Below are 115343 nucleotides of genomic sequence, written 5' to 3'. Positions count from 1 at the left end.
CGCCAACCTGCTCGTCGACGAACTGGCTCTCGGGCCGGGCGGCACCGCGGCGGTGCTGCTGCCGCCGCACTGGCAGAGCGCTGCCGTGCTGCTCGGCTGCTGGTCGGCCGGGTTGACGGTGCAGCCGGCCGGATCGCCGGACACCGAGCCGCCGGGCGAGGTGGACGTGCTCTTCGCCGCCATCGACCGCGTCGCCGAGGCCGACGCCTGGTCGGCAACCGACCGGTACGCGCTGGCGTTGCACCCGTTCGCGCTGCCGCTACGCGAGGTGCCGGCCGGGTTCGCCGACTACGTCACCGAGGTACGCGCGCACGGCGACCACTTCACGGCGTACCCCCCGGGCGGCCCGGACCACACCACGCTGCGTGCCCGGGCCGCGACCCGCGCCGCAGAACTCGGCATCTCCCCGGGCGACCGGCTCCTCGTGGACGTCGACCGGTACCCGGACCCGCTCGACTGGCTGCTGGCCCCGCTCAGCGCGGGTGCCACCCTGGTGCTCTGCGCCCACCCGGACCAGGCCCGCCTGGCCGACCGCCAATCGACGGAACGCATCACCCACACGCTGCCCTGACCTGCCCGCCCGGCCGGGCCGGCCCTTGCGCGGACGCTCCGCGAGGCGAGCGATCGATCCACCGAGCCAGCCCTCACCCTCCGCGTTGTTTACCCTCCGTGGCTGCCCCAACGCCGGAAGACGTACCCCCTCCCGCCCTTTGCTCTGCTTCAACCGACGCACAACCGGCTGAACTGCGACGACGCGTTGATGGTCCGGTGCAACTCGCGCCTCAGATGTTACGGAGAGTGACTATTGCGTGGGTTGAAGCAGAGCAAGGGGCGGGGAGGGTATTGGTTGGGTGAGCTGCGGCAGCACGCTGAGTAAGGGCTGGTCGGCTTGCGGTGCTGGGGCTCGGGTCGGGTGGTCGGCGTTCAGGGCCGGGTCCGGTCGGGTCAGGCGGTGGGGCGGTCCGGGGTGCGATGTTGGGCCAGGGTGGCGAAGGCAGCCAGGGAGTCGGGGTTGGCCAGAGCGCCCTTGGCGGCGGCCTGGTCGACCGGGGTACCGGTGAGGATCTTCTTGACCGGCACCTCGAGCTTCTTCGCCGACAGGGTGCGTGGCACCGCGCGGACCTGGTGGATCTCGTCGGGCACGTGCCGGGGGGACAACGCGGTGCGCAGCTCGCGGCAGATCGTCCGACGCAACTCGTCGTCCAGCGTCACCCCATCGGCGAGCACCACGAACAACAGCAGCTCACCGGCGCCGCCCTCGTCGTCCTCCAGGTGCACCACCACCGAGTCGACGACCTCGTCAAGCCCCTCCACGACGGAGTAGAACTCGGCGGTGCCAAGCCGTACGCCGCCCCGGTTCAGGGTGGCATCGGAGCGGCCGGTGATGACGCACCCACCCCGGGAGTTGATGGTGATCCAGTCCCCGTGCCGCCACACTCCGGGATAGACGTCGAAGTACGCCTCCCGGTAGCGGACCCCGTCCGGGTCGTTCCAGAAACCCACAGGCATGCTCGGCATCGGCTCGGTGATCACCAACTCACCCAGTTCCCCGATTACCGGGGTGCCATCCGGAGAACGGGCCTCCACCTTGGCGCCCAAGGCCCGGCAGGCGATCTCACCGGCGTGCACCGGCAGCAGCGGTACGCCGCCGACGAAACCGGTGCAGACGTCGGTGCCGCCGGACAGCGACTGGAGCTGAAGATCGCTGCCGACCGTGTCGTACACCCAGGTGAAGCCCTCGGCGGGCAGTGGCGCGCCGGTGGAGCCGAGGCCGCGCAGCGCGGAGAGGTCGGCGATCTCGCGCGGGACCAGCCCGGCCTTGCGGCAGGCCAGCAGGAAGGGCGCGGAGGTGCCGAAGTACGTGGTGCCGGTCTGCTCGGCCAGCCGCCACATCGCGCCCAGGTCGGGGTGGCCGGGGTTGCCGTCGAACAGCACGATCGCCGCGCCCACCGCCGGCCCGGAGACCAGGAAGTTCCACATCATCCAGCCGGTGGTGGTGAACCAGAAGAACCGGTCCGCCGGACCGAGGTCGTGATGCAGGGCGAGCATCTTCAGGTGTTCCAGCAGGATGCCGCCGTGTCCGTGGACGATCGGCTTGGGCAGTCCGGTGGTGCCGGAGGAGTAGAGCACGTACAGCGGATGGTCGAACGGCACCGGGGTGAATGCCAACGGTTCGTCGGTCTCAGCCGCCAGCTCCGCCCAGGCCAGTGCCCCGTCCGCTGGCGAACCGTCGGGGTCGAGGTAGGGGATCGAGACGGTGTGCCGCAGCGACGGCAACGCGGCCCGGATCGCGGCCACCTCGGCGCGCCGGTCCACCGGTTTGTCGCCGTAGCGGTACCCGTCCACGGCGACCAGGATCTTCGGCTCGATCTGCTGCCACCTGTCGGTGACGCTGCGGGTGCCGAACTCCGGCGCGCAGGAGGAGAAGACGGCACCGAGACTGGCGGTGGCCAGCATCAGCACGTACGTCTCGGGGATGTTCGGTGCGTACGCGGCCACCCGGTCGCCGGTGGTGACGCCGAGCCGGCGCAGCCCGGCGGCGACCCGGCGGACCTGCTCGCGCAGCTGACCGGCGGTGAGGGTGACCGGCTCGCGGGTCTGCCCGTGTGCCACGACCACCGGCTCGTCGTCGGCCCGGCCCGGCATCCGCAGCACGTTCTCGGCGTAGTTGAGGGTGGCGTCGGGAAACCACCGGGTGCCTGGCATGTCCCGGTCGGTCAGGGTGGCCGTCGGCGGGGTGTGCGCGACGACGCCGAAGTGGTCCCAGATCGACCGCCAGAACGCGTCAAGGTCGGTGACCGACCACCGCCACAGCGCGTCGTAGTCGGCGAACGTCAGCCCCCGGTGCTCGGCGAGCCAACGCAGGTAAGCCCCGATCCGTGACCGCTGGAGCACGTCCGCCGGTGGCGTCCACAGCACGTCCGTCACTGGTCCACTCCTCCCCTGGCCCGGCACGACGCTGTGCGGTGGGCCGTGGCGCCATCTTGCCCTACCTCGAAGCGCCATTCTCCGCACCCGCACCCTGCGGGCGCATGTACCCGCCCCACACCCCCCGGGCACGACAAGTGTGGCTACGGCGCACGTAGGGATGCCGCAGCGTGAGCCTGCCGAGGGCCTCAGGGTTCGCTGCGGGCCGCCTGGATGGCCTGGCGGCGGGCAAGTCGGTGGGCGCGGCGGATCTCCGCCTCCCGCCAGCGACGCTCGTCCTCCGGCGTCTCCGGCAACACCGGACGTACCGGCCGGGGCGCGCCACCAACCTCGACCCCGACGAAGACGAGGTACGCGGTGGCCACCCGCACCGGCACCTCGTCGGCCGAGTCCCAGCGCTCCGCCATCACCCGTACGCCGACCTCCATCGAGGTCTGCCCGGTCCAGTTCACCTGGGCGTACGCGTGCACCAGGTCGCCCACCCGGACCGCCTCCGAGAAGACGATCTCGTCGATCGCGGCGGTCACCGCCGTACCGCCGCTGTGCCGCGCCGCCGCCGCGCCGGCCACGTCGTCGACGAACTTCATCAGCACCCCGCCGTGCACCGTTCCGTACAGGTTCACATCCACTGCGGTCATGATCCGACTCAGGGTTACCCGGGAGTACGAGGTCGGCTTGCCCGGCAGGGTGGTGGCGGGGTGCTCGGTCATGTCGGAAACGGTACGGTGCGCGGATGCGACATCTGTGGAGCTTCCTCGCAGGGCTGGTGGTGGTGCCGGTCACCTGGGTGCTGATCACCCTCGGTCAGGACGGGTCGGCCGACACCGTCGACCGGTGGGTGGAAATCGGCACCTCCAACACGGCCAACCTCATCGAGCCGGCCGTGTACCTCGCTGTCGGCGGCATCGTGCTGGGCCTGCTCGGCACGCTGCGCATCTCACCGCTCGGCCCGCTGGTGGCCGGGCTGCTGCTGGTGACCCCGTACATCGGGTTGTTCATCGCGCCCTTCCAGGTGCGCGAACGCATCCCGTCCGGCTGGGAGTTTCTCGGCGACCCGCTGCCGCTGGGGCTGCCGGTGGAGAACGGCACACTCTTCCTGATCGGCATGCTGCTGCTGGTCGCGACGTTCAGTGGGCAACGCTGGCGGCGTTGGCCAGCCCCGGTGCCGCAGCCAGCGTCGGCGACACCGGACGCGCCGGCAACGGACCCGACGTTGACCGACTGGTCACCGAACCCGTCGGCGGAGCGGGACACCGCGCCGCTGAGCCTGGGTTATCCGGATCCGGATTCGACGCCGACCGAGCCGCTGCCCCGGCGTACCGGAGGTGGGTCGCCCTGGTCGGCGCCGCCAGGCAACCTGCCCCGACGCGACGACGCCACCAGCTGACCGGCGCCCGGACGGCCACAAAGTCGTCAGTTGTGGCGCTCGATGGCCGTCCGGGCGGACATCCGCCCCATTCGTCCCTACCACCACCTCGACACCGGTCACTACAGTCAGCGGCTATGCGAGTGCGTCTCGTCACGCTTGCCCGCCTCGCGGTCGTGGCGGCGGTCGTCTTCCTGGTCGTCCTGCTCGTCACCGGCTGGCTGTGGCGCCGCTCCGGGGCCCGGCCCACCGTGGACGACGGGGCCGTGGTCCACTGTCTGGCCGCGGCACGTCGGCCCGCCCTGGTGGACGCGGCCCGCAGCCTCGGCCTGGTCTCGCCCGAATCGACTGTGGACACGCTACGTTGGCCCGGAGGCGAGGGTGACCTGGTGGCGTGGCGGTCGGCCCAACCGGCGGACTTCGACCGAACCTGCCTGGCCCTCATCGCCGCCGGCAAGCAGGGTGGCGCCGGGTCCGGTGGAACGTCGCCGTGGTCCACGCTCGCCCCCTCTCTGGTAGTAACGCTCGTCAGCGGCACCCTCGCCGTCGTCACCGGCGTGCTCGCGGCGTACTTCACCCGCCGGTTGGCCACCGCCGGTGCCCGGCGGATGGAGGCCGAACGGCTCCGCGACGCCATGCGGGCGTACCGCCTGGCGGTCGAGCAATTGCTGCGCGAGCTGGCGCAGCCCGGCCCCGGGCTGGCACCCGACGACGAGGCCGTCGTCGACCGGCGGTTGGAGCTGGCCGCCCGGCTGAACGCCGTAGCGGCGGCACATCCCGCCTGGGACCTGCCGGTGCAGATCAGCACGGCACTGGACGCCGCGCCGCACGGCGAGTCGCTGGCCGCCGGCTGGCACGCCCAGCGCCCGCCGGACCGGCGGGGCTGGACGTCCGACGTCCGCGCAGCGCTACTGCGGTTGGAGTCCGACGTCGAACGGGTCGCCCAGGCGATCCAAGAACCGGGGCTGTTCCGGGACCGGCCGCCGGTGACGGCGCGATGACGACGGGGGGTCTTCACCGGTGACCACGGTGCCGGAAAATCCGTTCGCCTTACCGGGCGAGGTACGCGACAACGCTCCGCTGAATCCGCTGCGGCACGAGACCCACCTCGGGCTTTACGTGCCGGTGGACAACACCCAGGGGGCCTTCGAGGAGTTCTGCGATCGGTTCGCCGATCCCGGGTACCTGCGCCTCGACGGGCGGCTGGTGGTGACCGCTGGTGGTCGAGGGTGTGGGAAGTCGTCGCTGATCAACCGTTGTGCGCACTGGCTGCAGGATCAGATGCGCACCGCGGCGCAACTGACCGCAGTGGTCGTCGACGTCACCCGGGGCAGTTCCATCGCCGAGTCGATGGCTGCGCGCCGGGCCAGGGTCTACGCCGCGCTGCTCGACAAGCTGTACGCGAACAAGACGCTCATCCACGATCTCGCCTACCAGCAGCGGCACAGCCCGGACGAGGCGCTGCGGACGTTGCCGAACTGCCTCGACGAGCACTGCGCGCTTATCGTTCTGTTGCCGTCGACCGAACTGGTCGACGAACTCGTCCAGTACACCCAGGACGTCGGCCAGCGGATGGTCTTCTTCGCCGAGACGACCGCCGAGTTGTCCAACGACCACCGGTTGCGGATGGACCAGGCCGGCGCGATCCCGCCGGTACACCTACAGGTGGGCCGCCTCGATTCGGCCGATGCCGGAGTCTTCGCCAGCGAGCGCCTGCACCCGTTGCGGGACGTGCTGCCGCCGGTGGCGAAGACCGCGTTGGAGGAACTGATCAGTCGTCGGCTTGTCTCCATCGGCGAGGTGCAGCGGCTACTGTACGGCGTGTACGCGCAACTCCGCGTACAAAGTGTCCTTCCGAAGGAAGTCACCTATCAACACATCTCTGATCATTATGTGAAGCACGCCGCCGACCTGCTGGAGACGCGACCCTGATGGACGCCGAAGACCTGGATCTGACCGGTGAGGTGAACCCCTTCCCCTCAAGCGCGGTCGCGCAGATCGCCGACGGCGCTTCCACAGTGTTCACCATCGAGACACCGGCGATCCGCAGGGCCCTGCGGGCGATGGACACCTACCTCGCCGGCCGCGCCGACGACCCGCGGGTGCCCTCCGGGCAGGTGGTGGCAGTGGTCGGTGACTACGGCACCGGCAAGACCCACCTCGCGGCGCACCTGATCCGGTACGCCACCGAGCAACGCTCCGGCGGAGTGCAGTCGATGCACCTCAACGCGCCGCCGGACACCTTCATCTCGTTGTACCGGGCGTTCGCCGACCGGCTGGCCCAACGGCGGGAGTTGGTGCACGACCGGGTCCGCCGCTACTACGCCGAGATCGTCGCCGACGAGTTGCGGGCCTCCGAGGCGACCCTGCCGCTGGCGGAGAAGCTGGCCGCGGGTCACATCGACCCGGTCCGGGCCGTCGACCGGCTCAGCCTGTTCGAGAGCGAGTTCCTGCTTCAGCTGCGGGAACGACTGCGGCAGGTGACCGGGAACGTCGAGTTCTCTCAGGCACTCACCCTGCTGTTGCGAGGCGGTTTCGAGGACGCGGTCTGGGAGTGGTTCAGCGGCCGTCCCCCCGCCGACGTACTGCGCGAACGCGGCATCACCGGCACGATCACCAGCAGCGAGACGACCGCCCTTCAGGCAATGGGGGTGTTCGCCCTGTTGATCGGGCACGGCTCACATCCCTTCGTCGTGGTCATCGACGAGCTGGACCAGTTGCTCACCGCCGCCGGTCGGCACGAGGACGAGGCGCTCGACGCGTTCAAGGAGATGCTGCGGGTCTTCGCCGCGTCCAACACCTTTCTGCTCCTGGCCGGCCTGCCGGATCTGCTCAGCAACATGCGGCGTGACGTGCGGGACCGCATTGACGAGCAGATCGTCATGTCACCGCTCACCGCCGTCGAGGTGCAGGCGTACGTACGCAACCGGCAGCGCGGACGGCTGGCACCGTTCACCGAGCAAACCCTGGCGTACGTGGCCGAGCTGGCCAACGGGGTGCCGCGCGGCATCATCTCGCTCTGCCATCGGCTGTGGCGTCGTGCCCGTGACCAGCGTTCCACCGTCACCCATCCCATGGTGCGGCAGGAGGCTCGGGAGCTGTACGACTCGGACGGCACCGTCAACGTCCGGGACGAGATCCGCCAGGTCCTGGTGGCCTCGGGATACGACAACTACGTGCCCGGGTACTTCGTGGGCGGTACGGAGGACACCCGGGTCGACTACTGGGTGCCGGTCGGGAGCCAGGGCGCTGGCTGCGGCGTCCTGCTCGCCGAGCCGATGCTCGACGAGTTCGACCTGGCGACGGTGCAGCAGCGGGGCCGGGCCGTCAGGTCCCAGACCGACTGCGAACTCCTGCTGGTCGTCCTCGGCCCGTTTCCAGACCGGTTCCGTGAGCAGTTGCTCGACGCCATCGGCCGGGAACCTTTGGCCTACCGGCAGCGGTCCTTTCCCGATCATTTCGCTGTCGAGTTCAAGGCGATGGCGGCCCGGCTGGAGGAGCGCTACACGGCGGAGGGCCCGCTCGCGACGCTGTCCCCGCAGTTGGCCCGGCTGGATCGCCGCCAGTCCGCGACTCAGCACATGATCACCCTGCTGACCGGTTCGCTCGACGACCTACGCGGACACTACGACCAGCAGCTCACCGCGATCCAGCGGGAGCTACACGAGATCCAGCGTGGTGGGATCGGAGACCGGCAGGGGCACGCCAGCGTGGTCACCACGCTGCCGCAGCCAGTGGTGCAACTCTTCGATGACGCGTTCGGCTCGGTGGACCTGATGACGTCCACACGGGAACTGCTACGCCGTACGTTCCACGAGGGCGAGAGTGGCCGGACGGCCCGCCAATCGGTACGCGCTCGGATCGGCACCTCACAGGTGCAGGCCGCCACCGGCGTGACCGCCCTGCTGAACGCGCTGATCGAGGCGTTCGGTCACGCCCTGGTCGACTGGTATCGGACCGCGACGTCCACCACCGACGGCCGGCTGGCGATGTCTCATCGCGAGCGCCTCGATGACCTGTGCAAGGTCTTCGACGTCGTCTACGGCTACCTTCCGCTCTACGAGCTGCGCGCCCTGCGCGAGATGGTCGGCTATCCGGGCGCCGGCAGTCAGCAGCAGCAGGAGGCCGAGGAGGTCCTGAGCGACTTCAGCGCCCGGGTCCATCACGAACTCCTGGCACCGTTCGGCACAGCCGAGCACTGACCGTCGTCGCCCGCTCTGTCGTGCGGCAGATCAGGGCAGCGCACGCCGAAGCGCCAGGGCCTGCTTCTCGGCGGTCTGCACCCGATGCTGATCGAGGGTGACCGCGAGCAGGTACCGATCGACCGACAGCGGCAGACAGTAGATCTCGCCCTGCTCGACGTCGAGCACCAGCCGGTGCACCCGCGCGCCGAGCGCCGGGTGCGCGGCCCGGATCAGTGCCCGCAGCTGCACGTCGAGCCGCTGGCCGAACAGGGTGTAGAAGTCCCGGCGGGCCTCCGCCGAGGTGCCGTCGAAGAACCGCTCCAGCCGAGGGCTGTCAAGCACGTCCGCCGTGGCGAGCACCTCCCCTGGTCGGCAGACCGCGACGAAATGCAGACCGTCCACGCTCAGATGGCGGCGGCAGATGGTAGCCAGCGACTCCGCTGCGGCGGTACGCGCCCACACCCGGGCCGGCATTCCGTCCGCGTCGACCGAGGTGGCCTCGGACACGGCAGCGGCCCGAACGATCGAGGCCCGTTCCTCGTCGCTGAGTTCGAGCCAGCCGCCGTAGTCGGCGGGTCGCTGGCTGACGGCTCGGCGCAACTGGTTGGCCAGGCCCGACAGCTCCGCATCGACCTGGCGGACCGCTTCGGCTGCCTCCCCGGACACGCCGAGCGTCTCGTCCGGCCAGGTGAGCGCGACCAGGTACTGCTCCCGCAGGACGGCGAGACCGATCAGCGCACCGCGGTCCGTGTGCAGCAGCAGGCGCACCAGGTCACCGCTGCGGGCACCGCGCAACTGCGCGTCGAGACCGACCATCGCGTACACCACGTCGCGCCCGATCAGCTGACGCTGGGCCGGTGACGGACTCGCGCCGGCCAGGTCCACCGCGAAGTCCCCGGTGCCGGCGGTGTAGCGGGCCAGGTGCGCCAGCGCCGGCAACCGGGCGACCAGTTCCTCGCACAGCCGCATCGCTGGCGGTGGGCGGTCGCCGAGATGGGCACCCACCGTGACGGTTACCTGCGTCGTCGGGCTGCCCTTCGGTACCGCTGGGGTCGGCGATTGCGCCGCGTCGGCCGGGGTGTCCGCGCTCATGTCTCCGGCACCTCCACATCGATGAAGCCGAACGAGACCATGCCGGAGTCGGGCGCGCCGCCGACCTCGCCTTGGCTGATCACCTCGGCCAACGTCCGGCGTGCGGCCCGCAGATAGGGGTGGTGGTGCCCCAGGAACGTGCGGCCCTGTTCCAGCGCGTCGCGTAGCAGCTGCTCCGCCGAGTCGGGCTCGCCTGCGACGGACAGGTTGCCGGCCTGGTTGATCAGCCCGGCGACCACCCACGGGTGGCCGGATCCCAGCGTGCTGTCCAGACCGGCCACTGCCTTGTTGCCTTCCACCACTGCCTCACCGGCCTGCGTCGGCCGCAGCAGCACCGACCGCAGGCTGCGGCAGACGTGGGTGAACGGGTGCGCCGCCCCCAGGTCACGCTCGTAGCCGGTGAGGCTCTGCTCGACGAGCCGCACCGCGTCGCCGATCTCACCGGTGAGGTGGTAGTCGACGGCGAGGCTCGCCCGGCAGCTGCGGGTCAACGGGCCGTCCGCGCCCTGCATCCGGCGTAGCGCCACGTATGCCTGACCGTTGATCTCTTTCGCCCGAGTGAACCGGCGCTGCCGGCGCGCGGTCACCGCCAGGTTACGGATGATGCGCAGCAGCAACTCGTCGTCGTCCCGGTGACCCAGGTCGTGCTGACGGCGCTGTTGTGCGTCCTGAAGCAACCGCCGGGCCTGGTCGACCTCACCCAACTCGCAAAGGTACCGGCCGATATCGTTGATCAATCGGAGGGTGCTCGAATGGTGATTGCCGAGCAGCCGCTGCCGCCGCACGAGCGTGCGACGCGCTTCCGCCAGCGCTTCGTCGGCCCGACCGGCAAGGTAGAACGACAGGGTCAGGTTGTGTGCCGCGACCAGCGTCTCGGGATGGTCGTTGCCCAACTGGTCCCGGAAGCCGCGCCAGGTGGTCTGGTCCTCCACCAGCGCGGCCCGGAATTCGCCCAACCCGCGCAGGTCCCCGGCGAGGCCGCGCCGGGTCACCAGGACCCGGGGATGCTCCGGTCCGAACAGCGCCAGCCCCTCCCGCAGCGTATCGACGCTGATCCGGTGCGCCTCGGCGTACCGCCCGAGGATGCGGTGTCCGTCGGCCAGCCGGGTGGCGAGCCGCAGCGTCAACCGGTCACTCCAGCCGTAGGTGTCCAACCACCGCTGCAGCACCGGCTGCCAACTCCGCAGCGCCTCGGGCGTCTCGTGGCTGCCGCGCACCAGCAGGTGTTCGAGCTGTTCGACGATGAGCCGGCGGACCTCGTCCGGACCGTCCGCGTCGAGCCCTCCGGAGCTGTGCAGGTGCCGGTGCAACTCACGGCGCTCGGCCGATTCGGCGGCCACGGACGGCTGGGCGCTGTCGGCCAGGCCGCGCAGGAACTGGTCCCGCCGCTCCTCGCGCTCGGCCTCGGACATCTCGGCAAGCAGCACCCCCTGAACCACCGGGTGCATCCGCAGCCGGCCGCCCCTGCCCCAGTCGACGTCCAGCAGCCGGTACCGGGCGGCGGTCGCCAGCGCCCGGTCCATCTCCCAGCCGTCGAGTCGGAGCATCTCCGCGTCCGCGTCCGGCAACGCGGCGGCGAGTTGCACCCGCATCTCCCGCGACCGGGCCAGTCGCAGCGACATGCCCAAGGGGGAGGTGAAGGCGCAGGCCTGGGCCAACACCACCGCCATCCGGCCGCTCAGCTCCTCACCCATCAGGGCCAGTGCGACCTGGACGATCCGGGTGGACGAGCTGGCCGCTGGATCACGCTCGGCGAACGCCGCGCAGAACGCCGGTACGACGCTGTCGGCGGCCCGCGACTCCGCCGCGCCCTGCCGCTGGTTGAGCAGGATGCCGGCCTGCCCGAGCAGGCCCGAGGTCAGGCGCAGATCCAGCGGAAGGCCACCGACGGTCTGCACCACGGTCGCCGCCGAGGCGGGGGACAGCCCCGGCACCCGACTGGTCAGCAGTTGCGCAGCCTCATCGTCGGTAAGCTGGCCGAGCTGGACCACTGCGGCGGCCTGCTCGTCGTCGGCTCCGTTGCGGCGGGTGACCACCACGTGGCCGGTGCCCTCGGGCAGCAGCCCGGTGAGATCCTCCTCGTCGGCGCCGTCGTAGATCAGCAACCACTGCCCCGGGCGTCGACCAAGCTCCCGCAATACCTCCTGAACCGGGTTGCCCTTCGGCTCCACCCCCAGATCGGCGGCGAGGTCGGTCAGCGAGCTGCGCACGTCGTAGCGGCTGTCGGCGGCGATCCAGGCGATCAGCTGATAGTCGTGGCGGAAGCGGTGGGCGTACTCACACAGGAGGCTGGTCTTGCCGACCGCAGCCGGCCCGCGCAGTTCCAGGACGTGCCCGGCCGGACCGGACAGCAGCAGATCGCGCAACTCCTCCAGGCTCCGGTCACGGCCGACGAACCGGCGTCGACGCCGGGGCAGCCGGAACATGGTCGCTGGCTCTCTAGTGCCGGGCAGAGCAGGGCTCCAGTCCCGGCCGTCGTCGTCCACCGGCGGCAGCCCGGCCAGCCCCAGCGCGCCAGCCAGGCGCCGCCGGGCCGTCTCCGGCGAACAGCCGGCGAGGTCGATCTGACCGGTCCGCCCGGCTGGTGGGCCACCCGTCGGCGGTTCGCCGGTACGCACCACCAGGATCTCCGCGCAGCCCGCCGCGCGAGCCTGATCGTCCTGCTCGGACAGCCAGTCGTCGGCGGAACCGTCCCACGGCGCCACGGCCAGTAGCGTGGCCGGTGCCGGACCCGGCCCCTCCGGCCCGGGAGCCGGCCAGGGCCGCATCGTCACCCCCAGGCCGGCCAGTGCCGTCCGCAGCCAGTCAACCCAGGGCCGCTGCGCCACTGGATAGCTGACCGCGACCGGCCCGGGACCGTCGGGCAGCAGGTGGTTCAGCGCGTACTGGTAGCGCAGGCGGGCCGGCTCCGCTTCCTCCGGCACCGATCCCAGCCGGCCGTCGGTGACCGCCGACAGCAAGCCGCCGTACGCGTCGAGCAGCCTGGTCTGATGGGCGGAGCGGTCCAGCAACGGCACCAGGGCCGGCCCGCTGGCCACCGCCGGCAGCTCGACCGTGACCAGCTCATCGCTGCCGGCCGGCAGGGCGAGGGCCTCAGCGAAGCGGCTAGCCGCCGACCGGCGGTGCCGGGCCACTCCGTCCGGATCCCCCTCGGGCAGCCCGGTGGCCACCGAGACGACGCGCACCCCGGCCGGGGCCGCCCCGTGCACCTGGCGGCCCAGCTCCACCGCCTCGGTCAGCCCCGCCCGGTCGTACGGGAAACACACCGCCACCGTGTCGCAGAGCACCGCGACCCACTGGGCCACCCAGCCGGCGGTCACCCGGGGCACCAGCAAGACCGTGTCGTACTCGGTGAAGCGCAGTTGCCGGCGCAGCTCGCTGCGGGAGGCCTCCCCCGCCCCGTTCGGGTCGGAGGGAGTCGGGTCGGCGATCCAGACGACGTCCAGCCGGCCGGGCGTCGCCGCGTACCGCCGCAGGGCCGGCTCCGTACCGCCGGCCGCGGCCGGTGCGGCGAACAGCAACCGGGTGAGATCTGGCGGCAACTGCTCGGCGACCGGCCACTGCTCGACGTGGAACATCCGCAGGTGTTCGTGCACCCGGCCGGCACCGCGCCCGGCGTCGACCACCAGCACCCGCTGCCCGGCACGGGCCAGCATCCAACCCAGGTTGCTGACGATGCGCGTCCGTCCCACCTGGCCGGCGGGCGCCAGGAACGCCACCACCTGCGTGCCTGCGATGGTGGAATTCACCACCCGAACCGGCCCGGTCACCGGCGCTCCGGTCGGCCGTCGTCGTCCATGCCGCCTTCCCCCATCTCCGCCGTCTCAGCCTCATCGGCCGGACGGCGGTCGCGCCGATCGAACCCCGGGTTGCCGGTGTTGACGTTGTCGAACCACAGGAAGTCGCCGGCCCACTCGTCGCGCTCGGACAGCAGCCGCCGCAGAGAGCGGTGGAGCAGACTTCGGGGCAGGGCTTCCAGCTCATTCTGCGTGAGACCGTCCACATCGATCAGCTCGGAGATCAGTGGTCGGGGCTCGCCTTCCATCCCCGGCATGGTCCGCCTCACCTTCGACCCCCGCCCAGGTAGCCCGACGAGCACAGCCAGCGCTTCGACAGTAACCTATCGTAGCCTTCACAGTTATTCATCGTCCCCGCCGTCGACCGACGTCAACGGAGGCACCATGCGCACCCCGCGGCATCGGATGCCGGCCGAGTCCTTCCTGGCGGTGGCGCGCGGTGGCGGCGGGTCGACCACCATCGACCGGTTGCTCGCCGCTCGACACAGCCGGAACCTGCTGAGCCTGCGCGCAGTGGTGGACCTGGCCGTCCGGCAGCGCCACCCGGACGCAGCCCCGGCCCTGCATGCCTGGCAGCAGCTGGGGGTTCTGCGGGCGGCTCACCCGGCGGCGGCGCGGCGAATCCTGCTCTATCCCACGGTCGGGGTCTGGCTCGCCGACACCTTCGCCGCGCTGCGTTCGACGGACCCGGCGCGCGCCCGGCCGGCGGCCCTGGCGCAAGTCGCGGCTGCCGTCGCCATGGCAGCCGGGGCATCGGTGCGTGTCGAGTTCCCGACACGGTCCAGCATGCCGGGACGCCTCGCGCTGCCCGCACTGGGGCACGTCCTGCTGCCGCCGGCGACCAGCGCAATCCGGCTGGAGGTCGCCGCGGGGGCGGTGATTGTCGACGACGGGCCGGCGGACGGCACGTCCTGGTCGTCGTTGCCCCGGCTGCACGCTGGCGGCGGGCTCGACGTCCGCCTCGACCAGCTGTGGTCGCTGGTCGATCCGGTGGTCGCCGGGCCGGTCTCCCGCGCCGAGACCACGGCGCTGCACACGTCCCTCGCCGCCGCGTGGCGGGTACTCACCACCAACCACCGGCGACACGCCCGAGCGTTGGCCGCCGCGATCACCATGATCATGCCGGTGCCGGCTCGATCACCCACAACCGACGACACGGACGGTTTGGTCAGCGGAACCCATCCGGACGGGGCGGGCTGTGTCGCGCTCTCCGCCGGTGGCGATCCACCCTCGGTGGCGGCGGCGCTGGTGCATGAACTTCAGCACAGCAAGCTCGCCGCCCTGGCCGATCTGTTCCCGCTCGTCCGGAGCGGGCACGACCTGCGCCTGCACGCCCCGTGGCGGCCGGATCCGCGTCCGTTGCCCGCCCTGGTGCAGGGCCTGTACGCGCACGCGGGCGTACTGGGCTTCTGGTACCGGCAGTGGCACCGCGAGCCGCACTCGCCGGGGGTCCTGCACGCTCAGGTCGAATTCGGTCGCCTGCGCTCGGCCTGCCGCCGGACGGCCGAAGCGCTGCTGGCCACCGACGGGCTCACCGTCCACGGACGGCTGCTGGTGACCGAGATCCGGCGGGCCGTCGCCCACTGGCAGCGGGTGCCGGTGCCACGGACCGCGCTGGCGATCGCCCGGCGGGCGGGCGAACGGCCGGGCCCAGGCGGTCGCCCACCCGAGAGCCGGACGGGCGACCCGGTTCCGGTCAGTCCTTGAGCAGTTGGCGGGCCATCACGATGCGCTGCACCTGGTTGGTGCCCTCGTAGATCTGCGTGATCTTGGCGTCCCGCATCATCCGCTCGACCGGGTAGTCACGGGTGTAGCCGTAGCCGCCGAGCAGTTGCACCGCGTCGGTGGTGATCTCCATGGCCGCGTCCGAGGCGAAGCACTTGGCTGCCGCGCCGAAGTAGGTCAGGTCGGCGTCGCCGCGCTCGGAGCGGCCGGCCGCCGCGTACGTCAGCTGCCGGGCCGCCTCCAGCTTCATGCCCATGTCGGCGAGCATGAACTGCACGCCCTGGAACTCGGCGACCGGCTTGCCGAACTGCTTGCGCTCGGCGACGTACCCCTTGGCGTAGTCGAGCGCGCCCTGCGCGATGCCGACGGCCTGCGCGGCGATGGTGACCCGGGTGTGGTCCAGGGTCTTCATCGCGGTGGCGAAGCCGGTGCCCTCGGCACCGATCATCCGGTCCGCCGGGATCCGGACGTTGTCCAGGTAGACCTCGCGGGTCGGAGAGCCCTTGATGCCCAGCTTCTTCTCGGGCGCGCCGAAGCTGACCCCCGGATCGGACTTCTCGACCACGAAGGCGGAGATGCCCCGGGAGCGGGCGGTGGGATCGGTCGTCGCGAAGACGGTGTAGAACTTCGAGACACCGGCGTTTGTGATCCAGCGCTTCACACCGTTGAGCACCCAGTGATCGCCGTCACGTACCGCCCGGGTGGTCATCGCGGCCGCGTCGCTGCCCGCCTCCGGCTCGGAGAGGCAGTACGAGAACATCGCCTCGCCGCTGGCGACCGGCGTCAGGTAGCGGCTCTTGATCTCGTCGGAGCCGGCCAGCAGCAGCGGCATCGTGCCCAGCTTGTTCACCGCCGGGATCAGCGAGGACGAGGCGCAGGCCCGCGCGACCTCCTCGATCACGATCGCCGTGGCCAGCGCGTCCGCTCCGGCCCCGCCGTACTCGACCGGGATGTGCGGTGCGTGGAAGTCGGCGGCACGTAGCGCGTCGTACGACGCCTTCGGGAACTCACCTGTCTCATCGGCCTCGGCCGCGTGCGGAGCCACCTTGGCCGCACAGACCTCACGGACCGCTTCCCGGATCGCCTCGTGCTCCTCCGGCAGGCGGTACGCGTCGAACGACTGCTCTGCGGCCATGTCAGCCCCTCCCCTTCACCGCTATCATGCGCAGTCTGTAGCGTCACCTGGACACCCACCGCGCAGACTGAAGGATAACGACCACAGTTCAGGCGATGTTACCGGCGCGTAGGCTGGGGCAAGACGAAACCCTGAAGCCGCTCGGCGATGATGGAACCCAGCAGACGACCACCACCTCTCCGGCGCCCCGCCGTGGCGCCGCAAAGGAATGCGACGCAGCCACGCGGCGCCAGTGTGAGCGGAGAAGACAGGCGTGACCATCCCGTACCCGAACACCCAGCCGGTGCCCGCCATCGCGGCGGTCACGCCCCCCTCGGGTGCCTCCCGCCCTCGGGTGACCTTCCTGGGCACCGGCTACCTCGGCGCGACCTACGCCATCTGCTACGCCGAGCTCGGCTACGAGGTGCTCGGGTTCGACGTCGACGCGGACAAGATCGCCAAGCTGAACGCGGGTGAGGTGCCGATCCACGAGCCCGGCCTGGACGAGCTGCTGCGGCGTAACCTGGCCGCCGGTCGGCTGCGGTTCAGCACCAACATCGCCGAGACCGCCGAGTTCGGTGACGTGCACTTCATCTGCGTCGGCACCCCCCAGCGGGCCGACGGCATGGGCGCCGACCTGTCGTACGTCGAGGCGTCGGTCACCGGCCTCGCCCAACACCTGACCCGCAAGGCGCTGATCGTCGGCAAGTCCACCGTCCCGGTCGGCACCGCCGAATGGGTGGAGCAACTCGTCGGCAAACACACCCCCGCCGACCTCGGCGTCGAGGTCGCCTGGAGCCCCGAGTTCCTCCAGGAGGGCTTCGCCGTCGACGACGTGCTGCGCCCCAACCGCATCGTCGTCGGCGTCAAGAGCGAATGGGCCAACGGCATGCTCTACGCCGCCCACAAGGGCGTGTTCGACCTCGCCGCCACCGAGGACCGCGAAGTACCCCTGGTCGTCACCGACTTCGCCACCGCCGAACTGGTCAAGGTCGCCGCGAACGCCTTCCTCGCCACCAAGATCTCCTTCATCAACGCCATGGCCGAGGTCTGCGAAGCCTCCGGTGGCGACGTCACCCAACTCGCCAAGGCCATCGGCTACGACCCCCGCATCGGCAACCGCTTCCTCCAGGCCGGCCTCGGCTTCGGCGGCGCCTGCCTACCCAAGGACATCCGCGCCTTCCAGGCCCGCGCCCAGGAACTCGGCGCCGGCGAAGCCCTACGCTTCCTGCACGAAGTCGACCTGATCAACCTGCGCCGCCGCACCCGCGTCCTGCAACTCGCCGCCGACCTGCTCGGCCGCCGCTCCGGCCCCGCCGGCCCCGACCTGTCCGGCACCCGCATCGCCGTGCTCGGCGCCACCTTCAAACCCAACACCGACGACGTACGCGACGCACCCGCCCTCGCCGTCGCCGCCCTGCTCCACAAGGCCGGCGCCAACGTCCACGTCTACGACCCCCAGGGCATGGAGAACGCCCGCCGGGCCGTACCGGAACTGACCTACGAGCCCGACATGGCCGAGGCGGTCACCGGCGCCGACCTGGTCTGCGTCCTCACCGAATGGGCCGACTTCCGCAACGCCGACCCCAGCCACCTCGGCGACCTCGTCGCCGGCCGCCGAATCGTCGACGCCCGCAACTGCCTCGACCCCGCACTGTGGACCCAGGCCGGCTGGGAGTACCGCGGCATGGGGCGACCGTGATCGCGCCTTTCGGTGATGTTGGCGCTTGACCCGCCGACAACTGTCGAATTCCCGGCCCGCTTTGGGCATGCTGCGACAGTGGGAATCCACAGTGCGGGTGGAGGGGTGTCGTGGCGAACTTTCAGTGCCCTTCGTGCGGCCGGGAGATCAAGCCGGCGGTTCGCTGCCCGCACTGCGGCGCGCACCAGCCACAATGGGCCGATCACCTGGCGGAGATCGAACGATCCATCGCGGAGCTGAAGGCCCGCGAGGCCGCCATCGCCCGCGAGCAACGGCAACTCGCCGCGAAGATGCAGGCCGCGCTCTTTCAGCGGGACATCCTCTCGCACGCCGGCAGTCAGGGTGACGAGCGGCTCCGGCAGGCCACCCGCCCCCGCCGCGTGCTCCGTCGTCGGCCGCCGCGGCGTCCCACGTCCGAGGATGCCTCGCCACCCCGCGACGGCGCGACTCCGCCGCCCCGGGTCCCCCGGCAGGGCGCCGGCGCCCAGGGGCCACCGCCACCGACCGAACCCGTCTGGCTGGACGCCGACGACCCTGAGCATCCACCGGAAGCCTCCTCACGGGAGGTCCAGAACATCCCGCTCGGCCTCGGTGCGCTGCTGCTCGGCGTCGCCGCGGTGGTGTTCGCCGTGGTCGCCACCAGCTCGATGGACGCGTTGGCCCGACTCGGCATCCTGCTGCTCGCGACGGTACTGATGCTGCTCGCCCCGCCGGTGCTGGTCCGGCGCGGGTTGACCTCGACGGCCGAGACCATCGCCGCGGTGGGTCTGCTCCTGGTGCCGCTCGCAGGGTACGCGTTGTGGGCCGTGGACCGGATCGGCAACGGGGGCGCCTCCGGTGCCGTCTTCGCTGGAGTGATCTTCGCGGTCACCGCTGCCGTCTCGGTCGGCTACGCCGGGTGGACCAGGCTGCGCGCACCCCGGTTCGCCACCGTGCTGGCCGCCCAGCCGGTGGTGCCGCTGCTGGCGTACGACCGGATCACCGGCCCGGCGGGCTGGGCGCTGGTGCTGACCGTGGTCGCGCTGCTCGACCTGTGGCTGGCCCGTTCACCGGTCACCGTGGAGCAGCCGCTCACCGATGGCGTGGCCGACTCGGGCCGGTCGGCAGCGCCCCGGCAGCGGTCGGCCGAGGAGAGCCAGACCGACCGCAGGCCGGAGGCGGCGCCGGAGGAGGGCGGCGAACTGCTGGACCTCACCGTCGGCGGCACCGCGACCGGACCGACCCGACCGGTGCCCGGGCTGCGGGGACTGACCTGGGTGCTGCACGGGGTGGCGGTCGCCCTCGCCCTGGCGTACGCGGTGACCGCCCTGCTGCGGACCACCACCGTGCCGGGCGCGACCGGCGCCGGCCTGGTGCTCCTCCTCGCCGCCGCGGTCTGCCTGGCCGGGACGCTTGTGCTCCGCCGACCGCCCCTGCCCGACCTGGGCGCGGGCGTGTTCACCCTCGCTGTCATCGGCGCGCTGGGGCGGATCGCCTCGGTGGCGCTGCCCGGCCGTGCCCTGCTGCTGATCGCGGCGGTCATCACGGTCACCGGTCTGGCGGTCCGGGCGGTGCCCGAGTCCGCCCGCCGGGGTCCGCAACTGGCCTCCGCGGTGGCGCTCACGGTCAGCGGGGTGGTGGTCGCCGGCAGTGCGCTGCGGGCCGGAATCGCCCCCGTCCAGGCGGCGCTGCCGGCCTGGGCCGCGGACCTCGACCGGTACCCGGCCGAACTGGCCGCCGCCGTGGGACCGGCCGCCTGGCAGCTCGCGGCCAGCGCCTTCCTGCTGACCGTGGCCGCTGTGCTGGCGCTGCCGCCGGAGATCCGCCGCGAGTTCGCGGTGACCGGTGCGGCGCTCACCGCGCTTGCCGTACCGGCCTCCTTCGGGCTGGCCTGGACGTTGGCGCCGTGGCCGATGGTGCTGACCGCGATCGGCATCGGGGCGGCTGGCCTCTCCGCGCGTACGCCCCGCGCTGCGCTGGCGCACGCGGTGGCCGCCGCCGTGGTCGGGCTGGTCGGCGCGGGCGCGGCCCTCACCCGGCCGGCGTTGACCGCCGCCGTGCTGACCACCCTCGTCGTGGCCGGTGCGCTGATCGCCGCCGCTCCGCGGATCCGGCTCGCCCCGGCAGCGGCGGACACCGTCTCCGCCTGGGCCGCCGGAGGTGCCGCCTTCGCCCTGCCCGGAGCGGTGGCCGCCTTCGTGTCGGCCACCCTGCCGGTGGACACCACGCCGACCCCGGCGAGCCTGCGTGAAGCGACCGTACCGGTACTCGCGGCCAGCTTCCTAGCCTGCTGCGTCACGCTCGGCTACGCCGCCGTCGTGCAGGTGTCGCAACGCCAGATTCCGGTGCCGCTGTCGGTGGGCACCGGTCTGGGCGCGTTGGTGGTCGCCGCGGCCGGTTTCGGCTCGCCAGGCGCCACCGTCGCGGACGCCTGGGTCGGCGCACTGCTGCTGGTCTCCGCGGTGCTGCTCTTCCTGGCTCCCTCGATCGACACCGGTCGCCGCTCCGATCTCACCCTGGACGGCTCCGACCTGGCGGCCGCTGCGGTGACCGCCACGCTTGTCGCCACCCTGCTACGGATCGGCACCGTGCTCGCGCCCAGCGGGCAGCTCGCCGTCGCCGCCGCGCTGGTCCTGGTGGTCGCCGTGGCGGCCCGGGCGATGCCCGAGGAGTGGCGACGCGGGCCGGTGCTCGGCCTCACGGTCGGTGGGTTGCTGATCGGGCTGCTGGCCGGCTGGATGGCGCTGCGCGGCGGCGTCGGCGTGCTGGCCACACCCGGCCCGATCTGGAACGGTGACCTGAGTGGTTGGCCGGCCGCGCCGACCGGCGGTACGACCTGGCAGGGACCGATCGCCCTGGTGCTGCTCGCGGTCGCGGCCGGCATCCTGCTGCCCCCGCCCTGGCGCTGGGACGTGGCCGGCGTGGCGGTGGTGCTCGCCACCATCGGCGCGCCCGCCGCGTTCGAGCTTCCCTGGTGGTCGCCGGTCCTGATCGGCGGCATGGTCGCCACCATCTTCGGGATGGCCGCGGTCGCCACGGTCGAGCCCCGGGCGGCGCTGTCCCGGATCACCGTGGCCGGGGTGGTCGCGCTGCACGCGGCCGGCGCCGGGCTGGTGCGGCCGTGGACGACCGCGCTGGCCCTGGGCAGCATCGTCCTGATCGGCGCGGTGGTGGCTGCGCTGGCCCGCAACATGGCCGAGCCACTCGTCGAGGACATCGAGGCGGAGGGCATGCCGCCGCACCTGGCGCAGATCGGTGGCGCGGGTCTGTGCGCGGCACTGTTGGCGCTGCCGGGTGCCACCGCCGCCCTCGCCGTCGAGTTCGGTCACACCCCGCAGGTGGTGCTCACCGCCGGCCTGGCCGCATCGAGTCTCGGCCTGGCCGCGGTGGCCGCAGCCCGTCGGCAGGTTCCCCAGTATCTGCCCTGGGCCAGCGCCGGCGTGGTCGGCGGGGCGAGCGTGACCGCGTTCGCCGCCGTACCGATCGCCCTGCCCGTCGGGGTCTACGCCGCGGCGGCGGCGCTGCTCGGTGTGCTCGCCGAACTCGTACGAGGGGCGACCGAGCCGCCGGTCGGCGCGGCCCAACCGGTACGCCGCTGGACCGTGCTGCTCGACGGGGCGCTGCGCCGGCTGCCCGACGACAACCGGCGCCGGTGGCGGGTGAGCCCGGCCGCCGGTGCGCTGGCCGCCGCCGCCCTGCCGACCGTGCTGGCCCTGGTCTCCATCGCCCCGGCGCTGATCGCGGCCCTCGTCGATCCGCATCGCACCGTCGGCCGGATCTGGCAGGGGCCACCGGCGGCCCTGCTCGACCCGCCGCCGGCAGCGGTCAACCCGACCCATGTGCTCACCGCGCTGCTGCTCACCGCGACGGCGGCCCTGGCAGCCACCGGGTTCAGCGGTGGCCGTCGGTCCCGGGCCGTGCCGGTGGTGCTGCCCGGCGCCGCAGTCACCCTGCTCATCGCCCCGATCGCGTTGGGCGGCGGCTGGCCGGCGAGCACCCTGTCGGCGCTGGCGGTGTTCACCATCTCGATGCTGGGGCTGGCGCTGACGCCGCCGCCGGCCCTGGTGGAACGGGCCCGCTCGTTGCGACTGGCCCGGGTCCTGGTCTTCGTGATCGGGCTGGCGGCCGGCGGGGCCGGCCTCGCCGGCAGTCTCGCCACCCGGGAGCTGACCCTGTTCACCCTCGGCGGTGCGGTCGGGGTCGGGCTGGTGGCCGCCCTCTACGGCCTCACTTCCCGGGCCCGTCTGCTCGGCTGGTTGTTCGCCTCGCTGATGGCGCAACTGTTCGTGCTCACCGCCGGCCTGGTGGCCGGGCTCGCCCCGGTCTGGTCGGCGTTCGGAGTGCTGGCGGTCGGCGCGGCGTTGCAGGTCTTCTCCGCAACTCTCCCCCGGCTCCGCCGTCCAGAGGCGCGTCGCGAGGCGGCGACCGTGGAGTGGAGCGGCCACGCCGCCGCGCTGATCGCGCTGGCGCTGGCCTTCGACTCACCTCGGCACATTGCCGCGCTGCTCGCCGCCTGGGGTGCGGTCCTCGGCCTCGCGGCGACCCGGCCCGGCCGCCGGCCGACGGAGCGACGGGTGCTGTTCTGGGCGGTGGTGCTCTGCGAGATCACCGCCTGGTGGATCCTGATGCGGGTCGCCGACGTGGCCCTGCCCGAGGCGTACACCCTGCCGTTCGCCGCGCTGGCCCTGCTGGTGGGGGTGCTGGAGCTACGCCAGCGCAGCGACCTGAGCAGCTGGGTGGCGTACGGACCGGCGCTGCTCGCCGCCTTCGTGCCGACCCTGGCGATCGTGCTGGCCACCGATTCGAGCACGATGCGCCAGGTGCTGCTGCTGCTCGGCGCGGTCGCGGTGCTGGTCTTCGGCTCGATGACCCAGCAGCAGGCACCGGTCATCGTCGGTGCGGTGGTCACCGCCATCGCGGCCGTGCACGCGCTGTTCAGCCTCGGTCCGTGGCTGGCGCTGATCCCGGTCGGCTTCCTGCTGCTCATCCTCGGTGCCAGCAACGAACGCCGACGCCGCGCCCAGGAACGCCTGCAGACCGCGCTCCGCGGCATGCGGTGAGACCGGAGGGTCAAGGCAGCCGTCGTCGCGGTGCGGCAGAGTGGGCCGGCACCGACGGTGGTCCGCTCCGCTTGCGTCGTCCCGGCCGCTGCCCGCTCGGGGAGGCCGCTGGATGCCGCAACCGGTAGCGGACCATGCGGGTCAAGCCAGGGAGGCGCGGAGCGCGGCGTCCTTCTCTGCGACCAGCTGCTCCAGGTCGGCCTGGTACGCCGACATCCGGTCGAGCAGGGCGCGGTCGGCGGTGGCGAGGATGCGGACGGCGAGCAGGCCGGCATTGCGGGCGTTGCCGATGGACACGGTCGCCACCGGCACGCCGGCCGGCATCTGCACGATGGACAACAGCGAGTCGATGCCGTCGAGGTGCTTCAACGGCACCGGTACGCCGATCACGGGCAACGGGGTCACCGACGCGACCATGCCGGGCAGCGCCGCCGCGCCACCGGCCCCGGCGATGATCACTTTGAGCCCACGGTCGGCGGCAGCCCGACCGTAGTCGATCATCTTGACCGGGGTGCGGTGCGCCGAGACCACCTCGACCTCGTACGGCACCTCGAACTCGGTGAGCACCTCGGCGGCAGCCTTCATCGTCGGCCAGTCCGAGTCGCTTCCCATGATCACACCGACCGTGCTCACGCTGCTCATTCCTCCGGTGTTCCGTCCCGCAGCCAGCGGGCGGCCCGGGCGGCCCGGGCGCGTACCTCATCCAGATCGTCGCCGAGCACGGTGACATGACCGATCTTGCGGCCCGGTCGCACCTGCTTGCCGTAGAGGTGGACCCGGGCGGTCGGCTCGGCGGCGAAGAGGTGGTGCAACCGCTCGTCGACCGACATGCCGCCGGGCTGACCACCGAGCACGTTCGCCATCACCACCACCGGAGCGGTCAACGAGGTGTCGCCCATCGGGTAGTCCAGCACGGCACGCAGGTGCTGCTCGAACTGCGACGTCCGGGCACCCTCGATGGTCCAGTGCCCCGAGTTGTGCGGGCGCATTGCCAGTTCGTTGACCACGAGCCGGCTACCGCCCGGTACCGCCGAGTCGGCCACCTCGAACAGCTCCACCGCAAGCAGGCCCACCACGCCGAGCGCGGTGGCCAGGTCGATGGCGAGCTGCTGCGCGGCGACCGCCAGGTCCTCGGCCAGGCCGGGCGCCGGTGCCAGCACCTCGACGCAGATCCCGTCGCGCTGGACCGTCTCGACGACCGGGTAGACCGCTACCTGGCCGAACGGCGAGCGCGCCACCTGCACCGCCAACTCCCGGCGCAGCGTCACCCGCTCCTCGACGATCAGCTTCGTGCCGCCGGCGAGCAGCGTCTGCGCCAGGTCGGTCGCGGACGCCGGGTCGGTGGCCGGCCACACGCCCCGTCCGTCGTACCCACCACGGGCGGCCTTGAGCACGACCGGCCAGCCGACCTCGTCGCCGAAGGTGACCAGATCGGTGGGGGACGCAACCGGTCGCCAGCGCGGATTGGGCGCGCCCAGGGTGCCGAGCCGTTCCCGCATCACCTGCTTGTCCTGGGCGTGCACCAGGGCGTCGGCGGGCGGGAACAGCTTCACCCCCTCGCCGGCCAGAGCGCGGATGTGTTCGGTCGGGACGTGCTCGTGGTCGAAGGTGACCACCTCACAGCCCTTGGCGAAGGTACGCAGCGCGGCGAGGTCGGTGTGGTCGCCGTACTGGACGTCGGCGGCGACCAGGGCCGCCCCGTCATCCGGGGTGAGCGCGAGCACACGCAGTGACTGGCCGAGGGAGATGGCAGCCTGGTGGGTCATCCGGGCCAGCTGGCCGCCGCCCACCATGCCGACAACGGGCAGACCGGTACGGGAATCCATAGCGGCGTCAGCCTAACCGGGCCGGTCGCGGCACCGAGCGGCGGATCCGGCTCAACGCAGCTGCCCCACCAGCTCCTCGACCCCGGTCACCGGCCGCTGGCAGACGAAACCCCGACAGATGTACGCGGCGGCCCGCCCGTCGACCAGCGGACGGCCGGCCAGCAGCGGAACCCCCGGCTGGTCCGGGGCGCCCGCCACGATCACCGCACCGGGTGGAGCGTGCCGGTACGCCGCGGCCACCAGCGGGTCACCCGCCACGTCCCCGGTCGCCACCGCGATCTCGTACGGCCCGGAGAGGAGCGCCTCGCCGACGGTCGCCGCGTACCCGGTGAAGCGGGCGTGCCGCCCCACGATCGGCGCGACGGTGGACAGGGCCGCCTCGGCGGCCTCGCGATAGCGGCTCTCCCCGGTCAGCGCCGCGTACGCGACCAGGCCGGCGACGATCGCGGATCGGCCGGAGGGGGTGGCGTTGTCCGTCGGATCGGCCGGCCGGGCGACCAACTGTTCCGCGTCGTCGGCGGTGTCGTGGAACGCCCCGCCGGGCGCGGCGAAGTGGGCCAGCGCGGCGTCGACCAGCTCACCGGCCAGTTCCAGCCACCGTCCCTCGCCGGTGACCTGGTGCATGGCGCAGAACGCCTCGGCCACGCAGCCGTAGTCCTCAAGCACTCCGGCCGGATCGCCGACCCGGCCGTCGCGGGAGGCACGGCGCAGCCGCCCGTCGACGACGTGCACCCGGGCGAGGTACTCGGCGGCGTCCCGCATCGCCCCGTCGGCGACGATGGTGACCCCCTCCAGCAGGTTCGCCTCACCCTCGGTGCCGATCCGGCCGGTGGTCTCGACCAGCCGGACGAACTCGGCCAGCGCGGTGATCGCCAGCCCGTTCCAGGCGGCCACCACCTTGTCGTCACGCGCGGGCTGGGGACGGGCGTCCCGGGCGGCCAGCAGTCGTCGGACCACCACCTGCCAGCGCTCCCGCACCGCCGGATCCGCGTCGTCGACGTCCCGAGCCAGCCGGAGCACGCTCGTGCCCTTCTCGAAGCTGCCGGCGTCGGTCACCGCGAGCAGGTCGGCGGCCCAGCGGCCGTCCTCCTCGCCCAGCACCTCGACCAGCTGGGCCGGCGTCCAGACGTAGGTCAGGCCCTCGACGCCCTCGGTGTCCGCGTCCAGTGCGGAAGCGAAGCCCTGCCCGGGCCGGTGCAGTTCGTCGGCGAGGAACCGGGCGGTGTCCCGGGCCACCCGCAGCGCCAACGCGTCACCGGTGAGCCGCCACAGCTGGGTGTAGACCCGCAGCAGCAGGGCGTTGTCGTACAGCATCTTCTCGAAGTGCGGCACGGTCCAGTGACCGTCCACCGAGTACCGGGCGAAGCCGCCGGCCAACTGGTCGTGGATGCCGCCGCGGGCCATCGCCTCGCAGGTGTGCCGGACGATCTCCAGGCTGCGCGCCGAGCCGGTGCGCTGGTGGTGCCGCAGCAGGAAGAGCAGGTTCATGTGCGGCGGGAACTTCGGTGCGCCGCCGAAGCCACCGTTCACCTCGTCGTACTCGCTGGCAAGTTGGTCTGCGGCGGCATCGAGCAGCTCGGCGGTGAGCGGGGCGGTGGGGCCGCCGACGGCCTGGGCCCCGCCGATCGCCTCCACCACCGCGGCGCCCTGGCGTAGCACGGCGTCGCGCTGCTCCCGCCAGGCGGTCCCGACCGACTCCAGCAGCCGGACGAAGTTCGGCCGGGGGAAGTACGTGCCGCAGAAGAACGGGGTGCCGTCCGGGGTGGCGAAGACCGTCATCGGCCAGCCGCCCTGACCGGTCATGGCCTGGGTGGCGGTCATGTAGACCGCGTCGACGTCGGGCCGCTCCTCGCGGTCCACCTTGATCGAGACGAAGCCCTCGTTCAGCAGCTTGCCGACGCCGTCGTCCTCGAACGACTCGTGCGCCATCACGTGACACCAGTGGCAGGCCGAGTATCCGACCGAGATGAGCACCGGCACGTCCCGCCGTTTCGCCTCGGCGAACGCTTCCTCGCACCAGGGCCACCAGTCGACCGGGTTGTCGGCGTGCTGGAGCAGGTACGGGCTGGTCGCCTCCGCAAGTCGATTCACCCGACGACCATATCCAGCCGGGCCCACCCCGCCTGTGTTGACCAAGAGGTTTGCGTCGGCGGGAGCGCCCTCCTCCGACGCAAACCTCTTGATCAACCGGGTGGGGCCGGGGGGTCAGGAGGCGCCGTCGGCGCGGAGGGGGAGGACGTTGTTGGGGGCGGTGTCGCGTAGGGAACCGAGGACGGCGGCGATCTTGTCGGCGGGCATCGGCTTGAAGAAGTGGTAGCCCTGGGCGGCGGTGCAACCCAGCTCGGCCAGGGCGGAACGCTGCGCGGCCGTCTCCACTCCCTCGGCCACCACCCGCAGGCCCAACTGGTGGGCCAGCCCCACGGTGCTGCGTACGATGGCCGCCGCCTGCGGCGAATCCGCCATCTGGAGCACGAAGGAGCGGTCCACCTTCAGCTCGTCCACGGCGACCCGGGTGAGGAACGCCAGCGACGAGAAGCCGGTACCGAAGTCGTCCACGGCCAGCTGCACGCCCATCGACCGCAACGAGGTGAGCACCTGGTCGATGACCTCCAGCTCGCTCATCACCACCGTCTCGGTGATCTCCAGGACCAGCCGGTCGGCGGGCACCTGGTGCCGGCGCAGCGCGTCGGCGATCTCCGCCGGCAGTCTCGGATTCAGCAGGCTACGCGCGGACAGGTTGACCGAGATGGGTACGTCCAGGCCCTCCCGGGCCCAGTCGGCGGCCACGGCGAGCGCCTTGTCGAGCACGTAGCGGGTGAAGGCGCCGAGCTGCTCGCTGTTCTCCACCGGCCGGATGAAGTCGGACGGCCCCAACCAGCCGCGCCTCGGGTGCCGCCACCGGATCAACGCCTCCACACCGGTCGGCGCCCCGGTCACCAGGTCCACGGCCGGCTGCAACACGAGCACCAACTGGTCGTCGGCCTGCAACGCCTCCCGCAACTCTGCGAGCAGGGCCAGCTGGTCGGTGCTGGCCGCGTCACGTGAGGTGTCGTACGCGGCCACGCTGACGCCACCCGACTTGGCCTGGTACATCGCGATGTCGGCGCGGCGCAGCAGCTCGGTCAGGTCGGCGGTGCCGGCCGGGGCCACCACCACCCCGACGGAGACCTCGACGGACATCCGCACCCCGGCCACCTCGGTGGGCGCGGCCAGCCGCTCGGCGATGTCCCGGGCCTGACGCAGCGCGTACGCCATGGGTGCGGCGCGGTCACCGACCACCGGGACCGAACTCAGCAGCAGGGCGAACTCGTCACCACCGAGCCTCGCCAGCAGGTCGCCCGAGCGGGCCAGGGCACCCAGCCGGTTCGCGGTCAACCGCAGCAGCTGATCACCGGCGGCGTGCCCGAGCGTGTCGTTGACCTCCTTGAACTGGTCGATGTCCAGCAGCAGCAGGGCGACCGGATGGTCATGGGCCAACTGCCGCAACGCCTGGTCGCCCTTGCCGAGCATGGCCGCCCGGTTGGCCAGGCCGGTCAGCGGGTCGTGCACCGCCTCGTACGACGAGCGGGCAGTGACCAGGCGCAGTTCCCGGTGGGCGGCGGCATCGTGCAGCGCCGCGGCGAGGGCGTCGGCGAAGGCCGCGTGAGCGTCGCGTTCCCGGCCGGTGGCCGGCGCCGTACGGGGGAATCGCACCCGCAAGCGGCCCACGCGGGTCTCGCCGACCGACAGGTCGCGGACCAGTTCCCCCGGTCCGGGTTCGTCGTCGTCGGGCGGGGCGATCTCCCGGTCGAGCACCTGACCGCCCGGGTCACCGCGGTAGCGACGCCACCGTCCGTCGCCCCGGACCACCTCCACGTCGACCAGTTCCGCCTCGAACAGCGCCAGTGCCCCGGTGACACCCGCCGTCGCCACGCCCCGCTCGTCGAGTTGGTTGAGCGCCTTCGTGGCCTCGGCGAATGACCGCCAGGTGCGTCTATCGCGGTCCTGGAGCAGCCGTTGCCGGTAGGTCTGCTGTAGCAGCCACAGCGGAGCGGGAAGCAACAGCAGCCAGCGCGGGTCGGTCTCGATCAGCACCACCACCAGCAGGCCGACCACCACGTTGCCGACGAACATCAGCAGCTTGCCGCGTAGCGCGGCGAGCAACGGACGCCCGATGGGCATGCCGTGCCGCAGCGCCAGCATCACCCCGCCCAGCCAGGCGCTGGCCAGGAGGTAGGCGACGGCACCGGCGGCCACCGCAAGGGTGAGTGCGGGGGTCGGAACGGCAAGCGTCGGCTGCCCCAGGGCGGTGGTGACCGCCACCGCCAGCGCGGTGGCGGCGGTGTGCGCGCCCGCGACGCGGATCACGTCCCAGGTGGTGCGGCCGTCATCCACCACCGAGAGCGCCGTCCAGGCGAGTGTGACGCCGAGCAGCGCGGCCGCCGGCAGCCAACCGGGGGGTACGAGGTAGAGGCAGACGATCAAGGCGGCTTCGGCCCAGGTGACACTGACCACGCCGGCCGCAGCGCGGAACCGGAGCCGGGCCAACTGGGACAGGGCGAATAGGGCGACCGCGAAGCCGAAGCGGGCGGGCCCGCCAAGCGGGTCGTCGGCCGGCAGCCCCGCCGGCAGGCTCAGCCCCACCACTGCGGCAACCAGCGCGGTGGCCACGACGGCGGCGGTGAGCAGGTGCAGCCCCATCGGCGTACCACGGCCCGTGGGCCGGTCGAGCGGTTGACCGGCCCGGCCGGAGGTCACCGACCCCCTCCCGCCGACCTGAAAGAGACCACGCGGCGGGCGGACATGACTGCGGTGGTCATCGGCGCCCCCTCCCGCGCAGCTTGAGGACTTTCGGTCCCCCCGGCGGAAGGCTAAGCCAAACCCGATGGTCGCAACAGGGGTCGACCATCCGGTTCGACGTGAATCATGCTCCGATCAGCCGTCGCGGCGCTGCTGGTGCCCGTTGGGAGCATCCGTGGATGAATCCTCCGTCACGATCCCACCTGTCGGATCACCGACCGAACGCTCCATCGACTCCGTGCCTGGTGCCGCCGGCCCCTCACCGGGGAACCGGTCCGGAAGCCGGCGCAGCCGGGCGTTCATGTTGCGGATCAGCAGCACGGTGGCGGCACCGAGGACGAGGATGAGGAACAGGCCCATCGGCCCGGCCAGCCCACCCGTGCGGGTGTCACCGAAGTTGTTCTGGGCGAGCACCTGAGCAGCGGTCAGCATGGGATTCCTCCGGTTCGCGGTGTGCGACCAGGGTAGCCCGGTGCCCGCTCAGCGGGCATGGCCCGTGCCCCGCACCCCGGCGAACAGGTCGGACTCCGGCATGGGACTGTCGACCGACGACCGGACCAACTCGAAATCCTCCGTCGGCCAGGCACGCTGTTGCAGCTCCATCGGCACCTGGAACCAGAAGCCGTCCGGATCCACCTGGGTGGCGTGCGCCCGCAGCGCGTCGTCGCGGACCGGGAAGTAGTCGGCGCACGGAACCCGGGTGGTGATCCGGGGCCCCTTGTCCGGCCGGTCCTCCCAGCGGGTCAGCCACTCCGCGTACGGCGACTCGGCACCTGTCGCGAGGACGGCCTCGTGCAGCGCCAGGATCTTGCCCTTGGAGAAGCCGATGTCGTAGTAGAGCTTGAGCGGCTGCCACGGCTCGCCCAGTTCCGGGTAGCGCTCGGCGTCGCCGGCCGCGTCGAAGGCCGCCACACTGATCTTGTGGCACATGATGTGGTCCGGGTGCGGGTAGCCACCCTCCTCGTCGTACGTGGTGACCACGTGCGGACGGAACTCGCGCATCAGTCGCACCAGCGGACCGGCAGCCACGTCCACGTCCTGAAGGGCGAAGCAGCCCTCGGGCAGCGGCGGCAGCGGGTCGCCCTCGGGCAGGCCGGAGTCGACGAAACCCAACCACGCCTGCTCGATACCGAGAATGGCCCGCGCCGCGTCCATCTCGGCGCGACGGATCTCGCCGATGTTCGCCCAGACGTCGGGCCGGTCGAGCTTGGGGTTGAGCACGCTGCCCCGCTCGCCGCCCGTACACGTCACGACCAGTACGTCCACCCCCTCGGCGACGTACTTCGCCATCGTCGCGGCGCCCTTGCTCGACTCGTCGTCGGGGTGCGCGTGAACGGCCATGAGTCGAAGTTGCTCTGCCAAGGTCGGCGCTCCTCGTCTCTGCCCACCGGCGACCCACCCCGGGCCCCCGTTGACCTGCCGAATTCCTCCCCGTAGCGGCACCGGACCGCGCCGGCCTGTCATATTTGACCCCAGCCGTACGCGACGCTGAGCCAGATCTGGCGACCGAGTCGAACAGGAATGGCGGACTCTGCCATTCTTGCCGATACCGCTGACAACAACGCCAGGGAGATACCCGACGGTGACCGAGACGCACGCCACACTTGGACCGAACGCGCCGGTCTTCCCGCCCGGCCGGTACGGCCACCGTCGCGCGCCCAGGCGCCGCCGGCCGGTGCTGGCCGCGCTGCTGGCCGTCGTCGTGGTCGCGACGCTCACCGTCGTCTCGGTCCGGCTCTACCGGCAGTACGGCGATCCGGCGTACGACGCCCAGGTAATCAGCTACGGCGACATCACCGACAACCAGGTGGTGGTCGACTTCCGGGTCAACCTGCCGGACGGCGGCGCGGCGGTGTGCGTGCTGCGCGCCCGGGACCACGCCGGCGCCGAGGTGGCCCGCGAGGAGGTGCCGGTGACCGCCGCCGCCGGGCAGCGTCACGTCACCGTCCGGCACCGCCTCGTCACCACCGCACGGCCGTTCATCGGTGAGGTCGTTCGGTGCCGGCCACCCGCCTGAGGCTCGGCGAGGTCGTCCGGGCGGCGTGATCGCCGACACTCCTTGTCGTAGGGCACTGGTAACTTGGAGGTTCACCTGTCAGCCAGCACGCACAACCGAGGAGGACCGCCTGTGTCCAATGGCAACGAGGCGCCCGCCACCTGGCTGTCCCAGGACGCGTACGACCGCCTGAAGGGCGAGCTCGACGAGTTGATCGCCAACCGGCCGATCATCGCCGCCGAGATCAACGCCCGGCGTGAGGAAGGCGACCTGCGCGAGAACGGCGGCTACCACGCCGCCCGCGAGGAGCAGGGCAAGGCCGAGGGGCGCATCCTCTATCTGAAGGAGTTGCTCCGCACGGCCCAGGTCGGCGAGGCGCCGACCGTCGACGCCGTGGCACCCGGGATGGTCGTGACGATCTACTTCGATGACGACGCCGACGACACAGAGACGTTCCTGCTCGGCTCGCGTGAGATCGCCTCGACCACGGACCTGACGGTCTACAGCCCCGAGTCGGCCCTCGGCCAAGCGATCCTGGGCGGCAAGGCAGGCCAGGCCTGCACCTACACCGCACCGAGCGGCGCCGACATCAAGGTGACAGTGGTCAGTTTCGAGCCGTTCTCCGGCTGACCGTCGTCGGCCGGCCGGGCCGGCGATCCGATCGACAGCCGTGCCACCACCCCGAGCCGGCGAGCCGATCGAGTTTCATTCCGCCACCCAGGCCAGTAGTCAGTTCGTCCAGAGGCGTGACGCCACCGCGTCACGCCTCTGGTGCGATCGTCACCTGATAGCCGCTGGCCCGCAGGGCGCTGATCAGCATGTCGGAGTGTTCGACACCACGGGTTTCCACAGACAGTGCCACCTCCACCTCACCGAGGCGCAGGTGCGGGTGGGCCCGCTGGTGCACCACGTCCACCACGTTCGCCCGGTGCTCGGCGATCTCACTCAACAACGAGGCCAGCTGTCCGGGCCGGTCCGAGCAGCGCACCGTGACCCGCAGGTAGCGCCCCGCCGCTGCCAGTCCGTGCTCGATCACCCGCAGCATCAGCAGCGGGTCGATGTTGCCACCGGAGAGCACCACCACCGCTGGCGTGGTCACCTCGACAGCGCCGGCCAGCAGGGCGGCCACGCCGACCGCCCCGGCCGGCTCCACCACCTGCTTGCCGCGTTCGAGCAGCATGAGCAGCGCCCGGGAGATGTCCTCCTCGGAGACGGTGACCATGTCGTCGACCAGCTTGCGGACGTGGCTGAAGGTGACGTCGCCCGGCCGACCGACAGCGATGCCGTCCGCGATGGTGGTGAAGGCCGGCAGCCGGACCGGCTCGCCCGCCACCAGTGACGGCGGGAAGGCCGCCGCGCCGGCCGCCTGCACCCCGATCACCCGAACGTCCGGCCGGAGCGCCTTGGCTGCCACCGCCAGCCCGGAGATCAGTCCTCCCCCGCCGACGCCGGTGACGATCGTGGCGACCTCCGGGCACTGCTCCAGGATCTCCAGCGCCACCGTGCCCTGCCCGGCGATCACGTCCCGGTGGTCGAATGGATGGATCAGCACCGCGCCGGTGCGCTCCGCGAACGTCTGTGCCGCGACCAGCGACTCGTCGACCGTGGCACCGACCAGCTCGACCTGGGCGCCGTACCCCTTCGTGGCCGCCACCTTCGGCAGTGGCGCGTTCACCGGCATGAAGACTGTGGCGTGGGTGCCGACCAGGCCGGCGGCGAGCGCCACGCCCTGCGCGTGGTTGCCGGCGCTGGCCGCGACCACGCCCCGGGCCCGCTCCGGCGCCGACAACCGCGAGATCCGCACGTACGCCCCGCGCACCTTGTACGACCCCGCTCGCTGAAGGTTCTCGCACTTGAGCCAGACCGGCCCACCGAGCGCGGCGCTGAGCGGACGGGACGGCTCCATCGGGGTGGTCCGGATGACCCCGTCGAGCAGTTCCCGTGCCGCGCGCACCTCGTCCAGGCTGACCAGTTCCGTCATGCCTAGATCGTGCCACCCGGCCCGTCCGGCACCGCCGACGCCCGGCCCAGCCCAACCGACGGCGCGCTGCCCGGCGCAGCCGCCGCAGCTTGGTCCGGCGCGGCCGGCACCGCCGGGTCCGCCGTTGCCGCGATCGTCATGCCGGGCAGGATCGGACCGGTGGGCATCGACCGGGCGATCCGGGCGGTCTGCGCCGCCGAGATGCTCTGGATCAGCACGATCAACGAGCCGCCCGCCACCGCACAGAACACCGCCGGCACCAGGTACTCACCGGTCGCCGTCAGGTAATGATCCACGTACGCCTGAAAGTCCGTCGAGGTCTGCGGGTACGGCAGCGCCTCGTACTCGGCGGCGGAGGAGCGAGCGCTGAACCGCTCCGCGAAGAGGAACACCAGCCAGGATCCCCACCAGACGTGCACCAGCACCGGGGTGCTCAACCGCCAGAGACTCTCCCGGGCGATGCTGGCCACGACCCGGTGCGGCATCACGAAGTTGACGAACGGCACCAGCCACCCGGCGATCGCCCACCCGTCGGAGTTGGTGGGCCCGGCCCCCGGGAAGGCGTCCAGGTTCGTCCGGGCCCGCCACGTCCAGATGATGACGAGCACGATCGCGACCAGGAACGCGACCTGGTAGAGCAGCGCCGCCGACAGTTCCAGAACCCCTGCGGTGAGCAGGAACGTCTCGGTGTCACGGGAGTCGGCCGCCCGCTCGGCGAGCAGCGCGTTGACCGGCTGCACCGCCACCGTCAGCAGCAGGAACGCGGCGGTCGCGGCCACGGCGGCCGAGGCGGCCCGGCCGACACCTCGCACCGGGCGTACCCGGGCGCCCGGGTACAGCGTCGGCGAACCGACCGGCGTACGGCAGGTCGGACATTCCCTGGTACGTACGTCGGTCTCGGTGTCGCAGGTATGGCAACGCATGCTCGACGGACCTCCCGTGTGATGGCACGGGGGAGCGTAGATGATCAAGCGTTGGCTGGCCAGCCCGTTCCGACGCGCGGATAACCAGGGGCGTGCCGAGGCCACGGGCTCGCCATCTCGAACTGACCGGCAACACCGAGCAGCAGCAGTTCCGACCCGGGCGGCCCGACCAGTTGCACGGCGAGCGGCAGTCCGTCCGGGCGGCGGCCCACCGGCACCACCAGTGCGGGCAGCCCGGCGATGTTCCAGGGTGCGGCGTACGGGGCGTACCGGATGCTGGCCAGCATGTTGGCCTGCCAGGAGCGGGTCGACCAACTGGTCGCCGGTGGCGGCGCGCTGGCCAGCGCCGGGGTGAGCAGCAGGTCGACCGAGTGGTCGGTGAAGAAGCCGATCGACCGTTCGCGCCAGGCCAGCCGGTCGGCCTCCCGGACGTACCCGCGCCGCCACGCCCACTCGCCGAGCGCGACGTGCCGGCGACTACGGCGTTGCAGGGCGCGCCGGTCGACCCCGGCGGCGCGCACGTCCGCCGCCGCGGCGGCGAACCAGGTGGCGATGCCCTTCAGGCCCAGCGCGGTCGGGTACACCGGGTCGGCCGGCACGGTGTCGTGCCCGGCACCGGCGAGCAGCCGACCGGCGGCGGCCACCGCGTCCCGGTTCGGCGCATCGGGCGAGACGCCCCGCACGGGCGACCGTAGCGACACGCCGACCCGCAGCCGCTCCGGCGGAACGAGCTTGCCCTGGGCCCGGCCGGCGAGCACCTGGAAGCCGACCGCCGCGTCGGCGACGGTGGTGCTGAGCATGCCGTGCTCGACCAGACCGAACCAGTCCTCCGCGCCGAGTTGGCAGGGCACCACGCCACGACCGGGTTTCAGCCCGACCAACCCGCAGCAGGCGGCGGGGATGCGGATCGAGCCGAGACCATCGTTGCCGTGGGCGATCGGTACCAGCCCGGCGGCCACCGCAGCGGCCGCGCCGCCGGAGGAACCACCGGGGGTGCGGGACAGGTCCCACGGATTGCGGGTGACCGCCGTCTCGTCGTCGGTGATGCCCCACAACCCCAGCTCGGGCATCCGGGTGACGCCGAGGATCACCGCACCGGCCCCGCGCAGCCGGCGGACCACCTCGTGATCGGCCTCCGCCACGCCGGTACGGACGGCGGCGGAGCCGTTCCAGGTGGGTACGCCGGCCACCGGGGTGTTCTCCTTGACCGCGATCGGCACCCCGGCCAGCGGCAGGTTCGCCAGGTCCTCCTGCTCGTCCACCTTCTCCGCCTCGGTGACCGCCTCCCCGCCGCGTACCGCGCGGAACGCGGCGAGGTCGACGTCGGCCTTGGCGACGTGGTCAAGGTGGTCGGCAAGCACCTGGGTGGCGGAGACGTCGCCCCGGCGTACGCCCCGGGCGATCTGTTTGGCGGTCGCCCCGACCCAGGTCGGCATGATGTCCTGCACGGCCACCCTCCCAAGCCAGCGGTCAGCCCAGCGCCTGCTCCAGATCGGCGAGCAGGTCTTCGACCGTCTCGATGCCGACAGACAGTCGCACGAGATCGGAGGGAACTTCAAGCGGCGAGCCGGCAGCACTCGCGTGTGTCATCCGACCCGGGTGCTCGATCAGGGATTCCACCCCGCCGAGGGACTCGGCGAGCACGAAGAGCCGGGCCCGGTTGCAGATCTCGACGGCGTGCTCCTCGCCCCCGGCGGCGCGGAAGGAGATCATGCCCCCGAACCGCCGCATCTGCTTGGCCGCCACCTCGTGCCCAGGGTGTGTCGGCAGGCCCGGGTAGAGCACCTGACCGACCTTGGCGTGCCCGTCGAGGTACGCGACGATCCGCTCGGCGTTGTCGCAGTGCCGGTCCATGCGTACCCCGAGGGTCTTGATGCCGCGCAGGGTCAGCCAGGCGTCGAACGGGCCGTTCACCGCGCCCATCGCGTTCTGGTGGTAGCGCAACCGCTCGCCGAGGTCGGCGTCGGCCGTCACCAGCGCGCCACCGACCACGTCGGAGTGCCCACCGACGTACTTCGTGGTCGAGTGCACGACCACGTCCGCGCCGAGCGTGATCGGCTGTTGCAGGTACGGCGAGGCGAAGGTGTTGTCGACCACCAGGAGCGCCCCGGCGTCGTGCGCCACGGCGGCGAGGGCGGCGAGGTCGGCGATGCCGAGCAGCGGGTTGGTCGGGGTCTCCACCCAGACCACCTTCGTGACACCGGGCCGGATCGCGGCCCGCACGGCGTCGGTGTCGGAGACCTTGGCCGGGGTGTACGCCAGCCCCCACCGCTCGGCGACCTTGGCGAAGAGCCGGTACGTGCCGCCGTAGGCGTCGTCGGGGATGACCACGTGGTCACCCGGTCCGCAGACGGTACGCAGCAGCGTGTCCTCGGCGGCCAGGCCGCTGGCGAAGGCCAGGCCGACCTGGCCGGCCTCCAACGCGGCAAGGCATTCCTGGAGCGCGTCCCGGGTGGGGTTGCCCGAGCGGCTGTACTCGTAGCCCAGCCGTGGCGCGCCGACGGCATCCTGGGCGTACGTGCTGGTCTGGTAGATCGGAGGGATCACCGCGCCGGTACGGGCCTCGGGGTCCTGGCCGGCGTGGATGGCGAGCGTCTCGAAGCCGTGCGTCATTCCGCAGACGTTAGTCCTCCCGTCCGCCCCACCGATTCCAACCCGGCCCGGCTCGCCTCCGATGTTTCGTCGGAACGCTGAGCGATACTTGCCGAGTGAGCCCGACCAAGAGCCTTCCTTCCCGTCTGATCGGAGCAGCCGACCGCATCCCGGCTTCGCTTGATGTGCTCGCCGGTCCCGATCACGGACGCGTCGTCCTACCACTACGGCTGGCCTGGTCCGGCCTAACCGAGTTCGACGTCGAAGACTCTCGTGAGCGGTTGACACTGTATTGCCTACTTTTGGATTGCGGGCAGCATGACGACGTCGTGCGCTACGTCAACGCGGAGTTGCTGCGGCACGACTGGTCACGGATTCGAAAACTCACAGCACGCCGAATGATCACCTTGTGGGAGAGCCGCGTGCCCGAGCTGGCCGCTGCCTGATGCAGCCCTTGCACCGGCAACTGCTCGAAGTCGGCTTCAGTGCCGGCGACGACCTTGGTCTGGTTCTGGCTGGCGGGTATGCGATGGCAGCCCACGAACTAGTTGATCGCCCATCCCAGGACATCGACTTCGCGACCGCTACCGCGCTGCCCTTGGCGACAGTGGTCGATCGCCTGGTTGGCACCTATCGAGCTGCCGGTTATCAGACGGAAATCATCGAAGTCACGCCACGGATGGCCCGGATGCTGGTGTCGGACGCGACCATGTCGTGCGAAGTCGACCTACTCAAGGAGGGACTCGGGCCGCCGGCCAGGTTGGCCATCGGTCCGGTCCTGTCATTCGAGGACGCGGTTGGCCTGAAGATGCGCGCGCTACACGACCGCGCAGCGCACCGCGACTACATCGACGTCCACGCCGCGAACGACCGCCTGAGCTGGCACGAGATCGAGAACCTCGGCGCTCGGCACACTGCTGGTTTCTCCTTGGAGGAGTTGGCCGATCGCCTCGGCTCGGTCAACGAACGCGACCCCCGCACCTTCCGGTCCTACGGCCTCAGTGAAGACGACATTGCGACCCTCTGCCGGTGGGCCCTTGCCTGGGAGGCGGATATCCGGTCCCGGCTGGCGAACGGGGAGAGCGGTCCGGTCCCGGTGGCCAGCGACGAGTGGGACGCGTACCTCGATCGGCTGTGACCGGCGGTGCGGCGCGGGCGGCGGTGGCACCTGCCCCGGCTTAATCTGACCGGATGGCGGGGTGCGTGTTCTGCGGGATCGTGGCCGGTGAGGTGCCCGCGTTCCAGGTGACCGACGAGCCGGACGGGGTGGCGTTCCTGGACACCCGGCCGGTGTTCAAGGGGCACGTGCTGGTGGTGCCGCGCACCCATCTGGTCACCCTCGCCGACCTGCCGCCGGAGTCGCTGCCCGGCTACTTCGGGCTGGTGCGGCGGATCGCCGTGGCGGTCGAGTCCGGTCTCGGCGCGGGCGGCACGTTCGTGGCGATGAACAACCGGGTGTCCCAGTCAGTGCCGCACCTGCACACCCATGTGGTGCCCAGGACCAAGGGCGACGGGCTGCGTGGCTTCTTCTGGCCGCGTACCCGTTACGCCGACGACGCCGAGGCCGCCTCCTACGCGGCCCGGGTCCGGGCGACGCTGGCGGCCTGACGGAGCGCGACGCGGGTAAGGAAGCGGGGTCCACCGGTGTTGCACGCGGGGAAGGGTACGAAAGGAGTCCCACCGTGTTCCTCCGCCGCATGAAGGCCGAGATGATCTCACCCGACCGGGCCCTGCCCGGCCGTCCCATCGCGATGCCGGTGGCCGACCGGCACGAGGTGCTCGGGACCCCGCTGAAGGGCCCGTTCCCCGAGGGCTACCAGGTCGCCGTCTTCGGTATGGGCTGTTTCTGGGGGGCCGAGCGCCTGTTCTGGACCCTGCCCGGGGTCTTCACCACCTCCGCGGGTTACGCGGGCGGTTACAGCCCCAACCCGACCTACGAGGAGGTCTGCTCCGGGATGACCGGGCACGCCGAGGTGGTCGAGGTGGTGTACGACCCCACGAAGATCAGCTACGAGGATCTGCTGAAGGTCTTCTGGGAGAACCACGACCCGACCCAGGGCATGCGCCAGGGCAACGACGTGGGCACCCAGTACCGGTCCGCGATCTACGCCAGCACCGACGAGCAGCTGGCGATCGCCGAGGCGTCGCGGGAGGCGTTCGCGCCGATCGTGGCCCGCGCCGGAAAGGGCGAGATCACCACGGAGATCACCCGCCTCGGCGACTACTACCTGGCCGAGGACTACCACCAGCAGTACCTCGCCCCGACCAAGAACCCGAACGGCTACTGCAACCACGGCCCGAACGGGCTGAGCTGCCCGGTCGGCGTGGCCCGTACCGCCGGCTGAGCAGAGCAACGCCCCAAGCGCCCCTTGACGGCCGGCCCGCCGATTTCGGCGGGCCGGCCGCGCGTGTGCGTGGGACGGCCGGCCTGTGACCGAGTCGATGCGACACGTATTGCGGCATTCGTCACACTCAACAGTGCTACCCAAACGCCACAAGTGCTACGAGGCGGGCACGAAACAGCACGCCGCTCGACCCCGAATGACAATGTCTTGATCGCGGGGCGCGGATTCTAGCAATGCTGTTACACGACCGTCATGGTCTCAACAGGCTAATCGCAACATCCTCTGGCAGCATGGGCTCACATGTGCGGACTGGCTGGGGAGTTCCGACGGGACGCGACGCGTGCCGACGTCGCAGCGGTGGAACGGATGGCCGCCACCATGTGCGATCGGGGGCCTGACGGCAGCGGGGTGTGGTCACAGGGGCCGGTCGCCCTCGGCCACCGCCGACTGAAAATCATCGACCTCTCGGCGGCCAGCGGCCAGCCGATCGTCGACTCCGCCGCCGGCCTCACCGGCGTCTTCAACGGCTGCATCTACAACTATCGCGAGTTGCGCGCCGAGTTGCAGGCCAAGGGCCACCACTTCTTCTCCAGCGGAGACAGCGAGGTCGTCGTCAAGGCGTACGCCGAGTGGGGGCTGGACTTCGTCGACCACCTGGTCGGCATGTTCGCGGTGGCGATCAGCGAGCGGGACACCGGCCGCCTGGTGCTGGCCCGGGACCGGCTCGGCATCAAGCCGCTCTACCTCGCCGAGTCCACCGGCGTGGTGCGCTTCGCCAGCACCCTGCCGGCGCTGCTGGCCGGCGGTGGGGTGGACACCAGCATCGACCCGGTCGCGCTGGGTCACTACCTCAGCTTCCACAGCATCGTGCCGCCGCCGCGCACCATCCTGCGCGGGGTGGCCAAGCTCCCGCCGGCCACCGTCCGGGTGTACGAGGCCGACGGCGGCAGCCACGAGCGGGTCTACTGGGACCCGCCGTTCCTCCGCCGCGACGAGCACGCCGGCTGGTCCGAACGGGACTGGCAGGACGCGCTGCACGAGTCGCTCACCACCGCCGTACGCCGGCGGATGGTCGCCGACGTGCCGGTCGGCGTACTGCTCTCCGGTGGCCTTGACTCCAGCCTGGTGGTGGCCCTGCTGGCCGGCGAGGGGCAGCGCGGGCTGTCCACCTTCTCGATCGGCTTCGACGCCGTCGGTGGCCGGGAAGGTGACGAGTTCCGCTACTCCGACGTGGTCGCCAAGACCTTCGACACCGACCACCACCAGATCCGGGTCGCCGCACAGGATCTGGTTCCGCCGCTGGAGGCGGCCGTCGCGGCCATGAGCGAGCCCATGGTCAGCCACGACTGCGTCGCCTTCTACCTGCTCAGTCAGGAGGTGTCCCGGCACGTCAAGGTGGTGCAGTCCGGCCAGGGGGCCGACGAGATCCTGGGCGGCTACCACTGGTACCCGCCGCTGGCTCAGGTCGGCCGGGAACAGGCCCTCGACACGTACGCCCGGGCCTTCTTCGACCGGGACGGCGCTGGCCTGGCCCGGGTGCTCAACCCCGCCTGGCTCGCCGACGGCGACCCGGCGCGGGAGTTCGTCGCCGCGCACCTGGCTCGGCCGGGCGCGCAGACCGCGGTCGACGCCGGTTTGCGCATCGACACACAGATCATGCTCACCGACGACCCGGTCAAGCGGGTCGACAACATGACCATGGCGCACGGGCTGGAGGCCCGGGTGCCTTTCCTGGATCACGAGTTCGTGGAACTGGCCGCCGCCTGCCCGCCGGAGCTGAAGCTGGCGCAGGGCGGTAAGGGTGTGCTGAAGGAGATCGGCCGTCGTGTGCTGCCACACGAGGTCATCGACCGGCCCAAGGGTTACTTCCCGGTGCCGGGCCTGACTCACCTGGAGGGCAAGCTCCTCGACCGGGTACGCGACGCGCTGTCCGCTCCGGAGGCCCGCCGCCGCGACCTGTTCCGCACCGATTACGTCAACGCCCTGCTCGACGCGCCCAACGCCGAACTGACCCCGTTGAACGGAAACAAGCTGTGGCAACTCGGACTCCTGGAAATGTGGCTCCAGAGCCACGGAATCGACTGACCGTGACGGACACCCTGGCCACCGGCGTCGCCCGGACAGACCGGGGCCGCGGCACGGGCAGACGGTACGAGCGGGTCGGGCCGGGCGGTGATCCGATCGCGACCGGCGGCACCGACCCGACCGCCGACGAACGCCCGAGCACCGGTGCGGATGTCATCCTCGACTGCGGTTGGGGGCGGCTGGTCTTCGGCCAGACCTTCGCCGACCAGTCCGCGGTCGCCGACGTCCTGCGCTCCGAGGCGGCCGGCGCCCGGGACATCTGCATCTACCTGCGGGATCCGCACGTGCTGGTTTCCCGGTTGCCCGACGAGCTGTTCATCGACCCGTCGTTGACGTTCCGGTTGCCGCTCGGCGGGGACCGTCGCGGGCCTCGTCCCGGTGCCGGCACCACCGAGGAGGCCGGTAGCGCCGAGACGCCGGCACCGCTCGACGGTCGCAACGAGCTGCCCGGGGTACGCATCCGTCGGTTGCGCGACGCCGCCGACGCCGACGCGGTCAACCGGATCTACGCGGCCAACGGCATGGTCACCGCCCCGGTCGACGTGCTCGTCGACAACGCCGCGACCGACCGTTTCCTGCACCTGGTGGCCGAGGCGGTCACCGGCGAGATCGTCGGCACCATCACCGGCATCGACCATGTGGCGGTCTTCGACGACCCGGACAACGGCGCCAGCCTGTGGTGTCTCACCGTGGACTTCAACCAGGCCCCGCCCGGCACCGGACAGGCCCTCATCACCGAGCTGGCCAGCCGGTTGGTCGCCCGGGGCCGCGCGTACGTCGACCTGTCCGTGCTCGCCGAGAACGCCGGTGCGATCCGGCTGTACGAGCGGCTCGGTTTCTACCGCACCGCCACGCTCTGCGTGAAGCGGAAGAATCCGATCAACGAACGGTTGTTCCTGCCGGCCATGCCGGTCGGCTACGACGGGCTCAACCCGTACGCGCGGATCGTCGCCGACGAGGCGATGCGGCGGGGCATCCGGGTGGAGGTGACCGACCCGGAGTGGGGCGAGCTGCGGCTGACCAGCGGCGGCCGGACCATCCTCACCCGGGAGTCGCTGTCCGAGCTGACCTCGGCGGTGGCGATGAGCCGCTGCGACGACAAGCGGGTCACCCGCCGGATCCTGACCGAGGCCGGCCTGTCGGTGCCACGCGGGCGCACCGCCACCGGCGACGCCGCCGACGCGGAGTTCCTGGCCGAGGTGGGCCAGCTGGTGGTCAAGCCGGCGCGGGGCGAGCAGGGCAACGGCATCACCGTCGGCGTACACACCCCGGAGGCGCTGACCGCCGCCGTCGAACTGGCCGCCCGGTTCTGCCCGGAGGTGCTGCTGGAGGAGCTGTGCTCCGGCGAGGACCTGCGAGTCGTCATGATCGATCACGAGGTGGTGGCCGCCGCCGTACGCCGGCCCGCCTCGATCACCGGCGACGGAGTGCACGACATCGCCGAGCTGATCGAGCGGCAGAGTCGTCGTCGGGCCGCCGCCACCGGCGGCGAGTCCCGCATCCCGCTGGACGACATGACCCGGGACGTGGTCACCGAGGCCGGGTACGAGCTGCACGACGTGCTGCCGGAGGGGCAGGTGCTGGCTGTGCGACGCACCGCGAACCTGCACACCGGCGGCACCATCCACGACGTCACCGGAGAACTGCACCCGGTTATCGCCGAGGCGTGCGTCGCCGCCAGTCGCGCCATCGACATCCCGGTCACCGGGCTCGACCTGCTGGTGCCGGCGCCGGACCAGCCCGAGCACGTCTTCATCGAGGCCAACGAGCGGCCCGGGCTGGCCAACCACGAGCCACAGCCCACCGCCGAACGCTTCGTGGATCTGCTCTTTCCCGGGACTCGGGCACCGCAGAAGCTCTGGACGCCGGCGGGTGCGGCACCATCTGGGGCATGACCGTACGCAAGACCACTCCGCTCCCCATCGACCTGGACTATCTCCGTCAGGTGCTGGTCGAGTTGCTCGACATACCGAGCCCGTCGGGGCGCACCGACCATGTGCAGCAGTACGTGGGCGAGCGCCTCTCGGCGCTCGGCATCCCCTCGACGCTGACCCGCCGGGGCGCGCTTAGCGCCTGCCTGCCCGGCCCCCGGGAGACCGGCGCGGACCGGGCCATCGTGGTACACACCGACACCATCGGCGGGATGGTCAAGCGGCTGAAGGAGAACGGCCGGCTGGAACTGAAGCCGATCGGCACGCACAGCGCCCGGTTCGCCGAGGGCGCCCACGTACGGATCTTCACCGACGACCTGGATCGGGTGGTCACCGGTCAGGTGCTGCCGCTCAAGGCCAGTGGTCACCGTTACAACGAGGGCGTCGACCTGCAGGGCTTCGGCTGGGAGCAGGTGGAGGTACGCGTCGACGAGCCGGTGGAGGACATCGCCGGGCTGCGGGCTCTCGGCATCGACGCGGGCGACTTCGTGGCGTTCCTGCCCAACCCGACGGTCACCCCCAGCGGGTACGTCAAGTCCCGCCACCTGGACGACAAGGCCGGCGTGGCCGCGGTGCTCGCCGCCCTGAAGGCGATGGTCGACGCCGGGGTGAAGCCGGCCGTGAGCGCGCACCTGCTGGTCACCGTGACCGAGGAGATCGGCCACGGCGCGTCCCACGGCCTCGACCCCGACGTGGCCGAGATCGTCTCGGTGGACGCGGCGGTGGTCGCCCCCGGGCAGCAGTCCCGGGAGCACTCGGCCACCCTGGCGATGGGCGACGGCGTGGGGCCGTTCGACTACCACCTCACCCGCAACCTGGCGTCGATCGCCCGGGAACACGACGTGGATCTCGTCCGGGACGTCTTCGACTACTACCGCTCGGACGTGGCGGCGGCGGTGGAGGCGGGGGCACACGCCCGGGTGGCGCTGCTCGGCTTCGGCGTCGACGCAACCCACGGTCACGAGCGCACCCACCTGGAAGGGCTGCGCCACCTGGCCCAGTTGATCTGCCTCTACCTCCAGAGTGACCTGGTGTTCCCCGAATGGGACGCCGAGCCGGAGGGCGACCTGGCCGACTTCCCGTCACTGGCGGTGCAGCCGGCCAGCGCGGACGGCCCCCGGGAAGGCCCGATAGGCATCGCCCAGAGCGCCTGACGACCGGGGTCGACGGCAGTGTGATCGAAATCCGTTGCCGGTCGGCCGGCGGCTGGATAGCGTGGCGGTACACGGGAAAGGAGGTGGTCCAGACTTGTATAGCAATCGGACTCGTGAGGTGGCTGTCCGCTAGCCGCTGTCCTCGACAGTGACAGCCCCGTCCCTCGGGACGGGCACGGTAAGAATCGTCGAGACCGTGTGGCAGCGGTGCGGCGAAACCACGACAGCCACCCGACCCCCGGGGTGCCGGCCCAGTCCAGTCGGCCCGCGCGTCAGCGCGGAAGCCCCGGGGGTCGCTTCATTTCACCGGAGGCGGCCGTGTCCATGCGCGAGCTGGTGGTGCTCGGCACGGCAAGTCAGGCACCCACCCGGGACCGCAACCACAACGGGTACGTGCTGCGGTGGGACGACGAGGTGATCCTCTTCGACCCGGGCGAGGGCAGCCAGCGGCAACTGCTGCACACCGGCGTCACCGCCACCGACCTCACCCGGATCTGTGTCACCCATTTCCACGGCGATCACTGTCTCGGCCTGCCCGGCACCATTCAGCGCCTGTCCCTGGATCGGGTGCCGCATTCGGTGGCGGTGCACTTCCCGGCCGAGGGGGCCGACTACTTCGCCCGGCTGCGGCACGCCAGTTCCTTCCACGAGACCGCCGAGCTGGCCGTCACCCCGATCGAGGCGGACGGACAACGGATAGTGCTGCGGAACGGGACGTTGGAGGCACGCCGGCTGCGGCACCCCATCGAGACGTACGGCTATCGGCTGGTGGAGCCCGACGGGTGCCGGATGTTGCCGGAGCGGCTGGCCGCGTACGGCATCGCCGGGCCCGCGGTGGGTGAGCTGCAACGCGTCGGCCACCTAGATCTGGACGGGCGTCGCGTCACCCGCGACGAGGTGAGCACGCCACGACCGGGGCAGCGGTTCGCCTTCGTGATGGACACCGGCCTCTGCGACGGGGTGTACGCGCTGGCCGAGCAGGCCGACCTGCTGGTCATCGAGTCGACGTTCCTGGAGTCGGAGGCCGCGCTCGCCGCCGAGGTCGGGCACCTGACGGCCGGCCAGGCCGCGCGGGTGGCGGCCGAGTCAGGGGTACGCCGACTCGTGCTCACCCACTTCTCCCAGCGCTACGCCGACCCGACCCGCTTCGCCGACGAGGCCCGCCGACACTTCGACGGCGATCTGGTGATCGCCGAGGATCTGGCCACGATTCAGGTGCCACCCCGACGGGTACCCTCGGTCGAGTGACCGTCACGCTGCGTCCGGCCGGGTCCGCTGATCTCCTGCCGGTGGGCGCCCTGCACCAACGTTCCCGGGTCGCCGCGTACTCCTCGTTCCTGCCGGCGGAGGCGCTGGCCGACCCGACCCCGGAGGCGATGGGCGAATACTGGGTGCAGCGATGGACCTGGGAGCGCGCCGACCACGTGATGACGGTGGCCGAGCGGAACGGCACCTTGGCCGGCTTCAGCTACCTGGGCCCCGACGACGAGGGCGACCCGGCGACCGGCCTGCTCAACGCCATCCACCTGGAGCCGACCGAGCGTGGTCGCGGCGTCGGCCGGGCGCTGATGGTCGACGCCCTGAACAACATGCGGACCCGCGGCTGGCGCCGCGCGGTCCTCTGGGTCCTGCGCGACAACACCCCCGCCCGCCACTTCTACGAACGCGGCGGCTGGCACCCCACCGGCCAGCAGCGCGACGAGATGATCGGCCGGACGCACACCCCCCAACTCCGCTACACCCGCCCCCTCTGACTCCCCCCATCAACCCCGTTGATCAGGGGGTAGCGGCATCGTGGAGATCGAAGACTGCCGCTACCCCCTGATCGACACAGTTGGGCTAGCGGGCGCCCAGGTGGGCTAGGAGGTCCTGACGGGTGAGGACACCCTTGGGTTTACCGTCGATCAGGACCAGGGCGGCGTCGGACTTCTCCAGCAGGTTCACCGCCTCGCTGACCGGCTGACCACCGCCGACCATCGGCAGCGGCGGCCCCATGTGCCGCTCGATGGTGTCGTGCAGGTGCGCCTGGCCGGTGAAGAGCGCGTCGAGCAGATCCTTCTCGGCGATCGAGCCCGCCACCTCGCCGGTCACCACCGGCGGCTCGGCCTTGAGCACCGGCAACTGCGAGACGCCGTACTCGCGCATGTAGTCGATGGCGTCGCGGACCGTCTCGGTCGGGTGCACGTGGACCAGTTCGGGCAGGCCACCCGGCTTACCAGCGATGGCCTCGGACACGGTGGGTTCCGAACCGGAGGCGTCGAGGAATCCGTAGCGCGCCATCCAGGCGTCGTTGAAGATCTTGGAAAGGTAGCCCCGACCGCCGTCCGGCAACAGCACCACGATCACGTCGTCCGGGCCGGCGGCGCGCGCCACCTCCAACGCCGCGACCGCCGCCATCCCGCAGGAGCCGCCGACCAGCAGCCCCTCCTCGCGGGCCAACCGCCGGGTCATCTCGAAGGACTGCTTGTCCGAGACCTCGATGATCTGGTCGGCCACGTTCCGGTCGTACGTCTCCGGCCAGAAGTCCTCGCCGACCCCCTCGACCAGGTACGGCCGACCGGTGCCACCGGAGTAGACCGAACCCTCCGGGTCGGCACCGATGATCTTCACGGTGCCGTTGGAGGCTTCCTTCAGGTAACGCCCGATGCCGGAGATGGTGCCGCCGGTGCCCACTCCGGCCACGAAGTGGGTGATCCGTCCCTCGGTCTGCTTCCACAGCTCCGGGCCGGTGGTCTCGTAGTGCGAGCGCGGGTTCGCCGAGTTGGCGTACTGGTTGGGCTTCCACGCGCCGGGGATCTCCCGGGCCAGCCGGTCGGAGACGTTGTAGTACGAGCGCGGGTCCTCCGGCGCGACGGCGGTCGGGCAGACCACCACCTCGGCGCCGTACGCCCGCAGCACGTCCTGCTTGTCCTGGCTGACCTTGTCGGGGCAGACGAACACACAGCGGTAGCCCCTGAGCTGGGCCACCAGGGCCAGCCCGACGCCGGTGTTGCCGCTGGTCGGCTCGACGATGGTGCCGCCCGGCCGGAGGATCCCCGCCGCCTCGGCGTCCTCCACCATGCGCAGCGCGATCCGGTCCTTCACCGACCCGCCGGGGTTGAGGTACTCCACCTTCGCCAGCACCGTCGCCTGAATGCCCTCGGCGACGTTGCGTAGCCGTACCAGCGGCGTGTTGCCGATCATTTCGACGACGTTGTCGTAGTACTGCACCTCGTTGTGCCCTTTCGCTCCGGCACCGGCACGCCAGGCCGGGCGGGTGAACCAGGTGGAATTCCCGCCCAGAGTACGTCGGTCAGGGCACCACGTGGCCGGGGACCACGGTGCTGCGACGTGCCTCCCACTCCAGGAAGCGCTCGGTCTCGGCAAGCACCGAACCGGCCAGCCAGGTGACCATCACCGCGTCGTCGATCAGCCCGAACACGGCGAGGAACATTTCCGGTACCGCGTCGATCGGCGAGACGATGTACGCCGTGGCGGCGGTCATCATGGCCAGCCGCAGCCCGCCGTCGTACTGGCCACGGGCGGTGGCCGCGATCATCCTGGGCAGCGCACCGATCCGGGCGCCGAGCGACGGCCCGCCCCGGGCACCTGCGGTCATCGCCCGTGCCAGGGCCACGAACGCGGCACCTCGTTTCAACGTCTTAGCCATCGTCGTGCTCCTCTCCACGTGCAGCGTGACGCCCCGCCGCAACACTGTCCATCCAAGTACCCAGCGCGGTCGTTTTCCAGGCACCGGAGCGCCGCGACGATGACAGCAGGGCGTCAGACAGGCGCGCTAGTGTCACGGTATGGGGGTCGCTGGTTCCGTCGTACCGGATCGTCCGCGCTGGCAGCGTGCCCTGCGGGTGGCCCGTCTGGCGGCCATCGGCACGGGCGCCACGGTGGCCGCCGCCGCGGCGACGACAGGTGTGCTCTTCGGTCAGGCCCGGCAGGCCCGGCGCACCATCCCGATGGCCGAGGCACCGCCACCACGCTGCGACGGCGTCTATGGCGCGAAGTTTCCCGGGCCCGCGATCACCATGGTCGTTCTGGGTGACTCGTCGGCCGCCGGTTACGGGGTGCACCGACGCCGTGAAACGCCTGGCGCGTTGTTGGCCACCGGCCTGTCCCGGCGTCTCCAGCGTCCCGTCCGGTTGCACCGCTTCGCGGTGGTGGGCGCCATCTCGGCCGGCTTGAAGTTCCAGGTGGAGGCGGCCCTGGAGTGCGACCCCGAGGTCGCGGTCATCCTGATCGGCGGCAACGACGTCACCAACCGCACCCCGCCGGCCCTGGCCGTGCGCTACCTCGTCGAGGGGGTTCGGGCACTGCGCGCAGCCGGTGCCGAGGTGGTCGTCGGGACCTGCCCGGACCTGGGCGCGATCCGCCCCATTCAGCCACCGCTGCGCTGGTTGGCCCGCCGGTGGAGCCGGCAGCTCGCCGCGGCGCAGACGGTCGCGGTGGTGTCGGCCGGTGGTTGGACGGTCTCCCTCGGCGACCTGCTCGGTCCCCGGTTCACCGCCGAGCCGGGGCGGATGTTCGCCTGGGACCGGTTCCACCCCTCCGCCGAGGGCTACGCGGCGGCTGCCGCCGCCCTGTTGCCGACGGTGCTCTCCGCTCTGGGCCAGGGTGCCGAACGCAGGCCTTCGCCAACCCGGCTCGAAGGCGTACGGTCGTTGCCTAAGGCCGCACAGGAGGCGGCTCGGCACCCGGGGACGGAGGTCAGCGGTACGCAGGTCCGGGGCAGCGAGAGCGGTCCGGCCGGCCGTTGGGCGCAGTTGCGCCGGCGGGGATTCTTCGGCGTCGGTCCGACGCCGCAGCCAGCCCGCACCGTCGACACACCCGCAGTGGAAGGATTCTCATGACCGAGCGGATCAGGGGCCGGTCCGGTTCCGGCGCGAGGGCAGCGTCATGACCAATCTCTCTGCCGGCACCCAGGTCGCCGCGCGGGTCGCCCGTACCGCCGCATTTTCCCTGCTCGCGGGCGCGCTCGGCGGAGCCGCGGTGCTCGCCGGCGAGGCCGTGGTCGCGCGCAACCGTCGCTACGCCCAGCCGGAGCTCGGCCTGGCACTGCGGGCGACCGTCGGTCGGGCCGGTGCCCCACCGCTGCGCCTGGTGCTGCTCGGCGACTCCTCCGCCCTCGGCGTCGGCGTGGACCGGCTCGGCGACACCATCGGCGGGCAGTTGGCGGAGTTGCTCGCCGAGGGGCCGGGCGGGCGTCAGGTGCACCTGTCCAGCGTCGGTGTCTCCGGCTCGCGCTCAACCGACCTGGCCACCCAGGTGGCGCGCGCGCTGCTCGGCGAGCGGCCGGACGTGGCGGTAGTCCTGGTCGGTGCCAACGACGTCACCAGCATGCGCCGGCCGACCGAGGCCGCCGCCTATCTCGGCGCGGCCGTGCACCGGCTGCGTCAGGCCGGCGTCGAGGTCGTGGTCGGCACCTGCCCGGATCTCGGCGCCGTACGCGCGATCGCGTCGCCGCTGCGGCAGGTCGTCGGTTGGATGGGGCGTCGGGTCGCCCGGGCACAGACCGGTGCGGTGCTCGACGCCGGAGGGACGGTGGTCGACCTGGCCATCGAGACGGGCCCGGTGTTCCGGGCCGACGCCGGCACCTTCTGCCACGACGGCTACCACCCCTCCGCCGACGGTTACCGGGTCTGGGCCCACGCCCTGCTGCCCGCGGTGGCCGCCGCCGCGGCCGTCACCCCACACCACTGAACGGGTCTGCTCATCCGACGCGGGGTGACATTTCCCGGCGGACGGAAAACTTCCGCCGCAAGTTACCGGCGAGTTACCGTGTCGGTATGCCGATTGAGTCGTCCCGCGACGCCGTCATCGTCGCCACCGCCCGCTCCCCCATCGGCCGGGCCCACAAGGGCTCCCTACGTGATCTCCGCCCGGACGATCTGGCCGCCACCATCGTGCAGGCGGCCCTGGCCAAGGTGCCGCAGCTCGACCCGCGACAGATAGACGACCTTTATCTCGGGTGCGGGCTGCCCGGCGGCGAGCAGGGTTTCAACATGGCTCGCGTGGTCGCCGTGCTGATGGGCCTCGACGGCCTGCCCGGCGCGACCCTCACCCGCTACTGCGCATCCTCCTTGCAGACGACGCGAATGGCCATGCATGCGATCCGGGCCGGTGAGGGCGACGTCTTCATCTCCGCCGGCGTCGAAATGGTCTCCCGTTACGCACGCGGCAGCTCCGACGGCCTGCCGCCCGAGGCTCAGGCCCTGGTCGGCGGCGGCTGGGAGAATCCACGCTTCGCGTCGGCACGCGAACGGTCCCAGGCTCGCGCCGAGGCCGGCGCGCCGGTCTGGACGGACCCGCGTGAGAAGGACGCGCTACCCGACGTCTATCTGGCCATGGGACAGACCGCCGAAAATCTCGCCCAGGTGTACGACGTGAGCCGCGCGGACATGGACGCTTTCGGCGTACGCAGCCAGAACCTGGCCGAGAAGGCGATCGCCGACGGCTTCTGGTCCCGTGAGATCACCCCGGTCACCACGCCCGACGGCACAGTGGTCGCCACCGACGACGGCCCCCGAGCCGGGGTCACCTTGGCGGCGGTCTCCGAGCTGAAGCCGGTCTTCCGCCCGGACGGTCGGATCACCGCCGGCAACTGCTGCCCGCTCAACGACGGGGCCGCCGCCGTGGTCGTGATGAGCGCCCAGCGGGCCGATGAACTGGGCATCACTCCACTGGCGCGGATCGTTTCCACAGGTGTCACCGCGCTGTCACCCGAGATCATGGGCCTCGGCCCGGTGGAGGCGAGCCGGCAGGCACTCGAACGCGCCGGTATGACCATCGACGACGTCGACCTGGTCGAGATCAACGAGGCGTTCGCCGCCCAGGTGATCCCGTCGTACCGCCAACTGGGCATCCCGGAGGAGAAGCTGAACGTGATGGGCGGCGCGATCGCCGTCGGTCACCCGTTCGGGATGACCGGCGCCCGGATCACCGGCACACTGCTCAACGCCCTGCAATGGCATGACGCGACCATCGGCCTGGAGACCATGTGCGTCGGTGGCGGCCAGGGCATGGCAATGGTCGTCGAGCGCCTGAGCTGACTGAGCACTGATAGCCGGCGATCAGCGTGGCCGGCGATCAGCGCAGTCGCGACATGCGGCAACTCGGGCCATCAGCTCGGCGGAAGACCCCGGCTTGCCGCATATCGGGCCGCTTGAGGACCCGGTGGTCAGAGCGCGGTCCGGGTCGCGGTGACCTCGGTGGCGGCCCGGGCCAGGTCCTCCTCGCTCGGGTCCGCGGCGAGCAGGTCCGCGGTGACCACCCGGAGCTGGTCGGGCAGAGCCAGGTCGTTGTCGAGCCGGGGTACGACTCGTCGTGGCTGCCCCTCCGCGTCCGCAGCGAGGTTGGCGATCTCCTGCACCAACCGGTGCACCAGATCCGCCCGGGACACGTTGCCGACCGACGCGGCGGCTGACCACCGTGGCTGTTGCCAGTGGCTGACCTGCCGCACCAGCAGCTCCACCCCCCGCGCGACCTCCAGCACCGCCGCTGCCTCCATCCCCACCCCCCGCACTCTACGCACCCACCCCCCACCGTCTCGTCGACCACGGAGTTGTGGTTGTCGATCCACCCCTTCCGCCCGTTATGGCGCGACCACAAGTGCATGATCAACGAGACGGGGGCGGGAGGGGGTGGGCTGGGGAGAGAGACGACGGCGCCCGCCCCGGGTGGGGGGCGGGCGCCGGTCGGTCGTTGGGCGGCGAGGTCAGTCGTCGCCCTGGAAGTAGCTCAGCAGGCGCAGCATCTCGATGTAGAGCCAGATCAGGCTGACCAGGATGCCGAACGCGGCCACCCAGGAGTAGCGCTGCGGCAGGCCCATCCGGACGCCGTCCTCGACCTCCTTGAAGCTCAGCACGAAGCTCAGCGAGGCGACCACGATGCAGACGATGCTGAAGCCGATGGCCAGCGGGCTGCCGTCACGCAGGCCGGTGTTGACGCCGAAGAGCGCCAGCACCAGGTTGATCAGCATGACGGCGAAGAGACCCGCCATCACCGCGATCATGCCCTTGACGAACTTCGGCGTCGCCCGGATGACCCGCGCCTTGTAGAGCATGGCCATCACGAAGAAGACACCGAAGGTCGCGGTCACCGCCTGGAGCACGATGCCGTCGTACAGCGATTCGAAGAACTTGCTCACGGCACCGACGAGGACACCCTCGACGACGGCGTACGCGACGACGAGCGCCGGGTTCGCCATCCGGGAGAAGGAGATGATCAGGCCGAGCACCAGGCCGACGATTGCCGCACCGATCCAGGCGACGCCGAGCAGCGCGTCGGGCACCAGCGCCCACGCCGCCGCGGCGGCGACGCCGACGATGGCCAGGAGGGTGACCGTCTTGACCACCACGTCGTCGATCGACATGGGGGTGACCGCCGGCGGGGCCGACGGAAAGCCGGGCGCGCCGGGGTAGCCGGCCTGCGGCGGAACCTGCTGGGGGTAACCGGGCTGTCCGTACGGCCCGGACGGGGCGTACCCGGCGGCCCGCTCCCGCTCGGCCGCCTGACCGAGCCGGGCGAGCACCGGGTTCGAAGTCTTCACTGTCTCTGGCCTCCCTCAGGGGGTCTCATTGCACGTCAACGTGCAATACAAGAGTAAACGTCCCGACCAGCCCTTGGAGATCGCCAAGCTGAGGGAAAGCTGAGAGCTGGGCCGGACGCCACCTGAGCACAGGCTCACCGGCAAGCACGGCGGCGCCCGGTGCGGTCGAGATCGGCGCAGCGCGATTCCCCCTCCTGAACGGATCTTCGCGGGGTGGTGCCCGGGGCGGGGGTCGAACCCGCACGCCTTGCGGCAGCCGCTTTTAAGGCGGCCGTGTCTGCCTTTCCACCACCCGGGCGGGTGACACCGGCGTGCCGGCACGTACGGTGCAGTGCCACGGTAGCGGGTTCGTCGCCACTGCGGCGTCCCCCGCCGAGCACCGCCAGTAGGGTCGAGGCCGTGAGCAGCCGCGCACCCCTCGCCCCCACCGACGACGTGGCAACGCAGGCGGATCGCCCCCTCGCCCGGGTACGCCGGCAGCGGCTCACCCGGTTGGCCCGGACGGCGGCCCAGTATCGGATCGACCTGCTGGTAGGGCTCTTCTTCGCGGCGCTCGCCGGTGCGCTCACCCACCGACTCTGGGCCGACCCGACCGGTCTGGTGCTCGCCCTCAACCCTGAGGACCAGGTGCTCTACGAGTGGTTCCTGGCCGTCGATGCCCGGGCCCTGCTGGGCGACTTCGGCCTGTCCACCGACCGGCTCAACGCGCCGGTCGGGGTCAACCTGATGGCCAACACGTCGGTCATCGCCCTCGGTGTGCTGTGCGCCCCCGTCACCCTGCTGTTCGGCGCTCCGGTCACCTTCGCCCTGCTGGTCACGGTCAACCTCGCCGGCACCGCAACCGCCTGGTACCTCCTGTTCAGCCGTACGCTGCGGGCCCGCCGGGCCGCCGCGACGCTGGGCGGTGCACTGTGCGGCTTCGCCCCCGGCATGGTGTCCCAGAGCAACAGCCACCTGCACATGACGGCGCAGTGGCTGTTGCCGGTCATCGTCTGGCTGGTCGTACGCCTGCTGCGGGCGGCCGACCCCGCCGCTGGATCCGGGCCGGCTGCCGGCGCGCCGGACCGACGCCGGTTGGCCACCTCCGCGATGGGGCTCGCCGCCGCTGTCGCCGCTCAGGTGTTCATCGGCGAGGAGGTGCTGTTTCTCGCCGCGCTCACCCTGCTGGTGATGGCGGTGACGATGATCGTCACAGACCGCGATCTCGCCCGGCGGGCGCTGCCCGCCTTCGCCGGCGCAATGGTCCTCGCCACCGGTACGGCCCTGCTGGTGCTCGCCCGCCCGTTGTGGTTCCAGTTCGCCGGGCCCCTCGGCGTCGCCGACGGCATGTTCAGCCCGCACTACTTCTCGGCCGACCTGCGCAGTTGGTGGGCGATCTCACCGCTCTCGCTGCTCGGCGACGACCGCTCCGCCCAGTTGAGCACCGGCCCGGCCGAGTACAACACCTTCCTGGGCTGGCCGCTGCTGGTCGTCACCACCGGCTGCGCCGTCTGGCTGGGCCGCCGCCCGCTGGTGCTGGCCTGCACCGCCGGGATTCTCGTGATGGCTGCGCTGTCGCTCGGCCCCGAGGTGGTCTTCGACCGCGAAGGCTCCGGACTGCCCGGGCCGTACGCACTGCTCGGCGGAGTGCCGGTGGTCGACGGCGCGCTACCGATGCGGTTCGCCCTGGCCGTACCGCCGCTGATCGCGACGCTGCTGGTGCTGGCGGTCGACCGGGCGCTGCGCAGCACGGGCCGTGTCCGCCGGGTCACGCTGGTCGCGGTCGTCGTGGCGGTCGTACCACTGCTCCCCGCGCCGCTGCCCACCGCACAACGCCCGCCGGTTCCGGAGTTCATCACCGCCGGCCACTGGCGGACCTGTGTCGAGCCGGGCGGCGTCCTGGTACCGGTGCCGTTGGCCACGCCCAAGGAGCCCTGGCCGATGCGGTGGGCGACCGCGGCCGACGCCGAGTTCAGCATGCCGCAGGGCTTCTTCATCGGGCCGCACGGCCGTGGCGGCAGCGCCGCGATGGGCGTCGCCCCGCGACCTACCTCCGCCCTCCTGGCCGACGTGGCCCGCAGCGGCCTCCGGCCCGTCGTCGGGGACGAGCAGCGCCGCCGCGCCGCGGCGGACGTCGCGTACTGGGGTGCCTCGTGCGTGGTGCTGGCCGCCGACACCGCGCACGCCGACAGTCTGCGGCTGACGTTGGAGGCGCTCTACGGACCGTCGACCCGACTCACCGACGCCTGGTACTGGCGGGTCTGAGCACGTGGGGCGCCAACGGCACCCCACGTGCACTCACACCTTCGACGGTGGCTGGGACGCCTCGGCGAACTCCTCGCGCGGGTCGTGCAGCTGGCCGAGGGCCACCACCTCACGCTTGAGCACGAACGCCAGCGTCCAGTCGACCACGACCCGGACCTTCCGGTTCAGCGACGGGATCCGGCTCATGTGGTACGTCCGGTGCATGAACCACGCCGGCCAGCCGGTCATCTTGATGCCGTAGACCTGGGCCACTCCCTTGTGCAGACCGAGGCTGGCCACGCTGCCGGCGTGCTTGTGCTTGTAGGGCACCGGCGCGCGGCCCCTGATCACGGCGACGATGTTGTCGGCCATCCGCTGCGCCTGGCGTACCGCGTGCTGGGCGCTCGGCGAGCAGTAGTTGCCCGGCGGCTTGGTCAGGTCAGGTACGGCGGCGCAGTCACCGGCGCTCCAGGCACCCTCGACCACGCGGTCACCGTCGACCACCTGCAACGTCGGCAGGCAGGTGACCCGGCGCCGCTCCTCGCGGGGGAAGTCGGTCGCGTCCAGCATCGGTGACGGCTTCACCCCGGCGGTCCAGACGATGGTGTCCGCGCTGAAGCTGTCCCCGTCGGAGAGCTTGACCACCCCGTCGACGCAGGACTCCAGCCGGGTGTCGAGCCGGATGTCCATGTCCCGCTTCAGCAGCTGCTGCACCGTGTAGGCGCCCATGTCCCGGTCGACCTCCGGCAGCACCCGCTGGGTGGCCTCGACCAGTACCCACCGCATGTCCGACGTGTTCAGCTCCGGGTAGTACTTCAACGCGTGGCGGGCCATGTCCTCCATCTCCGCCAGCGCCTCGATGCCGGCGTACCCGCCGCCGACGAAGACGAAGGTCAGCGCCCGACGGCGTACCTCCGGGTCGGTGGTGGCGGCGGCCACGTCGAGCTGTTCGAGCACGTGGTTGCGCAGGTAGATGGCCTCACCGATGGTCTTGAAGCCGATGCCGTGCTCGTGCAGTCCTGGGATCGGCAGGGTTCGGGAGACCGAGCCGGGGGCGACCACCACGTGGTCGTAGGTGATCTCGCGGGGCGGGCCGATGATCGGCTGCACCGTGGCGGTCTTACTCGCGTGGTCGATCCGGGTGACGGCACCCGCCACCACCTTGCACCGGCGCAACTCCCGACGCAGCGGCACCACGGAGTGCCGTGGGGAGATGTTTCCCGCCGAAGCCTCGGGCAGGAAAGGCTGGTACGTCATGTGCGGCTGAGGGTCGACGACGACGACCTCAGCCTCACGGGGACTCAGCTTCTTCGACAGGCGCAGCGCCGCGTAGAGACCGACGTGCCCGGCGCCCACCACAAGGATCCGCTTCGGATTCACGCCTACCATCTTTCCCCCACCGCCAGCGGTAATCCCGCGTGCGGCCCCCTTCTGTGACCGAGCACAAGGCGACTGTGACGGCGGTAACGACGGCCATCGTCAGCACCTCGACGCCCCGACATCAGCTGTCGCGGCAGACCCGGAGAACCCCGGAATCACCTGCGTCGCAGCAGCCCAGCCAGCAACGCGGTCACCCCGACAGCCAGCAGCAGACCGGCAAGCGTGACCGCCTGCCAGCCGCCGCCTCCGGGCCGGGCACCGGAGAGTTCGAGCAGCAGCACGCCGAGCACCGACGTGGCGAGCAACACTCCGGCGGCCCGGGTGAGCCAACGCACTATCACGTCCGGGTCCACCACGGCGTCGTACGGCAGCACCGCCACCAGCGCGCAGAGCGTATGGGTCAGGTAGAGCGCCACGGCCACCGCCATCAGCCGCCACAACGCGATAGGTCGGTGGTACCCGTCGGTGGCGAGCAACCACCCGGCGACAGTGACCAGGGCGGCGAAGGTCGGCCAGAGCCGGCGCGGCAGCACCGCCGGCAGCACCGCGACCGCCACCAGCGGGCCCAGCGCCTCCCCCGCCACGACCTCGGCGGGATACGCCAGCAACAACCCCACCAGCGCGCTGAGGAAGATCCCCAGCCGGACCAGCACGGGAGCCAGGGAGATCCGTGCCGCGGCGGTCCGCAACGCCCGAACCCGCCCGATGACCGCCTCCATCACCGGCCACCCACCCGGGGGGCGGTGGCCAGCCTCGCCACGTCGCGTAGCACCTGGTCGAGACTGCCGGCGCCGGCCCACGGCACCACCGGCACCCCGTGCTCACGCAACTGCGCGATCATCGTGTCCCGGTCCAGTCGCCACAGCCGGTACGCCACCTCTGCCCAGCCCCGGTCCTTCGGTGGCGACAGGTCCGCCGGGAGCGTGTCGACGGCCACCACGAACCGTCCCGAACGGGCCAACCGGGCCAACATCTGCGCCGACCGCTCCTCCAGCAACGGGGTGAGCACCACCACCAGCGCGTCCGCGGAGAGCAGTTGCGGGCCGAACACGTGGTCGTACGGCTCGTGTGGCGAGGACTGGGCCTTGACGTCCAGCAGCCACTCCAGCACGGTCAGGTACTGCCGTCGTCCGGTCGCCGGGCGCAGCCGCCGGGCACTCGGGCCGTACTCCAGCAGCGCCACCCGGTCACCCCGGTGCAGGTAGTGCTCGGCGATGGCGGCGGCCGCCCGAACCGTGGTGTCCAGCACCGACGCCGTACCGGTGACCCCACCGGAGCGACCCGCCTCGGCCAGCACGTCGAGCAGCACGACCACTTCGGCGTCCCGGTCGGAGAGGGTGGCCGCCACGTGCAGTTGCCGGGCCCGCAGCGACACCCGCCAGTCGATGCGACGCAACCGGTCACCGGGGGCGAAGACCCGCACCCCGGCGAGTTCGCCTCCCTCACCGGGACGACGCGAGTGGTGGGCACCGACCAGGCCGGCGGCCCGGGGCATCACCTCGACCGCCTCGAACGGCTCGGTCTTCGGGTACACCTTCGACCGGACCGGTTCGACGACCACCGCGCGCGAGACGAGCAGGCCCTGCGCGGCGGCGACCCGGGCGCCCGCCGGGCCCAGCGGATGCCGGCCCCACCGCAGCGCGGTACCGGCCAACTCAAGGTCGACGGCGGTGTCCGGCGCGACCGACGTGACGAACGGGCGGTCCGCCACGGTCGGTTGACCGGCACCGGCGGATCGGCCGGTGCCGACCACCGCGCTGCCGGCGAGACCCGCGCGTTCGACGCGCAGCCACGGTGAGACCCGGGTACGCAGCACCGCCACGTCGTAGGGGACCGCCCCCGGGTTGCCGACGGTGACCGTCCCGGCCATCGCACCGCCCTCCACCAGGGGGTCCTCGTCGGCGCTGAGCCACACCCGGGGCAGTTCGACGGGTCGGCGTCGCAACGCGTACGCGGTGCCGAGCGCGAACGGGACGGCCAGCACGATCAGATCCACCCGTCCCAGCAGCACCGCGGCGACCAGAAGCAGGCCGGTGAGCAGCACCGCCCGACCGAACGCCCAGGTGGGCGTCCAGTTGGTGGGTGCCGTTCGATCGCTCCGCTCGCTCACGCCGGGTCAGTCTCCCGGCCGGCCGGCGGCGTAGCTGGGCAGCGCGCCGCTGGCCGGCGCCGGGGTGCCGTCGAGAACCTCACCGACCACGAAGGACGGGTCGACCCGACGCAGCCACATCTCCGGCCGCAACGTGATCCGGTGGGCCAGCGCCGGGGCCGCGACGTCCTTGACGTCCTCGGGCACCACGTAGTCCCGCCCGGAGAGCACCGCCCGTACCCGGGACAGCAGCATCAGTGCCAGCGAACCCCGCGGCGACGCGCCGACCAGCACCGACGGGTGCTCACGGGTGGCCGCGGTCAGTGCCACGATGTACCGGCCCACCGAGTCCTCCACCACGACGTCCTCCAACGCTGCCTGCATGGCGCGCAGGGTGCCGGCGTCGACCACCGGCTTGATCTCGGCCTCCTCGCGGCGGCGCGCCATCCGCCGACGCAGCACCTCCCACTCCTCGTCCTGCGCCGGGTAGCCGAACGACACCCGCAGCAGGAACCGGTCCAGTTGCGCCTCCGGCAACGGATAGGTGCCCTCGTACTCGATGGGGTTGGCGGTGGCGAGCACGTGGAACGGCTCGTCAAGCCGGTACGTCACGCCCTCCACCGAGACCTGCTTCTCCTGCATCGCCTCCAGCAGGGCCGACTGGGTCTTCGGCGGAGTCCGGTTGATCTCGTCGGCGAGCAACAGGTTGGTGAAGACCGGCCCGGCCCGGAAGGTGAAGTCACCGCTGCGCTGGTCGTAGAGGAACGAGCCGGTGACGTCGGCGGGCAGCAGGTCGGGGGTGAACTGTAGGCGCCGGAAGTCCAGGCCCAGTGCCTGGGCGAAGGACCGCGCGGTGAGCGTCTTGCCCAGCCCCGGCAGGTCTTCGAGCAGCACGTGGCCGCCAGCGAGGATGCCGGCGAGCACCAGCTCCAGGGCGTCCCGTTTGCCGACCACGACCTGGCCCACCGCGTCCAGTACGGCCCGGGCGAGGCGACCTACCTCGGTGGGGGGCATCGTCCGGCCGACGTCGTTCATCAGATCTTCTCCAGTTCGGCGACGATCGCCGCGAGGTCGCGCGGCGAGGGGGTGCGGCGGGGTGGGGTTTCCAGAAACGTCGACAGGTCATCGCCCAGGAGGGCGCGGGCCCGGGCCGGATCCGACTCACGGGTGACGCCGTGCTTCAGGCGCATCCGCTCGTCCGCCAGCTCGGCCAGGCGGGGCAGGATCACGGTGGTGAACCGTTCGGGACGGGTCTTGGACCACTCCAGGGGAGTCGCCCAGCCGTTGATCGCGCCTCGCAGCGCGTCCCGGGCGTCCCAGTTGTAGGTGCCGGGCTCCTCGCCGCCCCGCGACGACGAACCGCCCTGGCCGGACTTCGGTGGTGGGGCGAGGGTGGCGACGATCCGGCGTACCACCAGCAGCGCTACCACGGCGGCGACCAGCACCAGCAACGACACCCGCAGCCCGACCGCGCGCAGCCCGGCGACGGCCACCACGGTCACCACCGCGGTGATACCCAGCACGCCGGCGACGGTACGCAGCCGCCCGCCCCGGCGCGGCTCGGACTGGACCGGCCGCTCCTCGGAGAAGCTGAGCAGGTCGTCGATACTCGTACTGCTCACGCCGGCTCCCGCTCGGCCAGTTCGGTCAGTTCGCCGCGCAACCGGCGCAGCGCCACCCGGGCCTGGTCCCTGGTCCGTTCGTCCACCGGACGGGTGGCGTACCTGGCCTCGCGGTAGACGTGCGCGAACTCGGCCAGCACGTCGGCACTCACGATCGCCGGCACGCCGGTGGACGGATCACCGCGAAGCAGCCGGGTGACCAGGTCGGTGGGGGTGTCGCCGGTCAGCCGGGGCACCCCGGCGACGGCTGCGGCCTCTTCGAGGCGTACCCAGCAGGCGATCACCGCGGTCCGCGGGTCGGTGGCGCGGTCGTCCAGGTCGACCAGGCCGGCGTCGACGGCCGCCACCACCTCCGCGGCGGTACCTTCGGCGCTGCGCCGGGTCGGCTGCGCGGGCAGCGCCCGGGTGACCCGCCGCGCCACCCCCCGCGCCACGGTCCAGATCAGATAGCTGAGGGCGGCCAGCAGCGCCAGCCCGAGCACCGCCACCGCCACAGTGCCGAGCCAGGACGGGATCCGGGTCCGGGTCTCCTCGGCGGCCTCGCGGGGCTCGGCCGGGATCGACGGACGCGGCTCCCCGCTCGGGTACTCCAACACGAAGGGCGCATCCTTGACGGCGGGCGGTATCCGGCTCGCGCCGATCGACGAGTGCGCGGTGGCGAGGGTAACGGCTGCGAGCAGGGCAATCACCGCCGTCACCGGCCACCAGCTGCGAAGCACGTCCATCGGTTACCTCCGGGCCATCGGGGCGTACGGCGGGACGGCACCCGTACCGTCCGCCATCGTCATCGCCCCGCCGCCTCAGTCCACCCCGGCCAGCAGTTTCGCCCGGGCGAACACATCGTCCAGCATCTCTGGTGTCAGCCGACCGGTGAAGGTGTTCTGCTGGCTGACGTGGTAGCAACCGAGCAGTTCCGGTCCGGCCGTGCCGGACCAGTGTGCCCCATGCCCGAACGACGGTCGCGGGCTGGGCGGAGGGACGCCGTACCCGGCACGTAACGCCGGCCACCACGCGGCCCAGGCGAAGGCACCCAGCGCCACCACCACCCGCAGCGTCGGCCGGATCAGCTCGACCTCACGATGCAGCCAGGGCGCGCAGGTGTCCCGCTCGCCCGGGGTCGGCTTGTTGTCGGGTGGGGCGCAGCGTACGGCGGCGAAGATCCTCGTCTCCCGCAGCGCCAGTCCGTCGTCGGCGGCCACACTCGTCGGCTGGTTGGCCAGGCCGGCCCGGTGCAGGGCGGCGAAGAGCACGTCACCGGACCGGTCGCCGGTGAAGATCCGGCCGGTGCGGTTGCCGCCGTGCGCGGCCGGGGCCAGCCCGAGGATGGCGATCCGGGCCGCCGGATCGCCGAAGCCGGGCACCGGCCGTCCCCAGTACTCCTGATCGCGGAAGGCCGCCCGCTTCGTGCGGGCCACCTCCTCCCGCCAGTCGACCAGCCGGGGGCAGGCAAAACAGTCGGCAACGTACGCGTCCAGGTCGGCCAGATCAGTCGCCCGCGCGGCGCGGGCGACGACCTCGACGGGGGTACGCGACTCAGCCAAGCTTGGCCCGGAAGAGTTCCAGGGTGCGCGCCCAGGCGCTGGTGGCGGCCCGCTGGTCGAACTTCTCCGGCCGATCCTCGTTGAAGAAGGCGTGCGCGGTGCCCGGATAGTCGTGCAGTTGGCAGCTGCCGCCGGAGTTCTCGATGGCCCGGCGTACCGCCTGGACACCCGGGTCGGCAGAGGTGCCGTCCGCCTCGGAGCAGTGCACCAGCGCCTCCTTGCCCGCGTAGTCGGTCCACTCGGTACGCATGCCTTCCCAGGGCAACTGGGGATAGAAGGCGGCGGTGGCGACGATCCGATCGGAGAAGTTCGCGGCCCACAGCGCCAGGCTGGCCCCGGCGCAGAACCCGGCGCACCCCACCTTGCCGGTGACCTCGACCCGGCCGGCGAGGTAGTCGGCGGCGGCGGCGATCTCCCGTGCCGTCTCGTCCATCTGCGGGCCGTTGAGTAGCCGCCGCGGCTCACTCGGCTTCCCGGCCGGCTCGCCGTGCCGGAAATCGGGAGCGAGGGCGACGAAGCCCGCCTCGGCGAAACGGTCAACCACCGACCTGATGTGCGGCACGAGGCCCCACCAGTCCTGAATCACGATCACTGCCGGGCTTGCCGCGCCGGTGGCAGGTATCGCGAGATATCCCTCACCCGTGCCGCCATCACCACGGTAGGTCACCATCTCGCCCATCGGCCCGTCCTCCTAGCGGTCAGTCATCGTTGGCTGGTCGCCCAGTGGTCCTACGTGCGGGTAGCCTGCCACGCGGTGACCGCCGCCGGGAAGATGCCGGAACAGTGGCATTCACCTCCTGTTCGCGCTAGCGCCGATACCTCCCGTTCGCGTCTGCCAGACTCCAGGCGATGCCGTCGAGGATGTCGTGCTCGGAGGCGACCACGGCGGCCATGCCCGCCCGCTCCATGGCGACGCGGAGCACCAGTGCGCCGGCACCGATCACGTCGGCGCGGCCGGGATGCATCACCGGGATGGCCAGCCGCTGCTCGCGCGTCATGGCCAGCAGCTCGGCGGTCACCTCCGCCACCCGGTCGTACGACACTCGGGCGTGATGGATGCGGGCTGGGTCGTACCCGGTGAGGCCCTCGGCGATCGCGACGACGGTGGTGACCGACCCGGCGAGCCCGACCAGCGTGGCCGCCTGCCGTCCCGGCACGGCCGTAAGCGCCCGATCCACCGCGACCGCGATGTCGGCCTGGGCGGCGGCGATCTCGTCCAGCCCTGGCGGGTCACCGTGCAGGTGTCGCTCGGTCATCCGGACGCAGCCGATGTCCATGGAGATCGCGGCGTCGACCCCACCGTCCCGGGTGCCGACGACGAACTCGGTCGAGCCGCCACCGATGTCCAGCACCAGGTACGGCGACGGCGCGTCGGCGGGCAGGCCGCGCACCGCTCCGGTGAACGACAGCCGCGCCTCCTCGTCCCCGCTGACCACCTCCGGCGCGACGCCGAGCGTCTGCTCGACCATGGCGCGGAAGTCGGCCGCGTTCTCCGCGTCCCGGCTGGCCGACGTGGCGCACATCCGCACCCGCTCGACACCCAGTTTCTCGATCTCGGCGGCGTAGTCGGCGAGCGCGACCCGGGTCCGCTCGATCGCCTCCGGAGCGAGCCGGCCGGTGGCGTCCACGCCCTGACCGAGCCGGACGATCTCCATCCGCCGGCTCCGGTCGACAAGCGGTGCGGCCGGTCCCGCCGACGGGTCGGGCAGGTCGGCAACCAGCAACCGGATGGAGTTGGTGCCACAGTCGATGGCGGCCACACGCGTCGTCACGACGAAACCCTACCGCCACCACCGACCCACTCCTCCGGGCACCGCATGCACGGAATGTAGCCACACCGGCGGTGACTCTCCGGAGTCGAACAGCCGCACCCCCCGTCCTCCCCATCGCCCCCTTTGCTCTGCTTACCTATACGCAACCCCCTCATGAACAGGGGTTCCCTGAAAGCCCAGACCGATCCATACCCAGCCAACCATCACCGAAAGTAAACCTGTGCGTATGGGTAAGCAGAGCAAAGGGGCCAAGGTGGTAAGTGGACCAGCGGGGAGTCGGACACAGCGAGTGACAGCGCGACCCGGGTGACGGGGCCGAGCGGGGGCTGTCAGAGGCGTAGCAGCATGCGGGTGTTGCCCAGGGTGTTCGGCTTGACCCGTTCCAGGTCGAGGAACTCGGCGACACCCTCGTCGTACGAACGCAGCAGCTGCTCGTAGACCGGGTGCGGCACCGGGGCGCCGTCGATCTCACTGAAACCGAACGAACCGAAGAAACGGGTCTCGAAGGTCAGCACGAAGATGCGGGCCACCCCCAGCTCCCGTGCCGCGTCGATCAGCTCCGTAACGATCCGGTGGCCGATCCGCTGGCCCCGACAGCGGGGATCGACCGCCACCGTACGGATCTCGGCCAGGTCCTCCCACATGACGTGCAGCGCGCCGCAGCCCACCACCGCACCGTCGGAGACCCGGCTGGCGACCCGGAACTCCTGCACGTCCTCGTACAGGGTGACCGTGGCCTTGCTGAGCAGACGACGGTCGTCGGTGTAGGTGTCGACCAGTCGTCGGATCGCCCGCACATCGGCGGTGCGGGCCCGCCGAACCACGACGTCGCCCTCGCTCACCCGGCCTCCGGGACATCGACACAGCGTCCGGTCGTCCACCACGGTTCGACCAGGTCGAGCGTCTCGTCACCGAACGGGTTCACCCCCGGCCCGGCGGCGAGCGCGTGACCGAGCTGAACGTGCAGGCACTTGACCCGTCCGGGCATCCCGCCGGCGGAAATGCCGGCGATCTCGGGCACCTCGGCGATGGCGTCCCGGCGGGCCAGATAGTCCTCGTGCGCCGCGCGGTACCGGGCGGCCAACTCCGGGTCGGTGGCCAGCCGCTCCGCCATCTCCTTCATCAGCCCGGCCGACTCCAGCCGGCTGCACGCCGCGGTCGCCCGGGGGCAGGTCAGGTAGAACAACGTCGGGAAGGGAGTGCCGTCGGCCAGCCGGGGAGTCGTCTCCACCACGTCGGGCAGGCCGCACGGGCACCGGTGGGCCACCGCCCGGGTGCCGCGGGGCGGGCGTCCGAGCTGCGCGGCCACCGCGGCCAGATCGGCCTCCGTGGCCGGCTCCCGCTTCGGCGGGGGTACGGAGGCCGCCGCCGGCTCCTGCGGTGGTACGACAGTCACGATGCCATCTCTCGTCGGGTGCTCAGTCTTCGGTCTGGTGGGCGTCGGCGGCCCGCACGCTGGACCAGAGAGTGTCGTACCAGGGGTCGGGGGTGACCGGCGTTGCCGGGCCCTCGGCGGTGCCCGCCTCGCGGGCCGCGCCGGCCGGGTCGTCGAGCAGGATCAGCATCTTCTCACCGGGCCGCCGCATGAAGAACCGCTCCCGGGCCTGCGTCTCGATGTACGCCTCGTCCTGCCACTTCTCCGCCTGGGTGGTCAGCTCGGCGATCAGCTTCCGCTGGGCCGCCTGCGCAGCCTCCATCCGCTCGATGTCGGCCTGCTGATCCAGATAGACCCGGACCGGATAGGTGTAGGCGAGGGCGAGCGCGATCAGCACCGCGAAGAGCACTGTGGCCCGGCCGGTGAGACCTCGGGATCGGGGTGCGGACAGCCGCGTCACCGCACCGCCGGCAGCCGTGCGCCGGGCGGCGGCGGGGCGCTTGGCGGAGCGTACGCCCTCGGCACCGCGGGCGGCCGACGGCGCCCGGCCGGCGGCGGACCGCGACTCGGCACGGACACCGCCGTCGCGGGCCGTGCCGGGCCGGCCGGCGCGGGCCGGTCGACGCACCGGACGCTGACCACCCGGCGTGCGGCGCTGCTGCATCACACCCCTCCCCCGAGGTACGGCATCCGTCAGGCGGAACGGTAGCGCGGGAAGGCGCCCGCCCCGGCGTACCGCGCCGCGTCGGCCAGCTCCTCCTCGATCCGCAGCAGCTGGTTGTACTTCGCGACCCGGTCCGACCGCGCCGGCGCACCGGTCTTGATCTGACCGCAGCCGGTGGCCACCGCGAGGTCGGCGATGGTGGTGTCCTCGGTCTCGCCGGAGCGGTGGCTCATCATGCACTTGAAGCCGGCCCGGTGGGCCAGGTCCACCGCGTCCAGCGTCTCGGTGAGCGAACCGATCTGGTTGACCTTGACCAGCACCGCGTTCGCCGCCTTCTCGGCGATGCCCCGGGCGATGCGCTGCGGGTTGGTGACGAACAGGTCGTCGCCGACGATCTGGACCCGGTCACCGATCGCCGCGGTCAGCGTCTGCCAGCCGGTCCAGTCGTCCTCGGCCAGCGGGTCCTCGATGGAGACGATCGGGTACGCGTCGGCAAGCTTGGTGTAGTACTCGCTCATCTCCGCGGCGCTCTTGGCCGCGCCCTCGAAGGTGTAGCTGCCGTCGGCGAAGAACTCGGTGGCGGCGACGTCGAGGGCGAAGACGATGTCGGTGCCGAGCCGGTAGCCCGCCTTTTCCACCGCCTCTGCGATCAGGTCCAGCGCGGCGGCGTTGGTGGGCAGGTTCGGCGCGAAGCCGCCCTCGTCACCGAGCCCGGTGGACAGATCCTTCTTCTTCAGCACCGACTTGAGCGCGTGGTACACCTCGGCGCCGGAGCGCAGCGCCTCCCGGAAGCTCGGCGCGCCGATCGGCGCGATCATGAACTCCTGGATGTCGACGTTGCTGTCGGCGTGTGCCCCACCGTTGAGGATGTTCATCATCGGCACCGGCAGCAAGTGCGCGTTCGGCCCGCCCAGGTAGCGGAAGAGGCTCAGGTCGGCGCTCCCGGCTGCGGCCTTCGCCACCGCCAGGGAGACTCCGAGGATCGCGTTGGCGCCCAGCTCGGCCTTGTTGTCGGTGCCGTCGATGTCGAGCATCTTCTGGTCGATCGCCCGCTGCTCGCTGGCTTCGTAGCCGATGAGCTGGTCGACGATCCGGTCCTCGATGTTGGCGACCGCCTTCTCCACTCCCTTGCCCAGGTAGCGGCCCTTGTCACCGTCGCGCAGCTCGATCGCCTCGAAGGCGCCGGTCGAGGCGCCGGAGGGCACCGCCGCCCGGGAGATCGTGCCGTCGTCGAGCCCGACCTCGACCTCGACCGTCGGGTTGCCCCGCGAGTCCAGGATCTCCCGAGCCTCGATTACCTCGATGGTTGCCACTGAGTCGCTCCTCGTTCGTGTGGTCTCGTCCGGTTTGGGCCGCGACGGTGCGGCAGCGGCAGGTGTTGAACGCAGCGTATCGGTCCCCGCTCCCCGGCACGGCGACCGGGCGGGTCAACGACCACGCTCCGGTACCCGACGGGTCGGACATTCCCGGATTCTCGTGCCTCAACCGGCAACCGGTTTGCACGAGCGGGACCCGATCGACAAGGCTGGTCGCCATGCCCGCCGCCTCGACCACTCTCCGTACGCTCGCTGTGTCGGTCATCGCGTTGCTCACCGTCACCGGCTGTCAGGCGCTGGACGACGCCGGACGGGCCATGGGTCGATCCGACATCGTCAACGATCTCGCCGCGCGGATGGACCGGGCGCTGGAGCTGACCTACTCGGCGGAGTACCAGCTTCCCGGCGGGCGGAGCGCCTCCTTCGTCCAGTCGCAGGACCCGGCCCGGTCCAGCTACACCTGGCCCGGCGGAAAGGTGACAGTCACCGACGAGGCGACCACCCGATGCGACACCGACGGCGACCGGACCGTCTGCACGCTTGAGGAACCGCCCGCGCCCAACAGCAAGCCCTCGGTCGTGGTCTTCGCCGAGGCCGAGCTACAGGGGCTGGTCACTCCTCCGATGGTGATGGGGCGGCTGACCGCCGCGGCGTTGGATCCGGATGCGGTCATCAACGAGCGCAGCAGCACGGTCGTCGGCCACCACTCGACCTGTGTCGACGTACGCCAGGCCGCGGAGAGCTTCACCGCCTGCGTGACCGGGGAGGGCGCGCTGGGCAGCTTCACCGGCCAGGTCGACGGGCAACCTGTCGAGTTGGCGCTGAGCCGCTTCCGCGATCAGGTCGACGGCGGCGCCTTCGACCTGCCGGCGGGCGCCGACGTGGTGGACCGGCGCACCGAGGGCCCCTGAGCCGACGCCCCGGCAGCCGGGCGAGGCGCGGCCTACAGGTCGAGCAGGGTACGCAGGTGGCGCGGGGGTGGACTGCCGTGGGCGAGCATCCGGTCGTGCCAGTCCCGCAGCGACACGTGCGGTGGCCGGGCAGCGGCGATCTCGGCCACCTCGCTGTAGCCGACGAAGTACGTCGACAGCTGAGCCGAGGTCAGCAGCGCACGGCGCCATTTGCCCGCCGCCTCGCCCTCCTCCTGGAAGCCGCGTCCGGTCAGCAGCGCCATCGCCTCGGCCTCGGGCAGGTCCTCGGCGTGCGTCAGCTGGTCGAGCAGCGCGTTGAGGGTCATCCGTAGCTGCATCTTCAGCTGCTGCAACCGCACCGGCAGGCCACCGAAGCCACAGCCGACCATCAGCTCCTCGGCGTAGACCGCCCACCCCTCCACGAACGGGCCGGAGCGGATCAACGACCGTACCCGGGTGGAGCCGGCGTAACGCCGGGCGTGGGCGAGTTGGAGGAAGTGGCCCGGCATCGCCTCGTGCACGGTGAGGTTGCGGATCATGTGGTCGTTGTACTCGCGGTAGAACGACTCCACTCGGTGGGCGGGCCAGTCCACCGGCGTCGGTGCGATGCAGTAGAACGTCGGCACGGCGGCTGTCTCCAGGCCGCCGGGTGCGTCGCAGTAGGCCACCGCCACGCCCCGGGCGAACTGCGGCATCACCTGGATGGCGCACGGGTCTTCCGGCACGGTCACCAGGTCGTTGGCCCGGACGAAGTCACTCGTCTCGTCCAGGGTGATCGAGGCCAGGTCCACGATGGTGTGGTCGTCGGGATGTTCGGCGGCGAGCAGGTCGAGGGCTCGGCGTACGGTCTCGTCGTCGGCCGGACCACCGACCAGCTCGACCGCCGCCGCGCGGATCTCGTCGGTGACCCGGTCGAGGTTCGCCCAGGCCCGGCGCTGGATCTCGGCGGCACCCAACTCGGTGTCGAGTTCGTGCCACAGGCGTGCCTCCCAGCGCCGCCGGCCCAGCCGGGGATCGCGCCCCGGGCCGACGTCGGCCGCCAGGCCGGTGCGTAGCCAGGCGACGAACTCGTCGAGCGCGGCCAGCGCCGCGGTGGCGGCCGGCTCGATCCGGTCGATGCCGGCAGGCGCCTGCGCGAGCAGCGCGGGTACCTCGTCGCGGATCAGCGCCGCCACACCGGTGAACTGCCCGACCGCCGTCTCGGCGTGCACCCGGGGCATGTCACGCAAGGTCGCGCGCGCGGTCGCCAACGAATCCGGCACGGCGGCGAGGCGGCCGGCGAGGGCGGTCAACCGCACCTCCACCGGCGCGTACGGGCGGGACAGCAGGGCGTGCAGCAGTGGACCGGGGTTGTGCACGAGCGGATCCCACTCGTGCCCTCGGATCTCGGTCAGCTCGAACAGTTCCCGGTCGACCAGGGCGGAGAGCAGGGCGTGGTCGACCCGCTCCTCGATGTCGAGGTCGTCGGGGTCGATCTCGACAAGCGCGCTGGCCGCGTCGACGAGCATCGCCCGGTCCGCCGCGACCGCGTCGGCCGAGAAGTCCGGCAGCCGGTCGTCGACCCGATGATCGCCCGCCGTCCCGGCGAGCCCCGGCCGACTCCCCAGCAACGCCTCGACAACCCGCTCCCCCACCACCTGAAACCGCTCCACCCCCCGACCCTAACCACCCGCCGCCGACACGCCAGTTGATCAAGAAGTTCTGGTCGGCCCAAGGCCGGTCAGCAGACGCAAACTTCTTGATCAACCGGTGGTGTGGGGGGCGGTGGGGGTGGGGGGTGGGGTTGATTCGGTGGTGCGGATGGTTTGGGCGTGCGCCAGGGTGGTGCGGCGGAGGGCGGCTTCGGGGTCGAGGTCGGCGGCGTGGGCCTGGGCGACGGCGGCGAGCAGGTGGGCGCCGAGGGCGGTTTCCGGATCGGGTTGTGCCTCCGGTGCCGGCAGCGGCGCGGTGATGCCGACGCGGGCGGCACGCTCCAGGATCTTCGCTGCCAGGGCGAGCGCCGGCTGGCTCAACGCGATGCCGTCGAGGACGGAGCCGCGGGCCTTCTCCGCCTGCTTGATCCGCTCCCAGTTGGCGGTGATCTCCTCCAGGGTGCCCGCCTCGGCACCCGCGAAGACGTGCGGGTTACGCCGGATCATCTTGTCCACCAGCCCACCGGCCACGTCGTCGATGCTCCAGCGTTCGTCCTCGGGCAGCTCCTCGGCCAGCCGGGCGTGCAGCACCACCTGGAGCAGCACGTCGCCCAGCTCCTCGCGCAACGCGTCGGTGTCCCCGGCGCTTATCGCGTCGTACGCCTCGTAGCTCTCCTCCAGCAGGAACCCGGCCAGGCTACGGTGGGTCTGCGCCCGCTTCCACGGATCCCCGCCGGGCGAGAGCAGCCGGTCGAGCACGGCCACCGCGTCCAGCAGCCGCGCGCCCGGCGGATCCCACGAGCCGTACATCAGCTCCAGCTCCGCCAGCCCCGGCTCGCGGGCCAGGCGCAGCCCCAGCTCCCGGGCCAGCGACTCGTCCCCGGCCGGGCCGGCCAGCCAGACCACCGTGTCCTGCGCCGCCGCCGCGTCCAGCAGCGACGGCACCGGCGGCCCGTCGAGCACCCGCACCTCGGCGCCCGCCGACCGCAGCGCCGTGGTCAGCTCGCTCTCCTCGGCGGCCAGCACCGGAGCCGCGCGTACGACGTCCCAGGCGGCTGCCGTCAACAGCCCGGCCGGCAACCGGGGCGAGGTCACCAGCAGGACGATCCGGGGCATGCTCAGCCGTCGGTCGGCACGGCCGGCTCGGGCCGCGGCCTCGGGGTGGAGATGTCGTTTACCGCGTCGGAGGCCGGCTCACCCAGCGGCACGCCCACCGCGACGGCCTGCCCGGTGAAGCTCAGCACCGGGAACACCAACGGCCGGTACCTGGGGTTGACCGTCACGTCGTACGTCTCGACCGCCTCCCGCAGCGAGTTGCGGTTGGCCAGGGCCTGACGCAGCTGCTCCCCGTCGAGCTGGGAGGCGGCCTGCTCGACGGTCACCTCGGGCGGCACCGCGCCGGCCCGCTTGCCCGCCTCGACCAGGTCGGTCAGCTCCTGCTCGGTGGGGGCCACCGGAGCGCCGATCGGAATGCCGGACAGGCAGGTGTACAGCTCGGCGACCTGCCGCACGTACCCGGTCTCCGGGCTCAGACCGATGCCCTGTGCCACCTGCGCGGGGTCGACCTGGCTCTGCGGCCGGTACCCCTCGTCGGCGGAGATCCGCTCGCAGACCTCGCTGAGCACCAGGGTGCTCACCACCTGGCTGCGCCCGGGCAACTGGGGCTCCTGGCCGGGCAGCTGTGGCTCCTCGCCGAGCGGCGCCTCAGCCCCCTCGGTCGGGGTCGGGTTCTTCGCCTGAGCGTCGTCGATGACCTCGGTGACCGCGTCCTCGGTGATCCGGTGGTCACCGACGTACGCGGCGACACCAGGCTCGGAACGGCAACCGGCGAGGGCGACGAGGCCGACCGCCACGCTGGCGACGGCGACAAGACGGCGAGCACGCATGCCCGTCACTCTCTCATGCCCCTTACCCACCGCTGACACCGGCGGGTACGCCGAGGACGTCGGAGAGCAACTGGGCGCACCACTCCAGCAGGGCCTGGTCGCGCAGTGGCTCGCCACCGACCCGGCGGGTGGTCGGGCGGGGGACGCTTACCTGGTCCAGGGCCGCCTTGTAGACCGAGTCGGGGTGGTAGCGCTTGAGCCGCAGCTGCTTGGAGTCCGGCAGCGGCAGCGGGCCGAACCGGATGTGCTTGCCCTGCATGCTGACGTCGGTGAGGCCGTAGGACCGGGCCAGCAGCCGGAACCGGGCCACCGCGATCAGGTTCTGCACCGGCGCGGGTGGCTCGCCGTACCGGTCGGTCATCTCGGCGGCCACCTCCCGCAGCCGCTCGGAGTCGCGGGCCTCGGCGAGCTTGCGGTACATCTCCAGGCGCAGCCGCTCCACCCCCACGTAGTCGTGCGGCAGGTGCGCGTCCACCGGGAGATCGATCTTGATGTCGGCCTCCTCCTCCGGACGCTCGCCCTTGAACGCCTGCACCGCCTCGCCGACCATCCGCACGTACAGGTCGAACCCGACGCCCTCGATGTGCCCGGACTGCTCGCCGCCGAGCAGGTTGCCGGCCCCCCGGATCTCCAGGTCCTTCATGGCCACGTACATGCCGGCGCCCAGCTCGGTGTGCTGGGCGATGGTGGCCAGCCGCTCGTGGGCGTGCTCGGTGAGCGGCTTGTCCCCCGGATAGAGGAAGTACGCGTACGCCCGCTCCCGACCGCGGCCCACCCGGCCCCGGATCTGGTGCAACTGGGCCAGGCCGAGCAGGTCGGCCCGCTCCACGATCAGCGTGTTGGCGTTCGGGATGTCGATGCCGGACTCCACGATCGTGGTGCAGACCAGGACGTCGTACTCCTTCTCCCAGAAGCCGACCATCACCTTCTCCAGGGCGTCCTCGCCCAGCTGCCCGTGCGCCACCGCCACCCGGGCCTCGGGCACCAGCTCGCGCAGGCGTCGGGCCGCCCGTTCGATCGACTCCACCCGGTTGTGCAGGTAGAAGACCTGCCCGTCGCGGAGCAGCTCGCGGTGGATCGCGGCGGCTACCTGCCGGTCGTCCTGCGCACCGACGGCGGTGAGCACCGGGTGCCGCTCCTCCGGTGGGGTGGCGATTGTGGACATCTCCCGGATGCCGGTGATCGCCATCTCCAGGGTGCGCGGGATCGGGGTGGCCGACATGCTCAGCACGTCGACCGCCGCCCGCATCGACTTGAGGTGCTCCTTGTGCTCGACGCCGAAGCGCTGCTCCTCATCGACGATGACCAGCCCGAGCGACTTGAACCGGGTGGCGGACGCCAGCAGCCGGTGGGTGCCGATGACGATGTCGGCGGTGCCGTCGGCGACCATGGCGAGGGTCTGCTCGGCCTCCTTCGGCGTCTGAAAGCGGGACAGCTGCCGGATGGTTACCGGGAACTGACTCATCCGCTCGGCGAAGGTGTTGTAGTGCTGCTGCACCAGCAGGGTGGTCGGCACCAGCACGGCGACCTGCTTGCCGTCCTGCACCGCCTTGAACGCCGCCCGTACCGCGATCTCGGTCTTGCCGTAGCCGACGTCGCCGCAGATCAGCCGGTCCATCGGGATGCTCTGCTCCATGTCCCGCTTGACCTCTTCGATGGCGGCGAGCTGGTCGGGCGTCTCCTGCCAGGGGAAGGCGTCCTCCAACTCCCGCTGCCACGGGGTGTCCGGGCCGAAGTTGTGCCCCTTGGACGCCTTGCGGGCGGCGTAGAGCTGGATCAGCTGGGCGGCGATCTCGCGGACCGCCTTGCGGGCCCGGGCCTTGGACTTCTGCCAGTCCGAGCCGCCCATCTTGTGCAGGGTCGGCTGCTCGCCGCCGACGTAGCGGCTCAGCTGGTCGAGCTGGTCGGTGGGAACGAAGAGCCGGTCACCGGGCTGACCGCGCTTGCTCGGGGCGTACTCGATGACGAGGTATTCCCGGGAGGCGCCGTTGACGGTCCGCTGCACCAGCTCGACGTACCGGCCGATGCCGTGCTGCTCGTGCACCACGTGGTCACCGGCGCGCAGCTCCAGCGGGTCGATGGTGTTGCGCCGCCGGCTCGGCATCTTCCGCATGTCACGGGTGGACACCCCCCGACCACCGGTCACGTCGCTGCCGGTGAGCAGCACGAACCGGGCCGCCTCGTCGACGAAGCCACCGGTCAGGCTGCCGCAGGTGACAAGCAGCTCACCCGGGGCGGGCGCGGCCGGCACCTCCTCGGTCAGCCGGGCACCGAGACCGCCGTCGCGCAGCACCTCGACGGCCCGCTGGGCGGGGCCGTGGCCCTCGAAGACCAGCGCGATCGACCAGCCCTCGCCGGCCCACCGCTTCAGGTCGTCGACCACCCGGGCGGTCTCCCCGTGGTAGAGCGGTGCGGGCTGGGCGGTCAGCGCCACCGCGATGGCGTCGTCGGGAGTGACCTCGACCGCCTCCGGCTCGTCCTCCCACGGCTGCCGGGTCGCGGCCGGGCCGACCGGCTCGGCCAGGCCGAACGGGGACAGCGTCCACCAGGGCTGGCGCAGGGTCGCGGCGTGCGCGCGCACGTCGGCGAGGGTGTGGAAGGCGGCGGCGCCGAGGTCGACCGGGGCCTGGCCACCGACGGCGGCCGCGGCCCAGCTGGCCTGGAGGAACTCCTCCGAGGTACGCACCAGGTCGTGCGCCCGGGTGCGGATCCGCTCCGGGTCGCAGAGGAGTACGTGGGTGCCGGCTGGCATGCAGTCGAGCAGCAACTCCATCGAGTCGTTGCCGATCAGCGCCGGGGCCAGGGACTCCATGCCCTCCACCGGAACCCCGCCGGCCAGCTTGTCCAGGATCTCGGCCAGCTCCGGGTGCTGCTGCGCGAGCGTGGCGGCCCGGTCCCGGATCTCGGGGGTGAGCAGCAGTTCCCGGCAGGGCGGGGCCCAGAGCTGGGCGATCTGCTCGATGGTGCGCTGGTCGGCGACGGCGAAGGTGCGGATCTCCTCCACCTCGTCGCCCCAGAACTCGACCCGGGACGGGTGCTCGTCGGTGGGCGGGAAGACGTCGAGGATGCCGCCGCGTACGGCGAACTCGCCCCGCTTGGTGACCAGGTCGACCCGGGCGTACGCCATGTCGGTCAGCCGGCGGGCGATCTGCTCCAGGTCGGCCTCGTCACCGGCGGCCAGCCGGACAGGTTCCAGATCGCCGAGCCCCTTGAGCTGGGGTTGCAGCACCGAGCGGACGGGGGCCACCACCACCCGCAGCGGTCCGGTGCGCCCGTGCGCGTCCGTCGAGTCCGGATGCGCGAGCCGACGCAGCACGGCCAACCGCCGGCCGACGGTGTCGGAGCGCGGTGAGAGCCGCTCGTGCGGCAGCGTCTCCCAGCTCGGGAAGATCGCCACCTGCTCGGGCGGCAGCAGGCTGCCCAGCGCGGCGACGAGGTCCTCGGCCTCGCGGCTGGTAGCGGTGACCGCCAGCACCGGCCGACCCGCTCCGCCAGCGATCGCGTCGCCACCCGGGCTTCCGCCGCTAACCGGGCCGCCGGCCCGGTGGTCGGGATCCGCCGCCACCGCGGCGACCGCGAACGGGCGCAGCGCCGCCGGGGCGGTCAGGTCGAGCCCGTCGACCTGGGCCGCACCGGAGCGCGCCAGGTCACGGACGCGGGCCAGGCCCGGGTCGGCCAGGGCGGCGGCGAACAGTCCGGTGAGCGCAGTCATGATCACTTCCGAGGTGGGGACACGACGATCACCCCGCGTCCGGCCGGACGGGGGGTGTACGGATGCCAGCCTAGCTCCGCCCCCCGACCGTCTCCCCGTTTACCACCCCGCCCACCCACCACCCCACGAGCGTGCGCAACTTCGGGGAAGGTGCAGGCTGCGGTGCGAGGGAGGCCGCGCTTTCCCCGAAGTTGTCGCCTCGCCCGGGGGCGGCAGGGGCAGTGGCGGATCTTGACTGGTCGGGCGGGGGGTGATCGGGTGTAGGCGTGAGTGGGCAGTGGCGGGCACAGTTCGACGCGGAGGTCGCGTTCGCCAACGGCGGCGGCCTGAGCACCGAGGGATTCCGGCTGGACATCCCGGGCGACACGATCGACGACGCCGACCTGGCGGCGCTGTTCGTCCGGCATCTCGGCCTGCTGATGGTCTCCGAGGTACGGATCACCAACAAGACGGTCATCGAGGAACCGCACAAGGGCGGTCGCGCCGTCCGCGGTGCCCCGGGCGGCGTCCACGGGCGGCGGCTGATCGAGCTGAGTCACCTGGTCACCGACGGGATGACCACCCTGCCCGGCTGGCCGGCCCCGAAGATCACCGAGTGGCTGACCCGCGAGGCGTCCCGGAAGCACTACGCCCCGGGCACCGAGTTCCACGTGGCCCGGATCGACATGATCGCCAACACCGGTACCTACCTGGACACCCCCGCCCACCGGTACGCCGACGGTGCCGACCTGTCCGGTTTCCCGCTGGACCGGCTCGCCGACCTGCCCGGGCTCGTCGTCCGGCTGCCCGCCGACGCCCGCGCGGTGGACCGGCTGCTGCTGGCGCCGTACGACGTAGCCGGCAAGGCGGTGCTGCTGCACACCGGCTGGGACGCGCACTTCGGCACCCCCGGGTACGGCGCCCCGGAAGCGCCCCACCTGACCGGTGACGGCGCGCAGGCGCTGGTCGACGCGGGCGCCGCCCTGGTCGGCATCGACTCGATCAACATTGACGACATGGGTCCGGCGGCCGGTGGAGAGCGGCCCGCGCACAGCCTCCTGCTGGCCGCCGGCATCCCGATCGTGGAGCACCTGACCGGGCTGGACGCCCTGCCGCCGGAGGGCTTCCGATTCACCGCCGCCCCGCCGAGGGTGGCCGGTATGGGCACCTTCCCCGTCCGCGCCTTCGCCGTCGTCGACTGAGGGGCGTCGTCAACCGAGCGTCGTGGACTCAGGGGCAAGGTCAACTCCGGATACGGGATGTCGCGGCTTCCGTCGGCGCGGATACCGCGACATCCCGCATGTCGAGTGGATGTCGCGCACCGGGCAGGCCGGCGGAGGGTGAGACGATCGCCACTCGATCTTCACGTCGGGGCTGCGGGGGCTGAGCCAACGACCTCGTGTCCCGACGCTACCGGCGGTGACCAGCGGTTTTCGACTGCCGGAAGCCCTCGGCCGGCGCACCTCGGCAGCGTCGAAGTCTGAGCAGGGTCCCCCTGAAACGAAGGGCGTTATCAAGGGGCCCTTCCTTCCGGGCGGGTTCGCGTGGATACGATCGGGGGAGTCGGACAGCGCTGTCCTTCGTACTTGACGTGAGGAGCGCATGGTGACCGACCAGCACGATCACGACGGCCCCGACGCCGCCCTGCGCGCCGACATCCGCAGGTTGGGCACGTTGCTCGGGCAGACCCTGGCCCGCCAGGAGGGACGCCCGCTACTCGACCTCGTGGAGGAGATCCGGGCCCAGGTCCGCACCGACGCCCCGGCCGCCGCCCGGCGGCTCGGCGGGCTGGATGTGACCACCGGCACCAAGCTGGCCCGCGCCTTCTCCACCTACTTCCACCTGGCCAACATCACCGAGCAGGTGCACCGGGCCCGCGACCTGCGCCGTCGGCGCGCCGTCCAGGGCGGCTGGCTGGATCAGGCGGCCAAGATGATCGCCGAGCGCGGGGTGCCGGCCGAGGAGATCGCCTCGGTGGCCCGCCGGTTGGCGGTACGTCCGGTCTTCACCGCCCACCCGACCGAGGCGGCCCGCCGGTCGATCCTGTCGAAGCTGCGCGCGATCGCCGACGAGTTGGACGCCGAGACGGCCAACGCGATCCTCTACGGCGCCAGCGACGAGGGCCCGGCGAACCGGCGGCTGGCCGAGCTGCTGGACCTGATGTGGCAGACCGACGAGCTGCGGTTGGACCGGCCGGACCCGACCGACGAGGCGCGAAACGCCATTTACTACCTGCGTGACCTGTACGCCGAGGCGGCTCCGCAGGTGCTCGACGACCTCGCCGAGACGCTCCGTACGCTCGGCGTGGAGACCTCGCCGACGGCCCGGCCGCTGACCTTCGGCACCTGGATCGGCGGTGACCGGGACGGCAACCCGTTCGTCACCCCCACGGTGACCCGCGAGGTGCTGGCCATTCAGCACGAGCATGGCCTGACCGCCACCGAGGCGGCGATGGAAGAACTGATCAACGAGGTGTCGGTGTCCCGCCGGCTGCGCGGGGTGTCGCTCGACCTGTCCGCCAGCCTCGCCGCCGACCTCGACGCGCTGCCCGAGGTGGCACCCCGGTTCCGCCGGGTCAACGCCGAGGAGCCGTACCGGCTCAAGGCCCGTTGTGTCCGGGCCAAGCTCGCCAACACCCGGGCCCGGCTGCGCCAGGGCACCCCACACGTGCCGGGGCGCGACTACCGTGGATCGGCCGAGCTGATCGCCGACCTGGATCTGCTGCGCGCCTCGCTGGCTCGCAACTCCGGCCAGCTCACCGCCGTCGGACGGCTCGCCTCGACCATCCGTACCGTCTCCGCGTTCGGCCTGCACCTGGCGACCATGGACGTACGTGAGCACGCCGAGAAGCACCACGAGGTGCTGACCCAGCTGTACGCGGCGGTGGGTGAGGTCGACGACTACCCGTCGCTGAGCCGGTTGGAGCGCACCAAGCTGCTCGCTGACGAGCTGACCGGCCGCCGGCCGCTGTCGACGGCGGACACCCCGCTGAGCGAGTCGGCCCGTAAGACCTTCGACGTGTTCAGCACCATCCGTGAGGCGCAGGACCGGTTCGGCTCCGAGGTGATCGAGTCGTACATCATCTCGATGACCCTCGGCGTGGACGACGTGCTCGCCGCGGTGGTGCTCGCCCGCGAGGCCGGCCTGGTCGACGTGCACAGCGGCCGGGCCCGGATCGGCATCGTGCCGCTGCTGGAGACGCCGGCCGAGCTGAACTCCGGCGGGGAACTGCTCGACGAGCTGCTGTCGCTGCCGGCGTACCGGGCGCTGGTGGCGGCCCGGGGCGACGTGCAGGAGGTGATGCTCGGTTACTCCGACTCCAACAAGGAGGCCGGCATTACCACCAGCCAGTGGTCCATCCACCGGGCCCAGCGCGCGCTGCGCGACGTGGCTGCCCGGCACGGGGTGCATCTGCGGCTCTTCCACGGTCGCGGCGGCACGGTCGGGCGCGGTGGTGGCCCCACCCACGACGCGATCCTGGCCCAGCCGTACGGCACCCTGGACGGGGCGATCAAGGTGACCGAGCAGGGCGAGGTCATCTCCGACAAGTACACCCTGCCCGCGCTGGCCCGGGAGAACCTGGAGCTGAGCGTGGCCGCCGTGCTTCAGGCGACGCTGCTGCACACCGGGCCTCGGCAACCCGCCGAGATGTTGGAACGCTGGGACGCGGCGATGGACGTGGTGTCCGAGTCGGCGTTCCGGTCGTACCGCTCGCTGGTGGAGGATCCGGACCTGCCCGCGTACTTCTGGGCTTCCACCCCGACCGAGCTGCTCGGTGCGCTGAACATCGGCTCCCGGCCGGCGAAGCGGCCGAACACCGGTGCCGGGCTGTCCGGGCTGCGGGCCATCCCGTGGGTGTTCGGCTGGACCCAGACCCGGCAGATCGTGCCCGGCTGGTTCGGCGTCGGCTCCGGCCTGGCCGCCGCCCGGGAGGCCGGGCTCTCCGACGTGCTGGCCGAGATGCACCGCAACTGGCACTTCTTCCGCACGTTCCTGTCCAACGTGGAGATGATGCTGACCAAGACCGACCTCGGCATCGCCCGGCGGTACGTGGAGACCCTGGTCCCGAAGAAGCTGCACCCGATCTTCGACAAGATCGAGCAGGAGTACGAGCTGACCCGACGTGAGGTGCTCGCGGTCACCGACTCACCGGACCTGCTGGAGAACTCCCCGGTGCTGCAACGCACCCTCGCCGTACGCGACACCTACCTGGAGCCGCTGCACCACCTTCAGGTGGCGCTGCTGCGGCAGTACCGCGACTCGGGTGCGGCCGGACGGGCAGTGGCCACCGCACCGGGTGGCCGACGCGCCCCCAGCGACGGCACGGCCCTGGAACGGGCCCTGCTCACCACGGTCAACGGCATCGCGGCCGGCATGCGCAACACCGGCTGAGCTACCGGACCTCGCCCCAAGATCCGCACAGTTTCAGGGATGTTGCTGCCTCAACTCTGGGGCGTCGTCGAGGCAGCAGTATCAGGCGAGTTGCGTGGAACCCGCTGCGACGAGCCCGGTGCTGCGGAAATCGCTGCGCGCCCGGACGGGTGCGCAGCGCCCGTCTTTGGCAAGCTGCTGAGGATGGAGTTCTCGACCCTTGCGGTTGTCGTCGTCTGCCTCGGTGCCGGCGGCGCGGTCGGCTGGTTCGCCGCCCGGGCCCGCTCGGCTACCGACATCGCCCGGCTGGACGCCACGCTGCGCGCCACCCGCGAGGGTGAGGGTCGGCTGGAGCAGTCGATGCGGGCGCTGAGCTACGAGGCGACGGCCCAGTCGCAGGAGGCGGTCGCCCGGGCGGTGGCCCCGCTGCACGAGACGCTGCGGCGTTACGAGCAGCGGGTCGCCGACCTCGAACGCGAGCGGGTCGACGCGTACGCCGAGCTGCGCGAGCAGGTCCGCGCCATGAGCACGGTCTCGGGTGAGCTGCGCACGGAGACCAAACAGCTGGTGGCGGCCTTGCGCGCGCCACAGGTACGCGGCCGGTGGGGCGAGCATCAGTTGCGCCGCATCGTCGAGGCCGCCGGCATGTTGGAGCACTGCGACTTCGCCGAGCAGGTGACTGCCGCTACCGACCAGCAGACGGTACGCCCCGACCTGGTGGTTCGGCTGCACGGCGGCCGGAGCGTGGTGGTGGACGCCAAGGCGCCGTTCGACGCGTACCTCACCGCGATGGAGGCGCGCGACGAGCGGGGCCGGGACACCCACCTGGACGCCCACGCCAGACACCTTCGGGCGCACGTCGACGCGTTGGCCGCCAAGTCGTACTGGGCCGCGTTCGAGTCCACTCCGGAATTCGTGGTGCTGTTCGTGCCGGCCGACCCTTTCCTGGACGTCGCCCTGCAACGCGATCCGACGCTGTTGGAGCACGCATTCGCCCGCAACGTGGTGCTGGCCACCCCGGCCACCCTGGTCGCGCTGCTGCGTACCGTGGCCTGGTCGTGGCGGCAGGAGCAGCTGACCCGCAACGCGATGGCCGTGCACACGGTGGCGCGGGAACTGTACGGACGGTTGTCGACCCTCGGCGACCACGTCGGCAAGCTCGGCGCCTCGCTCGGTGGCGCGGTCACCGCGTACAACCGGGCGGTGGGCTCGCTGGAGGCGCGGGTGCTGGTGAGTGCCCGGAAACTGGCCGAGCTGGGCGTGTCGGATCAGGAACTGCCCACCCCGGGGCAGGTGGAGCTGGCTCCCCGGCAGCCTCAAGCGCCGGAGCTGCTCACTGATTCCACTTCAGATGATCGAACTCGGTCTAACTGAAATTAGCCCTTACCATCTTCGATGTGACAATGAGCGTCTCGCATATCACGAGATGGTCACAACGTACCCAACGGTAGTGACATCGACGGTCGGCACCACGAAGGATTTCGCTCACGCGTGCCCTGCATCTGAGGGCGCCCTGTTCTCTGGAGGAAAGAGAACGTGAGTAAACCCCGAAACCTGAGCCGGCGTACCTCGGCCGCGCTCTTCGCCTCGGTGATGGCCGCCAGCGCCGTGACCGTGGCGGGCGGTGCCGCCACCGCGAGCGCCGCTCCTGCCGGACCGGACGCCGCGCAGGCCACCCCCGCCGAGGCGATGGACCAGCACGACGCCAAGCTGCTCGCTGAAGCGGAGGCGAAGAAGGCCCCCACCGTCACGATGATCGTCGCCACCGACAAGGGCAAGGCGAGGGACGTCGCCGACGACCTCAAGGACCTCGGCGCGGCCGTCACCGAGCGCTTCGACACCATCGGTTACGTGCTCGCCAAGGTGCCGACCGGCAAGGCGGTCAAGGCCGCCAAGCTGCCGGGCGTGGCCGCCATCGACCTGGACGAGAAGATCCAGCTCCCGGACCCGAAGCCCGAGGTCGCCCCCGGCGGCAAGAAGGGCAGCAAGCAGGGCGGCACGCTCAGCGGACCTGGCGCCAAGACCAAGGCCGACAACCCCTACATGCCGACGAACGAGACCGGTGCGGTCAAGTTCGTCAAGCAGCACAAGAAGTGGGACGGCCGAGGCGTCACCATCGGCATCATGGACTCCGGTGTGGACCTGGAGCACCCGGCACTGCAGGAGACCACCACCGGCGAGCGCAAGATCGTCGACTGGGTGACCGCGACCGACCCGTTCGAGGACCCCACCTGGCGGCCGATGATCAACCAGGTGACCGGCCCTACGTTCGCCCTGGCCGGCCGCACCTGGACCGCGCCGGCCGGCAGCTACCGGTTCAACCTGTTCAGCGAGAACATCACAAACAACAGCGACCCGGCCGGTGACGTCAACCGCGACGGCGACAACACCGACCAGTTCGGCATCCTGTTCGACCCGGCGACCAACAACATCTGGGTCGACTCCGACCAGGACGGCGACTTCACCGACGAGGCCGTGATGCGGCCGTACAAGGAGAAGTTCGACGTCGGCCACTTCGGCACCGACAACCCGGCGACCCCGGTCACCGAGCGGATGTCGTTCGTCGTCGAGTACCGCAAGAACGTCGACACCACCCCGGTCGGCGGTCCCGGCCTGGTGGATTACGTAAACATCGGCATCATCGAGAGCGCCCACGGTACGCACGTCGCCGGCATCACCGCCGCGAACGACATGCTCGGCAACGGCGCCTTCGACGGTGCCGCCCCCGGTGCCAAGATCGTTTCCTCCCGTGCCTGCTCCTGGGGCGGTGGCTGCACTGCCGCCGCGCTCACCACCGGCATGGCCGATCTGGTGATCAACCGCGGGGTCGACGTGATCAACATGTCGATCGGTGGCCTGCCCGCGCTCAACGACGGCAACAACGCCCGCGCCACCCTCTACAACAACCTGATCACCACGTACGGGGTGCAGATGTTCATCTCGGCCGGCAACTCCGGCCCGGGTGTGAACACCATCGGCGACCCGTCGGCGTCGACAAACGTGGTGAGCGTCGCCGCCAGCGTCAGCAAGGACACCTGGCTGGCCAACTACGGCTCGGTGGTCAAGAAGAAGAACGCCCTGTTCAACTTCTCCTCGCGCGGCCCGCGTGAGGACGGTGGCGCCAAGCCGAACATCGCCGCACCGGGTTCGGCCATCTCCACCACCCCGGTGTGGCAGCCCGGCAGCCCCGTCGCCGAGGCCGGCTACTCGCTGCCGCCGGGCTACGGCATGTTCAACGGCACGTCGATGGCCTCCCCGCAGGCCGCCGGTGCCGCCGCACTGCTGCTCTCGGCCGCCCGGGCGACCGACAAGGGCATCACCCCGGAGATGCTGCGCCGGGCGATCTACACCTCGGCCAAGCCGATCGCCGACACCCCGACCTACGGGCAGGGTTACGGCATGTTCAACGTGCCGGGTGCCTGGAAGCTGCTGAAGAAGGGTGTGCAGACCCGCTCGTACACCTCCGACGCCCCGGTCTGCACGGTGCTCTCCGGCCTGCTGGCCACTCCGCACCAGGGCACCGGCGTCTACAACCGCTGCGGCTCCGCCGACGGCGGCCACAAGGTCAACCAGTCGAAGTCGTACCAGGTCACGCTGACCCGGACCAGCGGCCCGGCCGGCAACGTCAAGCACAACGTGGGTCTGCGCGGCAACGACGGCACCTTCTCGGCGCCGAAGAACGTCAGGCTGCCGCTGAACACGCCCGTCACCATCACGATCATCGCCAAGCCGAAGACCGTCGGCGCGCACAGCACGATCGTGACCGTCGACGACCCGGCCACCAACACGATCGACTTCGAGGTCTCCGCCGTCGTGGTGGCCTCGAACGACGTCAGCAAGCCCAACTTCGCCTACTCGGCGCAAGGCTCGGTGGACCGCAACAACACCACGTCGTACTTCGTGACGGTGCCCCCGGGCGCCGGTGCGCTGCAGGTGAACCTCTCCGGCATCGCCACCGGGTCGCAGACGCGCTTCATCGCGTTCAACCCGTGGGGTGTGCCGGTGGAGAGCACCTCCAGCCTGGCCTGCTTCACCAACCACGTCAGCACGGTCGTCTGCAACGCCTTCGAGCGCGACTACCAGAACCCGATGCCGGGTGTCTGGGAGATCGAGGTCGAGTCCCGGCGTACCTCGCCGTCGCTGAACAACCCGTACCAGATCCAGGCACGGGTGCAGGGCGTCGCGGTCGAGCCGGCCGTGGTCGAGCTGCCGTCGGTCACCGCCGGCGCCCCGACCCCGGTCACCTGGTCGCTGAAGAACACCTTCGGCCCGGTCACGGTGACCGGCCAGGGCGGCGCGCTGGCCAGCTCGCACGCGGAGCGGCCAACCATCGTCGAGTACGCGACGCAGGAGTACACCGTGGATGTGCCGGCGGGCGCCACCAGCTTCACCGCCCGCATCGGTAACACGTCGGACGCCGGTGCCGACCTCGACCTGTTCGTCTACCGGGGCGGCAGCCTGATCGCGTACAACGCGGACGGGGACTCGGAGGAGTTCGTGACCCTCAACAACCCGGCTGCGGGCACCTACACCGTCGTCGTCGAGGCGTACTCGGTCGACGGTGCCGGTGGCAGCACCGAGTACGACTACCGGGACTCGTTCTCCTCTCCGGCGCTCGGCACCCTCTCGGCGTCGAGCACGCCGCTCAACCTGGCCCACGGTGCCACCGGCACCATCTCGGGCACGGTGACGGCCCAGTCCGCCCCGTCCGCGGGCCGGAGCCTCTACGGTGAGCTGACCGTGGTGACCACCGAAGGCGCGGTCGTCGGCCGCGGCGCGGTCTCCATCGGCGCGGTGAACTGACACCACCCGCACCACCAAGGAAGCCCGTCTCCGGTTCTCCGGAGACGGGCTTCCGTCTGTCCAGGGGCCGGGCCGGTCAGCTGACCGGCCCGGCCCGTTGCGGCCGACGGGCACGCAGACCCACCACGAGCAGCAGGTACGCGGCCAGCTCCAGGGCGACGACCACGGCCGGTCCGGGCGCGGCGAGACCGGGCGCGGCCTGGGAGGCGGCCGTGAACAGGCTGCCCCGACCCAGCAGATGCAGTGGCAGCGGCAACGAATCGCAGACCACGTCGATCCGGGTCAGAGCGATCAGCACCAGCAGCACGGCGCCGCTCGTCGCGAGCCGTCGCCGCTGCGCGTGAAGCAGGACCACCAGGACGATCGCCCCGAGCGCCAGCGCAAGGGGCACCAACGCCGCCACCCCGGTGGCGACGATCCGTTCGCCGGAGTCGTCGCCGAGCCCGGGCCGCTGTCGCCGAGCCTCCGCCAGTTCCAGGTGGACTCCGATCAGGCGGGCGGCCGCGTACCCGGTCACCAGCACTCCGGCCAGCACCGCCGCCACGCGCACCGGCCGACCGAGGCGGACAGGCCGATTCGGTCCGAGCCGTACCGTCAACACCAACACCATGACGAAGGCCAGGGCCGCCCAGTTCGCCACGAGTGCGGCGATTACCTCCTGGAACGGGTCAGGCCGGCCCGCCTCCATGAACGCCCAGTGCCCGGGGCCGACGGTGGGCATGGTGATCCACGCGTCGACCACCAACGCGGCGAGCGCCACCGCCACCCCCCAGTGCGAGACCGGCATCCCGAAGGCAGCGCTCGGCATGGGCGACTCGCCCGGCAGGGCCGGGTTGTCCGGCGCGACGGCTGACATCTCCGGGCCCAGCCCGGCCCGGAGGCCGGTCAACGCGTACGCCGCCAGCAGCAGCAGCGCGAGCACCTCGGCCTGGCGCAGCAGGGCGACACCGGTGAGAGTGCCGAGGACGTGGACGGTGGCGAGGATGCCGGCCGCCGTAGGAAGGATCGCTCGGTACCGCACCCGGGCATCCTGCCATCGATTGATCCACATCGTCGGCCCGTGCTGTCGCCGAGGCCGACCCGGAGCCGCGCGTCGGCACGCCCGGCGGCCGGTCTGTTTACACGCCCGGCGGCTGGGGCTGCTTGGCGCGCCTGGCGGCCGGGTCCGTTGGCGCGCCTGGCGGCCGGGTCTCAGCCGCGCTTGGCGGAGGCCACGACGAACGGGGTGCCCTGCTGGCAGGTGGACATCATGGTCGGGTCGGGACGGCCGGTCACCGTCACCGACGCACCCGCGGTGAGCACGTCACGGGGACCACCGAGCAGCAGGTAACCGTCGAGCAGCAGACAGCCGGGCTCGACGCCGGACTCGATCCGGCCGGTCACCGTGATCTCACCGGTCACGGGTGGCTTCGACGGGGCGGTCGGCCTGACCGTCGGCCGGGTGGTGGGTACGGTCGGGTCCACCGGATCGGAGGGCGAGGGCACCGGTGCGGACCCGGTCGGGTCGGGGGTGGGCAGCTCGGTCACCGGTGACGCTCCCGTCGGGGTCGGGGTGGCGGTGCCGTCCCCCGCGTCCTGGCCCGCACAGGCGGCGAGCGCCGTGCAGACGATCAGCGCGGTCGCGGCGATCCGAATGGTCCTCATACGAAGCTTTGACGCACCGGGCCGGTGAACAGTTCCACCGCGCCTGCCTGGCATGCTCACGGGCCTGCTCGGTGGGCTCACGGGACTGCTCGGCGGCTTAGTCGCGGGCCGCCGCCGCAGCGGCCTTCATGTCGCGCTTGAGTTCCTGCGGCAGTGAGAAGGTGAGCCGTTCGTTCGCGGTCACCACCTCCTCCACGTCGGTGAAGCCGCGCTCGGCGAGGTGCGCCAGCACCTCCTGCACCAGTTCCTCCGGCACGCTGGCACCCGAGGTCAGACCCACCGTCCGCGCGTCGGCCAGCCAGGCGTCCTCGATCTCGTGGGCGAAGTCGACCAGGTGGCCGCCACGGGCACCACCGTCCAGGGCCACCTCGACCAGGCGCACCGAGTTGGACGAGTTGCGTGAGCCGACGACGATCACCACGTCGCACTCCGACGCGATCTCCTTGATCACGTGCTGCCGGTTGCTTGTGGCGTAGCAGATGTCGTCGCTGGGTGGTGACTGGAGCATCGGCAGCCGCTTCTTGAGCCGGGCGACGGTCTCCATCGTCTCGTCCACCGACAGCGTGGTCTGCGACAGCCAGACCACCTTGTTCGGGTCCCGCACGGTGATCCGGTCGGCGTCCTCCGGGCCGTCCACCAGCTGGATGTGCTCCGGCGCCTCGCCGGAGGTGCCGATGACCTCCTCGTGCCCCTCGTGGCCGATGAGCAGGATGTCGTAGTCCTCGGCGGCGAACCGCTTCGCCTCGTGGTGCACCTTCGTCACCAGCGGGCAGGTGGCGTCGATCGCCTTCAGCGACCGCTGCTTCGCCTGCTCGTAGACCTCGGGAGCCACGCCGTGCGCGGAGAAGATCACAGTGGCGCCCTCGGGCACCTCCTCGTTCTCCTCCACGAAGATCGCGCCCTGGGCCTCAAGCGTCCGCACCACGTGCTTGTTGTGCACGATCTGCTTTCGGACGTAGATGGGGGCACCGTAGAGCTTGAGCGCCTCCTCGACGGTCTGCACCGCCCGGTCCACGCCCGCGCAGTAGCCGCGGGGCTTGGCCAGGAGCACGCGCTTGCCGGTCCGGGGAGTCGCCTCTACCTCAGTCACCCCTGCATCCTACGTGCCATCCCCACACCCGGCAGCGGGCCGCAGCGACGCCCCGCCGCCAACGACACGCCGCCGGCACAACCTTCATGATCAACCTTCAGCGGGGCGAAGGGTCGTAGGGTGGGCGGGTGGGTGTGGGTGAAGGGGCTGAGGGAAAAAGCAGCTCGGAGGAACCGTGGCCGGTACGCGTGGTCAGTCAGAAGATCGGCGCTTGGGTCGCCCGGCTCGGATGGGTGTGGGTCGACGGGCAGGTGGCGCAGATCAGCCGACGGCCCGGCGCCAGCACCGTGTTCCTGACTCTGCGTGACCCGTCCGCCGACCTGAGTCTCACGGTCACCACCAACCGCGACGTGCTCGACCTCGGCGCGCCGGAACTGCGCGAGGGTGCCCGGGTGGTGCTGCACGCCAAGCCCGAGTTCTACGCCGCCCGGGGCACGCTCAGCCTGCGCGCCGACGAGATCCGCCAGGTCGGCCTCGGTGAACTGCTCGCCCGGCTGGAGAAGCTCAAGAAGCTGCTGGCCGCCGAAGGGCTGTTCGACCGGGCGCGGAAGCGCCGCCCGCCGTTCCTGCCCCAGCGGATCGGGCTGATCACCGGTCGGGCCAGCGCAGCCGAGCGGGACGTCCTGACAAACGCCCGCCGACGCTGGCCGGCGGTGGAGTTCCGGACGGTGAACGTGGCCGTGCAGGGCCCGGCGGCCGTCCCGCAGATCGTGGACGCGCTCAAGGCGCTGGACGCGGACCCGAGCATCGACGTGATCATCCTGGCCCGGGGCGGCGGCGGCATCGAGGACCTGCTGCCCTTCTCCGACGAGGCGCTGTGCCGGGCCGTCTTCGCCTGCCGTACGCCGGTGGTCAGCGCCATCGGCCACGAGACGGACGCACCGCTTGTCGACTACGTGGCCGACGTCCGGGCGTCGACCCCCACCGACGCAGCCAAACGGGTGGTGCCCGACCTGGCCGAGGAGGTACACCTGATCAAGCAGGCCCGGCACCGGCTGCACCGGGCCGTGCACAATCTCGTCGACCGGGAGTCCCACCGCATCGACGCGCTCCGCTCCAGACCGGTGCTGGCCCGGCCCCAGGTGATGCTGGAGCAGCGGGCCGCCGAGGTGGTCGCCCTGCGCCAGCGCGCCGGCCGCTGTCTGGACCACCGCCTCGCCGCCGCTGGCGAGGACCTCCGGCACACCGTGGCCCGGCTGCGCGCTCTCTCCCCGGCCGCCACCCTTGACCGCGGGTACGCCATCGTGCAACGCGCCGACGGCCATGTCGTACGCGCGGCCACCGAGGTGGCTTCCGGCGACCCGCTGCGGGTACGCCTCGCCGAAGGCGAACTGTCCGCCACGGTCGACACCTGACCCGCGCGGGACCGCCCCGGCGCATGATGGCACTCGATCCCGGGCCGGGTGCGGCCCGGGAGGCAACCGATCCTGGATCCGGCGGCCGGGCTGCGTGGCCGGCCAGAGCACGGCCTTGACGCCCGGCGTGTCGAACGGTGGTGCGGTCGACGGCGGCGTCGGACGGTTGTGCTGAGATGGGTGCGATGACTGACGAGAAGACCAACGGGTCGGACGAGCGGCTCAGCTACGAACAGGCCCGCGCCGAGCTCGCGTCGGTGGTGGAGCGGCTGGAGGCCGGCGGCACGTCGCTGGAGGAGTCGTTGGCGCTGTGGGAGCGCGGCGAGGCGCTGGCGGTCATCTGCCAGCGATGGCTCGACGGCGCCCGCGCCCGGATCGACGCCGCCCGACCTGATCCGGCCACCTGACCGTTCCGAGAGCATGCCGATCCGGCCGGGACAGGCGGCACGGTCAGCTCGCGGGCGAGCGGCACGCCAGCACGGCGCGGCGGGAGCCGGTGGGCTCCCGCCGCGGTGCGTACGGTTTCTGACGGGCGAGGCGTACGGTCCGACCGCGCCCCGCGCTCAGTCGAACAGGTTGTACAGCTCCGGCGGCGCCTCGACGACCTGGTCGGCCGAGGGCTTGGTCGCCGCGGTCGCGTTGCCGTAGTCGGAGTAGGTCACCTTGATCTCCTGCCCGGCGGGCCGGCTGCCCTCGGGCAGTTGAATGACCATCTCGGTGAGTCGCCCCTGGGCGTCGGTCTTCGCGGTGAACGGCACCGACTTCGCCTCCGGGCCGAGCGCGGTGATCACGCTCGGGTCGAGGGATCCGGCGTCGGCCGCCTTCGACAGGTCGAGGGTGCCGGCGTACGCCCCGTCGCCGGTACGGCGGACCTCGGTGACGGCCTGAGTCAACGCCTCACTGCCGGCGGGGTCGACCTTGTCGAAGTCGAAGCCAAGGCTGCGGTTGCCCTTGATCCGGCTCTGATCGAGGTGGTGGTACTTGCCGAGGTTGAGTCGGTCCGCCCCGGGCACGCTGGTGGCCGCCTGGCCCTGAAGGTCCAGCTTCACCCAGCTGTCCGGTTTGGCGTGGATGAGGTCGAGGCTGATCGCCAGGTCATCGGTCGACTCGCCGAGGCGTACCTTGATCTCAGCGCTCTGGCTCGGCTGGTGCACCTGGCCCTCCGCCACCGAGCCGGCACCGGTCATGCTGAACCTGAAGTTGCCGTTGCTGATCTCCCGGGTCGAGTCCAGTAGCGCCTGCTTCGCGTCGGTGTCGACCTCGGGTGCGGCACCGGTGGCGCTGGCGGTGGCGGTGGGTGTGGCACTCGGCCCGGCGTCGCCGGTGGTGGTGCAGGCGGCGACTCCGGGCGTGAAGAGGGCGACGGCCACGAGGCCGGCGCTCAGTCGTCGAACGGTCATCGGTGTCTCCCAGCAGGGTCATCCGGTGCGTTCTCGCGCCGGAGGCTCCCCTTCTCTGTTCCCTGCCGGCCGCTCGCGCAATCACCCGAAACCGACCAGATCCCCCGGACCATCGTCGCCGGTCCGACCGGCCGTCCGGCGCGGGCCACCCGCAGCCCGGTGGAACGGCCAGCCGGAACGCGAACGGGGGCGGGCTCAGCCCACCCCCGCAGCAGTGCCGCTCGACCTACTTGAACATCTCGTAGGTCTGCTCGCTCGCCTCGATGACCTGGTCCGCCGGCGGCTTCTGCACGGCGGTCGCCGCACCGTAGTCGGCGTAGGTGACCTTGATGTCCTGGGCCTTGGTCTCGCCCGCCGCCGGGACGGACATGACCAGCTCGCTCAGCCGGCCCTCGGCGTCCAGCTTCGCGGTGAACGGGATCGCCTTGGCCTGGTCGCCAAGCGCCTTGAGCATGTCCTCGTCGGCCGCCACCGAGTCCTTCACTGAGGTGAGGTCGAAGGTGCCGCTGTAGGTGCCCTCGCCGGTCTTCTGCACCTCGGCGAGACCCTCGAACATGCCGGCGGCGTCGGCCGGGTCGGTGCCCTCCTTGAAGATGTCGAGGTTCTTCGCGTCCTTGGCCTTGGCGGCGTCGAGGTGCTGGTACTTGTCCTTGATCGCCTCCATCCCCGGGACGCCGGCGAACAGGTCACCCAGGTCGACCTTCACCCAGGTGTCCGGCTGGATCTGGATCAGGTCGAAATCCATGGTGAAGTCTTCGTCGCCCATGGTCATCGTCATCTGAGCGCTGTTGCTGGGCTTGTGGAACGTGCCCTTGCCGGTCATCGAGTCAGCCGCGATGGTGAAGGTGAAGTTGCCCTCGGCCAGCCCCTTGGTGGAGGCGACAAGCGCCGCCTTCGGGTCGGCCGGGATGCCCGACTCGGTCGAGGAGCCCGCGGCAGGCGAGTCACTGCTGGAGTTGTTGCAGGCAGCGAGCCCGGGAACGAGCAGCGTGGCGGCGATGAGGCCCACGCTCCACCGTCGAATGTTCACAGATCGTCTCTCTTCAAGCAGGAAAACCCGACCGACAGCAGCCGGTCAGGCATCGAACCCGGGGAGCGTAACGGATCGCACCGACATGCAGGGGGCACTTGATGCGACGCCATGCCCGCGCCGTCGGCCGGCACGCACCGGCGTCGCCGGCACCCCCGACCGGATCGAGGGCGTTCAGTCCACGGCGGTGGCGAGCGCCCGCAGTTCGTTGTCCCGGGCGTCGCCGACGACGATCACCGTACGCTCCGGCTGGAGCAGCACCAACGCCTGCTCGTTACCGCGTGCCGTGTACCGCTGCCAGGTGCCGGACCCGAGATCGGTCCGCCCCTGTGGCCGACCCGCGTCAGTCAGCTCGGCCGGCAGCAGCCGGTCCGGCGGCACGTTGCTCTGCACCAGTTGCAGGCCCCGCCCCTCCGGGGTGACATATCCCACCCGGAGGATCGCCCCGTCCTCGGCCGTGCGGTAGGTGGCGCGTACGGCCCGCCACCCGTCACCCAGCTCGGCCGGTTCGCTCACCGGAAACGCGCCGGCCGATTTCGCCTGTTCGAAGGCGGGTGCCGGATCGACCGTGTTCGGTTCGTCCCCGCCGAGGAAGCCCCGGTAGAAGGCGAGTAGCAGGGCGATCGGGATCAGCAGCACCAGCAGTGAGATGGCCATGTCCCGGGGCGACCGCTCGGACCTTGCGGCGGCGGCGGGCGGCGGCACGGGCTCGTCGGCGGGTGCGCGGTCATCAGGCTGTGCAGGCTCCACCTCGCCATTGTCTCAGCAGCCCGACCGGCGGTATCCGTGCCATCACCGCCCCGCCCCGGCTGCGCGTCCGCCATCGTGTGAGGATCAGGAACGAAGCCGGCAGCGCCGGCCCGCCCCGCACCGCCGCGAGGAGGAGCCGTTTTCATGACGACCATCAGGACGCGAATTCCACAGAATCTCGACCGCAACCTCGCCCTCGATCTGGTCAGGGTCACCGAGGCGGCGGCGATGGCCGCCGGCCGGTGGGTCGGCCGGGGCGACAAGGAGGGTGGCGACGGCGCCGCCGTCGACGCGATGCGCAAGTTGATCAACTCGATCCCGATGAAGGGGATCGTGGTGATCGGCGAGGGCGAGAAGGACAACGCCCCGATGCTGTTCAACGGCGAGGAGGTCGGCGACGGCGACGGCCCCGAGGTGGACGTCGCGGTGGACCCGATCGACGGCACCACCCTGATGAGCAAGGGGATGCCGAACGCGCTCGCGGTGCTGGCGGTGGCCGAACGGGGCGCGATGTTCGACCCGAGCGCGGTCTTCTACATGGAGAAGCTCGCCGTCGGCCCCGCCTACGCCGACGTGGTGGACATCGAGGCCGGCACGGTCGAAAATCTGCGTCGCATCGCGAAGGCCAAGGGCACAAGCGTCTCCGAGGTCACGGTCTGCGTGCTCGACCGTTCCCGGCACGACGGCCTGGTCGACGAGATCCGCCGCGCCGGGGCCGGCATCCGCTTCATCTCCGACGGCGACATCGCCGGTGCGATCGCCGCCGCACGCGGCGAGTCGGACGTCGACGTGCTGATGGGCATCGGCGGCACCCCGGAGGGCATCACCGCCGCCTGCGCCCTGAAGTGCATGGGCGGGATGATGCAGGCCAAGCTCTGGCCACGGGACGACGCCGAGCGTGAGAAGGCGGTCGCGGCCGGCCACGACCTGGACCGGGTGCTCACCACCGACGACCTGGTGACCGGCGACAACTGCTTCTTCGTGGCGACCGGCATCACCTCCGGGGACCTGCTGCGCGGCGTGCGGTACCGGGCCGGCGGGGCGTACACCCAGTCGATCGTGATGCGCTCCAAGAGCGGCACCATCCGGGTGATCGACTCGTACCACCGGTTGGAAAAGCTGGCGCTGTACTCGGCGGTGGACTTCGACGGCCGGCCACTGGACGAACAGGCTTGAGTGCCCCCACGGCGACCCGGCCGGCGGTGTCGGCGGGTCGCCGGTTCGGCGCGGTGGCGCTGGCCACCCTCGCCGGGGTCGCCGTGGCGACGCAGTCGCGAATCAACGGCGAGTTGGGCGTACGCCTCGGCGACGGGGTGACCGCCGCGGTCATCTCGTTCGGTTCGGGCCTGCTACTGCTGTTGGTGTTGGTTCCGGCCACGGGCGCCGGGCGACGCGGGTTGACGACACTGCGTACCGCCCTCGGTCGGGGGACGCTTCGGCCGTGGCAGTGCCTCGGCGGTGCCTGCGGCGCATTCCTGGTGTTCACCCAGGGCGCCACCGTCGGCACCCTGGGAGTCGCGGTGTTCACGGTGGCGGTCGTGGCCGGCCAGTCCGCCAGCAGCCTGCTCGTCGACCGGGCGGGGATCGGCCCGAGCGGCCGGCAACCGGTGACCGGCGCCCGGCTGGCCGGTGCGGCGCTGACCGTGGTCGCGGTGCTGCTGGCGGTCAGCGACCGGTTCCGCGAGCCGGCAACTCTCGGGCTGGCCGTGCTGCCGCTGCTGGCCGGGGTGGCGGTGGCCTGGCAGCAGGCGGTGAACGGATGGGTCCGGGTGGTCAGCGAGAGCACGCTTACCGCCACGCTCGTCAACTTCGCCGCCGGTACGGCGGTGCTGCTGGTCGCGTTCGTCGTCAGCCTCGCGCTGCGGGGTCTGCCTCCGGGCGGGCTGCCCGCCGATCCCTGGCTCTACCTCGGTGGGCCGATCGGTGTCACGTTCATCGCGGTGGCCGCTGCGGTGGTCCGCCTCACCGGTGTGTTGCTGCTCGGCCTGGCCACCGTCGCCGGTCAGGTGGTCGGTGCGGTGCTGCTGGACGTGCTGATGCCCTCCGCCGCCTCGCATCCCGACCCGACCACCCTGCTCGGTGCCGTGCTGACCCTGGTCGCCGTGGCGGTAGCCGCGCTCGGTGGACGGGTCAGGGCATGGTCATCGGCGACTCGGAGCGGTACGGCCCGTCGAGGTCAGACCGACGACGACGGAAGATGATCGCCGCCACGATGCCGCCGAGCAGCCCGAACAGGTGCCCCTGCCAGGAGATCCGCTCGTCGGTGGGCAGCACGCCGACCAGTTGGCCGCCGTAGAGCAGCCCGACCAGCAGGAACACGGCGAAGTTCCACCAGCTCCGCTCGAAGATGCCCCGGGTGAGCAGGATGCCGAGGTACCCGAAGATAACCCCGCTGGCACCGACCACGATCGTGCTGGACGAGCCGGTGAACCACACGCCGAGCCCGCTTACCAGGACGATCACCAGGGTGGACCAGAGGAAGCGCCGAGCACCCGCCGCCAGCACGAACGTGCCGAGGAGGATCAACGGGATGCTGTTGCTGTAGAGGTGGTCGAAGCCGTGGTGCAGGAACGGCGAGAAGAAGATGCCGTCCAGCCCGTCGATGCGCTGCGGGATGATCCCGGCGGCGGCGTCGAACCCGGCACCGAGCCAGACGTCGAGGCCCTCGATCAGGAAGAGCACCGGAACCACCGCGCACATGGCGACGAACGCCCGGCCGATGGACGCGTAGAAGGCCACGGTGCCGAAGCGGTGGGCATCGCCGTTTCCTGGGAGCAGGGTCACCTGTCAACAGCTATCAGCAAACGTCGGTGGCCGCCACTTTTCCCGACCCGAGACACACGGCGGCGGGGTGCGGTAACCCGCCCCCGCCGCCCGTGGTGCAGCTCAGTAGTAACCCTTGGCCTGCGAGTGGTTCCAGGCTGCGCAGGGTGTGCTGTAGCGGCCCTTGATGTAGCCGAGCCCCCACTTGATCTGGGTGACCGGGTTGGTCTCCCAGTCGTCGCCGACCGAGGACATCTTGTTCCCCGGGTACGCCTGCGGGATGCCGTACGCCCCGGAGGACGGGTTGCGGGCCTTGTGGTTCCAGCCGCTCTCCTTGTTCCAGAGCTTGTCCAGACAGGGGAACTGGTCGATCTTGAAACCCGCATCCATCATGAGCGCGCAGCCGACCTTCCGGTTGCCGCTGTATTCCTCGCAGGACTCGGGGATCGGGCCGTCGTACGGCTTCGCGGCGCGGGCCGCGGCCTCCTTGGCGGCCTTCTCCGCGGCCTTCCGGCGGGCCGCCTCCTCGGCCTTGCGCGCCTTTTCGGCGGCGGCCTTGGCCTGCTTCCGCACCTCGCTGGCCTGCTGTCGGGCGGTGCGGACCTGACGGGAGACCGTCTCTTTCTGCCGGTACTCGACGTTGACGTCGATTTCGCTGACGCTGCCGGCCACCTGAGCGCCGGGGCCTGAGCGCTGGGACTGGCGGTCCTCACTGAGGTAGAAACCGCCGGCCACGCCCACCGAGAGCAGCGCGACGGCTGCGGTGCGGGCGGCGAACCGGCTCCACGGCCGACTCACGAAGTGATCCCTTCGTCGGGTTCAGGGACGCGGCGTGCCGCGACCGCGAGCGGTCTTGGCGCGCCACGGGCGCCCGTGGCCGGCGTGCCGGCCAACGTGGACGCACCGCGTCGCCTCCCGGCGTCGCCCGCTCCGGTGTCGGAGTGACGAACGATCACCAACGATGCGTCGGGTGCGTGGGCGCCCGTGGGAAACCATCGCGCACAGTGAGGCCGATGGGAAACCGCCAACCCCAATTGTGACGTGCGTCACGCAAAAAATCAACGCAAAGCACTTAAAACGGTCGTCAGGTCGGGACGTCCTCCAACAGGTCCGTCACCATCGCGGCGATCGGCGACCGCTCCGAGCGGCTGAGCGTCACGTGTGCGAAAAGCTGATGGCCCTTCAACGCCTCGATCACCGCGGTGACCCCGTCGTGCCGCCCGACCCGCAGATTGTCCCGCTGAGCGACGTCGTGGGTGAGTACCACCCGGGAGCCCTGGCCGATCCGGGAGAGCACGGTCAGCAGCACGCCGCGCTCCAACGACTGCGCCTCGTCGACGATGACGAAGGCGTCGTGCAGACTGCGGCCCCGGATGTGGGTCAGCGGCAGCACCTCGAGCAGACCGCGCGAGGTGACCTCCTCCAGCACGTTCTCGTGCACCACCGCGCCGAGGGTGTCGAAGACCGCCTGCGCCCAGGGCGACATCTTCTCCGACTCCGAACCGGGTAGATAGCCCAGCTCCTGCCCGCCGACGGCGTACAGCGGGCGGAAGACGATCACCTTCTTGTGCCGGCGACGCTCCATCACCGCCTCCAGCCCCGCACACAGCGCCAGGGCGGACTTGCCGGTGCCGGCCCGACCGCCGAGCGAGACGATGCCGATCGACTCGTCGAGCAGGAGATCCAGCGCGACCCGTTGCTCGGCCGAGCGCCCGTGCACGCCGAACGCCTCCCGGTCGCCCCGGACCAGCCGCACGGTCTTGTCCGGCAGCACCCGGCCGAGCGCCGAGCCACGGGACGAGTGCAGCACCAGTCCGGTGTGGCAGGGCAGGCCGGCCGCCGCGTCCACGTCGATGACCTCTCCCGCGTAGAGCCGGGCGATCTCGTCCTCGGCGAGATCCAGCTCGGCCATCCCGGTCCAGGTCGGGTCGCTGGCCTGGCCGTGCCGGTACTCGTCGGCGCGCAGCCCCACGGAGGCGGCCTTGACCCGCAACGGCATGTCCTTGCTGACCAGGGTCACCTCCCGCCCTTCGGCGGCGAGGTTCAGCGCGACGGAGAGGATCCGAGCGTCGTTGGACTCGTTGCGGAAGCCCGGCGGCAGCACCCCGTCATCGGTGTGGTTCAGCTCCACGCGCAGCGTGCCGCCGACATCGTTGGCGGGTACCGGCCGGTCGAGCCGACCGTGGCGTACCCGCAGCTCGTCCAGCATGCGCAGCGACTGGCGGGCGAACCAGCCCAGTTCCGGGTGTTGCCGCTTGCCCTCCAGCTCGGAGATCACCACCAGCGGAAGCACCACCTCGTGCTCGGCGAAGCGGTGGAACGCCGCCGGGTCGCTGAGCAGTACCGAGGTGTCCAGAACGAAGGACTGGCCCGCTGGTCGGGGCTCCCTGGGGTCGGCCGGACCGGCGGCCGCCGTACGGCGGCTCCGGGTGCTGCGGCGGGTCGTGGTAGTCGCGGCCGGGCCCTGGTCGGCACCGGCGGTCGTACGGCGAGTCGTCACAGGCCTGCTCCGGCGGATGGGCACCCGGCCACCCGCGGTCCGCCTCCTCCGGATGCCCGGCTGACACGGGGTCGGATGCGGGCCCCGTGCGCGAGGTCGCAGGCCGGGCGGGCCGGCTGGCTCGGGACAACCCCGCGCCATGCCTAGACGCTAGCTCCCCGCACCCGTCCCGGCTAGAGGTCGTTCATGAACGGCCGCTGGCAGGGGGCACGAGGTCAGCTAGCCGCCAGGGCCCAGAACATGAACCGGCCGGGATGCATGCCCCCTGCGCGCATCCCGGCCGGTGGGACCACCGCCACCGGTCTGACGTGGCCCCGGCGGCGCCACCCCACGAGGGGTACGCACCGCGCCTGTGGACGGGCCCGGAGCCCGTCGACCGGTTCAGCCGGTCCGTCGGACGAGGGTGCCGGTCGGGTGCCGCCCGGTGACCGAGGCGGCCGGCTCCGCGAAGGACGACCCGGTGTACGTGGTGCCCGGGCGAGCCGTGGCGGCCTTCTCGATCTCCCCCGGTGGCCCCTCGGCGCGCAGTGCCGGAGGGGGTGCGCACGCGCCACGTGGCGGCAGTGGGTTCACGGTTGCCGAGACCCGAGCGGGAGACGACGAGGGTGACGTGACGGCGAGGGCGGAAGCGATGGCCGCCTGAGCCTCCCGACGACGTCGGTTCCACGCCCCACGGTCCCCGTCGAAGTAGCCCTGCCGGTAGCCGAAGCGGTAACCGATCCGGTAACTGAGCTGCCCGTGCAGCCGCCCTGCCGCGTAGCTCGTGGCGGCGAGTATGAGCACCAGAAATATCGCCAGGAATGGGCTCATCCGGCGGCTCCGGTGTGCCGCGCGGCCCTCATCGTTCCTCCGGTTCGACAGTGGTGGGGTCGGCGACCAGCAGCCGGTCGAGGTCGTCGGTGCCGATCTCCTCCACCAGTTCCACACTGATCCGGCAGCCGTCCATGACCACCTCGGCCATGGAGGAGCGGCGGATCTCGCCGCCGGCGTCGTAGACCCGGACACTCAGTTCCGGGCAGCCGAGATGGGTCCGCCAGGCGTTCCACTCGGCCCGGTCGCCGACGCTGAGCGACAGGTAGCGGCAGCCGCGGGCGAGGTAGAGGCGCCACGGCGCGCTCAGCCCGGCGGCGACCCCCTCGGCCACCAGGCTGAACGCCTGAGCACGGGTTGCGAGTTCGGTCACCGCGTCCACCTCGCACCGGGCGCGTGACGCAGGTGAGCACTGATCGTCTCATGCACGTGACACACCGTAGGTTGTCCCATGAACGTGACAGTATCAGCTTTTCGTTCGTTTGCCTCCACACCTACGTACATCTATCCTGCCCAGGTGACACCCCTCAGAAAGAGTGCCGGACCCCCTTCCGGCCGCACGCCAAAGCCGTCACGCAAGCGTGACAGACGCGTGGCAGGCACCGTCACCCAGACTCAACGGTCGTACGGTCACGAGGTGACCGAGACGGCCAACGCGCGGAAGATCGCCTTCGCCACCTTCGTCCGGCGCGCCCTCGACGAGGCCCGGGCGACCCGTGCGTGGAGCGGCACCGAGGTCTCCCGGCGTACCGGCGTCTCCCGGCAGACCATCAACCGATGGGTACGTGGCGACTGGGCCAGCGACCCGGAAGCCGAGCGGGTGGTGGCCTTCTGCGAGGGCCTCGGGCTGGACCCGGCGGTGGCCTTCGCGGCGCTGGGCTGGGACCGGACCGCCTCCCGCCGAACCGCACCGGCACCACCACCGATGGACCCCGACGTCGAGGCCCTGCTGCGCCGCCTGGTCGACCCCGACGTCTCGGACGCGGAGAAGTTCCACATCCGAGAAACCATTCGTTACCTCGCATATCGCCCGACGTTGCCGCTCAATGTCCGAAAACGAGGCGACGCCGCCAGCTAGTTCCTCAGATGGCGAAAGAACGCCAGGTCAGCCTCATTCGTTTCGCTACGGGGCGGGATCGGGCGCGCTAGCGTCCGTGTTTGTACTGCTTGGGCTCGTCGTCGGCGGGGGGACGGGACAAGGCCGAACCCAGCCCTGCGGGACAGAAAGGGGTCTCTCCATGACCCTGAAATGGTTGGCTGTCGTGGTCGCGACGGTCTCGGTGACGCTGTGCATCACCGGCAACGCAGTGACCCTGACCCTGAACGGCGGGCAGCTTCCGCTGCTCGTCAACCTCTTCGCGCTCGCCACCGCGGGCACCGCGATCGTCCTGGCCGTCGTCGCCGAACTGCACGACCGGCTCAACGACCGGCTCACCGCGCTCACCGAGTTCCTGGTGGAGCGGCTGCGGGAGATCGAGGCGAACACCGGCGACCGGAACTCCGGCTTCGTGGAGGGCTACCTGCTGAGCCACGGTCAGGAGGCGGCGGTGGTGCCGTTCGGACGCCGGGGACGTGGGGCCGCCGAACGCTGAATCACGCTGAATCACACCTGTCGCCCACACCGGATTCACGTCAGGAATGACCGGTCGAACCCGGGGTACGCTGTCGCGCGTGCCGCCGTTGAATCTGGGCAACCAGCAGCCGAAGACCCCGCTGAACGCCGACCAGGCCTGGCGGGCAACCGCCGACCGGGCGGCCGAGACCGTCCTCTTCTTCGACTTCGACGGCACCCTCGCGCCGGTCGCCGACGATCCGACACAGGTACAGCCCGCGCCGAAGGTGCTGGCCGCCATCGAGACACTGGCCCCGATCGTGCGGCGCATCGCGATCGTCTCGGCCCGGCCGGTGGAGTTCCTGCGCGAACATTTCGGCGGGCTCACCGGGGTCGACCTGTACGGCCTCTACGGCCTGGAACACAGCCACTCCGGCGGCGCCACGGTCACCGAGCCGGCCGCGCTGCCGTGGGTGCCCACCATGGCCGAACTCGCCGAACGTGGCCGCGCCGAACTGCCACCCGGCACCCTCGTGGAGTACAAGCGGCTGTCGGTGGCCCTGCACTGGCGTACCGCACCGCAACTCGCCGCCACCGTCGAGCAGTGGGGCCGGGATCAGGCCGAGCACCTCGGCCTGCGGGTACAGGTCGGGCGGATGGTCCTGGAGATCAAGCCGCCGGTCGACCGGGACAAGGGCATGGTGATCGACGAACTGGTGCAGGGGGTACGCGGGGCCTGGTACTTCGGCGACGACGTCTCCGACATCAAGGCCTTCGCCGCGCTCCGGGCCCGGGCCGCCGGCGACCCGGATTTCCTCGGTGTCTGCGTCGCCGTCGCCAACCCGGAGACCGGCGACGAGGTCGCCGAGGCCGCCGACCTCACCATCGACTCCCCCGCCGCCCTGGGCGACTTCCTCACCGAGGCCACCCACCGTCTCGCCTGAGCGGTCGGTTCGCTCCGGCTTTCAAACCCCGTAGCGACGCTGACGGGTGGCGTACGAACGCAGTGCGCGGAGGAAGTCGACGCGGCGGAAATCGGGCCAGTTCAACTCGCAGAAGTAGAACTCCGAGTGCGCCGACTGCCAGAGCATGAAGCCGGAGAGGCGCTGCTCGCCGCTGGTCCGGATGATCAGATCCGGATCCGGCAGGCCCCGGGTGTACAGGTGCTCGGAGATGTCGTCCACGTCGAGCGACCCGGCGAGCTCCTCAAGCGTGCCGCCGTTCGCCGCGTGCTCCAACAGCAGGGAGCGCACCGCGTCGGCGATCTCCCGCCGCCCGCCGTACCCGACAGCGATGTTGACCTGGGCGCTGCCGGCGCGTTCCCGGGTCCGCTCCTCGGCGGCCTTGAGCGCCGTCGCCAGGCGCGTCGGCAGCACGTCGAGCGCGCCGACCATCCGCAGCCGCCAGGGATTACCCTCCTCGGCCAGCTCGGTGGTGAGGTCCTCGATGATCTGGAGCAGTGGATCCAGCTCCGCCGCCGGGCGTGAGAGATTGTCGGTGGAGAGCAGCCACAGGGTCACGTGCCCCACGCCTGCGGCGTCACACCAACGCAGCAGCTCCTTTATCCGCTCGGCACCCATCCGGTGCCCGTCGTTCGGATCGACGAAGCCCATCTCCCGGGCCCATCTGCGGTTGCCGTCACACATCACGCCCACGTGGCGGGGCACCGGCCGACCCGCGAGCTTGGCCGTGAGCCGCCGCTCGTAAACGGAGTAGAGAAGTTTCCGCAGACTCATCACCTAGCAGGGTAGCGAGCCGCCGTACGGATCAGTGTGCCGGTGGCCGATGCCGCACCGACAGGCCGAGGGCGATCAGGCCGAGCGTCCGCCCGTCCAGCAGACCATCGCCCAGTCCCAGCTCGGTCACCCTGCCGAAAACGCGTCCGTCACGACCGGCCGCCCGCACCGCCGCGTCCACCACCCACCGACGCCGGGCCAGCCAGGCCGCCGTCGAGCTGTGCCGAAGGTGCGTGCCGAGCCGGCGACGCAGCGCGGTCGCGTACCGTCGTGCCGCGTGCTCCGGTGGCCCGACCGCGGCGTACCCGGCCAGCGCGCCGGAGCGCAACGCGTAGAAGATCCCTTCGCCGGTGAGCGGGTTGATCAGCGAGAACGCGTCGCCGGCGAGCATCACCCGGCCCCGCCCCGGCACCGGCCGAAAGGTGGAGAGCGGCAGATGATGGGCGCGCAGCGAGCTGACCGCCCCCGGATCCGTGCCCGGCAACAGCGCGGCCAGTCGGTCGAGCAGGTGCGCGCGGGTCAGCGACTCGCCCCGCAGGACCTCCCCGTACCCGACGTTCGCGCGGCCGTCCCCGATCGGGAACGACCAGGCGTACGCCGGCCAACGGGCCGCCGAGGTGACGATGAGCTGCGCGGGTGGGCCGGGCGGCGCGGGCGCGTACCCCCGGATGGCCAACGCCAGGTGACGGTCCGGATTGCTCGGCTCACCGAGCGCATGACGGACGATGGACCCGGCGCCGTCGGCGCCCACCACCACCCCGGCGGAGATCTCCCCGTCCAGCACCACCCGGTCGGCACGCACCTCGACCCGGCGCACCGCCCGCCGGCCCAGCGGCACGCCGTCCCGGACCGCCGCCGCCACCAGCCGCGCGTCGAACACCTGCCGCGGCACCGTGTACGCGGGCCTGGGCAACGCCCGCGCCACGGCACCGCCGTCCGGCGCCACCAGCCGCAGCGCCGGCACCGGCGCAAAGTCGGCCACCGCGTCACGCACGCCCAGTTCGGCGAGTACGTCCAACGCGTGCGCGGCGATCCCGTCACCGCAGGCCTTGTCCCGGGGAAACTCGGCCCGGTCCAACAGCAACACCTCGGCACCCGCCCGTCGGGCCGCCAACGCGGCAGCCGCCCCCGCCGGCCCCGCCCCGACCACCACCACGTCGAACTCGTCCCGCACGGCCCCTCCTTCCGCATCACCCACCACCCGCACCCCCACCGCCCTGGTGGGACGACCTCACCCGTCCGCCACCCCCACACCCGGGGACACGGCGAGGCCGCAGTGGCCACCACGTACCCGCCCCGCCGCACACCGGCCACGCTTGCTCTGCTTCACCCAACGCACTGCGATCGTCGCGGATCCTGTGCGCCAGGTGAAGCAGAGCAAGCAGGTGGGCCGGGCCGGCAGGGCCTGACGCGCCTGACGCGTTCAAGATCCGGGCAACTTCCCTGTTGCTGCTGCTTCGGGCCCGGCTGAGGCAGCAGTAACCCTGAAGTTGCCCGGATCTTGGGGCGCGGGGGGCGGGGAGGGATCAGGTGGGGGTGGGGTGGGTGGCGCGGCGGATGCCGTAGACGGTGAGCATGGCGGCGACGATCAGGGGTGCACCGTCGCGGATCAGGCCGTCGAGGCCGAGCAGCCACCAGCACAACGGAAGGTCCACGGCGAGCACGGCGACGGTGACCACGATGAGCAGGGTGCCCGCCCAACTCCGGCCGCGGAGGAGGAACGCCGTGCAGAACAGCACCAGATAGCTGGTCGCGATGCCGGCCCCCAGCCAGAGCAGCACGGCGGGCACGGCGAGCAGTTGGCCGTCGAGGATCGCGGCGGTGGCGACCAGGGCCGGCACCAGCATCAGCGGGCTGTAGGTGAAGGCCGCTACCCGGGCGGTCAGCAGCCAGGCGCTCGCCTCCGGGCGGCGCGGTGGGGTTTCCCGCCAGGAGATGCCGGAGCGGTCGATCACCAGCCGGGAGCGCTGCCGCACCAGGTGCCCGGCGAGCGCCGGCGACCGGTACAGCAGCCAGACAACTGTCGCGCAGAGCGCGGTGAGCAGGGCGAAGCCGAGCAGGCCGGGCAGCGGCGGTACGCCCTGGCGGGGCACGATCAGCCGACCGAGCGCGAAGACCGTGGTGACGGCGAGGATCAGGCCGAACGGGCGGGCCACCGTCCGGCCGCGCCGGACGTGCCCGATGAGCAGCAGGAAGCCGAACGAGCGCAGCATCGCCCAGCCGGTGCGTACGGCGAGTCCGAAGCCCTGCTCCGGGGCGTACCACCAGTTGAGCACCTCGACCACGACGGTGGCCGCGGCCGTCACCGCCAACAGTGCGGTCAGCGCCCGGACGGCGGACGGCCGCCGGACCTCGGTCTCGGCGGCCGTCCTCATGGGATCCGATGATGCCCGGATCCGTCGTCGATCACACCCCCTGCTGCGGCTGCTCCGCATCGAGTCGAGCCCGCAGGGCGTCCAGCTCGGCCCAGAGGACACCGGGCAGCTTGTCGCCGAACTTCTCGAACCACTCGGTGACCAGCGGCAGCTCGTTGCGCCACTCGTCCGGGTCCACCTTCAGCGCGATCCGGACGTCCTCCGGCGTCATGTCCAGCCCCTCGACGTCCAGGGAGTCCAGGGTCGGCACCATGCCGATCGGGGTCTCCACGGCGTCCGCCCGGCCCTCGATCCGCTCGACGATCCACTTGAGCACCCGCGAGTTCTCGCCGAAGCCCGGCCAGAGGAAGCCGCCCTCCGGATCCTTGCGGAACCAGTTGACGTAGTAGACCTTGGGCAGCTTCGACTCGTCGCCGTCGGCACCCTTACCCATCTCGATCCAGTGCCGGAAGTAGTCGCCACCGTGGTAGCCGATGAAGGGCAGCATCGCCATCGGGTCGCGACGGACCACACCGACCGCACCGGAGGCGGCGGCCGTGGTCTCCGAGGAGAGTGTGGCGCCCATGTAGACGCCGTGCACCCAGTCGCGGGCCTCGGTGACCAGCGGTACGGTGTCGCGCCGCCGGCCACCGAACAGGATCGCGTCGATCGGTACGCCGTTGGGGTCGTAGTAGTCCTCGGCCAGGATCGGGCACTGGGTGATCGGGGTGCAGAAGCGGCTGTTCGCGTGCGAGGAGAGGTTCTCGCTCTCCGGCGTCCAGTCGTTGCCCTTCCAGTCGATCAGGTGGGCCGGCGGTTCGCCCATGCCCTCCCACCAGATGTCACCGTCGTCGGTGAGGGCGACGTTTGTGAAGATGGAGTTGCCCCGGTCCAACGTACGCATGGCGTTGGCGTTGGTCTTCCAGTCGGTGCCCGGGGCGACGCCGAACAGGCCGTACTCCGGGTTGACCGCGTAGAGCCGCCCGTCCGGGCCGAACCGCATCCAGGCTATGTCGTCGCCGATCGTCTCGACCTTCCAGCCGGGGATGGTCGGCTCCAGCATGGCCAGGTTGGTCTTGCCGCAGGCCGACGGGAAGGCACCGGCGATGTGGTAGACCTTCCCCTCCGGCGAGGTGATCTTCAGGATCAGCATGTGCTCGGCGAGCCAGCCCTCGTCGCGTCCCATCACGCTGGCGATCCGCAGCGAGTAGCACTTCTTGCCGAGCAGCGAGTTGCCGCCGTACCCGGAGCCGTAGGACCAGATCTCGCGGGTCTCCGGGAAGTGGGAGATGTACTTGGTGTCGTTGCACGGCCAGGCCACGTCCTGCTGTCCGGGGGCCAGCGGCGCGCCGATCGAGTGCAGGGCGTGCACGAAGTCGGCGTCGTCACCCATGGCCTGAAGGACGGAGGCGCCCATCCGAGTCATGATCCGCATCGAGGCGACCACGTACGGGCTGTCGGTGATCTCGACGCCGAACATCGGGTTCTCGGCCTCGACCGGGCCCATGCAGAACGGGATGACGTACATCGTCCGGCCGCGCATCGAGCCGCGGTAGAGCTCCGTCATGGTCCGCTTCATCTCGGCCGGCGCCATCCAGTTGTTGGTGGGCCCGGCGTCCGCTTCGTCCACGGAACAGATGAAGGTGCGCTCCTCGACCCGGGCGACGTCCGTCGGGTCGGTACGCGCGTAGAAGGAGTTGGGCTTCTTCTCGGGGTTCAGTCGGATGAGCGTGCCGGCTTCGACAAGTTCGTCGGTGAGGCGACGCCATTCCTGGTCGGACCCGTCCACCCAGACGACCTGGTCAGGGGTGGTCAGTTCAGCGACCTCACGGACCCAGGCGAGAAGTTTCGGGTGGGACGTAGGGGCCTGATCGATACCCCGAACGGTAGCCGGAGCAACCATGACACATCTCCTTGTGGTCGACGCTGACCGGTCTATGGAGTGCACGAGTCTCGGCGGCGCGATGCGCGTCGCCTTCGTGGAAACCTGGGATTGGCCTCAGCGTAAACCGAGGGACCTCTCCAGTCAGTGGGACTGGTTGTGAAGAACTGCACAAGGTGCGGTCACGCTGCGGCATCACGAGCCTTTACCCGCTTTCACGCGCAGTTTCACGCAAATCCTTCGGTGGACCTCCTGCTGACGGCACCCACACCGGCGATTTCCAACCGGGAGCACCGAAGCGATTAACAACACCCGATTGCACCGATCCGGTTACGCTCCGTTCGTGCCCGTCCGCGCCGCAGCGCCGGTGCACCCTGACGCCCGTTGCTACCCGCTCCCGAGGCCGCCAACCGGTAGGCTCGCACGGTGGCCGCCACGATGACCGGGGAGCCAGGCTCCCGGCAGACCCGTCCGGGTCTGGTTCACTCCCTGATCGACCGTTTTGGTCACCTCGTCCGGGAGATGAGCAAGTTCGCGACCGTCGGCGGGGTCGCCTTCCTCATCGACTTCGCCCTGTTCAACTACCTGATCGGCCCACAGGGCGTGGAGCAGATCACCGCCAAGACGATCGCGACGGTCATCGCCGCGACCTTCGCCTTCCTGGGGAACCGGTTCTGGACCTGGCGGCACCGCAAGCGCTCCCACCCGGCCCGGGAGTACGCCCTGTTCTTCTTCTTCAACGCGGTGGGGCTGGGCATCGCGGTGGCCTGCCTCGCCATCAGCCACTACGGGCTCGGCAGCATCTGGCCGTCGGTCTTCCAGACCCGGCTGGCCGACAACATCGCCAGCTTCATCGTTGGCACCGGGTTCGGCACGCTGTTCCGATTCTGGTCGTACCGACGGTTCGTCTTCGTCGAAGCGGGAACGCCACCCGTCGCGGAAGCGAACCAGGACCGCCGGGCGTGACCTGCCGCCCACTCGTTCGGTCGGAGCCAGCCGACCCCGACTCACTGTCTTAAGGTGTTGCGCATGCCTCTCGTCCGTCTGCTGCCTGAGCGCTGGCAGAAGTTCATCCACGAGGCACTCAAATTCGGCCTGGTCGGTGGCATCAACACGGTCATCAATTACGCCGTGTTCAACGCACTCGCACTGACGGTTTTCGTCGACGGTCAACTGAAGGCGACAGTCGTCGCCACGATCGTTGCCACGATCACGTCGTATCTGATGAATCGGCACTGGACGTACCGTGATCGTCCGAAATCTGCCATGCAGCGGGAATACGCCCTGTTTTTCCTTTTCAACGGCGCCGGCCTGCTGATCGAACTCGGCGTGCTCGCCGCCGCCAAGTACGGGCTGGGCGTCACCGGGTTGCTCGCGCTGAACATCGCGAAGACCGGTGGCGTGGTGCTGGCGACGCTGTTCCGCTTCTGGTCGTACCGGACGTTCGTCTTCCAGCCCGCCGCCCCGGTCGAGGCCACGCAACGGTGGCACGGCCTGCCCCGCGACGAGTGGGACACGATGGCCGGAATGGACCCGGTAGCCGAACTCGCCGAGTCGGTGACGGAACTGGAGGAGGAGCAGCCGCCCGCAGCCCGGCCCGGCGTGACCCCTCGTCCGCTCCAGCCGAGGCCCGCGTCGCTGCCCGAGGAGACCCGACTGACCGCGGAGTTGGACGCCGAGCTGGAGGCCGAGTTGGCTGCCCAGTTGCAGCCCGCCCCGGCCCCCCGCCGTCCTCGCCGCCGCTGACCGGTCGCCCGTACGGGCAGGCCGATCGGGCCCGGCGGTTACGCTCCGGCGCTCTTGTCCCGCTCGCCGAGAATCTCGCGTAGTTCACCGTCGCCGAGCGAGTGCCGGTCGTGGAACGCTTCCACCAGTTCGTAGAGCTTCGTCTGGACCCGGTCGACCTTGGGCACGTCGTGCAGCACGGACTGCCCGCGCTCGCCGGCCGACTCGATGGTGAGGGTGCCGTAGCCCAGCACCCGCCCGGCGAACTGCTGGCTCATCGAGTGGTCGTTGACCCGGCTCAGCGGGATGTCCCGCCGCTCCCGGGAGAACACGCCGTGCTGAAGCACGACCCGCTCGTTCGTGAAGAGGTAGTGCGTGGTGCGCCAGGAGACGTACGGCCACACCGCCAGCACCAGCACGGCCAGCAGGGCCAGCCCGCCGATCACCGCGAGCGTCACGGAACCGCCCCCGCCCGAGGGGAGGAACAGCACGCCGACCACCACTGCGGCGACGGCGAGCACCAGCACCGCCACCGGCCGGAGAAGCGCCTTCCAGTGCGGGTGCAGGTGCAGCACGACGTGCTCATCCTCGCTGAGCACGTCTTCGGGGAACGCCACGGAAACCTCCTCGCAGGAACGGACGCGCAGACCGTAACCCCCCACCCCCACCGCCCCACATCCGCCACGCGGCTCGATACCCCCAACCCCCGCGCGGGGTGTGGGGCGGTGGTCAGCGGAGGTGGTGGAGGTCGGCGGCGGCCAGGGGGCGCTGGCCGGTGGGGGTGGTGAGGAGGAGTTGGCCGTCGGGGTCGACGCCGCTGGCGGTGCCGGTGAGGGTGGTGCCGTCGGGGAGCAGGGCGCGGACCTCGCGGCCGATGGTGCCGCATGCCGCCAGGTACGCCTCCCGCAGACCGCTGGCGACCGCGTCCCCGCCGGCGTCACGCCATCGGGCGTACCAATCGGCGACCGAGCGCAGCAGGGCCCGCAGCAGCGGATCCCGGTCGGTGGCGGCCGCGCCGGCCAGTTGCAGCGACGTGGCCGGCAGACCACTCGGAAGCTCCGGCAGTTCGTCGGCACGCAACGTCACGTTCAGCCCGATACCGACAACGACCGCAGGGGGGTCGCTCAGCCCCGGCCCGGGCACCCCCTCGGCGAGGATCCCGGCGCACTTGGCACCCCCGACGAGCAGGTCGTTCGGCCACTTCAGAGTGGCATCCAGCTCGGCCAGCAGCGCCACCGCCTCGACCAGCGCCACCCCGGCCAGCAAGGGCAGCCAGCCGTACCCTGCCGGTGGCGCCGGCGACCAGCCACGGACCGGCACAGCCTCGCCGGGCCGCAGCAGCACGCTGGTGGCGATGCCGGCGCGCGGCGGCGACTGCCAGACCCGCCCGCGTCTGCCCCGTCCGGCGGTCTGCCGCTCGGCCACCACGACCAGGCCCTCCGGTTCCCCGGCTCGCGCCGCCTCGGCGACGTCGGCGTTTGTGGAGCCGGTCTCCGTCCGCAGCTCCAGCCGGGACCACGGACCGTACGGCGCGACAAGCGCCCGACGCAGCCGGGCCGCCGACAGCGGCGGGCGGTCCAGATCGGTGTACGGAGAACCCGGCACGCCACCAGCCTACGGGTAGCCCGGTGAGGCGAAGTGCACAGCAGCGGTGACCTGAACCATCGTTATATTCCCAGGGTGACTACCGAGACCGGGACCAACATCCACAGCACCGCGGGCAAGCTGGCGGACCTGGCACGACGGGTCGACGAGGCGGTGCACGCCGGGTCGACCCGGGCCGTGGAGAAGCAGCATTCGCGCGGCAAGAAGACCGCCCGGGAGCGCATCGAGATGCTGCTCGACGAGGGGTCGTTCGTCGAGCTGGACGAGTTCGCCCGGCACCGGTCCACAAACTTCGGGCTGGATCGGACCCGCCCGTACGGCGACGGCGTGATCACCGGGTACGGCACCGTCGACGGCCGGCAGGTCTGCGTCTTCGCCCAGGACTTCACGGTCTTCGGCGGCTCCCTCGGCGAGGTCTTCGGCGAGAAGATGGTCAAGGTGATGGACCTGGCCATGAAGATCGGCTGCCCGGTCATCGGCATCAACGACTCCGGCGGCGCCCGGATCCAGGAGGGCGTGGCCTCACTCGGCCTCTACGGCGAGATCTTCTTCCGCAACGTCCGGGCCAGCGGCGTCATCCCGCAGATCTCGCTCATCATGGGCCCGTGCGCCGGTGGCGCGGTCTACTCCCCCGCGGTCACCGACTTCACCGTGATGGTCGACCAGACCTCGCACATGTTCATCACCGGACCGGACGTCATCAAGACCGTCACCGGCGAGGACGTCGGCATGGAGGAGCTGGGTGGCGCCCGCACCCACAACAGCCGCAGCGGCAACGCGCACTACCTCGCCACCGACGAGGCCGACGCGATCGACTACGTCAAGGCGCTGCTGTCCCACCTGCCCTCGAACAACCTGGACGAGCCACCGGTCTTCGACGCACCGGCCGACCTGGAGATCAGCGACGCGGACCGGGAACTGGACACGCTCATCCCCGACTCGGCCAACCAGCCGTACGACATGCACCGGGTGATCGAGCACGTGCTCGACGACGGGGAGTTCCTGGAGGTCCAGCCGCTCTACGCGCAGAACATGGTGGTCGGCTTCGGTCGGGTCGAGGGCCGGCCGGTGGGCGTGGTGGCCAACCAGCCGATGCACTTCGCCGGCACCCTGGACATCGCGGCCAGCGAGAAGGCGGCCCGATTCGTCCGCACCTGCGACGCCTTCAACATTCCGGTGCTCACCTTCGTGGACGTGCCCGGGTTCCTGCCCGGCACCGGCCAGGAGTGGGACGGCATCATCCGCCGGGGCGCCAAGCTCATCTACGCGTACGCCGAGGCCACCGTCCCGAAGGTCACCGTCATCACCCGCAAGGCGTACGGCGGGGCGTACGACGTGATGGGCTCCAAGCACCTGGGGGCCGATCTCAACTTCGCCTGGCCGACCGCCCAGATCGCGGTGATGGGCGCGCAGGGCGCGGTGAACATCCTCTACCGGCAGGAGTTGGCCGCCGCCGAGGATCCGGCCGCGGTCCGCGCCGAGCGGATCGCCGAGTACGAGGACACCCTCGCCAACCCGTACGTGGCCGCCGAGCGCGGCTACGTCGACGCGGTGATCCCGCCGCACGAGACCCGTGCCCAGATAGTCCGGGCGCTGCGGGTGCTGCGGACCAAGCGGGAGACCCTCCCGCCCAAGAAGCACGGCAACATTCCGCTGTAGTCGCCGCTGATCGGCCCCTCCCCGCCTGCCAGCGCGTCGGTAGGGGCCGGTCAGCACGGCGGGTTGGCGGCGACGCAGAGACGGTCGGCTGCCACGGCAGCCAGCCGGCGCAGCTCTCGTTCCGTACCGTCCCGGCCCAGGCCCAGCACCGTGACCAGGTCGCCGACCCGCACCACCGCGGTCCGTTCAAGCTGGCCCGGATCCCGGCTCTCGCCGGTCTCCAGATTCCGTACCTCCGTGATGCTGTGCTGGATCACCATCGCCTGATCGCCGACGAAGTCGCGGGCGGTCACCTCCCACCGATGGTCGGCCTCGGCCGCAACGACCTGATCGTCCCAGAGCACGTCTCCTATGGACCGCCAGCTCGCGCACGGGGCGAGCAACGCATCGATCCGGGCGAAGATGCGGTCGGCTACCTGCGGAGCGAGCCGGTAGACGGCCTGACTGAACACCTCGTCGGCCGGGAGATGCTCGGTAGGTGCCCGCAGCAGTGTCTGTGAGCGCGAGTAGCGCGACGGTTCCCAGTCGGCGCTCAGACCCTGCTGCTGATGACAGGCGAGCAGCACGTAATCGATCTGCACCGGTTCGTCCAGGCCGGACTGCCCGAGCGGAGGGCCGGTCTCGACGGGGAGGTCGCCCGGTTGCACCATGGCCTGCCGGGGGATCTCGGCGGACGGGACCGAGGTGGTCGGCGCGGCCAGCTGGGCCACCGGTGGTGGTCCGGCGAGATTCTTCGTGACGACGACGGAGACGGCGGCCACCATCAGCACGGCGACGGCCGATCCCACCGCCGCACGCCTGCGGCGACGGGTGCCCTGCTCACGCAGCTCCGCCGGCTCAGCCCAACGGACATCCCGCAGGTCCTGGTGCATCCGCTCAAGGAACCGCATCTCGTCAGGCACCGGGAGCCTCCTCAAGATCAGAGACGGCGAGCAGCCCGGCGAGCGCGGCACGCCCGCGGGACAGTCGGGCCTTGACCGTGCCGACGGGGGCCGCGGTCTGCCGCGCCACCTCCGCGACCGGCAGTCCGGCGAGGTAGTACAGCGCGATCGCGACGCGCTGTTCCTCGGGGAGCTGGCGCAGGGCGGCGACCACCTCGACGGTGTCGGTGGTCGGTTCCGGCACGCTGTCGACCGCGCCGTGTCGCAGGTAGGCCCGGGCCCGGCTGCGCAGACTGCGCCAGCGGCTGACCGCGATCCGGGCCGCCACCACGCGTACCCACGCCTCCGGGTCGTCGTAGCTGCCCACGCTGGACCAGCGCTGCCAGGCCCGGATGAACGCCTCCTGCACGGCGTCCTGCGCCTCGGTGAGGTCACCGGTCAGCACGTAGACGTACCCGAGCAACCGCTGCCGGCTGCCCCGGTAGAACTCGTCGAAGCCCTCGACGTCCGCCACCCGCACCTCCCCGTACCTGACAGAGCACACGCACCGGAGGGTGGGGCAGGTTGCCGCCCGGCCGACGAAATCAGGTGAGGCCGGCCTCGGCGAGATCAGGTGAGGCCGGCCTCGGCGAGCAGCGGGCCGGCCAGCATCAGGCCGCCGGCCGCCAGCACGGCGAGGTTGACCAGACCGAAGAGGACCACCCAGAAGAACGCCGGCAGCGGGGTGATCCCGGCCAACTGGTCGGCGTCGGAGGCCGGCATGCCGCGCCGCGCGCGCAACCGCTGCAACTCCACCACCGGGCGTACGCCGCCGAGCAGCAGGAACCACACCCCGGTCCACGCGAAGGCGGCCTGCACCTGCGGGCTGGCGTACCAGGAGACGGCGAGCACCGCGCCCCCGACGATCACCAGAGTCAACGCGCCGTAGAGGTTGCGGATCATCACCAGCATGGCCAGCAGCAGGACCACCGCGATCCACAGCAGCAGGGTGATCCGGTTGCCGGCGAGCAGCCATGCCCCACCCAGGCCCACCAGGGGCGGGGCCAGGTATCCGGCGAGCAGGGTGAGCACCATGCCGGGGCCGGTGGGACGACCGGCGGAGAGGGTCAGGCCGGAGGTGTCCGAGTGCAGCCGGATGCCCTGCAGCTTGCGTCCGGTGAGTACGGCGACAAGCGCGTGACCGCCCTCGTGGGCGATGGTGATCGCGTTGCGGGCGATCCGCCACGGCAACCGGGTGACCACGACGAGCAGCGCGACCAGCCCGGTGAGCACCACCAGCAGCGGAGGCGGATCGGGCTGCGCGCCGAGCAGGCGGTCCCAGAACTCGGTCATGCCCTCGATCGACACCATGAGGCGGGAGCCTACCGCCCACGTTCCGCCGTCGGCGCCGAGCCGGGTGAGCGTTCCGGTGTCGGTCCCGGGCCGACCGGTCGTATCGTGTGAGACTGACCGGGTGGCGATCGGAGCGGGAGGTGAACGCCGGTGAGCGCGGCCCCCCTGGAACCCCACGTCGGCCTCTGGACGGAGGCCGAATACCTCGCCATGGGCGAAACCCGTGACCGGATCGAATTGCTCGACGGGAGCCTGATCGTGAGCCCTGCCCCGAGCCTGAGGCATCAGAGAGTGGCCCGGAGGCTGGCGAACAGTATCGAGGCCGCCGCAGAAAGCAGCGGCCTCCTGGTATACGACGCGATCAACGTTCGGCTGGGCGACGACCGCATCGTCATCCCCGACCTCGTGGTGACCGATGCCGATGATGAGGGAACCGTGCTTGACGCGGACCGGATCTTCCTCGTCGGAGAGATCGTGTCGCCGGGTAACGCCGCCGCTGACCGGGTGCTCAAGATGCAGCTCTACGCGATCGCCCGGATTCCCTGGTACCTGCTGGTCGAGCAGGACGGCGACACCCAGTCGCTGCGGCTGTACCGGCTCGACGACGGGCACTACGTCGAGGAACGGGTGGCCAAGGCCGGCGAGACGCTCACCCTCACCGACCCGTTCCGCTGGCAGGTGGATCCGGCCACCCTGCGCTGATGACCAGGTGGGTCGCCACCACAACCCGTACATCGAAAGTTGTCTTGATCCCTCTTGCCCTGACCGACGATCGCCTTCAAAGATGTCTGTCTATCGACAGTCGTCTCAGGAGGACGCCATGGGTCGGACCAGATCGCTGCGTCGGCTGACCGCCGCCGCAGTCGCCGTACTCGCCACCGCTGCCGCCGGGCTCGTCGCCACCGCGACCCCGGCCGCCGCCGCCACCGTGCCGGGCATCGACGTCTCGCGCTACCAGGGCACCATCAACTGGACGAGCGTCCGCAACTCCGGCATCCAGTTCGCCTTCATCAAGGCCACCGAGGGTACGAGCTACCGGGACCCGAACTTCAACACCAACTACGTGAACGCGTACTACGCGGGTGTGATCCGCGGCGCGTACCACTTCGCCCGGCCCAACATCTCCTCCGGCGCGGTCCAAGCGAACTTCCTGGCCTCCAACGGCGGCGCCTGGTCCGCCGACAGCCGCACCCTGCCCGCCGCGCTGGACCTGGAGGCGAACCCGTACAGCGGCGGCTACTGCTACGGCCTGAGCGCCACCGGCATGCGCAACTGGGTGCAGGACTTCCTCAACACCTACCGATCCCGCACCGGCCGGTACGCGGTCATCTACACCACCACCAGCTTCTGGAACCAGTGCACCGGTTCCTGGAGCGGGCCGTGGAACAACCACCCGCTGTGGGTGGCCCGCTGGTCGTCCTCCGTCGGCGCGCTGCCGGCCGGCGCGCCGTTCTGGAGCTTCTGGCAGTACACCGACTCCGGCAGCGTCCCCGGCATCAGCGGCGGCGTCGACCGCAACTACTGGAACGGCGACCGCAGCCGGCTGATCGCCCTGGCCAACAACACCTGACGTACGCCGCGACGGCGGGCCGACGTCCTTCGCTCGGAGCGGACGTCAGCCTGCCGTCGCGCCGTCCACGACCCGCTGCCGTCGCCGCACTGCGCGGCTTCGGCTTGTAGCTCAGGCCCGCCGTCGGGCGGCCAGCGCGACCGGCACGGTCATCCCGGACCGGCGGGACACGCAGCCCCGACGGGTGAGGTGCCAGCCGGCGAATGCGGCCCCGGCGAGCGTCACCAGGCTCAACAGGGTCGCCAGCACCGCGACTCCGACGGTGGCGACGAGCAGTACGACGTTGCCCAGCACCACGGCCGTCCACAGTGCCAGCCGGGGCCGGGCGTCCCTTCCTCGGTAACCCATCTCGGGCCTCCCTTCCGTCGTCGGAGATCAGATACCCCGGACGTCGGAGGGCCATGCCTGTCGATCAGTCCTGACGGTCCGGCACGAACTCGCGGAAGATCATCTCGAAGTTCTCCAACTGCTCGTCCCAGTCGCGGTCCGCGACCTCCCAGCGCAGCGCGAAGCCCCGGTTGCTGGCGGGGACAAAGGCCCGGTTACGGACCCGGATCCGGGTGTCGTCGCGGGTTTCCCGCCAATCCCAGTCGGCGCAGGTCCGCCACTTGCAGTCGAACGAGGAGATGTCGATGTACTCGTAGTTGCGGACCAGGTTCTTCCGGTTCGGCTCCTGCGATCGCCAGTCGGCTTCGGCGTCCCGCTTCGGCGTGTCGGTGCGGTCGATGAGCAGTTCCCGTACCCCGTCCGGCTCCCGGTAGATAACCGAAGTGCCGCTGGTGCTGCGTCGCCAGCCGTCGGGTACCGGCACCTTGAAGCCCACCGGGTCGGTCCGCAGCGCCCACCCCTCCGGCAGGCCACCGGCCGATTCCGAGGCGCTGGGCGAGGCCGACGGGCTGGACGACGCCGACGGGCTGGCCGGCGGGTCGCTCGGCTGCGGGGCGGCCGGTTCCGAGCTGGCTGGCGGCGGTGCGCTGCTGGTGCCGTTCGCGGCCGGCGGAGTCCCGCCGTCCTCGTCGCCACCGTTGAGCAGCGGAATCGCCACCACCACGCCGAGTAGCAGCAGCGCGACCACGGCACCGACGAGCACCGCACGCCGGGTCCGCTCCGAACGGAACTGCCCGGCCTTGAAGACGTTTCCCCGAGTCGGGGCCGGGCTCACCGGTGCCGCCGACATGACCGAGGTCGGCTGCGACGGACGCCGCGTACCCTCGACCGCCGGCCGGTCCGCCCGCGCGGCCCCGCCACCGGCCGTACCGGCCTCCGTCGCGGTAGGCGTCGCTGCGGCGGGCTCGCCCGCCGTGCCGGTGCTCTCCGTGGCGTCGGTGTTCG

99 protein-coding genes and 1 tRNA gene (1 of these 100 running past the window's edge) are annotated in these 115343 nt (G+C 71.3%); 40 read left to right on the top strand and 60 right to left on the bottom strand.

Features of this window, described 5'->3' with window-relative positions; genetic code table 11:
* On the top strand, window positions 1-571 hold the 3' portion of the coding sequence (locus Vse01_RS10870) for a TIGR03089 family protein (RefSeq protein ID WP_093406476.1). The gene continues 140 nt to the left of window position 1, outside the view; 571 of the gene's 711 nt are visible here — the last part of the coding sequence; its start codon lies beyond the left edge, outside the window; its stop codon occupies window positions 569-571.
* A 374-nt stretch (window positions 572-945) separates the two neighbouring features.
* Here the strand turns inward: Vse01_RS10870 and Vse01_RS10865 are convergent, their stop codons facing one another.
* Both Vse01_RS10865 and Vse01_RS10860 read right to left on the bottom strand, forming a co-directional pair.
* Window positions 946-2928 carry an acetoacetate--CoA ligase gene (locus tag Vse01_RS10865; RefSeq protein ID WP_093406472.1) on the bottom strand — a complete coding sequence of 661 codons (1983 nt, stop codon included), beginning with the start codon at window positions 2926-2928 and terminating at the stop codon, window positions 946-948.
* A 188-nt stretch (window positions 2929-3116) separates the two neighbouring features.
* Window positions 3117-3638, bottom strand: coding sequence for an acyl-CoA thioesterase (locus tag Vse01_RS10860; RefSeq protein ID WP_093406469.1), 522 nt, complete (start codon window positions 3636-3638; stop codon window positions 3117-3119).
* Between the two features lie 23 nt (window positions 3639-3661).
* Here Vse01_RS10860 and Vse01_RS10855 point away from each other — a divergent pair, with 23 nt between their 5' ends.
* The 4 genes from Vse01_RS10855 to Vse01_RS10840 all read left to right on the top strand — a co-directional run bounded on the left by Vse01_RS10855 (window position 3662) and on the right by Vse01_RS10840 (window position 8496).
* Window positions 3662-4315: a hypothetical protein gene (locus Vse01_RS10855; RefSeq protein WP_093406467.1), complete on the top strand. Its 654-nt coding sequence runs from the start codon at window positions 3662-3664 to the stop codon at window positions 4313-4315.
* Between the two features lie 116 nt (window positions 4316-4431).
* Window positions 4432-5295, top strand: coding sequence for a hypothetical protein (locus Vse01_RS10850; RefSeq protein ID WP_139233161.1), 864 nt, complete (start codon window positions 4432-4434; stop codon window positions 5293-5295).
* Between the two features lie 19 nt (window positions 5296-5314).
* Window positions 5315-6226, top strand: coding sequence for a hypothetical protein (locus tag Vse01_RS10845; RefSeq protein WP_093406462.1), 912 nt, complete (start codon window positions 5315-5317; stop codon window positions 6224-6226).
* Window positions 6226-8496, top strand: a complete 2271-nt coding sequence (locus tag Vse01_RS10840) for a BREX system ATP-binding domain-containing protein (protein ID WP_093406459.1) — start codon at window positions 6226-6228, stop codon at window positions 8494-8496. The genes Vse01_RS10845 and Vse01_RS10840 overlap by 1 nt, the downstream gene beginning before the upstream one ends.
* 30 nt (window positions 8497-8526) lie before the next feature.
* Here Vse01_RS10840 and Vse01_RS10835 read toward each other — a convergent pair whose 3' ends face one another.
* From Vse01_RS10835 to Vse01_RS10825, 3 genes are read right to left on the bottom strand one after another with little or no spacing between them, the layout of a single operon-like run.
* The gene (locus Vse01_RS10835) at window positions 8527-9570 is read right to left on the bottom strand and encodes a hypothetical protein (RefSeq protein WP_093406456.1); all 1044 of its coding nucleotides are present in this window, start codon (window positions 9568-9570) and stop codon (window positions 8527-8529) included.
* Window positions 9567-13340, bottom strand: a complete 3774-nt coding sequence (gene fxsT / locus Vse01_RS10830) for an FxSxx-COOH system tetratricopeptide repeat protein (RefSeq protein ID WP_093406454.1) — start codon at window positions 13338-13340, stop codon at window positions 9567-9569. Before fxsT ends, Vse01_RS10835 begins: the two co-directional genes overlap by 4 nt.
* Window positions 13337-13615 carry a hypothetical protein gene (locus Vse01_RS10825; RefSeq protein ID WP_204019242.1) on the bottom strand — a complete coding sequence of 93 codons (279 nt, stop codon included), beginning with the start codon at window positions 13613-13615 and terminating at the stop codon, window positions 13337-13339. The genes fxsT and Vse01_RS10825 overlap by 4 nt, the downstream gene beginning before the upstream one ends.
* Window positions 13616-13751: 136 nt before the next feature.
* Here Vse01_RS10825 and Vse01_RS10820 point away from each other — a divergent pair, with 136 nt between their 5' ends.
* Window positions 13752-15074, top strand: a complete 1323-nt coding sequence (locus Vse01_RS10820) for an aKG-HExxH-type peptide beta-hydroxylase (RefSeq protein WP_170863478.1) — start codon at window positions 13752-13754, stop codon at window positions 15072-15074.
* Here Vse01_RS10820 and Vse01_RS10815 read toward each other — a convergent pair.
* Entirely contained in the window at window positions 15064-16227 is a 1164-nt protein-coding gene (locus Vse01_RS10815) for an acyl-CoA dehydrogenase family protein (protein WP_093406451.1), read from the bottom strand. The two genes, Vse01_RS10820 and Vse01_RS10815, sit on opposite strands and share 11 nt — an antisense overlap.
* A gap of 253 nt (window positions 16228-16480) precedes the next feature.
* Between Vse01_RS10815 and Vse01_RS10810 the strand changes: the two genes are divergently transcribed.
* Entirely contained in the window at window positions 16481-17908 is a 1428-nt protein-coding gene (locus Vse01_RS10810) for a UDP-glucose dehydrogenase family protein (RefSeq protein WP_093406450.1), read from the top strand.
* A 110-nt stretch (window positions 17909-18018) separates the two neighbouring features.
* On the top strand, window positions 18019-22947 hold the full coding sequence (locus tag Vse01_RS10805) for a zinc ribbon domain-containing protein (RefSeq protein ID WP_093406447.1): 4929 nt from the start codon (window positions 18019-18021) through the stop codon (window positions 22945-22947).
* Between the two features lie 141 nt (window positions 22948-23088).
* Here the strand turns inward: Vse01_RS10805 and purE are convergent, their stop codons facing one another.
* The 6 genes from purE to mca all read right to left on the bottom strand — a co-directional run bounded on the left by purE (window position 23089) and on the right by mca (window position 30914).
* Entirely contained in the window at window positions 23089-23580 is a 492-nt protein-coding gene (gene purE, locus Vse01_RS10800; RefSeq protein ID WP_093406682.1) for a 5-(carboxyamino)imidazole ribonucleotide mutase, read from the bottom strand.
* A 5-nt stretch (window positions 23581-23585) separates the two neighbouring features.
* Entirely contained in the window at window positions 23586-24773 is a 1188-nt protein-coding gene (locus Vse01_RS10795; protein ID WP_093406445.1) for a 5-(carboxyamino)imidazole ribonucleotide synthase, read from the bottom strand.
* A 51-nt stretch (window positions 24774-24824) separates the two neighbouring features.
* Window positions 24825-26864: a thioredoxin domain-containing protein gene (locus Vse01_RS10790; RefSeq protein ID WP_093406442.1), complete on the bottom strand. Its 2040-nt coding sequence runs from the start codon at window positions 26862-26864 to the stop codon at window positions 24825-24827.
* A 114-nt stretch (window positions 26865-26978) separates the two neighbouring features.
* Window positions 26979-29453 carry a putative bifunctional diguanylate cyclase/phosphodiesterase gene (locus tag Vse01_RS10785; RefSeq protein ID WP_093406680.1) on the bottom strand — a complete coding sequence of 825 codons (2475 nt, stop codon included), beginning with the start codon at window positions 29451-29453 and terminating at the stop codon, window positions 26979-26981.
* 234 nt (window positions 29454-29687) lie between these two features.
* Entirely contained in the window at window positions 29688-29984 is a 297-nt protein-coding gene (locus Vse01_RS10780; protein ID WP_093406439.1) for a hypothetical protein, read from the bottom strand.
* 48 nt (window positions 29985-30032) lie between these two features.
* The gene (gene mca / locus Vse01_RS10775) at window positions 30033-30914 is read right to left on the bottom strand and encodes a mycothiol conjugate amidase Mca (protein ID WP_093406437.1); all 882 of its coding nucleotides are present in this window, start codon (window positions 30912-30914) and stop codon (window positions 30033-30035) included.
* A 220-nt stretch (window positions 30915-31134) separates the two neighbouring features.
* Here mca and Vse01_RS10770 point away from each other — a divergent pair, with 220 nt between their 5' ends.
* Window positions 31135-31569, top strand: a complete 435-nt coding sequence (locus Vse01_RS10770; RefSeq protein ID WP_093406434.1) for a DUF4307 domain-containing protein — start codon at window positions 31135-31137, stop codon at window positions 31567-31569.
* 111 nt (window positions 31570-31680) lie between these two features.
* Window positions 31681-32178: a transcription elongation factor GreA gene (greA, locus tag Vse01_RS10765; protein ID WP_093406432.1), complete on the top strand. Its 498-nt coding sequence runs from the start codon at window positions 31681-31683 to the stop codon at window positions 32176-32178.
* A gap of 130 nt (window positions 32179-32308) precedes the next feature.
* Here the strand turns inward: greA and ilvA are convergent, their stop codons facing one another.
* The 4 genes from ilvA to Vse01_RS10745 are packed head-to-tail and all read right to left on the bottom strand — an operon-like array spanning window position 32309 to window position 37065.
* Window positions 32309-33529, bottom strand: coding sequence for a threonine ammonia-lyase (ilvA, locus tag Vse01_RS10760; protein WP_093406429.1), 1221 nt, complete (start codon window positions 33527-33529; stop codon window positions 32309-32311).
* Window positions 33530-33531: 2 nt separating this feature from the next.
* The gene (locus Vse01_RS10755; RefSeq protein WP_093406427.1) at window positions 33532-34452 is read right to left on the bottom strand and encodes a DUF4328 domain-containing protein; all 921 of its coding nucleotides are present in this window, start codon (window positions 34450-34452) and stop codon (window positions 33532-33534) included.
* 44 nt (window positions 34453-34496) lie between these two features.
* The gene (locus Vse01_RS10750) at window positions 34497-35906 is read right to left on the bottom strand and encodes an amidase (protein ID WP_093406424.1); all 1410 of its coding nucleotides are present in this window, start codon (window positions 35904-35906) and stop codon (window positions 34497-34499) included.
* Window positions 35907-35922: 16 nt separating this feature from the next.
* Window positions 35923-37065, bottom strand: a complete 1143-nt coding sequence (locus Vse01_RS10745; RefSeq protein WP_093406422.1) for a cystathionine gamma-synthase — start codon at window positions 37063-37065, stop codon at window positions 35923-35925.
* Between the two features lie 95 nt (window positions 37066-37160).
* On the opposite strand from Vse01_RS10745, the gene Vse01_RS10740 reads away from it, so the two are divergent.
* The 9 genes from Vse01_RS10740 (at window position 37161) to Vse01_RS10700 (ending at window position 46313) form a co-directional block, all read left to right on the top strand.
* Window positions 37161-37490 carry a hypothetical protein gene (locus Vse01_RS10740; RefSeq protein ID WP_093406419.1) on the top strand — a complete coding sequence of 110 codons (330 nt, stop codon included), beginning with the start codon at window positions 37161-37163 and terminating at the stop codon, window positions 37488-37490.
* Complete coding sequence (locus Vse01_RS10735) at window positions 37490-38182, top strand: nucleotidyl transferase AbiEii/AbiGii toxin family protein (RefSeq protein WP_093406417.1); 693 nt, start codon at window positions 37490-37492, stop codon at window positions 38180-38182. Before Vse01_RS10740 ends, Vse01_RS10735 begins: the two co-directional genes overlap by 1 nt.
* A gap of 53 nt (window positions 38183-38235) precedes the next feature.
* A complete protein-coding gene (locus Vse01_RS10730) occupies window positions 38236-38652 on the top strand; it encodes an HIT family protein (protein ID WP_093406414.1) in 417 nt (138 codons plus the stop codon).
* A 74-nt stretch (window positions 38653-38726) separates the two neighbouring features.
* Window positions 38727-39389 carry a peptide-methionine (S)-S-oxide reductase MsrA gene (gene msrA, locus Vse01_RS10725; protein WP_093406412.1) on the top strand — a complete coding sequence of 221 codons (663 nt, stop codon included), beginning with the start codon at window positions 38727-38729 and terminating at the stop codon, window positions 39387-39389.
* A gap of 300 nt (window positions 39390-39689) precedes the next feature.
* Window positions 39690-41474 carry an N-acetylglutaminylglutamine amidotransferase gene (locus Vse01_RS10720; RefSeq protein ID WP_093406409.1) on the top strand — a complete coding sequence of 595 codons (1785 nt, stop codon included), beginning with the start codon at window positions 39690-39692 and terminating at the stop codon, window positions 41472-41474.
* A 2-nt stretch (window positions 41475-41476) separates the two neighbouring features.
* Window positions 41477-43369 (top strand): N-acetylglutaminylglutamine synthetase, encoded by a 1893-nt coding sequence (ngg, locus tag Vse01_RS10715; RefSeq protein ID WP_093406407.1) that lies wholly within the window; start codon window positions 41477-41479, stop codon window positions 43367-43369.
* Window positions 43366-44559, top strand: a complete 1194-nt coding sequence (locus Vse01_RS10710) for an osmoprotectant NAGGN system M42 family peptidase (protein ID WP_093406404.1) — start codon at window positions 43366-43368, stop codon at window positions 44557-44559. Before ngg ends, Vse01_RS10710 begins: the two co-directional genes overlap by 4 nt.
* A 318-nt stretch (window positions 44560-44877) precedes the next feature.
* On the top strand, window positions 44878-45807 hold the full coding sequence (locus tag Vse01_RS10705) for a ribonuclease Z (protein ID WP_093406402.1): 930 nt from the start codon (window positions 44878-44880) through the stop codon (window positions 45805-45807).
* A complete protein-coding gene (locus Vse01_RS10700) occupies window positions 45804-46313 on the top strand; it encodes a GNAT family N-acetyltransferase (RefSeq protein WP_093406399.1) in 510 nt (169 codons plus the stop codon). Before Vse01_RS10705 ends, Vse01_RS10700 begins: the two co-directional genes overlap by 4 nt.
* A gap of 85 nt (window positions 46314-46398) precedes the next feature.
* Here Vse01_RS10700 and Vse01_RS10695 read toward each other — a convergent pair whose 3' ends face one another.
* Together Vse01_RS10695 and Vse01_RS10690 are read right to left on the bottom strand one after the other, a co-directional pair.
* Complete coding sequence (locus Vse01_RS10695; protein ID WP_093406397.1) at window positions 46399-47769, bottom strand: cystathionine beta-synthase; 1371 nt, start codon at window positions 47767-47769, stop codon at window positions 46399-46401.
* 82 nt (window positions 47770-47851) lie between these two features.
* A complete protein-coding gene (locus Vse01_RS10690) occupies window positions 47852-48208 on the bottom strand; it encodes a YkvA family protein (RefSeq protein ID WP_093406678.1) in 357 nt (118 codons plus the stop codon).
* Window positions 48209-48347: 139 nt separating this feature from the next.
* Here Vse01_RS10690 and Vse01_RS10685 point away from each other — a divergent pair, with 139 nt between their 5' ends.
* The 3 genes from Vse01_RS10685 to Vse01_RS10675 all read left to right on the top strand — a co-directional run bounded on the left by Vse01_RS10685 (window position 48348) and on the right by Vse01_RS10675 (window position 51599).
* Complete coding sequence (locus tag Vse01_RS10685; RefSeq protein ID WP_093406394.1) at window positions 48348-49400, top strand: SGNH/GDSL hydrolase family protein; 1053 nt, start codon at window positions 48348-48350, stop codon at window positions 49398-49400.
* Window positions 49401-49446: 46 nt separating this feature from the next.
* Window positions 49447-50250 (top strand): SGNH/GDSL hydrolase family protein, encoded by an 804-nt coding sequence (locus tag Vse01_RS10680; protein WP_093406392.1) that lies wholly within the window; start codon window positions 49447-49449, stop codon window positions 50248-50250.
* An 86-nt stretch (window positions 50251-50336) separates the two neighbouring features.
* Window positions 50337-51599 (top strand): acetyl-CoA C-acetyltransferase, encoded by a 1263-nt coding sequence (locus Vse01_RS10675; protein ID WP_093406389.1) that lies wholly within the window; start codon window positions 50337-50339, stop codon window positions 51597-51599.
* Between the two features lie 128 nt (window positions 51600-51727).
* Here Vse01_RS10675 and Vse01_RS10670 read toward each other — a convergent pair whose 3' ends face one another.
* From Vse01_RS10670 to Vse01_RS10660, 3 genes are all read right to left on the bottom strand, one after another.
* Window positions 51728-52057 (bottom strand): hypothetical protein, encoded by a 330-nt coding sequence (locus tag Vse01_RS10670; protein ID WP_093406387.1) that lies wholly within the window; start codon window positions 52055-52057, stop codon window positions 51728-51730.
* A gap of 207 nt (window positions 52058-52264) precedes the next feature.
* The gene (locus Vse01_RS10665; protein WP_093406384.1) at window positions 52265-53098 is read right to left on the bottom strand and encodes a Bax inhibitor-1/YccA family protein; all 834 of its coding nucleotides are present in this window, start codon (window positions 53096-53098) and stop codon (window positions 52265-52267) included.
* Window positions 53099-53312: 214 nt separating this feature from the next.
* Window positions 53313-53396: transfer RNA gene (locus Vse01_RS10660), tRNA-Leu, on the bottom strand.
* Window positions 53397-53497: 101 nt separating this feature from the next.
* Between Vse01_RS10660 and Vse01_RS10655 the strand changes: the two genes are divergently transcribed.
* Window positions 53498-55342, top strand: a complete 1845-nt coding sequence (locus tag Vse01_RS10655; RefSeq protein ID WP_232511304.1) for a hypothetical protein — start codon at window positions 53498-53500, stop codon at window positions 55340-55342.
* A 33-nt stretch (window positions 55343-55375) separates the two neighbouring features.
* Here Vse01_RS10655 and Vse01_RS10650 read toward each other — a convergent pair whose 3' ends face one another.
* From Vse01_RS10650 to eno, 13 genes are all read right to left on the bottom strand, one after another.
* Window positions 55376-56701: an NAD(P)/FAD-dependent oxidoreductase gene (locus Vse01_RS10650; protein WP_093406382.1), complete on the bottom strand. Its 1326-nt coding sequence runs from the start codon at window positions 56699-56701 to the stop codon at window positions 55376-55378.
* 155 nt (window positions 56702-56856) lie between these two features.
* On the bottom strand, window positions 56857-57420 hold the full coding sequence (locus tag Vse01_RS10645) for a hypothetical protein (RefSeq protein ID WP_093406379.1): 564 nt from the start codon (window positions 57418-57420) through the stop codon (window positions 56857-56859).
* Window positions 57420-58811: a DUF58 domain-containing protein gene (locus Vse01_RS10640; protein WP_093406377.1), complete on the bottom strand. Its 1392-nt coding sequence runs from the start codon at window positions 58809-58811 to the stop codon at window positions 57420-57422. The genes Vse01_RS10645 and Vse01_RS10640 overlap by 1 nt, the downstream gene beginning before the upstream one ends.
* A gap of 6 nt (window positions 58812-58817) precedes the next feature.
* Window positions 58818-59825: an AAA family ATPase gene (locus tag Vse01_RS10635; RefSeq protein WP_093406374.1), complete on the bottom strand. Its 1008-nt coding sequence runs from the start codon at window positions 59823-59825 to the stop codon at window positions 58818-58820.
* Complete coding sequence (locus Vse01_RS10630) at window positions 59825-60412, bottom strand: hypothetical protein (RefSeq protein WP_093406372.1); 588 nt, start codon at window positions 60410-60412, stop codon at window positions 59825-59827. The genes Vse01_RS10635 and Vse01_RS10630 overlap by 1 nt, the downstream gene beginning before the upstream one ends.
* Window positions 60409-61137: a DUF4129 domain-containing protein gene (locus tag Vse01_RS10625; protein WP_093406369.1), complete on the bottom strand. Its 729-nt coding sequence runs from the start codon at window positions 61135-61137 to the stop codon at window positions 60409-60411. The genes Vse01_RS10630 and Vse01_RS10625 overlap by 4 nt, the downstream gene beginning before the upstream one ends.
* A gap of 75 nt (window positions 61138-61212) precedes the next feature.
* Window positions 61213-61953 carry a uracil-DNA glycosylase gene (locus Vse01_RS10620; RefSeq protein WP_093406367.1) on the bottom strand — a complete coding sequence of 247 codons (741 nt, stop codon included), beginning with the start codon at window positions 61951-61953 and terminating at the stop codon, window positions 61213-61215.
* Entirely contained in the window at window positions 61946-62632 is a 687-nt protein-coding gene (locus tag Vse01_RS10615; protein ID WP_093406364.1) for a dienelactone hydrolase family protein, read from the bottom strand. Before Vse01_RS10615 ends, Vse01_RS10620 begins: the two co-directional genes overlap by 8 nt.
* Window positions 62633-62759: 127 nt before the next feature.
* Window positions 62760-63713, bottom strand: a complete 954-nt coding sequence (locus tag Vse01_RS10610) for a Ppx/GppA phosphatase family protein (protein ID WP_093406362.1) — start codon at window positions 63711-63713, stop codon at window positions 62760-62762.
* Window positions 63714-64054: 341 nt separating this feature from the next.
* Window positions 64055-64567 carry an amino-acid N-acetyltransferase gene (locus tag Vse01_RS10605; RefSeq protein WP_093406359.1) on the bottom strand — a complete coding sequence of 171 codons (513 nt, stop codon included), beginning with the start codon at window positions 64565-64567 and terminating at the stop codon, window positions 64055-64057.
* Entirely contained in the window at window positions 64564-65121 is a 558-nt protein-coding gene (locus Vse01_RS10600; protein WP_093406357.1) for a DUF501 domain-containing protein, read from the bottom strand. Before Vse01_RS10600 ends, Vse01_RS10605 begins: the two co-directional genes overlap by 4 nt.
* Before the next feature lie 22 nt (window positions 65122-65143).
* Window positions 65144-65764, bottom strand: coding sequence for an FtsB family cell division protein (locus Vse01_RS10595; protein WP_093406673.1), 621 nt, complete (start codon window positions 65762-65764; stop codon window positions 65144-65146).
* Between the two features lie 29 nt (window positions 65765-65793).
* A complete protein-coding gene (gene eno / locus Vse01_RS10590; RefSeq protein ID WP_093406354.1) occupies window positions 65794-67077 on the bottom strand; it encodes a phosphopyruvate hydratase in 1284 nt (427 codons plus the stop codon).
* A gap of 221 nt (window positions 67078-67298) precedes the next feature.
* Between eno and Vse01_RS10585 the strand changes: the two genes are divergently transcribed.
* Window positions 67299-67991: a hypothetical protein gene (locus Vse01_RS10585; protein ID WP_093406352.1), complete on the top strand. Its 693-nt coding sequence runs from the start codon at window positions 67299-67301 to the stop codon at window positions 67989-67991.
* Between the two features lie 32 nt (window positions 67992-68023).
* On the opposite strand, the gene Vse01_RS10580 is transcribed toward Vse01_RS10585, so the two are convergent.
* The 4 genes from Vse01_RS10580 to mfd form a co-directional block, all read right to left on the bottom strand.
* Window positions 68024-69643, bottom strand: coding sequence for a DUF885 domain-containing protein (locus Vse01_RS10580; protein WP_093406349.1), 1620 nt, complete (start codon window positions 69641-69643; stop codon window positions 68024-68026).
* Between the two features lie 90 nt (window positions 69644-69733).
* The gene (locus tag Vse01_RS10575) at window positions 69734-70738 is read right to left on the bottom strand and encodes a nucleoside triphosphate pyrophosphohydrolase (RefSeq protein ID WP_093406347.1); all 1005 of its coding nucleotides are present in this window, start codon (window positions 70736-70738) and stop codon (window positions 69734-69736) included.
* 2 nt (window positions 70739-70740) lie between these two features.
* Window positions 70741-71508, bottom strand: coding sequence for a hypothetical protein (locus Vse01_RS10570; RefSeq protein WP_093406344.1), 768 nt, complete (start codon window positions 71506-71508; stop codon window positions 70741-70743).
* Window positions 71509-71530: 22 nt separating this feature from the next.
* A complete protein-coding gene (mfd, locus tag Vse01_RS10565; RefSeq protein WP_093406670.1) occupies window positions 71531-75220 on the bottom strand; it encodes a transcription-repair coupling factor in 3690 nt (1229 codons plus the stop codon).
* 266 nt (window positions 75221-75486) lie between these two features.
* Here mfd and Vse01_RS10560 point away from each other — a divergent pair, with 266 nt between their 5' ends.
* The 4 genes from Vse01_RS10560 (at window position 75487) to Vse01_RS10545 (ending at window position 84373) form a co-directional block, all read left to right on the top strand.
* A complete protein-coding gene (locus tag Vse01_RS10560) occupies window positions 75487-76401 on the top strand; it encodes a cyclase family protein (protein WP_093406342.1) in 915 nt (304 codons plus the stop codon).
* Window positions 76402-76804: 403 nt separating this feature from the next.
* Window positions 76805-79591: a phosphoenolpyruvate carboxylase gene (gene ppc, locus Vse01_RS10555; RefSeq protein WP_093406668.1), complete on the top strand. Its 2787-nt coding sequence runs from the start codon at window positions 76805-76807 to the stop codon at window positions 79589-79591.
* Between the two features lie 183 nt (window positions 79592-79774).
* Window positions 79775-80944 carry a DNA recombination protein RmuC gene (locus tag Vse01_RS10550; protein WP_093406339.1) on the top strand — a complete coding sequence of 390 codons (1170 nt, stop codon included), beginning with the start codon at window positions 79775-79777 and terminating at the stop codon, window positions 80942-80944.
* 162 nt (window positions 80945-81106) lie between these two features.
* Window positions 81107-84373: a S8 family serine peptidase gene (locus tag Vse01_RS10545; protein ID WP_093406337.1), complete on the top strand. Its 3267-nt coding sequence runs from the start codon at window positions 81107-81109 to the stop codon at window positions 84371-84373.
* 76 nt (window positions 84374-84449) lie between these two features.
* Here Vse01_RS10545 and Vse01_RS10540 read toward each other — a convergent pair whose 3' ends face one another.
* The 3 genes from Vse01_RS10540 to Vse01_RS10530 all read right to left on the bottom strand — a co-directional run bounded on the left by Vse01_RS10540 (window position 84450) and on the right by Vse01_RS10530 (window position 87107).
* The gene (locus Vse01_RS10540; RefSeq protein WP_139233159.1) at window positions 84450-85394 is read right to left on the bottom strand and encodes a hypothetical protein; all 945 of its coding nucleotides are present in this window, start codon (window positions 85392-85394) and stop codon (window positions 84450-84452) included.
* A 170-nt stretch (window positions 85395-85564) separates the two neighbouring features.
* Window positions 85565-86017: a hypothetical protein gene (locus Vse01_RS10535; protein ID WP_093406332.1), complete on the bottom strand. Its 453-nt coding sequence runs from the start codon at window positions 86015-86017 to the stop codon at window positions 85565-85567.
* Window positions 86018-86114: 97 nt separating this feature from the next.
* Window positions 86115-87107 carry a 4-hydroxy-3-methylbut-2-enyl diphosphate reductase gene (locus Vse01_RS10530; RefSeq protein WP_093406329.1) on the bottom strand — a complete coding sequence of 331 codons (993 nt, stop codon included), beginning with the start codon at window positions 87105-87107 and terminating at the stop codon, window positions 86115-86117.
* Window positions 87108-87241: 134 nt separating this feature from the next.
* Between Vse01_RS10530 and xseA the strand changes: the two genes are divergently transcribed.
* Window positions 87242-88462: an exodeoxyribonuclease VII large subunit gene (gene xseA / locus Vse01_RS10525; protein ID WP_093406327.1), complete on the top strand. Its 1221-nt coding sequence runs from the start codon at window positions 87242-87244 to the stop codon at window positions 88460-88462.
* Between the two features lie 176 nt (window positions 88463-88638).
* Window positions 88639-88869 (top strand): exodeoxyribonuclease VII small subunit, encoded by a 231-nt coding sequence (locus Vse01_RS10520; RefSeq protein ID WP_373870664.1) that lies wholly within the window; start codon window positions 88639-88641, stop codon window positions 88867-88869.
* Window positions 88870-89025: 156 nt separating this feature from the next.
* On the opposite strand, the gene Vse01_RS10515 is transcribed toward Vse01_RS10520, so the two are convergent.
* From Vse01_RS10515 to Vse01_RS10505, 3 genes are all read right to left on the bottom strand, one after another.
* The gene (locus tag Vse01_RS10515; protein ID WP_093406324.1) at window positions 89026-89862 is read right to left on the bottom strand and encodes a hypothetical protein; all 837 of its coding nucleotides are present in this window, start codon (window positions 89860-89862) and stop codon (window positions 89026-89028) included.
* A gap of 226 nt (window positions 89863-90088) precedes the next feature.
* A complete protein-coding gene (locus Vse01_RS10510) occupies window positions 90089-90871 on the bottom strand; it encodes a DcrB/PsbP domain-containing protein (protein WP_093406322.1) in 783 nt (260 codons plus the stop codon).
* A gap of 195 nt (window positions 90872-91066) precedes the next feature.
* On the bottom strand, window positions 91067-91642 hold the full coding sequence (locus tag Vse01_RS10505; RefSeq protein ID WP_093406319.1) for a DUF4245 domain-containing protein: 576 nt from the start codon (window positions 91640-91642) through the stop codon (window positions 91067-91069).
* 144 nt (window positions 91643-91786) lie between these two features.
* On the opposite strand from Vse01_RS10505, the gene glpX reads away from it, so the two are divergent.
* Both glpX and Vse01_RS10495 read left to right on the top strand, forming a co-directional pair.
* Window positions 91787-92818, top strand: a complete 1032-nt coding sequence (gene glpX, locus Vse01_RS10500; RefSeq protein ID WP_093406317.1) for a class II fructose-bisphosphatase — start codon at window positions 91787-91789, stop codon at window positions 92816-92818.
* Complete coding sequence (locus tag Vse01_RS10495) at window positions 92815-93843, top strand: DMT family transporter (protein WP_373870663.1); 1029 nt, start codon at window positions 92815-92817, stop codon at window positions 93841-93843. Before glpX ends, Vse01_RS10495 begins: the two co-directional genes overlap by 4 nt.
* Here Vse01_RS10495 and Vse01_RS10490 read toward each other — a convergent pair.
* The 5 genes from Vse01_RS10490 to Vse01_RS10470 all read right to left on the bottom strand — a co-directional run bounded on the left by Vse01_RS10490 (window position 93773) and on the right by Vse01_RS10470 (window position 98088).
* Window positions 93773-94426, bottom strand: coding sequence for a rhomboid family intramembrane serine protease (locus tag Vse01_RS10490; protein WP_093406314.1), 654 nt, complete (start codon window positions 94424-94426; stop codon window positions 93773-93775). The two genes, Vse01_RS10495 and Vse01_RS10490, sit on opposite strands and share 71 nt — an antisense overlap.
* A 102-nt stretch (window positions 94427-94528) precedes the next feature.
* A complete protein-coding gene (locus Vse01_RS10485; RefSeq protein ID WP_093406312.1) occupies window positions 94529-95203 on the bottom strand; it encodes an aggregation-promoting factor C-terminal-like domain-containing protein in 675 nt (224 codons plus the stop codon).
* A 286-nt stretch (window positions 95204-95489) separates the two neighbouring features.
* A complete protein-coding gene (gene phoH2, locus Vse01_RS10480) occupies window positions 95490-96905 on the bottom strand; it encodes an RNA 5'-3' helicase PhoH2 (protein WP_093406309.1) in 1416 nt (471 codons plus the stop codon).
* Window positions 96906-97286: 381 nt separating this feature from the next.
* The gene (locus Vse01_RS10475) at window positions 97287-97715 is read right to left on the bottom strand and encodes a hypothetical protein (protein WP_093406307.1); all 429 of its coding nucleotides are present in this window, start codon (window positions 97713-97715) and stop codon (window positions 97287-97289) included.
* Between the two features lie 28 nt (window positions 97716-97743).
* Window positions 97744-98088, bottom strand: coding sequence for a hypothetical protein (locus Vse01_RS10470; RefSeq protein WP_093406661.1), 345 nt, complete (start codon window positions 98086-98088; stop codon window positions 97744-97746).
* A 264-nt stretch (window positions 98089-98352) separates the two neighbouring features.
* Here Vse01_RS10470 and Vse01_RS10465 point away from each other — a divergent pair, with 264 nt between their 5' ends.
* From Vse01_RS10465 to otsB, 3 genes are all read left to right on the top strand, one after another.
* Window positions 98353-98793 carry a helix-turn-helix domain-containing protein gene (locus Vse01_RS10465; protein ID WP_093406659.1) on the top strand — a complete coding sequence of 147 codons (441 nt, stop codon included), beginning with the start codon at window positions 98353-98355 and terminating at the stop codon, window positions 98791-98793.
* Window positions 98794-98953: 160 nt separating this feature from the next.
* Window positions 98954-99307, top strand: a complete 354-nt coding sequence (locus Vse01_RS10460; RefSeq protein ID WP_093406304.1) for a hypothetical protein — start codon at window positions 98954-98956, stop codon at window positions 99305-99307.
* 79 nt (window positions 99308-99386) lie between these two features.
* The gene (otsB, locus tag Vse01_RS10455; protein ID WP_093406302.1) at window positions 99387-100211 is read left to right on the top strand and encodes a trehalose-phosphatase; all 825 of its coding nucleotides are present in this window, start codon (window positions 99387-99389) and stop codon (window positions 100209-100211) included.
* Between the two features lie 21 nt (window positions 100212-100232).
* Here otsB and Vse01_RS10450 read toward each other — a convergent pair whose 3' ends face one another.
* The 4 genes from Vse01_RS10450 to Vse01_RS10435 all read right to left on the bottom strand — a co-directional run bounded on the left by Vse01_RS10450 (window position 100233) and on the right by Vse01_RS10435 (window position 105260).
* Window positions 100233-101003: an isoprenyl transferase gene (locus Vse01_RS10450; RefSeq protein WP_093406300.1), complete on the bottom strand. Its 771-nt coding sequence runs from the start codon at window positions 101001-101003 to the stop codon at window positions 100233-100235.
* A gap of 31 nt (window positions 101004-101034) precedes the next feature.
* Window positions 101035-102177 carry an NAD(P)/FAD-dependent oxidoreductase gene (locus Vse01_RS10445; RefSeq protein WP_507762948.1) on the bottom strand — a complete coding sequence of 381 codons (1143 nt, stop codon included), beginning with the start codon at window positions 102175-102177 and terminating at the stop codon, window positions 101035-101037.
* Between the two features lie 352 nt (window positions 102178-102529).
* Entirely contained in the window at window positions 102530-103378 is an 849-nt protein-coding gene (locus Vse01_RS10440) for a hypothetical protein (protein WP_093406297.1), read from the bottom strand.
* A 31-nt stretch (window positions 103379-103409) separates the two neighbouring features.
* Window positions 103410-105260, bottom strand: coding sequence for a phosphoenolpyruvate carboxykinase (GTP) (locus Vse01_RS10435; RefSeq protein ID WP_093406294.1), 1851 nt, complete (start codon window positions 105258-105260; stop codon window positions 103410-103412).
* Between the two features lie 417 nt (window positions 105261-105677).
* On the opposite strand from Vse01_RS10435, the gene Vse01_RS10430 reads away from it, so the two are divergent.
* Together Vse01_RS10430 and Vse01_RS10425 are read left to right on the top strand one after the other, a co-directional pair.
* Complete coding sequence (locus tag Vse01_RS10430) at window positions 105678-106205, top strand: GtrA family protein (protein WP_093406654.1); 528 nt, start codon at window positions 105678-105680, stop codon at window positions 106203-106205.
* A gap of 63 nt (window positions 106206-106268) precedes the next feature.
* Window positions 106269-106985, top strand: coding sequence for a GtrA family protein (locus tag Vse01_RS10425; protein ID WP_093406292.1), 717 nt, complete (start codon window positions 106269-106271; stop codon window positions 106983-106985).
* 38 nt (window positions 106986-107023) lie between these two features.
* On the opposite strand, the gene Vse01_RS10420 is transcribed toward Vse01_RS10425, so the two are convergent.
* Together Vse01_RS10420 and Vse01_RS10415 are read right to left on the bottom strand one after the other, a co-directional pair.
* Complete coding sequence (locus Vse01_RS10420; protein WP_093406289.1) at window positions 107024-107581, bottom strand: PH domain-containing protein; 558 nt, start codon at window positions 107579-107581, stop codon at window positions 107024-107026.
* Between the two features lie 112 nt (window positions 107582-107693).
* The gene (locus Vse01_RS10415; RefSeq protein ID WP_093406286.1) at window positions 107694-108569 is read right to left on the bottom strand and encodes a biotin--[acetyl-CoA-carboxylase] ligase; all 876 of its coding nucleotides are present in this window, start codon (window positions 108567-108569) and stop codon (window positions 107694-107696) included.
* Between the two features lie 75 nt (window positions 108570-108644).
* Here Vse01_RS10415 and Vse01_RS10410 point away from each other — a divergent pair, with 75 nt between their 5' ends.
* Entirely contained in the window at window positions 108645-110228 is a 1584-nt protein-coding gene (locus Vse01_RS10410; RefSeq protein WP_093406283.1) for an acyl-CoA carboxylase subunit beta, read from the top strand.
* Between the two features lie 50 nt (window positions 110229-110278).
* Here the strand turns inward: Vse01_RS10410 and Vse01_RS10405 are convergent, their stop codons facing one another.
* From Vse01_RS10405 to Vse01_RS10395, 3 genes are all read right to left on the bottom strand, one after another.
* Window positions 110279-111130 (bottom strand): hypothetical protein, encoded by an 852-nt coding sequence (locus tag Vse01_RS10405; RefSeq protein WP_093406281.1) that lies wholly within the window; start codon window positions 111128-111130, stop codon window positions 110279-110281.
* Window positions 111123-111623, bottom strand: a complete 501-nt coding sequence (locus tag Vse01_RS10400; protein WP_093406651.1) for a SigE family RNA polymerase sigma factor — start codon at window positions 111621-111623, stop codon at window positions 111123-111125. Before Vse01_RS10400 ends, Vse01_RS10405 begins: the two co-directional genes overlap by 8 nt.
* Window positions 111624-111718: 95 nt before the next feature.
* Window positions 111719-112459, bottom strand: a complete 741-nt coding sequence (locus tag Vse01_RS10395; protein WP_093406278.1) for a M50 family metallopeptidase — start codon at window positions 112457-112459, stop codon at window positions 111719-111721.
* A 132-nt stretch (window positions 112460-112591) separates the two neighbouring features.
* On the opposite strand from Vse01_RS10395, the gene Vse01_RS10390 reads away from it, so the two are divergent.
* Together Vse01_RS10390 and Vse01_RS10385 are read left to right on the top strand one after the other, a co-directional pair.
* Window positions 112592-113143, top strand: coding sequence for a Uma2 family endonuclease (locus tag Vse01_RS10390; protein ID WP_232511302.1), 552 nt, complete (start codon window positions 112592-112594; stop codon window positions 113141-113143).
* Window positions 113144-113261: 118 nt separating this feature from the next.
* Entirely contained in the window at window positions 113262-114011 is a 750-nt protein-coding gene (locus tag Vse01_RS10385) for a GH25 family lysozyme (RefSeq protein ID WP_093406276.1), read from the top strand.
* Between the two features lie 111 nt (window positions 114012-114122).
* On the opposite strand, the gene Vse01_RS10380 is transcribed toward Vse01_RS10385, so the two are convergent.
* Together Vse01_RS10380 and Vse01_RS10375 are read right to left on the bottom strand one after the other, a co-directional pair.
* Entirely contained in the window at window positions 114123-114359 is a 237-nt protein-coding gene (locus Vse01_RS10380; RefSeq protein ID WP_093406273.1) for a hypothetical protein, read from the bottom strand.
* Between the two features lie 64 nt (window positions 114360-114423).
* Window positions 114424-115343: serine/threonine kinase C-terminal domain-containing protein (locus Vse01_RS10375; protein WP_507762947.1), on the bottom strand; the 920-nt coding region annotated here is incomplete at its 5' end.

It is taken from the genome of Micromonospora sediminimaris (assembly GCF_016863575.1).
GTDB lineage: Bacteria > Actinomycetota > Actinomycetes > Mycobacteriales > Micromonosporaceae > Micromonospora > Micromonospora sediminimaris.
Note: the sequence above shows the minus strand (reverse complement) of the source record. Positions and strands in the feature narration are given on the sequence as shown.

Bases quoted from the DNA above. Each gene is read 5' to 3' on its own strand.
- Vse01_RS10860 (WP_093406469.1), bottom strand. From the start codon at position 3,638: ATGACCGAGCACCCCGCCACCACCCTGCCGGGCAAGCCGACCTCGTAC.
- Vse01_RS10855 (WP_093406467.1), top strand. From the start codon at position 3,662: ATGCGACATCTGTGGAGCTTCCTCGCAGGGCTGGTGGTGGTGCCGGTC.
- Vse01_RS10850 (WP_139233161.1), top strand. From the start codon at position 4,432: ATGCGAGTGCGTCTCGTCACGCTTGCCCGCCTCGCGGTCGTGGCGGCG.
- Vse01_RS10840 (WP_093406459.1), top strand. From the start codon at position 6,226: ATGGACGCCGAAGACCTGGATCTGACCGGTGAGGTGAACCCCTTCCCC.
- Vse01_RS10835 (WP_093406456.1), bottom strand. From the start codon at position 9,570: ATGAGCGCGGACACCCCGGCCGACGCGGCGCAATCGCCGACCCCAGCG.
- Vse01_RS10825 (WP_204019242.1), bottom strand. From the start codon at position 13,615: ATGGAAGGCGAGCCCCGACCACTGATCTCCGAGCTGATCGATGTGGAC.
- Vse01_RS10820 (WP_170863478.1), top strand. From the start codon at position 13,752: ATGCGCACCCCGCGGCATCGGATGCCGGCCGAGTCCTTCCTGGCGGTG.
- Vse01_RS10815 (WP_093406451.1), bottom strand. From the start codon at position 16,227: ATGGCCGCAGAGCAGTCGTTCGACGCGTACCGCCTGCCGGAGGAGCAC.
- Vse01_RS10795 (WP_093406445.1), bottom strand. From the start codon at position 24,773: ATGGATTCCCGTACCGGTCTGCCCGTTGTCGGCATGGTGGGCGGCGGC.
- Vse01_RS10785 (WP_093406680.1), bottom strand. From the start codon at position 29,453: ATGGGGCTGCACCTGCTCACCGCCGCCGTCGTGGCCACCGCGCTGGTT.
- Vse01_RS10780 (WP_093406439.1), bottom strand. From the start codon at position 29,984: ATGCTGACCGCTGCTCAGGTGCTCGCCCAGAACAACTTCGGTGACACC.
- ilvA (WP_093406429.1), bottom strand. From the start codon at position 33,529: ATGACGGAACTGGTCAGCCTGGACGAGGTGCGCGCGGCACGGGAACTG.
- Vse01_RS10755 (WP_093406427.1), bottom strand. From the start codon at position 34,452: ATGCGTTGCCATACCTGCGACACCGAGACCGACGTACGTACCAGGGAA.
- Vse01_RS10745 (WP_093406422.1), bottom strand. From the start codon at position 37,065: ATGACGCACGGCTTCGAGACGCTCGCCATCCACGCCGGCCAGGACCCC.
- Vse01_RS10735 (WP_093406417.1), top strand. From the start codon at position 37,490: ATGCAGCCCTTGCACCGGCAACTGCTCGAAGTCGGCTTCAGTGCCGGC.
- Vse01_RS10730 (WP_093406414.1), top strand. From the start codon at position 38,236: ATGGCGGGGTGCGTGTTCTGCGGGATCGTGGCCGGTGAGGTGCCCGCG.
- Vse01_RS10720 (WP_093406409.1), top strand. From the start codon at position 39,690: ATGTGCGGACTGGCTGGGGAGTTCCGACGGGACGCGACGCGTGCCGAC.
- Vse01_RS10710 (WP_093406404.1), top strand. From the start codon at position 43,366: ATGACCGTACGCAAGACCACTCCGCTCCCCATCGACCTGGACTATCTC.
- Vse01_RS10690 (WP_093406678.1), bottom strand. From the start codon at position 48,208: ATGGCTAAGACGTTGAAACGAGGTGCCGCGTTCGTGGCCCTGGCACGG.
- Vse01_RS10685 (WP_093406394.1), top strand. From the start codon at position 48,348: ATGGGGGTCGCTGGTTCCGTCGTACCGGATCGTCCGCGCTGGCAGCGT.
- Vse01_RS10680 (WP_093406392.1), top strand. From the start codon at position 49,447: ATGACCAATCTCTCTGCCGGCACCCAGGTCGCCGCGCGGGTCGCCCGT.
- Vse01_RS10675 (WP_093406389.1), top strand. From the start codon at position 50,337: ATGCCGATTGAGTCGTCCCGCGACGCCGTCATCGTCGCCACCGCCCGC.
- Vse01_RS10670 (WP_093406387.1), bottom strand. From the start codon at position 52,057: ATGGAGGCAGCGGCGGTGCTGGAGGTCGCGCGGGGGGTGGAGCTGCTG.
- Vse01_RS10645 (WP_093406379.1), bottom strand. From the start codon at position 57,420: ATGGAGGCGGTCATCGGGCGGGTTCGGGCGTTGCGGACCGCCGCGGCA.
- Vse01_RS10635 (WP_093406374.1), bottom strand. From the start codon at position 59,825: ATGAACGACGTCGGCCGGACGATGCCCCCCACCGAGGTAGGTCGCCTC.
- Vse01_RS10625 (WP_093406369.1), bottom strand. From the start codon at position 61,137: ATGGACGTGCTTCGCAGCTGGTGGCCGGTGACGGCGGTGATTGCCCTG.
- Vse01_RS10615 (WP_093406364.1), bottom strand. From the start codon at position 62,632: ATGGGCGAGATGGTGACCTACCGTGGTGATGGCGGCACGGGTGAGGGA.
- Vse01_RS10595 (WP_093406673.1), bottom strand. From the start codon at position 65,764: ATGCAGCAGCGCCGCACGCCGGGTGGTCAGCGTCCGGTGCGTCGACCG.
- Vse01_RS10585 (WP_093406352.1), top strand. From the start codon at position 67,299: ATGCCCGCCGCCTCGACCACTCTCCGTACGCTCGCTGTGTCGGTCATC.
- Vse01_RS10575 (WP_093406347.1), bottom strand. From the start codon at position 70,738: ATGCCCCGGATCGTCCTGCTGGTGACCTCGCCCCGGTTGCCGGCCGGG.
- Vse01_RS10570 (WP_093406344.1), bottom strand. From the start codon at position 71,508: ATGCGTGCTCGCCGTCTTGTCGCCGTCGCCAGCGTGGCGGTCGGCCTC.
- mfd (WP_093406670.1), bottom strand. From the start codon at position 75,220: ATGACTGCGCTCACCGGACTGTTCGCCGCCGCCCTGGCCGACCCGGGC.
- Vse01_RS10550 (WP_093406339.1), top strand. From the start codon at position 79,775: ATGGAGTTCTCGACCCTTGCGGTTGTCGTCGTCTGCCTCGGTGCCGGC.
- Vse01_RS10535 (WP_093406332.1), bottom strand. From the start codon at position 86,017: ATGAGGACCATTCGGATCGCCGCGACCGCGCTGATCGTCTGCACGGCG.
- Vse01_RS10520 (WP_373870664.1), top strand. From the start codon at position 88,639: ATGGGTGCGATGACTGACGAGAAGACCAACGGGTCGGACGAGCGGCTC.
- Vse01_RS10515 (WP_093406324.1), bottom strand. From the start codon at position 89,862: ATGACCGTTCGACGACTGAGCGCCGGCCTCGTGGCCGTCGCCCTCTTC.
- glpX (WP_093406317.1), top strand. From the start codon at position 91,787: ATGACGACCATCAGGACGCGAATTCCACAGAATCTCGACCGCAACCTC.
- Vse01_RS10475 (WP_093406307.1), bottom strand. From the start codon at position 97,715: ATGAGCCCATTCCTGGCGATATTTCTGGTGCTCATACTCGCCGCCACG.
- Vse01_RS10460 (WP_093406304.1), top strand. From the start codon at position 98,954: ATGACCCTGAAATGGTTGGCTGTCGTGGTCGCGACGGTCTCGGTGACG.
- Vse01_RS10450 (WP_093406300.1), bottom strand. From the start codon at position 101,003: ATGAGTCTGCGGAAACTTCTCTACTCCGTTTACGAGCGGCGGCTCACG.
- Vse01_RS10440 (WP_093406297.1), bottom strand. From the start codon at position 103,378: ATGAGGACGGCCGCCGAGACCGAGGTCCGGCGGCCGTCCGCCGTCCGG.
- Vse01_RS10435 (WP_093406294.1), bottom strand. From the start codon at position 105,260: ATGGTTGCTCCGGCTACCGTTCGGGGTATCGATCAGGCCCCTACGTCC.
- Vse01_RS10430 (WP_093406654.1), top strand. From the start codon at position 105,678: ATGACCGGGGAGCCAGGCTCCCGGCAGACCCGTCCGGGTCTGGTTCAC.
- Vse01_RS10425 (WP_093406292.1), top strand. From the start codon at position 106,269: ATGCCTCTCGTCCGTCTGCTGCCTGAGCGCTGGCAGAAGTTCATCCAC.
- Vse01_RS10395 (WP_093406278.1), bottom strand. From the start codon at position 112,459: ATGGTGTCGATCGAGGGCATGACCGAGTTCTGGGACCGCCTGCTCGGC.
- Vse01_RS10385 (WP_093406276.1), top strand. From the start codon at position 113,262: ATGGGTCGGACCAGATCGCTGCGTCGGCTGACCGCCGCCGCAGTCGCC.
- Vse01_RS10380 (WP_093406273.1), bottom strand. From the start codon at position 114,359: ATGGGTTACCGAGGAAGGGACGCCCGGCCCCGGCTGGCACTGTGGACG.